Source organism: Pseudomonas sp. DWP3-1-3b3, from assembly GCF_049896305.1.
GTDB lineage: Bacteria > Pseudomonadota > Gammaproteobacteria > Pseudomonadales > Pseudomonadaceae > Aquipseudomonas > Aquipseudomonas azotoformans_A.
This window is the reverse complement of record NZ_JAFCUA010000001.1, coordinates 106456-215271: the sequence shown is the minus strand read 5'-3', so window position 1 is coordinate 215271 and position 108816 is coordinate 106456. Positions and strand designations below refer to the sequence as shown.

115 protein-coding genes (2 of these 115 cut by a window edge) are annotated in these 108816 nt (G+C 60.9%); 63 read left to right on the top strand and 52 right to left on the bottom strand.

The genetic code is table 11. From position 1 onward, the window contains the following. The 3 genes from ACP7BX_RS01085 to ACP7BX_RS01075 form a co-directional block, all read right to left on the bottom strand. On the bottom strand, positions 1-3930 hold the 5' portion of the coding sequence (locus ACP7BX_RS01085) for an RHS repeat-associated core domain-containing protein (protein ID WP_426172745.1). It extends 789 nt beyond the left edge of the window; 3930 of the gene's 4719 nt are visible here — the first part of the coding sequence; its start codon is at positions 3928-3930; its stop codon lies off the left edge, out of view. 195 nt (positions 3931-4125) lie between these two features. After that, entirely contained in the window at positions 4126-5607 is a 1482-nt protein-coding gene (locus ACP7BX_RS01080; RefSeq protein ID WP_426130504.1) for a methyl-accepting chemotaxis protein, read from the bottom strand. A 97-nt stretch (positions 5608-5704) separates the two neighbouring features. Next, complete coding sequence (locus ACP7BX_RS01075) at positions 5705-6511, bottom strand: TatD family hydrolase (RefSeq protein WP_426130502.1); 807 nt, start codon at positions 6509-6511, stop codon at positions 5705-5707. 236 nt (positions 6512-6747) lie between these two features. Between ACP7BX_RS01075 and ACP7BX_RS01070 the strand changes: the two genes are divergently transcribed. From ACP7BX_RS01070 to ACP7BX_RS01060, 3 genes are all read left to right on the top strand, one after another. Next, complete coding sequence (locus tag ACP7BX_RS01070) at positions 6748-8169, top strand: transglycosylase SLT domain-containing protein (RefSeq protein WP_314531391.1); 1422 nt, start codon at positions 6748-6750, stop codon at positions 8167-8169. Positions 8170-8272: 103 nt separating this feature from the next. Continuing rightward, on the top strand, positions 8273-8707 hold the full coding sequence (locus tag ACP7BX_RS01065; protein ID WP_061435832.1) for a DoxX family protein: 435 nt from the start codon (positions 8273-8275) through the stop codon (positions 8705-8707). Between the two features lie 247 nt (positions 8708-8954). Next, the gene (locus ACP7BX_RS01060) at positions 8955-9263 is read left to right on the top strand and encodes a hypothetical protein (RefSeq protein WP_061435833.1); all 309 of its coding nucleotides are present in this window, start codon (positions 8955-8957) and stop codon (positions 9261-9263) included. A gap of 4 nt (positions 9264-9267) precedes the next feature. Here the strand turns inward: ACP7BX_RS01060 and ACP7BX_RS01055 are convergent, their stop codons facing one another. Genes ACP7BX_RS01055 through ACP7BX_RS01045 form a run of 3 tightly spaced genes read right to left on the bottom strand, consistent with a single transcriptional unit; the run spans position 9268 to position 12662 of the window. Further along, positions 9268-10998, bottom strand: coding sequence for a Gldg family protein (locus ACP7BX_RS01055; RefSeq protein WP_426130499.1), 1731 nt, complete (start codon positions 10996-10998; stop codon positions 9268-9270). Positions 10999-11013: 15 nt separating this feature from the next. Then, positions 11014-11739, bottom strand: coding sequence for an ABC transporter permease (locus tag ACP7BX_RS01050; RefSeq protein ID WP_426130497.1), 726 nt, complete (start codon positions 11737-11739; stop codon positions 11014-11016). Then, a complete protein-coding gene (locus tag ACP7BX_RS01045) occupies positions 11736-12662 on the bottom strand; it encodes an ABC transporter ATP-binding protein (RefSeq protein ID WP_314531404.1) in 927 nt (308 codons plus the stop codon). The genes ACP7BX_RS01050 and ACP7BX_RS01045 overlap by 4 nt, the downstream gene beginning before the upstream one ends. A gap of 219 nt (positions 12663-12881) precedes the next feature. Here ACP7BX_RS01045 and ACP7BX_RS01040 point away from each other — a divergent pair, with 219 nt between their 5' ends. Both ACP7BX_RS01040 and greB read left to right on the top strand, forming a co-directional pair. Beyond that, the gene (locus tag ACP7BX_RS01040) at positions 12882-13868 is read left to right on the top strand and encodes a hypothetical protein (protein ID WP_426130495.1); all 987 of its coding nucleotides are present in this window, start codon (positions 12882-12884) and stop codon (positions 13866-13868) included. Between the two features lie 113 nt (positions 13869-13981). Then, on the top strand, positions 13982-14455 hold the full coding sequence (greB, locus tag ACP7BX_RS01035; RefSeq protein WP_038848564.1) for a transcription elongation factor GreB: 474 nt from the start codon (positions 13982-13984) through the stop codon (positions 14453-14455). A 45-nt stretch (positions 14456-14500) separates the two neighbouring features. Here the strand turns inward: greB and ACP7BX_RS01030 are convergent, their stop codons facing one another. Further along, on the bottom strand, positions 14501-17011 hold the full coding sequence (locus tag ACP7BX_RS01030; RefSeq protein WP_426130494.1) for an ABC transporter permease: 2511 nt from the start codon (positions 17009-17011) through the stop codon (positions 14501-14503). Then, positions 17011-17694: an ABC transporter ATP-binding protein gene (locus ACP7BX_RS01025; protein WP_038848570.1), complete on the bottom strand. Its 684-nt coding sequence runs from the start codon at positions 17692-17694 to the stop codon at positions 17011-17013. The genes ACP7BX_RS01030 and ACP7BX_RS01025 overlap by 1 nt, the downstream gene beginning before the upstream one ends. A gap of 10 nt (positions 17695-17704) precedes the next feature. Between ACP7BX_RS01025 and ACP7BX_RS01020 the strand changes: the two genes are divergently transcribed. From ACP7BX_RS01020 to ACP7BX_RS01010, 3 genes are all read left to right on the top strand, one after another. Then, positions 17705-18310, top strand: a complete 606-nt coding sequence (locus ACP7BX_RS01020; protein WP_426130491.1) for an arylesterase — start codon at positions 17705-17707, stop codon at positions 18308-18310. 58 nt (positions 18311-18368) lie between these two features. Continuing rightward, on the top strand, positions 18369-18662 hold the full coding sequence (locus tag ACP7BX_RS01015) for a hypothetical protein (RefSeq protein WP_010211879.1): 294 nt from the start codon (positions 18369-18371) through the stop codon (positions 18660-18662). Positions 18663-18735: 73 nt separating this feature from the next. Then, positions 18736-19704, top strand: coding sequence for a L,D-transpeptidase family protein (locus ACP7BX_RS01010; RefSeq protein WP_426130489.1), 969 nt, complete (start codon positions 18736-18738; stop codon positions 19702-19704). A 122-nt stretch (positions 19705-19826) separates the two neighbouring features. Here the strand turns inward: ACP7BX_RS01010 and oprI are convergent, their stop codons facing one another. Continuing rightward, positions 19827-20078 (bottom strand): outer membrane lipoprotei OprI, encoded by a 252-nt coding sequence (gene oprI / locus ACP7BX_RS01005; RefSeq protein ID WP_003172710.1) that lies wholly within the window; start codon positions 20076-20078, stop codon positions 19827-19829. A gap of 613 nt (positions 20079-20691) precedes the next feature. On the opposite strand from oprI, the gene ACP7BX_RS01000 reads away from it, so the two are divergent. Continuing rightward, complete coding sequence (locus ACP7BX_RS01000) at positions 20692-20973, top strand: GNAT family N-acetyltransferase (protein WP_003189869.1); 282 nt, start codon at positions 20692-20694, stop codon at positions 20971-20973. A gap of 65 nt (positions 20974-21038) precedes the next feature. On the opposite strand, the gene ACP7BX_RS00995 is transcribed toward ACP7BX_RS01000, so the two are convergent. Further along, positions 21039-22115 (bottom strand): 3-deoxy-7-phosphoheptulonate synthase, encoded by a 1077-nt coding sequence (locus ACP7BX_RS00995; protein WP_016975370.1) that lies wholly within the window; start codon positions 22113-22115, stop codon positions 21039-21041. A 131-nt stretch (positions 22116-22246) separates the two neighbouring features. Beyond that, on the bottom strand, positions 22247-22681 hold the full coding sequence (locus tag ACP7BX_RS00990) for a PilZ domain-containing protein (protein WP_426130487.1): 435 nt from the start codon (positions 22679-22681) through the stop codon (positions 22247-22249). On the opposite strand from ACP7BX_RS00990, the gene ACP7BX_RS00985 reads away from it, so the two are divergent. The 5 genes from ACP7BX_RS00985 to cysB all read left to right on the top strand — a co-directional run bounded on the left by ACP7BX_RS00985 (position 22680) and on the right by cysB (position 26587). Beyond that, a complete protein-coding gene (locus ACP7BX_RS00985) occupies positions 22680-23066 on the top strand; it encodes a thioredoxin (protein WP_038848579.1) in 387 nt (128 codons plus the stop codon). The two genes, ACP7BX_RS00990 and ACP7BX_RS00985, sit on opposite strands and share 2 nt — an antisense overlap. Continuing rightward, positions 23063-24016, top strand: coding sequence for a putative 2-dehydropantoate 2-reductase (locus ACP7BX_RS00980; protein ID WP_426130484.1), 954 nt, complete (start codon positions 23063-23065; stop codon positions 24014-24016). Before ACP7BX_RS00985 ends, ACP7BX_RS00980 begins: the two co-directional genes overlap by 4 nt. Before the next feature lie 15 nt (positions 24017-24031). Next, the gene (locus tag ACP7BX_RS00975) at positions 24032-24937 is read left to right on the top strand and encodes a 5'-nucleotidase (protein WP_025859170.1); all 906 of its coding nucleotides are present in this window, start codon (positions 24032-24034) and stop codon (positions 24935-24937) included. 71 nt (positions 24938-25008) lie between these two features. Continuing rightward, on the top strand, positions 25009-25509 hold the full coding sequence (locus ACP7BX_RS00970) for a universal stress protein (protein WP_038848586.1): 501 nt from the start codon (positions 25009-25011) through the stop codon (positions 25507-25509). Between the two features lie 103 nt (positions 25510-25612). Beyond that, positions 25613-26587 (top strand): HTH-type transcriptional regulator CysB, encoded by a 975-nt coding sequence (gene cysB, locus ACP7BX_RS00965; RefSeq protein ID WP_012722988.1) that lies wholly within the window; start codon positions 25613-25615, stop codon positions 26585-26587. Positions 26588-26592: 5 nt separating this feature from the next. On the opposite strand, the gene ACP7BX_RS00960 is transcribed toward cysB, so the two are convergent. Further along, the gene (locus ACP7BX_RS00960; RefSeq protein ID WP_314531433.1) at positions 26593-27075 is read right to left on the bottom strand and encodes a transcription elongation factor GreAB; all 483 of its coding nucleotides are present in this window, start codon (positions 27073-27075) and stop codon (positions 26593-26595) included. Between the two features lie 6 nt (positions 27076-27081). Further along, a complete protein-coding gene (locus ACP7BX_RS00955; RefSeq protein ID WP_426130481.1) occupies positions 27082-27450 on the bottom strand; it encodes a hypothetical protein in 369 nt (122 codons plus the stop codon). A gap of 132 nt (positions 27451-27582) precedes the next feature. Between ACP7BX_RS00955 and earP the strand changes: the two genes are divergently transcribed. After that, complete coding sequence (earP, locus tag ACP7BX_RS00950; protein WP_426130479.1) at positions 27583-28716, top strand: elongation factor P maturation arginine rhamnosyltransferase EarP; 1134 nt, start codon at positions 27583-27585, stop codon at positions 28714-28716. Positions 28717-28765: 49 nt separating this feature from the next. Further along, the gene (locus tag ACP7BX_RS00945) at positions 28766-29338 is read left to right on the top strand and encodes an elongation factor P (RefSeq protein ID WP_003172723.1); all 573 of its coding nucleotides are present in this window, start codon (positions 28766-28768) and stop codon (positions 29336-29338) included. A gap of 64 nt (positions 29339-29402) precedes the next feature. On the opposite strand, the gene ACP7BX_RS00940 is transcribed toward ACP7BX_RS00945, so the two are convergent. The 4 genes from ACP7BX_RS00940 to ACP7BX_RS00925 all read right to left on the bottom strand — a co-directional run bounded on the left by ACP7BX_RS00940 (position 29403) and on the right by ACP7BX_RS00925 (position 32525). After that, positions 29403-30419, bottom strand: a complete 1017-nt coding sequence (locus ACP7BX_RS00940; protein WP_269133282.1) for an alpha/beta hydrolase — start codon at positions 30417-30419, stop codon at positions 29403-29405. Between the two features lie 28 nt (positions 30420-30447). After that, positions 30448-30867 (bottom strand): organic hydroperoxide resistance protein, encoded by a 420-nt coding sequence (locus ACP7BX_RS00935; RefSeq protein WP_010211852.1) that lies wholly within the window; start codon positions 30865-30867, stop codon positions 30448-30450. Positions 30868-31041: 174 nt separating this feature from the next. Beyond that, positions 31042-31494, bottom strand: coding sequence for a MarR family winged helix-turn-helix transcriptional regulator (locus tag ACP7BX_RS00930; protein WP_426130476.1), 453 nt, complete (start codon positions 31492-31494; stop codon positions 31042-31044). An 80-nt stretch (positions 31495-31574) separates the two neighbouring features. Further along, on the bottom strand, positions 31575-32525 hold the full coding sequence (locus tag ACP7BX_RS00925; RefSeq protein WP_038848603.1) for a LysR family transcriptional regulator: 951 nt from the start codon (positions 32523-32525) through the stop codon (positions 31575-31577). Positions 32526-32634: 109 nt separating this feature from the next. On the opposite strand from ACP7BX_RS00925, the gene ACP7BX_RS00920 reads away from it, so the two are divergent. Then, complete coding sequence (locus ACP7BX_RS00920) at positions 32635-33384, top strand: sulfite exporter TauE/SafE family protein (RefSeq protein WP_178953556.1); 750 nt, start codon at positions 32635-32637, stop codon at positions 33382-33384. Here the strand turns inward: ACP7BX_RS00920 and ACP7BX_RS00915 are convergent. After that, positions 33374-34255, bottom strand: coding sequence for a LysR family transcriptional regulator (locus ACP7BX_RS00915; RefSeq protein WP_177075682.1), 882 nt, complete (start codon positions 34253-34255; stop codon positions 33374-33376). The genes ACP7BX_RS00920 and ACP7BX_RS00915 overlap by 11 nt on opposite strands. A gap of 70 nt (positions 34256-34325) precedes the next feature. On the opposite strand from ACP7BX_RS00915, the gene ACP7BX_RS00910 reads away from it, so the two are divergent. Together ACP7BX_RS00910 and ACP7BX_RS00905 are read left to right on the top strand one after the other, a co-directional pair. After that, a complete protein-coding gene (locus ACP7BX_RS00910) occupies positions 34326-34532 on the top strand; it encodes a DUF1127 domain-containing protein (RefSeq protein ID WP_025999664.1) in 207 nt (68 codons plus the stop codon). Between the two features lie 45 nt (positions 34533-34577). After that, the gene (locus tag ACP7BX_RS00905; protein WP_426130473.1) at positions 34578-35807 is read left to right on the top strand and encodes a winged helix-turn-helix domain-containing protein; all 1230 of its coding nucleotides are present in this window, start codon (positions 34578-34580) and stop codon (positions 35805-35807) included. Between the two features lie 98 nt (positions 35808-35905). On the opposite strand, the gene ACP7BX_RS00900 is transcribed toward ACP7BX_RS00905, so the two are convergent. After that, positions 35906-37252 (bottom strand): class II 3-deoxy-7-phosphoheptulonate synthase, encoded by a 1347-nt coding sequence (locus ACP7BX_RS00900; protein WP_016975387.1) that lies wholly within the window; start codon positions 37250-37252, stop codon positions 35906-35908. A gap of 124 nt (positions 37253-37376) precedes the next feature. Between ACP7BX_RS00900 and ACP7BX_RS00895 the strand changes: the two genes are divergently transcribed. After that, entirely contained in the window at positions 37377-38132 is a 756-nt protein-coding gene (locus ACP7BX_RS00895; RefSeq protein ID WP_314531478.1) for a spermidine synthase, read from the top strand. A gap of 1 nt (position 38133) precedes the next feature. Here ACP7BX_RS00895 and ACP7BX_RS00890 read toward each other — a convergent pair whose 3' ends face one another. Next, the gene (locus ACP7BX_RS00890; protein WP_426130470.1) at positions 38134-38925 is read right to left on the bottom strand and encodes a crotonase/enoyl-CoA hydratase family protein; all 792 of its coding nucleotides are present in this window, start codon (positions 38923-38925) and stop codon (positions 38134-38136) included. A gap of 423 nt (positions 38926-39348) precedes the next feature. Here ACP7BX_RS00890 and ACP7BX_RS00885 point away from each other — a divergent pair, with 423 nt between their 5' ends. After that, positions 39349-41022 carry a DEAD/DEAH box helicase gene (locus ACP7BX_RS00885; RefSeq protein ID WP_426130468.1) on the top strand — a complete coding sequence of 558 codons (1674 nt, stop codon included), beginning with the start codon at positions 39349-39351 and terminating at the stop codon, positions 41020-41022. Between the two features lie 118 nt (positions 41023-41140). Here the strand turns inward: ACP7BX_RS00885 and ACP7BX_RS00880 are convergent, their stop codons facing one another. Next, on the bottom strand, positions 41141-41908 hold the full coding sequence (locus tag ACP7BX_RS00880; RefSeq protein WP_426130466.1) for a DODA-type extradiol aromatic ring-opening family dioxygenase: 768 nt from the start codon (positions 41906-41908) through the stop codon (positions 41141-41143). Positions 41909-42011: 103 nt separating this feature from the next. Between ACP7BX_RS00880 and ACP7BX_RS00875 the strand changes: the two genes are divergently transcribed. After that, positions 42012-42668, top strand: coding sequence for a thiopurine S-methyltransferase (locus ACP7BX_RS00875; RefSeq protein WP_426130464.1), 657 nt, complete (start codon positions 42012-42014; stop codon positions 42666-42668). Positions 42669-42722: 54 nt separating this feature from the next. On the opposite strand, the gene htpX is transcribed toward ACP7BX_RS00875, so the two are convergent. Together htpX and ACP7BX_RS00865 are read right to left on the bottom strand one after the other, a co-directional pair. After that, positions 42723-43610, bottom strand: a complete 888-nt coding sequence (gene htpX, locus ACP7BX_RS00870; RefSeq protein WP_033901382.1) for a protease HtpX — start codon at positions 43608-43610, stop codon at positions 42723-42725. 303 nt (positions 43611-43913) lie between these two features. Beyond that, complete coding sequence (locus tag ACP7BX_RS00865) at positions 43914-45125, bottom strand: pyridoxal phosphate-dependent aminotransferase (protein WP_017734399.1); 1212 nt, start codon at positions 45123-45125, stop codon at positions 43914-43916. A 202-nt stretch (positions 45126-45327) separates the two neighbouring features. Between ACP7BX_RS00865 and msrB the strand changes: the two genes are divergently transcribed. The 3 genes from msrB to ACP7BX_RS00850 all read left to right on the top strand — a co-directional run bounded on the left by msrB (position 45328) and on the right by ACP7BX_RS00850 (position 46810). Further along, positions 45328-45720, top strand: coding sequence for a peptide-methionine (R)-S-oxide reductase MsrB (gene msrB, locus ACP7BX_RS00860; RefSeq protein WP_033901384.1), 393 nt, complete (start codon positions 45328-45330; stop codon positions 45718-45720). A gap of 128 nt (positions 45721-45848) precedes the next feature. Further along, a complete protein-coding gene (locus ACP7BX_RS00855) occupies positions 45849-46334 on the top strand; it encodes a glutathione peroxidase (RefSeq protein ID WP_314531498.1) in 486 nt (161 codons plus the stop codon). After that, complete coding sequence (locus tag ACP7BX_RS00850) at positions 46331-46810, top strand: MarR family winged helix-turn-helix transcriptional regulator (RefSeq protein WP_426130461.1); 480 nt, start codon at positions 46331-46333, stop codon at positions 46808-46810. The genes ACP7BX_RS00855 and ACP7BX_RS00850 overlap by 4 nt, the downstream gene beginning before the upstream one ends. Here ACP7BX_RS00850 and ACP7BX_RS00845 read toward each other — a convergent pair. Continuing rightward, positions 46764-49073: a hybrid sensor histidine kinase/response regulator gene (locus ACP7BX_RS00845; protein WP_269133294.1), complete on the bottom strand. Its 2310-nt coding sequence runs from the start codon at positions 49071-49073 to the stop codon at positions 46764-46766. The genes ACP7BX_RS00850 and ACP7BX_RS00845 overlap by 47 nt on opposite strands. 164 nt (positions 49074-49237) lie before the next feature. On the opposite strand from ACP7BX_RS00845, the gene ACP7BX_RS00840 reads away from it, so the two are divergent. Together ACP7BX_RS00840 and ACP7BX_RS00835 are read left to right on the top strand one after the other, a co-directional pair. Continuing rightward, positions 49238-50128 carry an ATP-binding protein gene (locus ACP7BX_RS00840; RefSeq protein WP_061435858.1) on the top strand — a complete coding sequence of 297 codons (891 nt, stop codon included), beginning with the start codon at positions 49238-49240 and terminating at the stop codon, positions 50126-50128. Next, positions 50125-50607 carry a GAF domain-containing protein gene (locus tag ACP7BX_RS00835; protein ID WP_426130458.1) on the top strand — a complete coding sequence of 161 codons (483 nt, stop codon included), beginning with the start codon at positions 50125-50127 and terminating at the stop codon, positions 50605-50607. Before ACP7BX_RS00840 ends, ACP7BX_RS00835 begins: the two co-directional genes overlap by 4 nt. Before the next feature lie 25 nt (positions 50608-50632). Here ACP7BX_RS00835 and ACP7BX_RS00830 read toward each other — a convergent pair whose 3' ends face one another. The 8 genes from ACP7BX_RS00830 to ACP7BX_RS00795 form a co-directional block, all read right to left on the bottom strand. Beyond that, entirely contained in the window at positions 50633-54268 is a 3636-nt protein-coding gene (locus ACP7BX_RS00830) for a transporter substrate-binding domain-containing protein (RefSeq protein ID WP_426130456.1), read from the bottom strand. An 8-nt stretch (positions 54269-54276) separates the two neighbouring features. Beyond that, the gene (locus tag ACP7BX_RS00825; protein WP_033901391.1) at positions 54277-54903 is read right to left on the bottom strand and encodes a response regulator transcription factor; all 627 of its coding nucleotides are present in this window, start codon (positions 54901-54903) and stop codon (positions 54277-54279) included. A gap of 249 nt (positions 54904-55152) precedes the next feature. Continuing rightward, entirely contained in the window at positions 55153-55554 is a 402-nt protein-coding gene (locus ACP7BX_RS00820; RefSeq protein ID WP_314531516.1) for a response regulator, read from the bottom strand. Between the two features lie 171 nt (positions 55555-55725). Next, positions 55726-57057, bottom strand: a complete 1332-nt coding sequence (locus ACP7BX_RS00815) for a deoxyguanosinetriphosphate triphosphohydrolase (RefSeq protein WP_033901394.1) — start codon at positions 57055-57057, stop codon at positions 55726-55728. 71 nt (positions 57058-57128) lie between these two features. After that, positions 57129-58292, bottom strand: coding sequence for an EAL domain-containing protein (locus ACP7BX_RS00810; protein ID WP_033901395.1), 1164 nt, complete (start codon positions 58290-58292; stop codon positions 57129-57131). A 92-nt stretch (positions 58293-58384) separates the two neighbouring features. Continuing rightward, positions 58385-58726 (bottom strand): hypothetical protein, encoded by a 342-nt coding sequence (locus ACP7BX_RS00805; RefSeq protein WP_033901396.1) that lies wholly within the window; start codon positions 58724-58726, stop codon positions 58385-58387. Then, positions 58723-59106 (bottom strand): phage holin family protein, encoded by a 384-nt coding sequence (locus ACP7BX_RS00800; protein ID WP_033901397.1) that lies wholly within the window; start codon positions 59104-59106, stop codon positions 58723-58725. Before ACP7BX_RS00800 ends, ACP7BX_RS00805 begins: the two co-directional genes overlap by 4 nt. Positions 59107-59108: 2 nt before the next feature. Then, positions 59109-59423, bottom strand: coding sequence for a DUF883 family protein (locus ACP7BX_RS00795; protein ID WP_010211812.1), 315 nt, complete (start codon positions 59421-59423; stop codon positions 59109-59111). 341 nt (positions 59424-59764) lie between these two features. On the opposite strand from ACP7BX_RS00795, the gene ACP7BX_RS00790 reads away from it, so the two are divergent. Continuing rightward, the gene (locus tag ACP7BX_RS00790) at positions 59765-60973 is read left to right on the top strand and encodes an ammonium transporter (protein ID WP_033901411.1); all 1209 of its coding nucleotides are present in this window, start codon (positions 59765-59767) and stop codon (positions 60971-60973) included. On the opposite strand, the gene ACP7BX_RS00785 is transcribed toward ACP7BX_RS00790, so the two are convergent. Beyond that, positions 60960-62684, bottom strand: coding sequence for a cation:proton antiporter (locus ACP7BX_RS00785; RefSeq protein ID WP_426130451.1), 1725 nt, complete (start codon positions 62682-62684; stop codon positions 60960-60962). The two genes, ACP7BX_RS00790 and ACP7BX_RS00785, sit on opposite strands and share 14 nt — an antisense overlap. Before the next feature lie 147 nt (positions 62685-62831). On the opposite strand from ACP7BX_RS00785, the gene ACP7BX_RS00780 reads away from it, so the two are divergent. The 3 genes from ACP7BX_RS00780 to ACP7BX_RS00770 all read left to right on the top strand — a co-directional run bounded on the left by ACP7BX_RS00780 (position 62832) and on the right by ACP7BX_RS00770 (position 64441). Further along, entirely contained in the window at positions 62832-63068 is a 237-nt protein-coding gene (locus ACP7BX_RS00780) for a glutaredoxin family protein (RefSeq protein ID WP_033901398.1), read from the top strand. Positions 63069-63141: 73 nt separating this feature from the next. Then, positions 63142-63477, top strand: coding sequence for a hypothetical protein (locus ACP7BX_RS00775; protein ID WP_016978478.1), 336 nt, complete (start codon positions 63142-63144; stop codon positions 63475-63477). A 73-nt stretch (positions 63478-63550) separates the two neighbouring features. Continuing rightward, positions 63551-64441: a pseudouridine synthase gene (locus ACP7BX_RS00770; protein ID WP_426130448.1), complete on the top strand. Its 891-nt coding sequence runs from the start codon at positions 63551-63553 to the stop codon at positions 64439-64441. Positions 64442-64496: 55 nt separating this feature from the next. Here the strand turns inward: ACP7BX_RS00770 and ACP7BX_RS00765 are convergent, their stop codons facing one another. Next, positions 64497-64718 (bottom strand): YgdI/YgdR family lipoprotein, encoded by a 222-nt coding sequence (locus ACP7BX_RS00765; protein ID WP_016978480.1) that lies wholly within the window; start codon positions 64716-64718, stop codon positions 64497-64499. 79 nt (positions 64719-64797) lie between these two features. Next, a complete protein-coding gene (gene mobA, locus ACP7BX_RS00760) occupies positions 64798-65400 on the bottom strand; it encodes a molybdenum cofactor guanylyltransferase MobA (protein ID WP_426130445.1) in 603 nt (200 codons plus the stop codon). Positions 65401-65476: 76 nt separating this feature from the next. On the opposite strand from mobA, the gene moaB reads away from it, so the two are divergent. The 4 genes from moaB (at position 65477) to ACP7BX_RS00740 (ending at position 68584) form a co-directional block, all read left to right on the top strand. Further along, on the top strand, positions 65477-66016 hold the full coding sequence (moaB, locus tag ACP7BX_RS00755) for a molybdenum cofactor biosynthesis protein B (protein ID WP_025857889.1): 540 nt from the start codon (positions 65477-65479) through the stop codon (positions 66014-66016). Next, positions 66000-67226 (top strand): gephyrin-like molybdotransferase Glp, encoded by a 1227-nt coding sequence (gene glp / locus ACP7BX_RS00750; protein WP_426130443.1) that lies wholly within the window; start codon positions 66000-66002, stop codon positions 67224-67226. Before moaB ends, glp begins: the two co-directional genes overlap by 17 nt. Positions 67227-67328: 102 nt before the next feature. After that, positions 67329-68231, top strand: a complete 903-nt coding sequence (locus ACP7BX_RS00745) for a hypothetical protein (RefSeq protein ID WP_426130441.1) — start codon at positions 67329-67331, stop codon at positions 68229-68231. A 38-nt stretch (positions 68232-68269) separates the two neighbouring features. Then, on the top strand, positions 68270-68584 hold the full coding sequence (locus ACP7BX_RS00740) for a hypothetical protein (RefSeq protein WP_426130439.1): 315 nt from the start codon (positions 68270-68272) through the stop codon (positions 68582-68584). A gap of 1 nt (position 68585) precedes the next feature. Here the strand turns inward: ACP7BX_RS00740 and ACP7BX_RS00735 are convergent, their stop codons facing one another. Both ACP7BX_RS00735 and ACP7BX_RS00730 read right to left on the bottom strand, forming a co-directional pair. Next, on the bottom strand, positions 68586-68915 hold the full coding sequence (locus ACP7BX_RS00735; RefSeq protein WP_028615680.1) for an EscU/YscU/HrcU family type III secretion system export apparatus switch protein: 330 nt from the start codon (positions 68913-68915) through the stop codon (positions 68586-68588). After that, the gene (locus ACP7BX_RS00730; RefSeq protein ID WP_426130437.1) at positions 68912-70489 is read right to left on the bottom strand and encodes a flagellar hook-length control protein FliK; all 1578 of its coding nucleotides are present in this window, start codon (positions 70487-70489) and stop codon (positions 68912-68914) included. Before ACP7BX_RS00730 ends, ACP7BX_RS00735 begins: the two co-directional genes overlap by 4 nt. A gap of 200 nt (positions 70490-70689) precedes the next feature. Here ACP7BX_RS00730 and ccmA point away from each other — a divergent pair, with 200 nt between their 5' ends. The 10 genes from ccmA (at position 70690) to ACP7BX_RS00680 (ending at position 78040) form a co-directional block, all read left to right on the top strand. Continuing rightward, on the top strand, positions 70690-71325 hold the full coding sequence (gene ccmA, locus ACP7BX_RS00725; protein ID WP_426130435.1) for a cytochrome c biogenesis heme-transporting ATPase CcmA: 636 nt from the start codon (positions 70690-70692) through the stop codon (positions 71323-71325). Beyond that, a complete protein-coding gene (gene ccmB / locus ACP7BX_RS00720; RefSeq protein ID WP_003189951.1) occupies positions 71322-71990 on the top strand; it encodes a heme exporter protein CcmB in 669 nt (222 codons plus the stop codon). The genes ccmA and ccmB overlap by 4 nt, the downstream gene beginning before the upstream one ends. Positions 71991-72073: 83 nt before the next feature. Then, positions 72074-72829, top strand: coding sequence for a heme ABC transporter permease (locus ACP7BX_RS00715; protein ID WP_314531555.1), 756 nt, complete (start codon positions 72074-72076; stop codon positions 72827-72829). Further along, positions 72826-73002, top strand: a complete 177-nt coding sequence (ccmD, locus tag ACP7BX_RS00710) for a heme exporter protein CcmD (RefSeq protein WP_061435869.1) — start codon at positions 72826-72828, stop codon at positions 73000-73002. The genes ACP7BX_RS00715 and ccmD overlap by 4 nt, the downstream gene beginning before the upstream one ends. Further along, a complete protein-coding gene (gene ccmE / locus ACP7BX_RS00705) occupies positions 72999-73454 on the top strand; it encodes a cytochrome c maturation protein CcmE (protein ID WP_028615684.1) in 456 nt (151 codons plus the stop codon). Before ccmD ends, ccmE begins: the two co-directional genes overlap by 4 nt. A 3-nt stretch (positions 73455-73457) precedes the next feature. Next, a complete protein-coding gene (locus ACP7BX_RS00700; RefSeq protein WP_426130432.1) occupies positions 73458-75446 on the top strand; it encodes a heme lyase CcmF/NrfE family subunit in 1989 nt (662 codons plus the stop codon). Continuing rightward, positions 75443-75979 (top strand): DsbE family thiol:disulfide interchange protein, encoded by a 537-nt coding sequence (locus ACP7BX_RS00695; protein ID WP_016978490.1) that lies wholly within the window; start codon positions 75443-75445, stop codon positions 75977-75979. Before ACP7BX_RS00700 ends, ACP7BX_RS00695 begins: the two co-directional genes overlap by 4 nt. Continuing rightward, the gene (locus ACP7BX_RS00690; protein WP_017136200.1) at positions 75976-76449 is read left to right on the top strand and encodes a cytochrome c-type biogenesis protein; all 474 of its coding nucleotides are present in this window, start codon (positions 75976-75978) and stop codon (positions 76447-76449) included. The genes ACP7BX_RS00695 and ACP7BX_RS00690 overlap by 4 nt, the downstream gene beginning before the upstream one ends. Then, entirely contained in the window at positions 76442-77629 is a 1188-nt protein-coding gene (ccmI, locus tag ACP7BX_RS00685; protein WP_426130429.1) for a c-type cytochrome biogenesis protein CcmI, read from the top strand. The genes ACP7BX_RS00690 and ccmI overlap by 8 nt, the downstream gene beginning before the upstream one ends. A 15-nt stretch (positions 77630-77644) precedes the next feature. Continuing rightward, positions 77645-78040 (top strand): hypothetical protein, encoded by a 396-nt coding sequence (locus tag ACP7BX_RS00680; RefSeq protein WP_095015295.1) that lies wholly within the window; start codon positions 77645-77647, stop codon positions 78038-78040. Positions 78041-78143: 103 nt separating this feature from the next. Here ACP7BX_RS00680 and ACP7BX_RS00675 read toward each other — a convergent pair whose 3' ends face one another. Beyond that, the gene (locus tag ACP7BX_RS00675) at positions 78144-78419 is read right to left on the bottom strand and encodes a DUF6124 family protein (protein WP_426130427.1); all 276 of its coding nucleotides are present in this window, start codon (positions 78417-78419) and stop codon (positions 78144-78146) included. A 600-nt stretch (positions 78420-79019) separates the two neighbouring features. On the opposite strand from ACP7BX_RS00675, the gene phnC reads away from it, so the two are divergent. From phnC to phnP, 13 genes are all read left to right on the top strand, one after another. Further along, entirely contained in the window at positions 79020-79853 is an 834-nt protein-coding gene (gene phnC, locus ACP7BX_RS00670) for a phosphonate ABC transporter ATP-binding protein (RefSeq protein WP_033897600.1), read from the top strand. A 32-nt stretch (positions 79854-79885) separates the two neighbouring features. Further along, positions 79886-80887 (top strand): phosphonate ABC transporter substrate-binding protein, encoded by a 1002-nt coding sequence (gene phnD, locus ACP7BX_RS00665; protein ID WP_033897601.1) that lies wholly within the window; start codon positions 79886-79888, stop codon positions 80885-80887. A gap of 113 nt (positions 80888-81000) precedes the next feature. Further along, positions 81001-81783 carry a phosphonate ABC transporter, permease protein PhnE gene (phnE, locus tag ACP7BX_RS00660; RefSeq protein WP_033897602.1) on the top strand — a complete coding sequence of 261 codons (783 nt, stop codon included), beginning with the start codon at positions 81001-81003 and terminating at the stop codon, positions 81781-81783. Between the two features lie 36 nt (positions 81784-81819). Then, complete coding sequence (phnF, locus tag ACP7BX_RS00655) at positions 81820-82524, top strand: phosphonate metabolism transcriptional regulator PhnF (protein WP_314531583.1); 705 nt, start codon at positions 81820-81822, stop codon at positions 82522-82524. 11 nt (positions 82525-82535) lie between these two features. Then, positions 82536-82973, top strand: coding sequence for a phosphonate C-P lyase system protein PhnG (gene phnG / locus ACP7BX_RS00650; protein WP_426130423.1), 438 nt, complete (start codon positions 82536-82538; stop codon positions 82971-82973). Next, a complete protein-coding gene (gene phnH, locus ACP7BX_RS00645) occupies positions 82973-83563 on the top strand; it encodes a phosphonate C-P lyase system protein PhnH (protein WP_426130421.1) in 591 nt (196 codons plus the stop codon). The genes phnG and phnH overlap by 1 nt, the downstream gene beginning before the upstream one ends. After that, positions 83563-84639, top strand: a complete 1077-nt coding sequence (locus tag ACP7BX_RS00640; protein WP_426130419.1) for a carbon-phosphorus lyase complex subunit PhnI — start codon at positions 83563-83565, stop codon at positions 84637-84639. The genes phnH and ACP7BX_RS00640 overlap by 1 nt, the downstream gene beginning before the upstream one ends. Further along, positions 84632-85474, top strand: a complete 843-nt coding sequence (locus ACP7BX_RS00635) for an alpha-D-ribose 1-methylphosphonate 5-phosphate C-P-lyase PhnJ (RefSeq protein ID WP_177051360.1) — start codon at positions 84632-84634, stop codon at positions 85472-85474. The genes ACP7BX_RS00640 and ACP7BX_RS00635 overlap by 8 nt, the downstream gene beginning before the upstream one ends. Next, positions 85435-86244 carry a phosphonate C-P lyase system protein PhnK gene (gene phnK / locus ACP7BX_RS00630; RefSeq protein ID WP_426130510.1) on the top strand — a complete coding sequence of 270 codons (810 nt, stop codon included), beginning with the start codon at positions 85435-85437 and terminating at the stop codon, positions 86242-86244. The genes ACP7BX_RS00635 and phnK overlap by 40 nt, the downstream gene beginning before the upstream one ends. Then, on the top strand, positions 86241-86963 hold the full coding sequence (gene phnL / locus ACP7BX_RS00625; RefSeq protein WP_426130416.1) for a phosphonate C-P lyase system protein PhnL: 723 nt from the start codon (positions 86241-86243) through the stop codon (positions 86961-86963). Before phnK ends, phnL begins: the two co-directional genes overlap by 4 nt. Further along, on the top strand, positions 86953-88098 hold the full coding sequence (locus ACP7BX_RS00620; RefSeq protein WP_426130414.1) for an alpha-D-ribose 1-methylphosphonate 5-triphosphate diphosphatase: 1146 nt from the start codon (positions 86953-86955) through the stop codon (positions 88096-88098). Before phnL ends, ACP7BX_RS00620 begins: the two co-directional genes overlap by 11 nt. Continuing rightward, positions 88098-88670, top strand: a complete 573-nt coding sequence (phnN, locus tag ACP7BX_RS00615) for a phosphonate metabolism protein/1,5-bisphosphokinase (PRPP-forming) PhnN (protein WP_314531600.1) — start codon at positions 88098-88100, stop codon at positions 88668-88670. Before ACP7BX_RS00620 ends, phnN begins: the two co-directional genes overlap by 1 nt. Continuing rightward, complete coding sequence (gene phnP, locus ACP7BX_RS00610; protein ID WP_426130412.1) at positions 88661-89410, top strand: phosphonate metabolism protein PhnP; 750 nt, start codon at positions 88661-88663, stop codon at positions 89408-89410. Before phnN ends, phnP begins: the two co-directional genes overlap by 10 nt. A gap of 22 nt (positions 89411-89432) precedes the next feature. Here the strand turns inward: phnP and ACP7BX_RS00605 are convergent, their stop codons facing one another. Further along, positions 89433-90314 carry a LysR family transcriptional regulator gene (locus ACP7BX_RS00605; protein ID WP_314531604.1) on the bottom strand — a complete coding sequence of 294 codons (882 nt, stop codon included), beginning with the start codon at positions 90312-90314 and terminating at the stop codon, positions 89433-89435. Positions 90315-90570: 256 nt separating this feature from the next. Between ACP7BX_RS00605 and ACP7BX_RS00600 the strand changes: the two genes are divergently transcribed. Together ACP7BX_RS00600 and ACP7BX_RS00595 are read left to right on the top strand one after the other, a co-directional pair. After that, the gene (locus tag ACP7BX_RS00600) at positions 90571-90975 is read left to right on the top strand and encodes a type II toxin-antitoxin system HicB family antitoxin (protein ID WP_033897613.1); all 405 of its coding nucleotides are present in this window, start codon (positions 90571-90573) and stop codon (positions 90973-90975) included. Positions 90976-91280: 305 nt separating this feature from the next. Further along, positions 91281-92804, top strand: a complete 1524-nt coding sequence (locus tag ACP7BX_RS00595; RefSeq protein WP_426130409.1) for a M10 family metallopeptidase C-terminal domain-containing protein — start codon at positions 91281-91283, stop codon at positions 92802-92804. 8 nt (positions 92805-92812) lie between these two features. On the opposite strand, the gene ACP7BX_RS00590 is transcribed toward ACP7BX_RS00595, so the two are convergent. Continuing rightward, entirely contained in the window at positions 92813-94009 is a 1197-nt protein-coding gene (locus ACP7BX_RS00590) for an MFS transporter (protein ID WP_095015309.1), read from the bottom strand. Between the two features lie 171 nt (positions 94010-94180). Here ACP7BX_RS00590 and ACP7BX_RS00585 point away from each other — a divergent pair, with 171 nt between their 5' ends. Then, positions 94181-94795 carry a DUF5666 domain-containing protein gene (locus ACP7BX_RS00585; RefSeq protein ID WP_314531609.1) on the top strand — a complete coding sequence of 205 codons (615 nt, stop codon included), beginning with the start codon at positions 94181-94183 and terminating at the stop codon, positions 94793-94795. Positions 94796-94930: 135 nt separating this feature from the next. Here ACP7BX_RS00585 and ACP7BX_RS00580 read toward each other — a convergent pair whose 3' ends face one another. From ACP7BX_RS00580 to gcl, 8 genes are all read right to left on the bottom strand, one after another. After that, positions 94931-95935: a sulfate ABC transporter substrate-binding protein gene (locus ACP7BX_RS00580; protein WP_033897617.1), complete on the bottom strand. Its 1005-nt coding sequence runs from the start codon at positions 95933-95935 to the stop codon at positions 94931-94933. A 105-nt stretch (positions 95936-96040) separates the two neighbouring features. After that, positions 96041-96865: an ion transporter gene (locus ACP7BX_RS00575; RefSeq protein WP_061435897.1), complete on the bottom strand. Its 825-nt coding sequence runs from the start codon at positions 96863-96865 to the stop codon at positions 96041-96043. A gap of 31 nt (positions 96866-96896) precedes the next feature. Further along, positions 96897-97772: an urea transporter gene (locus ACP7BX_RS00570; RefSeq protein ID WP_426130406.1), complete on the bottom strand. Its 876-nt coding sequence runs from the start codon at positions 97770-97772 to the stop codon at positions 96897-96899. Between the two features lie 120 nt (positions 97773-97892). Next, positions 97893-99308 carry a pyruvate kinase gene (gene pyk / locus ACP7BX_RS00565; RefSeq protein ID WP_016979579.1) on the bottom strand — a complete coding sequence of 472 codons (1416 nt, stop codon included), beginning with the start codon at positions 99306-99308 and terminating at the stop codon, positions 97893-97895. Next, complete coding sequence (locus ACP7BX_RS00560; RefSeq protein WP_269133330.1) at positions 99298-100578, bottom strand: glycerate kinase type-2 family protein; 1281 nt, start codon at positions 100576-100578, stop codon at positions 99298-99300. The genes pyk and ACP7BX_RS00560 overlap by 11 nt, the downstream gene beginning before the upstream one ends. A gap of 88 nt (positions 100579-100666) precedes the next feature. Beyond that, the gene (locus ACP7BX_RS00555) at positions 100667-101557 is read right to left on the bottom strand and encodes a 2-hydroxy-3-oxopropionate reductase (protein WP_033897622.1); all 891 of its coding nucleotides are present in this window, start codon (positions 101555-101557) and stop codon (positions 100667-100669) included. Positions 101558-101572: 15 nt separating this feature from the next. Continuing rightward, positions 101573-102355 carry a hydroxypyruvate isomerase gene (hyi, locus tag ACP7BX_RS00550; protein WP_426130403.1) on the bottom strand — a complete coding sequence of 261 codons (783 nt, stop codon included), beginning with the start codon at positions 102353-102355 and terminating at the stop codon, positions 101573-101575. A gap of 10 nt (positions 102356-102365) precedes the next feature. Then, on the bottom strand, positions 102366-104141 hold the full coding sequence (gene gcl, locus ACP7BX_RS00545) for a glyoxylate carboligase (RefSeq protein WP_016979576.1): 1776 nt from the start codon (positions 104139-104141) through the stop codon (positions 102366-102368). Between the two features lie 256 nt (positions 104142-104397). Between gcl and ACP7BX_RS00540 the strand changes: the two genes are divergently transcribed. Further along, positions 104398-104838 carry a GlcG/HbpS family heme-binding protein gene (locus ACP7BX_RS00540; RefSeq protein ID WP_033897625.1) on the top strand — a complete coding sequence of 147 codons (441 nt, stop codon included), beginning with the start codon at positions 104398-104400 and terminating at the stop codon, positions 104836-104838. 135 nt (positions 104839-104973) lie between these two features. On the opposite strand, the gene ACP7BX_RS00535 is transcribed toward ACP7BX_RS00540, so the two are convergent. Then, positions 104974-105432 carry an REP-associated tyrosine transposase gene (locus tag ACP7BX_RS00535; protein ID WP_016979574.1) on the bottom strand — a complete coding sequence of 153 codons (459 nt, stop codon included), beginning with the start codon at positions 105430-105432 and terminating at the stop codon, positions 104974-104976. Positions 105433-105636: 204 nt separating this feature from the next. Then, positions 105637-106242, bottom strand: coding sequence for a TetR/AcrR family transcriptional regulator (locus ACP7BX_RS00530; protein WP_426130400.1), 606 nt, complete (start codon positions 106240-106242; stop codon positions 105637-105639). A gap of 134 nt (positions 106243-106376) precedes the next feature. Between ACP7BX_RS00530 and ACP7BX_RS00525 the strand changes: the two genes are divergently transcribed. Continuing rightward, positions 106377-107291, top strand: coding sequence for a DUF808 domain-containing protein (locus ACP7BX_RS00525; RefSeq protein WP_426130398.1), 915 nt, complete (start codon positions 106377-106379; stop codon positions 107289-107291). Between the two features lie 52 nt (positions 107292-107343). Here ACP7BX_RS00525 and ACP7BX_RS00520 read toward each other — a convergent pair whose 3' ends face one another. Beyond that, positions 107344-108132: an MlaA family lipoprotein gene (locus ACP7BX_RS00520; RefSeq protein ID WP_033897628.1), complete on the bottom strand. Its 789-nt coding sequence runs from the start codon at positions 108130-108132 to the stop codon at positions 107344-107346. Further along, positions 108125-108816 carry the 3' portion of a serine/threonine protein kinase gene (locus ACP7BX_RS00515; protein ID WP_033897629.1) on the bottom strand. Its footprint extends 607 nt past the window's final position, so 692 of the gene's 1299 nt are visible here — the last part of the coding sequence; its start codon lies off the right edge, out of view; the stop codon is at positions 108125-108127. The genes ACP7BX_RS00520 and ACP7BX_RS00515 overlap by 8 nt, the downstream gene beginning before the upstream one ends.

Below are 108816 nucleotides of genomic sequence, written 5' to 3'. Positions count from 1 at the left end.
CAACGGCCGGAAGCTATCGGGTTCGTAGAGGTAGCTGCGGTGGTGCTCCGCGTGGTGTTCGGCGATGAGCTTGTCGCCCTGCCAGAAGAACTCGGTGGTCATGCCATCCACGGTTTTGCTGATGCGACGGCCAAACGGGTCGTAGCGATAGCTGGCGGTCTGGCCGTTGGGTTTTTTAATGCTGATCAGACGATGCTGGCAGTCGTAGCGGTATTCGGTGACGAGTTGATGGCCTTTGCCGCGTCGTTCGCGGATGAGGTTGCCGAAGGCGTCGTAGTCGTAGTGGTGGTCGCCTTGGATCATCAGGCGATTGCCCGCCACGATGTCCGGACCGGGGCGGTCTTGCATGAGAACGTTGCCAGCCGGGTCGTGGCCGAAGCGTTCCTGCACGTCTTGGGAGTGGTCGGCGCGGGTCAGGCGGCCGAGTGGATCGTAGTGGTAGTGGTGTTCACCTTTGCGGGTGTCGAGCAGGCGGGTGAGGTTGCCGGATGTGTCGTAGTGGTACTGGCGCCGATAAATAGCCCCTTCGATATCGCACAGGCCGTGGTTGAACAGGCGTCCCTGGGCGTCGTACTGATAACTGCTGAGTAACTTTCCTTGGCCTCTTTGGTGTTCTCGACCTGCGTCAAATAGATGAGCGGTGAGCGCTTGGCCATTTACCTCGATCCTCTCGAGTTGGCCGCCTTTGATGTGGTTGAACGCAACCCGGTTGTTGTCCGGCAGGCGTAGGTTTTGAAGCTGGCCGCAGGCGTCGTAGGTGTAGCGCAAGGTGCCCCAGCCTTGGTGTTCGGCGGTGAGACGGTTTTGGCTGTCGTACTCGTAGGCCAGGGCCCAGTGGCCGTCTTCGACGCTTAAGAGATTGCCTTGGCGGTCGTAGGCGTAATCGACCAGGTTGCCGTCGGGTAGGGTTTTTCTTACGAGTCGACCGGCATAGTCGCGCTCGTAGCGGGTGACCAACTGACTGCCTTCATCACCGTGTTCGGTCTTTTCCTGAAGGCTGCCGTTGAGGTCGTAGACGTAAGCCGTGCGCTGACCGTCAAACCCGGTTTCCTGTTGGATCAGGCCATTGGCGTGATACTGGAGCCGGTAGGTTTCGCCCACCTCGTTTTCGATCTCGGTGAGCAACAACCTGACGTTATCGTAACGGTATTTGACCTGAGTGCCATCAGCGTTGATGCGACGGCTGATCAGGTGCAGGCCATCAGCGTATTCGTAGCGGGTGACCTGGCCGAGTTCATCGCGTTCGGAGGTGATTTTTCCGTATGGGTTGTAGCTGTATTCCCGTGTGGCACCGCCGGGCTGAGTCAGTTTCAGCAAGCGGCCTGCTGCGTCCCATTGATACTGGGTCAGCGCGCCATGCTCGTCCTCACGCGCAACTTGCCGTCCAAGATCGTCATAGCGATAACGCTTGATTCCTCCAGTCGGCAACTGCTCCTCAAGCAACTGCCCACGCTCATTCCAAACCAGCCGATGACAGCTGTGATCCGGCAGCCAAACCTGCGTCAGTTGCCCGAATTTGTTGTAGCTGTACTCAGTCGAATTGCCGTCAGGATCGGTCTTACGCGTAACGTCACCCTGATCATTACGCTCATACTTCCAAACCGCCTGACCCCGGCTTACAACCCGTACGAACCCATTGTCATGCTCGTAGGACGTTGGTTCATCGTCCCCCGGAAACAGCGCCACCAAACGTCCAGCTTCGTCGTACTGATACGCCGTAATCGCGCCCAGTGGATCCTGCTCAACCGTCAGCCGACCTTTCTCATCGTAGGATTTGAAGTGCTCAGCGCCATCAGGATCCACCCGCTGCACCAGCCGCGCCCGCTGGTCATGCACATAGACTTCCTGACTGCCATCGGCGTTAAACACCGTGACCTGGCCGTTATCGTCCCAGGCATAGCGCGTGTCCATCTGCGAGAAACTGGCCCAATGCCGGACACATCGCGCCGCCTTACCAGACCTTTCCCACTCCCAGAAAAAACTCGCCCCACCGGCCAAACCACGCTCAAGAATGACGTGCTGCTCGTCGTACCGATAAACCTCACTTTCGCCTACCGCATTGGTCGCGCAAACCAGCCGCCCAAGATTGTCATAGGCGTAGGAAACAACGTTCTGCTCCGTCACCCAGACAAACGGACCGTCATCCACCGCCCGCTCAATCTGGTAATCCACCGCCACAATGCGGCCCGACGCATAGCGCAAAAACAGCGAGCGCCCCACGCCGTTATCCAGCCGCTCAATCTGCCCCAGGTAGTTACGGAAAATGCGCAGCCGGTTGTCATACACATCGCTGATCGCCGTCAGCACACCGTCGCGGAAGTGGTAGAAACGTGCCCCTTGAGACAGGACCAATTCATCGGGTAAAGCGCCCAGATAAATCGCGGCTTCCGCCAGGCTATTGGTAATCGCCGGCCGAGAAACCGTGGGCAAGGGCAGGGTAGTCGTGCGGTTCTCATGATCCGTCCACACCACCGAATCACCGGACACACTCAGCCGGTGCGCCAGCGAGTGACTCCAGCCAAACCCCAGCCCGCAATCCACTTCCACCGCACTGGTGCGATACAGCCGCGTCCACTCAAACGGCAAGATTCCGTCCAGCGTTCCGTCGGTCAGCGTCAGCAGTTCCTCGCCCGTAACCATCGAAACCGGGCAACCGTTGGTGGCGGTCTTGTCCGAAGGCGCAGCCGCATCCCCAGCCGGGTTTCGAGCAGAAGCCGGCACATCCTCGACAGGCTCCTGGCGCACCAACACCGTCCGCTGCCCAACCTTGTCGCGCACCAACGGCACAGGATTCGAAACCACCTGATCCCCAGCCTTCAGCGGCACAGCCGGAATTGTCCGAATCGGCGTCGCCGGGCTACCCAGCAGCAGCGGCTTTGCCACTTCGACATGCGCGTCCAACCGAGGCCCAACCAACTGATCGGCCAACATCTCAAGCCACTTACGCACCCGACCCGACTTGATATGCCCCAACACCTGCATACCCAGCCGAACCTGCACGCCCATGCCCCGCGTCGCCCAGATCAAAAACAGATTGATCAGCACCTCGCCGGTAATCTCGCCCACCAGTTCATACATCTCCGGCGGCGGCAGCATGCGTATCCACGCGACCATCGCCGACAGATAGATGAACAACAGCGGCTCGTCGCTCAGCAGCAGCAGGCCATGGGCGATGGCGTCCTTGCCCAGTTTCATCAACTCGTCCAGCTCGGCCTGGGTGATGTACTTCAGTAGCTTCTCGCTATTGGCCTTGAGGTCCGCCAACAGGTCGTACAGCTGTGTGAAATTGTCCCAGAGGCTGTAGAGCGCCTTGCCAATCCCACTCGCGAACGCCACGCCTTGCATCGCACTGCGCTCGAACGGCGTGGCGTTGGCGAAGTCCTTCCATCGCGGCTTGAAGGTCTTCGTCCATTCGTCACGCAGGCGTTCTTCCAGCCCGACGATCACCGACTGATAAGACGCATACAGCGCCTTGACGTGTGCCTTGGAAACGTTGGGATAAAAAGTGATCTGGTAACGCTGGTCGCGGATGCAATCGCTGACTTCAAGAATGCCGCTGGCATCGATGGTTCGACGGATAGGGTCACCGAATGGCTTGCCGTCCGATCCAATGGCTTGCAGCATCACTGGCGTATTGCCGATGGGCACAAACCGCGTGCTTTCAAACATATGCACCAGGGTCAACGAGCCCTGGGCCTTGCAAACGGCCACCGTGCGATGGGTTTTTTTGGAAGGCGCCGGAGCGACGAGGGACACGTCCTTGCCGACCTTGAATACCTGCTCCACCTCCAGCGCCGAGCCGCTCCAGAAGCTTTCGGCCCATTCGTCAAATGAGTTCAGGCACGTGCGAAAGTCCCGAAAGACGCTTTCCACGTCCGGCTTTTCGGCATCCATAGGGGAGAGGACGAACTGCGCAATAACCGGAATCATGAAGCGGCCCCGTTGAGTGGGGCACAGGAAAGGTGCATCGGCGGTCCCTCGCGCTGATTGATCAGGCGAGAAACTTTGGAGTGGTTGGTAGGGAAAAGAAGTCGGCGTTATTCGCCGGAAGAGCTAGGAAGTTTCGCCAAAACCTCGGACAAACCGAGGCTTTGTTGTAGGCGGGGGATTACAGGGTGAATAGTCCTACAGCTTCAACTGCCCGATCGCCTTGCTCAACTCTCCGGCCAGGGTGGCCAGTTCATTGCTGGTGGTGGCCGAATCCACGGTCTGCTGCACGGTGTTCTCGGTCACGTCGCGAATGCTGACGACGGCGCGGTTCATTTCTTCGGCCACGTGGCTTTGCTGTTCGGCGGCGACGGCGATCTGGGTGTTGCTTTCGCGCATCTGCGCCACGGCGCTGGTGATTTCGGCGAGGGCGGCGCCGGCTTCCTGGGCTTGCTGCACGCAGTCGTCGGCCTTGAACGAGCTTTCCTGCATGAAGTCCACCGCGTCGCGGGTGCCGGCTTGCAGGGCCGAGACCATGCGGGTGATTTCGTCAGTGGAGCTTTGCACGCGCTTGGCCAGGTTGCGCACTTCGTCGGCGACCACGGCAAAGCCACGGCCCATTTCCCCGGCGCGGGCGGCTTCGATGGCGGCGTTGAGGGCGAGCAGGTTGGTCTGCTCGGCGATGCTGTGGATCACGCTGACTACGCCGTTGATTTTCTGGCTGTCCTCGGCGAGCTTCTGGATCATTTCGGCGGTTTGTTGCACGCCGGTGGACAGGCCGGCAATCGAGCGCTGTACGCGGCTGACCACTTCCTGGCCGCTGCCGGCGAGGGTATCGGCAGTCTGGGACAGATCCCTCGTGGCACCTGCGTGCTGGGCGATGTGATAGACGGTGGCGGTCATCTCGTTGATGGCGGTGGCGGCCTGGTCGGTTTCGCTCTGCTGGCCGAGCATGCCGTGTTGCACCTCGTTCATGCTGCTGGCCAGCCGTGCGGCGCCATCATCCAGTTGCTGTGCGGTGCGTGCCACGGTGTTCACCACGCGCTGGTAGCCGGCCTGCATCGCGTTGAACGCGCTGGCCATTTGGCCGACTTCGTCTTTGCACGCCAAGGGCACGCGGGCTGACAGGTCGCCGGTTTTCTCTACGTGCAGCATCACGTCTTTGAGGGTGTTGAGCTGGCTGAGCAGGAAGCGGATCAGCAATTGCGAGGCGCCAAGCATCGCCAGCATCAGGATCATGACCGCCACCGCATAGTTGGCGAAGCGCTCTTCGAACACCTGGCTCAGGCTGGGCGCGTAGGCGAGGACGGCCACGTATTGGCCATCAGGACGGGCGACGACGTCGGCGCCCATCAACGGGTTCTCGCCGAACACAGGCATGTGGTTGAGTTCGACCCAGCCGGTAGCGCTGCCCAGGGCTGACAGATCCTGGTCGGCCAGGTGTGGGACTTGGCCACGCTTGAACGTCAGCCAGTGCTCGCCCTTGGGCAGTGCCTCACCAGCCGGCCAGGCGCCAAGCAGCCGCGCTTGTGCCTGCGCCGAGGCGAGGGACGCCGTGCTGCGCGCCTGCTGTTCAAGCTGTACGGCATACAGCACCAGCAGCAGGGTGGTGATGAAGGCGACCGCGTTGACGGCCCAGAATTTGTACTTCAGCGAGATATTGCTAAGCCAGGCACCCATGGAAGGTTTTCTCTGATAGCGGAAACAGCATTGGCAAGGTGCCATTATTGTGCCGCTATCCAGGTAGCCTGGTTTTGACGTGGGTCAATGCGCCGCATCAGTCCATTTCTGGCAGCCCAAAAAAGCGACGGGCGCATGCCGTGCTGTGTCTGGCGAGGTCTTCCATGCTTTCGTTGCGGTGCAGGGCGACTTCGCGCAGGACTTCCGGCAGATACGCCGGCTCATTCCGGCCACTTTTCGGCTTTGGCCTTAGGGTGCGCGGCAGCAGATAAGGGGCATCGCTTTCCAGCATCAGACGGTCGCCGGGAATTTCTCTGACCAGTGGATGCAGGTGTGTCCCACGACGCTCGTCGCAGATCCAACCGGTGATGCCAATGTGCAAGTCGAGATCGAGGTAGCTGAACAACGCTTGCTGTTCGCCCGTAAAGCAATGCACCACGGCGGCGGTAAGGTGGTCGCGGTAGTCCTTGAGGATCTCCAGCAGGCGCTGATTGGCGTCACGTTCGTGGAGAAACACCGGCAACTTCAGCTCGACGGCCAGGGCTAGATGTTCTTCGAGGACTTTTTCCTGTTGTGGTCGCGGTGAAAAATCCCGGTTGAAATCCAGCCCGCATTCACCCACCGCACGTACGCGGCTTTCGCTGAGCAAAGCGCGCAGACGCTGGGCGCTGTCGCCGTTCCAGTCGCTGGCGGAGTGGGGGTGGATGCCGGCGGTGCTGAACAGGCGCTGGCCTCTTTCATCGAGTTTTTCGCACAATTGCAGGGCTTGTTCGCTGCCCTCGATGCTGGTGCCGGTGAGCACCAATTGCTGTACGCCAGCGGCATAGGCGCGGTCGAGTACAGCTTGATGCTTCTCGTCGAAACTGGGGTTGGTCAGGTTGACGCCGATATCAATGAGTTGCATGGTGCTATCTCCGCCTGCGGCCGGAAAGCATATCAGAGCTGTAGATTTATAAGAAAAACGAAGAACTACAACGAGTTATAGCTGTCTTTGAACGTCGCAAGCGACATTGTGGTTGGCCCGCCGCCCGCCATCATGCCGCCGTTGCGTACCTTGCCAGCGCATAAAGCGCTCTGTTTCTGACCCCCACCGCCCGTTTTTCGCGAGGGCGTTGGCCAGTATTCTTTTCCGGAGAGCGGATGATCCGACCCTCGGCGTTGCTTATGTTGTGCCTGACGTTGCTGCTGCCCATGGCGGCGGTCGCGCGTCTGGACGGGCCGCTGGAAGTGACCAAGCCCGGTAAGGTCCGCGACCTGGCGGAGATACGCGCCAGCCGCACCCTGCGTGTATTGGTCAACCAGAGCCGAAACAGTTCCGGCGAGGTCCAGGGCCAGGCCATCGGTGTCGAATACCACCGCCTTCGCGCGTTCGAGCAATACCTCAATGGCCATGCCCGCGATGGCCAGGAAATCAACCTCAAGATCATTCCCAAGGCCAAGGACCAGTTGCTCGGCGCGCTGGCCCGTGGCGAAGGCGACCTGGTCGCTCCGGGTGAATTGCTGGACGTAAAGGCTGCACACAAGATTAGCACCAGCGACCCGATTGTCAGCGATGTACCGCTCTGGCTGGTGGGTGTGAAGGGTGAGCGGCGTTTCACCAAATTGGAGCAACTGTCTGGCCGCACACTGGCGTTGACCACCGGCAGCGCGGCGGCGGATGCCATCAGCCAGGTCAACCAGAAGCTGGCGCTGCACAAGCAACCGCCGGTGAAAGTGGAGTGGGTGGACCCGACCCTGGCCGTGGAGGATGTGCTGGAGATGGTCCAGGCCGGCATTTTTCACCTGACTATTGTTGAAAAACCGATTGCCGAACGCTGGTCGAAGATCTTGCCCAAGTTGCGCTTCGATAAGCAGGTGGCGATCAGCGAGCCGGGCGACGAGTACTGGTTCGTACGCCAGGATGCTTCGATGCTGCGGGCCAGCATTGATCGCTTCCTAAAAACTTACCGGACCCCTTCCGACCAGGATGTGGCGTTCCAGCGTATCTACCGTCGTCTCTATCAAGTGCGCAATCCACTGGCTCGGGTCGACCGTCAACGCCTGGAAAAACTGCGCCCGGTGTTACAAAAGCATGCCCGCGAGCAGGGCATGGATTGGCTGAACCTGGCGGCACTGGCCTTCAAGGAGTCCGCTTTGGACCCTGGCGCGCGCAACAGCGGCGGTCCCACCGGCTTGATGCAAATCACCCCTTCGGCAGCGCAGCGGGTAGGGGTCAACAACATTGAGAGTCTCGACAGTAATGTGCAAGCGGGCGCGCGCTACCTGGCGATGATCCGTCGCAAGTTCTTCGCCAGCCCCAAGCTCAATGAGCGTGAGCGCATGGCCTTTGTATTGGCGGCCTACAACATGGGGCCGGAGCGGGTGCAGGGCATGCGCACTGAAGCCAAGCGGCGGGGGCTTAACCCTAATCAGTGGTTCTTCCAGGTTGAACGCATTGCCATGGAGCAGGTAGGGATGGGCGGCGTCAGCTATGTTAATAGCGTCAACAAGTACTATTTGGCGTTCGATCGGGAGCGGGAGTCTCTGGAGCCGCCAGCGCCGAAAATCGCCTCACGGAAGTAATCGATTTTATCGATGTTAATCAGGCATTTTTTCGGCTTTTATCATTGCCTAAACTGATTAATATAGCGGCCAACCAACCCCTACTTAGAAAAGGATTATCACCATGAGCCCACTGATCAACAGCATCCTGTCCACCCGCGCCGGTTACGGCCTGACCCTTCTGCGCATCGTTGTCGGCATCATCTTCGCCGCTCACGGTTCGCAGAAACTCTTTGGCTGGTTTGGCGGCTACGGCCTGGCGGGTACTGCGCAGTGGATGGAAAGCATCGGCCTGGCGCCGGGTACCCTGATGGCGCTGTTGTCGGGCGGCACCGAGTTCTTCGCGGGTTTGGCCTTGATCATCGGCCTGCTGGTTCGTCCTGCGGCATTGGGCCTGACCATCCTGTCGCTGGTGGCGATCTTTTCGGTGCATATCCATAACGGTCTGTTTATGGCCAACAACGGTTATGAGTTCGCCCTGGCACTGCTCGGTGGCTCGCTGGCGGTACTGCTGGAAGGTGCTGGCAAGCTGTCTGCGGATCGCGCCATCGCCAACTGATCTGCGTAGAACCCTTAAAAGGCCCGCCCTGTGCGGGCTTTTTGCTGATCGGGATTCTTGACACCGCCCCACCGGCTTCTCTAGGATGCCGCTCATGCGCCGATTTAAACAGCTAATTGCGGGGCGCCACGGGTGATCGTTATCGGTCCCGACAGAAGCATGTTCCATGCTTCGAAATTCCGCTAAAGCGCTGGTTCGGTGTTGCCTCTCACCTGCCCGCAGACTTTTGAGGCAGAGACACGACACGATGAATGCACTACGCCCCCTGATACGCCTGGCCCCGATCACCGCGGACCTCACTCAACGCAATCCAAAAATTCTCCTGGGCGGCAAGCACCAGCCGACGCTATTGCGTTACCTGGATGGCTGGCCGCGTCGCACGGGTCGACCTTCGGCGTTCCTGATCCAGTTTGTTGAAGACGGCGACTCCCTTGCACGTTTTGCCAGCAACAGTTTTGACCTCGCGGTTATCCAGGCGCCAACTGCCGACGACGCCGATGAGGTCATTCGCCAGTTGACCCGCATTGCCCGGCAAGGGCTGATCGCCCGTCGTTGAGCGTTCAGTGAAAGACGCTGCCGGCTTTCAGCCGGCGACGGCGTTGGCCCAGAAAGACCAGCCAGGCGATCAGGCATAAGATCACGGGTATCGCAAAGGTCACCGTCAGTTTTATAACCCACTCCAGTCGACGCACCTGGGCATAGGCTTCGTCCTCCAGGGCATGCAACTCCATGGGCAAGCGCAGACGTTCCTTGTTGAGTGCCTGCAGCCGAGTGGTGGTGTCCACGGGCTGGGTGCCAAGGGCGGTTGTCCACGGGCTAAGTCGCTGCCATTCCTGCTCCGTGCGCTGTAGGCGCCGTTCCAATTCGCTGGCTTTTACGCGATAGGCCTGTTTCGCGGCGTTGCGCGTGCTCTCCAACCTGTTCGGCGACGTTTCCTGCGGCACACGTGGGCGTATGGCGGCGAGTGTGTTGGGTGCGGACAGGTTGTCCAGCGTATTCAAGACAAACAGCGCGTTGCCGTCGGGTGCCGAGTCATTGACCTTATCCATGAGCATGTCCGTGTCAGCCACCACCACGACATGAATCTGTGCGGCCTTCTGCAAACCGGGCGGCTGCCCCTTGATGCCATCGGGAAATACCGAATAGCTCGGCCCCTCGATGCGCGCGGCGATCACATGAGCTCGTTCCTGCTTTGACGCCCCTTCAATCAATGAGTCGATGCTGGCTGCGCTTGTGAGGCCGTTGGCGTCCAACAGGACAGACTGTTCGGAGCTTTGCAGGAGCGGGGTGAAGGTCGTGCGGCTCTTGCTCAGTGGAGAGAGGGCGCCACTGCTCGATACCGTCACCCTATTGAGGTTCCATGTACTGATGTCATGGATGTTCATCGCCTGTCGGGGCAGGTTCAATCGGACCTGATTGGGCGCGCCCGATGTCTCCCTTGGCGTGTAGACGTCGTCAACCACCAACTTGTCCACTGGCATTTGGACACCCCAGGCAGCCATCAACTCGCTCACCCGAGTGTTGCCTGGGGGGAGGTTTGGGCGTTGTTCAGTCAAAGGGTCGACAAACATCATTAATCTGCCGCCCCTCAAGACAAATTGTTCAATGGCATACAAGGTTCGCTCAGACAATGCCTGAGGGTGCACGACCATCAGTGTTTTGATGGGCTGGGGGACGGATGCGGCAGTCGGCTCCAGATTGACCAAGTCGAATTCCTGCCTTAGCTCCTGCAACAACCGGCCTGCGGATCCGTCCATCGCCAATCCCGCCAATAGCCCGATGACCGGGCGTTCGGGGTGCTGCAATTTATAGAGCAGATGGCCGATTTCATACTCAAGCAGTGGCTCCTGGTCGAGGCTGAAGGAACCAATACGTCGCACACCGTGACCTGCTCGGGAGCCGATAAGACCGAGAAACCCGGCATTATCGTCGAGCCCGGAGAGCCGGGCTTTGTAGGCGTCCTCCGAAAAAGGCGCTGGTTCAATCAGGTGCAGGTTGATCATGCCATTGGCTGTTTCCTCGTACTCCTTGAGCAGCTCTTCAATACGCTTGCTGTAGCGTTGCACCGCGTAGCTTCTTTTGGGGGCGTTGGCGGAGTTGAAGTAATACAAGTCGAGCGGGTCTTCCAGTGTGGTGAGCAGCTGTTTTACGGCAGGTGCCAAGGTGTGAATTTTTTGCTCAGAAAGGTCCCACCGTATATCAGGAAGTTTACCTATCCAAACCAGATTGAACGCTAGGAAAAGCAGGAAGGTGACGGTAAGTGTCATGCCGGTGCGCAGCGAGGACCGCATTGAGGATTTCCCTTCTCAGCTGTGTTTGTAGTTGAGTGTGACTATCGTCGCAGCGAGAAAGGCGAAGATCATGCTGATGAAGTAGAGCGTGTCACGAAGTGTGAGCTTGCCATCGTCGATATTGCTGAATCGCAAAGTAGGGCTGAGTGCGGCCAAGCTATCAATCAAGCCAATAGGGGCTTGGTGTTCAAGTGCATCCAGGATGGAAGAAAGTCCACTGGCTGTCAGAAGCAGGCCAAGGGTCAATATGAAAATGACAGTGCGCTGGCGTACAAATGCACAAATAAAGCAACCCACGGACAGGTAACTGCCTGCCAACAACCAACTCACAAAAAATTGCGAAGCAATAACGCTATTATCGGCCCTGCCCAAGTAGTTGGCGATGATGACGAGAGGAGACATCAGAAACAGGGTTGCACCTGCTACGAACCAGGCGGCCAGGAATTTTCCGATCACCCATTCATAGGTTGTGATGGGCATGGTTTTCATTAGCCCGAGAAAGCCTGTACTGGACTCATCCGCCCATAGTTGCGTGGCCAAGGCGGGAATCAGTAGTAAATACAGCCAGGGGTGAAACTGGAAGAACACCTGCAAGTCACTGAGGTTTTGTTCCGGCCACGGGCTTATGTAGTTTCCCAATGCCACGGACAGTATGAGAAAGACGGCAATGTGCAGGTAAGTACTGGGTATGCAGGCATAGCTGGCGAGCTGACGCTTGAAAATAATAGGTAATAATTTCAACGGGGCGCCTCCTGGCTCAGGTGGTGGACCACATCATTCAGGCGACCTGGTTCCAGGTTTAACGAGTTGATTTTCCAGCGGCGGCTGGCAATCAGCGTATTGATATGGGGATAGATGGTGTGCCCCGGCATGGCGAGAACGGTCACCGTGCCGGGGGCATGTCGATGTTCTTCGATGCCGGCCACGCCGGGCAGGACGGCCAGGGCCAATAGGTCTAATGGTGTGTCCGCGGCCAGGGTGACGGCCTGGAAATGACGTGAGTCGCGTTGTAGATCGGGCAGCGGGTTATCGGCGACCAGGCGACTGCCCGCTATGACTAACGCTCGAGTACACACGTCAGATAATTCATCGCAGTGGCGAGAAGCGATGATGACTGTCATTTCTTGCGTTAAAGATTGGATGAGCGACCGGAACGCATATTTTTGATCAGGTGCAAGTCCTTCGGTAGGGTCATCCAGCAGCAAAAGGACAGGGCTATGCACGATGGCCTGCGCAAGGGCAACTTTACGTTTCCAGCCGATGGAGAGGGCATCGAGAGGCGCATCGAGCACGGGAAACAAATCCAGGCGTGCGATGACCTGTTCCAGCCGCGAGCGCTTTTCGGCGCCGTAGAAGCCGCGAACGGCAGCGATGAAGCCAAGGAACGCTTTGACGGACATCGTTGGATGGCCGAGGTCCGTGGACAGTTGATAACCAACGAGTTGCCTTGCCTTGAGTGCATGGGTTTGTATGTCGAAACCCTGGACCTTTATATAACCGCTGGAGGGCTGTGTTGAACCGGCTATTAAATCTAACAGAGTTGTTTTGGTCGAATGATCTTGCCCGAATAATCCCACGCATTCCTGTTGATTGGCGATGAACGAAAAGTCGCTGAGTACAGCTGTGTTACCCGTGTGTTTTGTCAGATTGCTTATTTCGATCATTTTTTTACCGAAAAAGTTTGGTATGACGTAGGGGGCGTGAAAAAAGGGTACGGGTAACGATCGCTTTTGGGAACGTCGATAATGCTTAATAAGAGAAGTCCTACGTGCGGGTTGGGCAGGCCGCTGGAGCAATGTGTTAGGTTTCGGAATGTCCAATTTTCGAATGTTTATTAGTTGTTTATATAAACTTTCTGCACTGCATAATGAGGCCTGAATACCATGATGCTGCTACGTACCCTTGTTCTTGAGCGTAATGGTCAAGATGCTCCGGTTAATGGTGCATTGCTCTGTGGATTTGCCGTAGGTCAGACGGCCTCCAACTTTCTTATCTATAGCCTGGACGAGGAAGTAGAGCCGGAAAGTTCCAGGGTCTATATCGCCGCGTTACGTAAGAAAGTTGATCGGTATTTCCTGGGTGGGGTTGAGTCCAGGGAGGATCTGCAGTTGGCATTACATGTGTTCAAGCAGATTCTGACGTTGGCCGCTTCGGGAATGAAGGCCGGCGGGGTGACGGAAACCCAGGTGCCCTATCATTTTGTCGATTTGAAAGGCTGCAAGCTGCCGCCTGCCAGGCCCGAGGACCATCATTCGGTGATCATCAAGAAGGCGCTGGTGATGAAGGTGATCACCCTGGGCATGTCTGCGCCGACGCTGCCGGCGATCGAAAGCGCTTCAGTGATCGTACCGTCCATTCGTTTTTCGTCGCAAATGAGCTCATCTCCCAAGGCGATGAGTCCTTCCGAGCCTGCCCCTGCGCCTGTGCATGAGCATTCCGTTGAGGAGATTCGACAACCCCCTGTCGAGGCCCCGTTGATGATGGCGCAGGCCGCAACGCCCATCCAGCCGGAGCTCGATGTGCCGACACCTCTGAAACGTCCGCCTCCAGCCGACCACAGTACGTTGTTCGAAGTGGACAGCACGTTGACCAACCTGGCCCGGGTTGCTCAAGAGCTGACCCAGCAAAAGCTGGCAGCCATCGAACGGGAATCGGTACTGGAGCAATGGCAGGCGCGCTTGCAGCAAGAGCAGAAACAATTGGATGAGAAATCTCGAGAACTGGACCGGCGTACCACTCAACTGCATGATCATTCGCTTGCGATCAGCCAGAGAACCGAGGCCCTGAAGGTGATGACGTCGCAGGTATCGGGTTTGCGGCAGAGCCTGCGGGGTGTGCTGCTTGAGCTGGATCAGGCGTTGGATGGCTAGACTGGCCTGGCTACTTTCCCGGGTTCATTTATCATCAACGCCAGCCAGCCGACGCCTGGGCTTTAAACTCAGGCGGATCGGCACCTATGGACATTGCCACGGGATGCAAGCGTTTGAGTACCAAGCTGATTACCAAAGAAGGCCATGAAGCGCTGAAGAAGGAGCTGGATTACCTGTGGCGTGAAAAGCGCCCGGACACCACGCGCAAAGTGACCTGGGCAGCATCGCTGGGAGATCGCAGCGAAAACGCCGATTACCAATACAACAAGAAACTACTGCGTGAAATCGACCGTCGTGTGCGCTACCTGCGCAAGCGCCTGGAGGACATGCGCGTTGTGGAATATATGCCCGAGCAAGAGGGCAAGGTATTCTTCGGCGCGTGGGTGGACATCGAAAACGAGCAAGGTGAGACCAAGCGTTTTCGCATCGTTGGCTATGACGAGATTTATGATCGGATGGACTACATCTCCATCGACTCACCCATGGCGCGGGCGTTGTTGCGCAAGGAAGTGGACGATGAGGCCGTCGTGCAGACCCCGGGTGGAGACGTGTGCTGGTGGATCACCGGCATCGAATATGTAAAGTGAGCGAAGTCGGCCCGCGTCCAGTGATGAACGCGGGCCGATCAGGTTTCAACCTTCGCGTAGCACGGTCAACGGGCTGGCGTTGAGTGCGCGGCGAGTGCCGAACACACCGGCACCGCCGATCAATACGGCGCCAATCACCGGCAGCAGCAACAGCCAAGGGTGAGGCTGCCAGGCCAGGTCGAACGCATAGCGATACAGCACAAAGGTCACCAACTCGGTCCCCAGCGCTGCGAGCAGTCCACTCACGGCACCCAGCAGCCCGAACTCGATACGCCTGGCCTTGACCAGCAGCTTGCGTTCGGCGCCCAGTGCACGTAGCAGCGCCCCCTGGCGGATGCGCTCATCCAGGGTGGCTTGCAGGCCGGAGAACAGCACCGCCATCCCCGCCGCCAAGACAAATAGCAGTACGTACTCCACCGCCAGGGTCACTTGGGCAAGGATGCTGCGCAACTGTTCCAAGAGTGCCTCGACTTGCAGGATAGTCACCGCCGGGAAAGCGCGGGACAGGTCGACGATCTGCTGGTCATGTCCTGGCGCCAGGTAAAAGCTGGTCAGGTAGGTGGCGGGCAGATCCTTCAAGGTACCCGGTTGGAAAATCATGAAGAAGTTGGGCTGGAAGTTATCCCAGTTGATAGTCCGCAGGCTGGTCACCCGCGCTTCACGGTTTTCCCCGCCCACGGTGAACACCAGGTGATCATCGAGCTTGAGCTTGAGGCTTTCCGCCACCTTGGCTTCGACCGATACGCCGGGGATTTCATCGGTAGGTTGCTGTGACCACCATGAACCGGCAGTCAGGGCATTCCCCGGTGGCAGGTCGGCGGCCCAGGTCAGGCTCAGGTCGCGTTGCACCGCGCGATCGCCGCTGGAGTCCTTGCTGACGATTTCCTGTACGGGCTCGCCATTGATACTGATCAGGCGACCTGGCACCACCGGATACAGCGGCGCGGACTGCGCTTGCAGTTCCAGCAGGCGGGCGCCAAACGCGTCCTTGTCAGCCGGCAGGATATTCAAGGCGAAATAGTTGGGGGCGTCCTTGGGCAGCTGGTTTTGCCAGGTGTCGAGTAACTCGCCACGCAGCAGGGCGATCAAACCCATGGAGAGCAGTATCAAACCGAACGCCAGGGATTGACCGGCCGCCGCCAGCGGGTGACGCAACAATTGCCCCAGGCCCAGTCGCCAGGGTAGCGAGGCGCGCGCCAGCAGACGGCGCAGGCTTTGCAACAGCAGCAGGAGCAAGCCGCCGAGTACCAGTGCAGCCACCACGCCACCGCCGAGCAGGGCGAAGGTCAGCACCAGGTCAAGGCTCAGGCGCCACATGATCAGGCCCAAGGCAAACAGTGCCGCGCCATAGACCATCCAGGTGCTGGAGGGGATCGGCAGCAGGTCGCGACGCAAGACTCGCAGCGGTGGCACGCGACCCAGTGCAGCCAGGGGCGGCAGGGCGAAACCCGCGAGCGCGACCAGCCCGGTGCCGATCCCGGCGATTGCCGGTAGCAGCCCACCGGGTGGCACGTCCGATGGCAGCAAGTCATGGAGGAAATAGAACAGGCCAAACTGCGCCAGCCAACCGAGCAGGGCGCCGGTGAGGCTCGCCACCAGCCCCAGCACGCTTAGTTGCAGGCTGAACAGCAACATGGCTTCGCGTCGCGACAGTCCCAGGCAACGCAGCAAGGCACTGGCGTCGAAGCGTCGGGTGGCGAAGCGATTGGCCGACAGTGCCACGGCCACACCGGCCAACAGCACGGCCACCAGGCTGGCCATGTTCAGGTAGCGCTCGGCCTTGCCCAGGGCGCCGCCGATCTGCTGGTTGCCATCCCGTGAATCCTGCAGGCGCTGGTTGGCGGCGAGCCCCGGCTTGACCAGGTCACGATAGGTTTGCAGCACGGTGCTGCCCTGCGGCCCGCGCCAGAGTTCGCGGTAACTCACGCGGCTGCCGGGCTGCACCACACCGGTGGCGTCCAGGTCTGCCAGGTTGATCATCACCCTGGGCGTGAGGCTGTAGAAGTTGCCGGCGCGGTCTGGCTCGTAGGTCAGCACGCGGGCCAGGCGCAGTGTTTTCATGCCCACATCGATGCTGTCGCCGACCTTGAGGTCCAGCGCCGTCAGCAGCCGCGCTTCCACCCAGGCTTCACCGGGTTTCGGTCCGCCGCCCGGGGTTTCATCACCAAAGGGTGCAGCCGCGCTTTTTAGTTCACCGCGCAGTGGGTACTGCTCGTTGACGGCCTTGATGCTGGAGAGCTGGATGCCATTATCGGTGGCAATGACGCTGGAAAACTCCACCACGCGGGCGTGATCCAGGCCCAGCTCGGTGCCGGACTGGATTTGCTCGGGACGGGCAGGCGAGCTGCCTTCGAGCACCAGGTCGGCGCCGAGGAATTCGGTGGCGCGCAACAGCATCGCGCCGTTGAGGCGCGCACCGAAGTAACCGATGGCGGTACTGGCGGCGACGGCCACCAGCAGGGCGAAGAACAACACGCGCAATTCACCGGCGCGGGCATCGCGCAGCAATTGGCGCATGGCAAGGCTGAACAGGCGCAACAGCGGCAAACGTGCCATCAAGGCTCCAGGGGCGCGACCATCAGGCCGGCTTCAAGGCGGATCAGGCGTCGGCAACGGTGGGCCAGGCGCTCGTCGTGGGTGACCAGCACCAGGGTCGTGCCGCTTTCTTGGTTGAGTTCGAACAGCAGGTCGCTGATGCGCTCGCCGGTGTGGCTGTCGAGGTTGCCGGTGGGCTCGTCGGCAAACAGTACGTCCGGCTCCGCGGCAAAGGCGCGGGCGATCGCCACCCGTTGTTGCTCGCCACCGGAGAGTTGCCGGGGCGAGTGTGTCAGGCGTTTGCCCAGGCCCACGCGTTCCAGCAGGTGCCGGGCACGCTCGCGGGCGTCTTTGCGGCCATCCAGTTCCAGCGGCAGCATGACGTTTTCCAGCGCGTTGAGGCTGTCGAGCAATTGGAACGACTGAAATACGAAGCCCACGTGCTCGGCACGGATGCGCGCGCGCTGGTCTTCGTCGAGGGTACTCAGGGCTTGCCCGGCAAGGGTGACTTCGCCGCTGCTGGGCAGGTCGAGGCCGGCCAGCAGGCCGAGGAGGGTGGATTTACCGGAACCGGAGCTGCCGACGATAGCCAGGCTATCGCCCTTGTTCAGTTCCAGGCTCAGTTCGTGCAGGATAGTCAGTTCACCTTCCGCGCTGGGAACCACTTTGCTAAGGTTCCGCGCGGTGAGAATGCTTGCGCCCATGGAGAATCCGATGCGAATGTGGTTTTTGAGTGCTGGCCTGGCCTTGATGTGCATGGCCCAGAACGCAGCGGCGGGTACAGTCCTGATCGTTGGCGATAGTATCAGTGCCGGTTTCGGCCTGGATACCAGCAAAGGGTGGGTTGCCCTGTTGCAGCAACGGCTCAAGCAGGAAGGTTTCGACGATAAAGTGGTGAATGCCTCCATCAGTGGCGATACCAGTGCCGGAGGCCTGGCGCGGCTGCCGGCGGCGCTTGCAGAGCATAAGCCGGACGTGGTGGTGATCGAGTTGGGTGGTAATGATGGCTTGCGTGGCCAGCCGCCCGCTCAATTGCAACAAAATCTTGCGTCGATGATTGACCAGTCCAAGGCCGGCGGAGCCAAGGTGTTGCTGTTGGGAATGCAACTGCCGCCCAATTATGGCCCGCGCTACACCACTGCGTTTGCCGAGGTCTATGGTGTGTTGGCCGAGCAGAAAAACGTCCCGCTGGTGCCGTTTTTCCTTGATGGCGTGGGCGGGCATCCGGAGCTGATGCAGGCTGATCAACTGCACCCGGCGGTCGGCGCCCAGGGCAAGTTGCTGGAAAATGTCTGGCCGACGCTAAAACCGCTGCTATGACGCTTTTCTACCGGCAGGCTTTCGGCTAAGGTGGCGCCCCCCCGATTTGGAGCCCCTGATGTCGCGTCCTGCCTGGTCCCTGTTTAACTACCAACTGATCGAGCCGGACGAGCAGTTGGATCTGTTCGCCTGCCAGGAAGTGCGGGTGCATCTGGTGGCGCGTCAACTGGAACTGGGCGGCTCCATCGATCGCACGCTGTGCGGCACGTTATTGCCTGCGCAACCGCGTTGGTCGCGGGTCGATCGTTCGATCTTCCAGGACCAGCGCCTGTGCCCTTTGTGCCGCGCCATCCTAGAATCCCAGAAGCGCGGTACGCCGCCGATCTGGCCGGAGCTGCGTTTCGAGTTGTAGGGGGCAGCTAGAAGCGCGCTTCACGTATACAATCGATGTTTACCTCCCCGTCGTTCTGCGAAGGATTTACCGGATGTTGTCGCGCCTTTCCGTCGTCACCTGCTGCCTGTCTCTCGCTGCCCTCTGTGCGGCCGGTTCTGCGTCAGCCCTGCAGTTGCCCTTGCCACCACCGGGTGAAGACATCGTCGGCCAGGTCCAGGTGATCAAGGCCAAGTACGAAGACACGTTTGCCGACCTGGGCACCACCTATGACCTGGGCTATTCGGAGATGGTCGCGGCCAACCCGGGCGTGGATGCCTGGTTGCCGGGGGCCGGTACCGAGATCGTCTTGCCGACGCGCTTCATCCTGCCGCCGGGCCCGCGCGAAGGTATTGTGATCAACCTGGCGGAATACCGACTCTATTACTTCCCCAAGGGCCAGAACGTGGTCTACACGTTCCCGTTGGGGATCGGCCGTGAAGGCTGGGGGTCGCCAATCGCCCACACCAGCATCATTGCCAAGACCCCCAACCCGACCTGGACGCCGCCCGCGTCGATCAAGGCCGAGCACGCTGCCAACGGCGACCCGCTGCCCAACGTGGTGCCGGCCGGTCCGGACAACCCTCTGGGGCCGTTCAAGTTCACCCTGGGCACGCCGGGTTACCTGATCCATGGTTCCAACATGAAATTTGGTATCGGCACGCGTACAAGCCACGGCTGCTTCCGCATGTTCAACAACAACGTGCTGGAGATGGCGGGCATGGTGCCGGTGGGGACGTCGGTGCGCATCATCAACGATGCCTACAAGTTCGGTCGCAGTGATGGCAAGGTCTACCTTGAAGCGCATACGCCATTGAATGATGACGGGACGCCGTCAGTGGTCGACAAGCACACCGCCGTCATCAACGCCTTGCTCAAGCGTGAAGACTTGGCCAACCAATTGCGCGTGAACTGGGACCAGGTGCGTGACGTAGTGGCGGCGGAAGACGGCTTGCCGACGGAAATCGGCGTGCCTGGCGCAGCCTCGGTGGCCGCCAGTGCGCCGATCGATCTGCAGCAGTAACGCTGCGTGATCAACAGCCCGCTACGGCGGGCTTTTTATTGCCCGTGATTCAGACACAAATCCCAGGCAATAAAAAAGCCGACCCATAAATGGATCGGCTTGATAACAACCCCGAAGGATTATTACTTGCGGCTAGCTTTTTCAAGCATACGCAGTGCGCGCTCGTTAGCTTCGTCAGCAGTCTGCTGTGCTTTTTGAGCAGCAGCCAGAGCTTCATCAGCTTTGCGGTAGGCTTCGTCTGCACGGGCCTGGGAGCGAGCTGCTGCGTCTTCAGTTGCAGTCAGGCGAGCTTCGGTTTCTTTGGAGACGCTGCTGCAACCGGTAGCCAGAACTGCGGCCAGAGCCAGAGCAGAGAATTTCAGAACGTTGTTCATCGTGTTCCCCTTCAAGGACTTTCTATTAGATGGCTAGTTCGCCCAGGGTGAGCTAATAGCCGGCGTACATACTACCCATTACTTGTAGTAAGTAAACTGACGTAGCGCAAGAAGCAAAAAAAATTCTCGCACCGAATCTATTTTGGCTAATCTTTTGGAGGTTTGTATAAAAACCGTCCAATTTTTTTCAAACAGGCGAAAATTGGATCCAGGCTGAAAGGGCCGGCCCGCATGTGTTAAGCCTTGTAAACAGATGAAAATTTATATATCCAAGCTGACACTTACGTTCAGCCTGGCTTTGCTTTGCCCGGCATCTTTTGCGCATGTAGAGGTGACTTTAAGAGCGCCTGTTCGTCTTAAGGTTCAACTGCCGGCAATGTTCAGGCTTTCGATCCCAGGTTGATCGGAGCCCTTTCTATATCCACCAGCGGCAGGGGATGACGAGCGCGCCTTGAGCAATTTCAGGATTGGTGCCTACTATTCCCTACGTGCTGGTTGTAAACGCTCAGGGTTTTCTCGTTGTCGAAACCGGCACGGGGTGGCGTAGATGTTCCTTCGCCGGACAAACATCGGTAAGGTAGGGGTCAGAAACCAAGACCCGCGAGGAGTAGTGATGAGCGAGGCGTTGTCCATCCACCATGACCAGGCTGGTCATCAGTTCGAGACCAATGTGGACGGTCATCGTGCCTATCTGACCTATATGGACCTCGGCAAACAGACCCTGGATATCTATCGGACCTTCGTGCCCAACGCACTGCGGGGCCGTGGGATTGCGGCGGCACTGACCGAGGAAGCCCTGAAGTTCGCCGAAGAGGCAGGCTATACGGTGATCCCGTCCTGCTCCTACGTAGAACGTTACATGGAGCGCCACCAGCGCCATGCCGCAAAGCTGTAAACCGTAAACAGCACCATGAAAAACGCCGGGCTTAGCCCGGCGTTTTTGTGTGCGCAGTTTTAAAGTCAGGTGCGTTTGCGTTTAGGCAGAACGTCCTTGAGCTTGGCATGCATGCTGCGCAGGGTGTTTTCGGTAGCCGCCCAGTCGATGCAGGCATCGGTGATCGACACGCCGTACTGCAAGTCGGCCAGGTCTTTTGGAATCGCCTGGCAACCCCAATTCAGGTGGCTCTCGACCATCAGGCCGATGATCGACTGGTTGCCTTCCAGGATCTGGTTGGCCACGTTTTCCATCACCAGCGGCTGCAGGGCCGGGTCCTTGTTGGAGTTGGCGTGGCTGCAGTCGACCATGATGTTCGGCTTGATCTTCGCCTTGTTCAGTGCCTGCTCGCACAGCGCAACGCTGACCGAATCATAGTTGGGCTTGCCGTTGCCGCCACGCAGCACCACGTGACCGTAGGCGTTGCCCTTGGTGGTGACGATGGACACGCCACCTTCCTGGTTGATCCCCAGGAAACGGTGCGGGCTGGAGACCGATTGCAACGCGTTGATCGCCACGGTCAGGCCGCCGTCGGTGCCGTTCTTGAAGCCCACGGCCGAGGACAGGCCGGACGCCATTTCACGGTGAGTCTGGGATTCGGTGGTGCGAGCGCCGATGGCCGACCAGCTGATCAGGTCCTGCAGGTACTGCGGTGAGATCGGGTCGAGGGCTTCGGTGGCGGTGGGTAGACCCATCTCGGCCAGGTCCAGCAGCAACTGACGACCGATGTGCAGACCGTCCTGGATCTTGAATGAGTCGTCCAGGTACGGGTCGTTGATCAAGCCTTTCCAGCCCACAGTGGTACGCGGTTTTTCAAAATAGACGCGCATCACCAGGTACAGGGTGTCTGACACTTCCGCCGCCAGCACTTTGAGGCGCTCGGCATACTCGTGGGCAGCCTTGAGGTCGTGGATCGAGCAAGGCCCGATGACGACGAACAGGCGGTGGTCGGTGCCATCGAGAATGTCACGGATGACTTCGCGACCCTTGGTGACGGTCTGCAGGGCAGCGTCGCTCAGAGGGATCTCGCGCTTGAGCTGATCGGGCGTGATCAGGGTCTCGTTGGATTCGACGTTTAGGTCATTGATCGGTAAATCAGCCATCGTGTTACTCGTCAGGGTCACGGGTGCCGGCCGCCAGCCATCCCCGTGCGGCGGAGCACAGCATGATTTGAATGCAGGGGGGAGGAACCTTAGCGCGTAACACGGGCCCGCGACAATGGGCAAAGCCCGCTTTAATCCAGTGCTGGCGCCACAAAGGCCTCATGGGAGAACTCGCTTGCATGGCGCGATACCCACTCACGGGCCAGGGCTTCGAGTTGCTGGGGGGTCGGTTCGGCGTCTTCGTGCTGGCGGCAGTAGCGCTCTATCCGGCATGCTTGCTCACCCATTCGTGCACCGAACAGTGCATGTTCATCGGTAAACGCGACACCGATGCGGTAGCCGTTTTCCACCTTGCGGCACCACGCCACATAGCCTGGATAACGCGCGCTGGCGCCCAGGGAGGGAATAAGCAGATCAACCGCCGTGCCTTCGCGCCAGGCACGTGGCCAATGGCAGGCGATGCCGCCCAGGCCGATCGTGTGCAGGCGTTGGCGGGGGATGGCAGGAGCGGGACGTTGGATTAACTCGACAGCGACATCATCAGGGTGAGGTAAAAAACGACCCATGTACACGGACTCCGAGCACCGTCCAATTGACGGCGGTGGCAGCAGTATAGTGAAGGAACTGGAATTGACCGACCTGGATATTGACCAGCAATTGCTGGGATTGCCAGGTATTTCGCTGGTTGTGTTTACCAGTAGTGGGTGTTCCAGTTGCCGTTGGGCGCGCCAGCAGTTACCCGGCTGGTCGCTGCCGGTGGACCGCGTGTGCTGGGTGGATGCCGGGCACAACGGTGGCGCGGTCGAACGCTACCAGATCTTTCATTTGCCGGCGCTGTTCGTGGTGTGCGAGGGTCAATTCCTCGGGCAATTGCAGACGCGTCTTACACGTGCTGACCTGAACGACTCTATCCACCAAGCGCTTACCCGCACTCCAGAGGATCTGCCATGACCGCACAATCACCCCGCATTGGCATCATTGGTACCGGCGCCATCGGTGGCTTTTACGGTTTGATGCTGGCGCGCGCCGGTTTCGACGTGCACTTCCTGCTGCGCAGTGAATACGCGGCGGTCAGCGAGCAGGGCCTGCACCTCAACAGTACGGTGCATGGCCCTTTGCACCTGCACCCGGTGCAGGCTTATGCCCGCGCCGCCGATATGCCGCCGTGCGACTGGCTGCTGGTGGGTACCAAGTCGACCGGCAACGTCGACCTGGCCCCGACCATTGCCCAAGTCGCCGCGCCGGACGCCAAGGTGGTGTTACTGCAAAACGGCCTAGATGTCGAAGACAGCCTGCGTGAACACTTGCCTTCGTCGCTGCATCTGCTCGGCGGCCTGTGTTACATCGGCGTGCACCGTTCTGCCCCCGGCGTGATCGAGCATCAGGCGCTGGGTCGGGTCAACCTGGGTTATCACAGTGGCACGGCGGCCAAAGACGAGGGCGCGCAAAAGGCGATTGTCGAAGCGGGCGCCGCTCTGTTTCACGCGGCCGGCATCGAGTCCCAGGCCATGGCCAATGTGCATCAGGCCCGTTGGCACAAACTGGTGTGGAACGTGCCCTACAACGGCCTCTCCGTGTTACTCGGTACGGGCACCACGGCGATGATGGCCGACGAGTCCAGCCGCGAACTGATCCAGGCGCTGATGGCTGAAGTGGTACAGGGGGCTCACGCTTGCGGCCATGAAATTCCCAAGAGTTACGCCGAGCAGATGTTCACCATGACCGAAACCATGGACGACTACCTGCCAAGCATGTACCACGACCATGTGCACAAGCGCCCGCTGGAACTGGCGGCGATCTACGCCCGGCCACTCGCTGCCGCCAAGGCTGCCGGTTGCGAGTTGCCGCGGATGCAGGCGCTTTACCAGGCCTTGAGTTTTATTGATCGGCATAACCGCTGAGTCGAGGAGCGTACCGTGGCAAAAGGATTGGGCGACAAACTGGTGTTGGCGATTTCCTCGCGGGCACTGTTCGACCTGAGCGAAAGCCATAAGGTCTACCTGGCCGAAGGGGTCGAGACCTATCGCCAGTATCAGATCGAACACGAGGAGGAAATCCTCGAGCCCGGTGACGCATTCCCGCTGGTGAAGAAGCTGCTGAGCTTGAACGCCAGCCTGGGCCGAGCCCGAGTCGAAGTGGTGCTGGTATCGCGCAACAGTGCCGACACCGGCCTGCGCGTGTTCAATTCGATCCAGCATTACGGCCTGGATATTTCCCGCGCCGCGTTCGTAGGCGGGCGTAGTCCTTATCCTTATTTGGCCGCGTTTGGTTGCCATCTGTTTCTCTCGACCCATGCTGAAGACGTGCGCAGTGCCCTCGATGCTGGGTTTGCGGCGGCGACGATTTTGTCTGGCGGCCCAAATCGCGCCTCCAGTGAAGAGCTGCGGATTGCCTTCGATGGCGACGCGGTGCTGTTCTCCGATGAGTCCGAGCGTGTTTACCAGGCCGGCGGCCTGGAAGCGTTCCAGGCCAATGAACGAGAGTCTGCCCGCCAGCCTTTGCACGGCGGTCCCTTCAAAGGTTTCCTGGCGGCGCTCAACTTGTTGCAGCGCGAGTTTCCAGACGAAGCCTGTCCGATCCGCACCGCCCTGGTCACCGCCCGTTCGGCGCCGTCCCATGAGCGGGTGATTCGCACCTTGCGCGAGTGGGATATCCGCCTGGATGAGTCGCTGTTCCTGGGTGGCCTGGAAAAATCCGCATTCCTGGAAGCCTTCGCGGCTGATGTGTTTTTTGATGACCAGGCCGGGCATTGCGAAAAAGCCATGGAGTTCGTCGCCACCGGGCATGTGCCCCATGGCATCAGTAATGAGGTGAAGATCTAAGTCAATCCAAGTCAGCGAGGCACTGCTAAGCTGATTTCATCTCCGCCATCCTGGCAGTTCCAGGGGGTTCTATGATCCGTTCGATGCTGTACGCCACAGACCTCGGTCTGTACGCGCCTTATGTGATGCAACATGCGCTGGCGCTGGCCCGAACGTTCAAGGCGGACCTGTATGTGATTCACGTGGTCGAGCCTATCGGGCTGTTCGCCGAATCGGTGTTACAGAGCTACCTTGATGAAAAGGCCCTGAGTGAATGGCAGAGCCAGGGGTTGACCACGGTGATGGCGACCATCGAACAACGGGTGCTGGACAGTTTCCGCGAGGAGTTGGGGGAAGGTGAGCAAGACCTGAAGTTGATTCGCTCGGTACGGGTGATCCAGGGGGACCCGTGCGAGGTGATTCTCGACCAACTGCGCAAACTGTCCGTGGATCTGCTGATCGTAGGCAGTCATAGCCATGCAACCGCGGCTGCCACTCCGTTGGGGCGCACCGCTGCACGGGTACTGCAGCTGTCTACGGTGCCGGTTTACCTGGTGCCTTCGTTGCAACGTCGACGCAGTGATGACGTGTGATGGATAAAAACGATAAAAAGTTCTAGATTTATCCGTCGAACCTTTAATATAGTTATATACCGTCGCTGATACCCGTGGCGTCTATCTGCTTTGAGGGACACATATGAAGCTTCAACAACTGCGCTACATCTGGGAAGTGGCGCACCACGACCTCAACGTTTCCGCTACCGCTCAAAGCCTCTACACCTCGCAACCCGGTATCAGCAAGCAGATCCGCCTGCTCGAAGACGAGCTGGGCGTTGAAGTGTTCGCGCGCAGCGGCAAGCACCTGACCCGCGTGACCCCGGCCGGTGAGCGCATCATCACCACCGCCGGTGAGATCCTGCGCAAAGTCGAAAGCATCAAGCAGATCGCCCAGGAATTTTCCAACGAGAAGAAGGGCACCCTGTCCATCGCCACCACGCACACCCAGGCGCGCTATGCATTGCCGCCGGTGATCCGCGATTTCATCAAGCAGTACCCCGACGTGGCGCTGCACATGCACCAAGGGTCGCCGATGCAGATTGCCGAAATGGCCGCTGATGGCACTGTCGATTTCGCCATCGCCACCGAGGCCCTGGAGCTGTTCGGCGACCTGGTGATGATGCCGTGTTATCGCTGGAACCGTTGCGTTGTCGTGCCCCAAGGCCACCCGTTGGCCAAGCTGCCGAAGCTGACCCTGGAAGCCCTGGCTGAATACCCGATCGTGACGTATGTGTTCGGTTTCACTGGCCGCTCCAAGCTCGACGAAGCCTTCAGCCATCGGGGCCTGACACCAAAAGTGGTGTTCACCGCAGCCGACGCCGACGTGATCAAGACTTACGTACGCCTCGGCCTGGGCGTGGGTATTGTCGCCAAGATGGCGGTCGACACGGCGCTCGACAAAGACTTGGTGGTGCTCGATGCCAGCGAGCTGTTCGAGTCCAGCGTGACCAAGATCGGTTTCCGCCGTGGCACCTTCCTGCGGGGCTTCATGTGCGACTTCATCGAAAAGTTTGCACCGCACCTGACCCGTGAAGTCATGGCCAAGGCGATCCAGTGCCACAACAAGCAGGAACTGGAAGAGTTGTTCGACGGCGTAGAATTGCCGGTTCACTGAGTCGGCTATTTGGCCTCGGTAACCGTAAAATGTTGCCGAGCGCCCGCCACCAGAATCTCCACCTCATCGCCTTCGAACTTGCCCACCAGGCTTTTGCCCAGCGGCGAGCGCGGGGTGATGACGGTCACCGGTTGCCCGACCACATCCACTTTCAAGCCCGCCGCATCCGGCGCCAAAAACAGCCATTGCTGGCGACCGTTCTCGTCTTCCAGGCCCAGCAGCGCGCCAATCTCTATACCGCGCTGATCATCGTAAGCCCGCAGCGGCATGTTCTGGCACAGCAGCAACGCCTGCTTGATCTCCTCCACGCGTTTGGCTTGCCCCGCCGCCAGGTAGGAAGCCTCCAACCCCAGGGTGTCGTATTTGTTTTCCGCGATGTTTTCTTCGTGGGTCGCGGTTTCGTAAGCGGTCTGCGCTGCGCGTTGGGCAATATCGAGATCGAGGGTGAGCTTTTCTAATACAAGCTGGTGTACGGCATGTTTATTCATTGGTCATCAATCGCAGAATTGCAGGACATTGGCCCGGGTCTTTTCGTTGGGGGCGTTCTGGTCCTGTTGCAGCCAGAACTGGCATTTGGGGTTGGACAGGTTGCGCGCATTGTTGCGGGCCTGGTCCAGGGTCTGTTGCTGTTCCTGCTTTTGCAGGTTCTGCTGGTACTGCTCGAACATGCGGTTCGGCGGTTCAGGCGTCACCACCGCAGGCTTGCCCAATTGCTGCACGGCCTGGGCCACTGGCGCCAGGCTCTGCGGGAACAGGTAACGCGAGGCCAGCCATGCTGTCAGCGCGAGGGCGATAAACCCCAACCACACGCCAAACGCGATAGCAGCACTGAGCTTGAACGGCGACAACGGACGATCAGACATGGCGGCCTCCTGGCAGGCATAAACGGCGTGGCGGCGATTGTCGCACAGCCACTGTGCAGAATAATCGCGATCAAGCCTTCTGCATCCGCGCATTTATGCGGACAATCGAGCCTTTGAATGTTGGAGCCCGGAATGAAAGCCCGCTGGGATATTTTTTGCAGCGTCGTCGACAACTACGGCGACATCGGCGTGACCTGGCGCCTGGCCCGGCAATTGGTGGCGGAGCACGCCTGCGATGTGTGCTTGTGGGTCGATGACCTGCGCGCCTTCGAACGCATGTGCCCGCAAATCGATGTGCAGCAAGCGCTGCAATGGCAGGAAGGCGTCGAAGTGCGTCATTGGCCAACCGAGTGGGTGAAGGTGCCGGCAGCGGACGTAGTGATTGCCGCGTTCGCCTGTCAGTTACCGCCCGACTATATGGAGGCCATGGCTGAGCGCGAACGCGCGCCGTTATGGATGAACCTGGATTACCTGAGTGCCGAAGAGTGGGTGGTGGGCTGTCATCGGTTGCCGTCGGTCAAATTCAAGGGCGTGCAGAAGTACTTCTTCTTTCCTGGGTTCCGCGCCGGCACCGGCGGGTTGTTGCGTGAGGCGGGGTTGCTGGAGCGGCGTAGGGCGTTTCAGCAGGATGCCGGTGCACAGCGGGACTTCCTGCAAGCCTTGGGCATAGTTCCCGCAGTCGATGCACGGCTGATCTCACTGTTCGCCTACGAAAACGCCGGGCTGGCCAGCTGGCTGGACGTGTTATCGACGGACGGCCGTGCCACTCATCTGTTGGTTCCCGAAGGGCGCATCCTGGGCGATGTGCAGCGCTGGCTCGGTGTGGACCCGCTGGTCGCAGGCGATATCCAGCAGCGCGGATCGCTGACGGTGCAAGTCATCGCCTTCGTGCGCCAGGAACAATACGACCACTTGCTGTGGTGCTGCGACTTCAATGCCGTGCGTGGTGAAGACTCGTTCGTGCGTGCCCAATGGGCCGGGCGTCCGCTGTTGTGGCACATCTACCGACAGGACGAAGACATCCATCTCGACAAGCTCGATGCCTTCCTGGCGCTGTACACCGCCAACTTATCACCGGCGGCCAGGGCGGCCGTTATCGGGCTCTGGCAAGCCTGGAACACCGAGGCCGACATGGCCCAACCGTGGAAAATGCTGCTGGAACACTGGCCGGAAGTGAATCTGCACGCCGAAACATGGTGTCTGGAACAGGGCTTGCAGGCCGATCTTGCGACGGCGCTGGTGCAGTTTTATGAAAGTTGGATATGATACGCCACCTTGAATTTTGTAAATCCCATCCAAATTTCGGATATATGCAATGAAAACTGGTAAAGAACTGAAACCCGGTACAGTGATCCGTCTCGAAAACGACCCTTGGCTGGTTCAGAAAGCTGAGTTCACCAAGTCTGGTCGTAACAGCGCAATCATGAAGACCAAGCTGAAGAACCTGCTGACCGGTTACAAGACCGAGATCGTCTACAGCGCCGATGACAAACTGGACGACGTGATCCTCGACCGCAAAGAAGCGACCCTGTCCTTCATCAGCGGCGACACCTACACGTTCATGGACACCACCGACTACACCATGTACGAGCTGAACGCTGAAGATATCGAAGCCGTTCTGCCGTTCATCGAAGAAGGCATGGAAGACGTCTGCGAAGCTATTTTCTTCGAAGAGCGCCTGGTTTCTGTAGAGCTGCCGACTACCATCGTGCGTAAAGTGGCCTACACCGAAGGTTCCGCTCGCGGTGACACTTCGGGCAAGGTGATGAAGCCTGCCAAGCTGAGCAACGGTACCGAACTGCAAGTGGCCGATTTCATCGAAATCGACGACCTGATCGAGATCGACACCCGCGAAGGCGGTTCGTACAAAGGTCGCGCCAAGAAGTAATTCTGGCCTTGCCGATACGAAAAAAGCCCGACTTTGAGTCGGGCTTTTTTATGGGCGTTACTTTTTACTTGAGGTGTTGCTTCAGCTCATCCGAGGCCTGGAGCAATGCCGAGCGGACGGCCGGGACCTGGCTGACCACGTTGAGCAAACCGTAGTCGTGGATCATGCCGTTGTAGCGCACGGCGGTCACCGGTACACCGGCAGCGTCCAGCTTGCGGGCATAGGCTTCGCCCTCATCACGCAGCACATCGGCGCCGGCGGTTTGGATCAGTGCGGGCGGTAAGCCTTTCAACTGATCGGTGCTGGCCCGCAGTGGCGAGGCGTAGATCTCGGCGCGCTGCTTGGCGTCAGTGGTGTAGTTGTCCCAGAACCACTTCATCATGTTGCGGGTGAGGAAGTGCCCTTCGGCATATTGGTTGTAGGAACCGGTGTCGAAGTTGGCGTCGGTCACCGGCCATAACAGCACTTGGAACTTGATGGCCGGGGTGCCCTTGTCTTTGGCCATCAGGCTGACGACCGCCGCCATATTGCCGCCGACACTGTTGCCCGCGACCGCCAGGCGCTTGCCATCGACGTTGATCTCTTGGCCATGCTCGGCCACCCATTTTGTAGCGCCGTAGGCCTGGTTGATCGCCACCGGGTAGTGCGCTTCCGGCGAAGGCGTGTAGTTGACGAATACCGCCACCGCCCCCGAACCCGCCACCAAGTCCCGCACCAGGCGTTCATGGGTCGGGTAATCCCCCAGCACCCAGCCGCCGCCGTGGAAGAACATGAACACCGGCAATGTGCCCTTGACCCCGGCCGGACGCACGATGGTCAGGTCCAGCGGCTTGCCATCGACCTGGATGGTCTTCTGGCTCACCTCTGCGGCCGGCAAGGTCAGCTTCACACCCGCCTGGGCGCCGGTCAGTACGGCACGGGCGTCCTTGGGCGTCAGTTGTTCCATCGGTTTGCCGGTGCCGGCGTTCAACACATCCAGAAAAGCCTGGGTGTTGTGTTCGACTTCACCGGTCGCAGCAAAGGCGTTAGTGATGGACAAGGCGAGCAGGGTGCCGGTGAGTGCTTTACCAATTGTGTTCATTGCGTTCTCCAGGGGCGGCCGAGGTCATTTAGACAGTCACGTGCAGGCGTACATCGACGTTGCCACGGGTGGCGTTGGAGTACGGGCAGACTTGGTGAGCGGCGTCGACCAGGCTTTGCGCGTCGTCCTGAGCCAGGCCGGGCAGGCTGATGTGCAAGTCGATATCCAGGCCGAAACCGCCGGGGATCTGGCCGATGCCGACGTGGGCGGTAATCGAGGCGTCGTCCGGGATTTTGCGTTTGGTCTGGCTGGCGACGAATTTCAGGGCGCCGATGAAGCAGGCCGAGTAACCGGCAGCAAACAGTTGCTCAGGGTTGGTGGCCTGGCCACCGGCGCCGCCCAATTCTTTGGGGGTGGAGAGTTTGACGTCGAGGATGTTGTCGTTGGAAACAGCACGACCATCACGGCCGCCAGTGGCGGTAGCTACTGCGGTATAGAGCGTTTGCATGGTGTTTTCCTCTCGGTTGTTAGCGCTAAATGTTTGTACGCTAAGTAGTTGGTGAGGCGAATGTATAGCGCTAATGTTTTGCGCGCAAGATAAATTTATAAAAATATTCTGAGGCGGGGACGAACGGTCATTTTTCTGCGGGCGCCGCGGACGCGACGCCCTAGATGGGAGAGGTTAAAGGCTGCCTTGCAGGTGGGTGCGCAAGGCAATCAGGTCACCTTGCAACTTGCGCAATTGCTCCAGTTCCAGGCCGCTGGCGCCGAGGATGCACTGGGGTATGCCCATGGCTTTGTCCTGCAGGGCGCGGCCGGCGTCGGTCAACTCCACTACCACCACGCGTTCATCTTCGCGGCTGCGGGTACGGCTGAGCAGGCCTTCAACTTCCAGGCGCTTGAGCAGCGGTGTCAGCGAACCCGGATCGGTCAGCAGGCGACTGCTGATTTCGCCGACGGTCAAACCATCCTCTTCCCACAGCACCATCATGGCCAGGTATTGCGGGTAGGTCAGGCCCAGCGCCTGCAGCAGTGGCTTGTAGACCTTGGTCATCAGCAGCGAGGTGGAGTGCAGGGCGAAGCACAACTGGTTGTCCAGCATCAGGGATTCGCACGGGTCGGGGTTTTTGCTCATGGCGGTGCCTCCGGAAAACGTATCTGGGCTGGAATCTAGCGGGCAAATCTTTAATGCGCCAGATAATTCTGTCCGAGCGGTCAGACCAAGCCACTTTGCAAGGCCAGGTCCCAGGGCGGCACCGGGCTGAAACGGGTCTTGAGGTATTCCAGCAACAAGCGGCTGCGGGCGTTGGGTTGCTGTTCCAGGCGCAGTGCATAGATCCCGGTGGTTTCCGGGCTGGGCAGGCCATTTTCGCAAAACAGCGGCAGCAGTTCGCCACGCACCAAGTATTCACTGGCCAGCCAGGTGGGCAGGTGAGCAATGCCCAGTCCAGCCAGGGCGCCGGACAGCAAGGCTTCGGCGTTGTTGGCACTCATGCGGATGCGGCGCGGGCGGTAGGTGGCGCGGCGTCCATCCAGCTCGAAGCGCCAGGCGAATGTGGGCGCCAGGCCATCCCAGTCCAACCCGTCGTGTTCGCTCAGCTCCCGAGGGTGGCTGGGCGTGCCTCGGCTTTTCAGGTAGGCCGGGCTGGCGCAGGCGACCCGCACGATGCTGGCCAGGGGCGTGGCGATCAAGCGCGTGTCGACGAGATGCCCGGCACGCAGCACCAGGTCAACCTTGCCCAGATGTGCGCCTTGCATGTCCACAAAGCTGTCGATCAGATGCAGGTGCACATCCAGCCCTGGGTAGACGTTCAGGAAGTCGGCAATCACCGGCGCCAGGTGCCGTCGACCGAAGGCCGCCGGGGCATCCACCCGAATCAGGCCCTCCGGGGCATGGCTCAAAGACACCGCTTCGGCCCGTGCCAACTGCAATTCGCTGACGATGCGCCGCGCCCGCTCGGCAAAGGCCAACCCCGCCGGGGTCGGCAGTACCGCGTGGGTGCTGCGCTGGAACAGGCGGCTGCCCACCGAACTTTCCAGGCTGTCGATCCGCCGCGCCACCGCGGAGGGCGTCAGCGGATGCCGGCGTGCGGCAGCGGAAAAACTGCCGGTTTCCAGCACGTCGAGAAACAGGCTCAGTTGATCGGTCAGGGTATTCGGGTTCATCGAATAGTCGCTTATGCGAGATTGGCACAGCCATTGTGCGTTGCTGTGCGTTTCCGCGCCAGAGCCGACTGCGTAGCATGCAAGGCCTGGGATTGTGGAGTAACAAGCGGTGTTGGATTTAGTGATGTACCTGGTATTGGGCGCGGCCCTCGGCACAGTGGGCGGCCTGTTTGGCATTGGCGGCGGGCTGATCGCGATCCCGGTGCTGGGCGTGTTGTTCGGCCTCGATCAACAGTTGGCCCAAGGCACGGCGCTGGTCATGGTGGTGCCCAACGTGATGCTGGCGCTGTGGCGTTATCACCAGCGCAACCGTATCGAACTGCGTCATGCGCTGCCATTGGGCGTGATGGGGTTCACTTTTGCCTGGCTCGGGTCGATCTGGGCCGTCGGCCTGGATGCGGGCGCAATGCGCATCGGCTTTATTGCCTTCCTGCTGACGCTTTCGGCCTACAACTTGGTACGCATGTTCACCCGCAACGCACCGCCGACGGCGCAGATGCGTTACTCCTGGCCATGGCTCGGGGTGCTCGGCGCAGCCTCTGGCTCCATGGGCGGCTTGTTCGGCGTCGGCGGCGCAGTGGTCGCGACGCCCGTGTTGACCAGTGTATTCGGCACCACCCAAGTGGTTGCCCAAGGCCTGTCCCTGGCCCTGGCATTGCCGAGTACCGGCGTGACGCTGGTCACCTACGCCTGGCACCAAGAGGTGGACTGGATGATCGGCGTGCCCTTGGCCGTCGGTGGTCTGCTCAGTATCAGTTGGGGCGTGAAAGTCGCCCATGCGCTGCCAGAGCGCGTACTGCGCGGCCTGTTCTGCGGCTTCCTGGTGGTATGCGCGGTGATGCTGACGTTTAAAGTCTGAAGCCTTCGATGATGTATTCCGCCAGGCAATCGGTGATGGGCGAGTTCATCCGCGTGTTACGCAACAAATGCAGATTCATGGATGGCAGCGGCGGGAAACCCTCGTCGCGGCCGAGTATGCGCAGGTCTTCGGTTACCAGACTCTCCATGCTGACCATCACGGCGAGGCCCGCATTGACCACGGCCTGGATCGCCGACACGTTGGAGCTATGGTAGGCCAGGCGATAATCGCGTCCGGCCGCGTCCAGTGCCGAGCAGGCCCACTGGGTATACAGGCAGGCCGTACCGGACATCGCCAGCGGCAGAGCGTCGTGTTCTTCGGTGCAGAAGCACGGTGCTGCCGCCCAGACCATGCGCTCGGTGCGCAACAGTTCACCGATCTCATTGCCGGGCTCGCGACTGACAACGGTCAGTGCCAAATCCCGCCGCTGCATCAGTACCGTGGACGCCTCGCAGTGCATCTCGATCTGGATCAGCGGGTAGGCCTTGGAAAACTGCTTGAGAATCCCCGGTAGGAACCGCATCACGTAGTCATCCGGCGTGCCGATGCGCACCAGGCCCACCATATGCGGCTCGCGCAGGGTGTTGAACACCTCACTGTGCAGCTTCAGGATACGCCGCGCATAACCCAGCAACACTTGGCCCTCAGGCGTCAGCCGCACCTGGCGGCCATCGCGCTCGAACAGCTTGCGCTGCAACACGTCTTCTTCGAGGCGCTTCATCTGCATGCTCACCGCCGATTGCGTGCGATTGACCAACTCACCCGCGCGGGTAAAACCGCCCTGGTCGGCGATGGCGACGAAGGTGCGCAGCACTTCGGTGTCGATGCTCGGGAAGCTGGACAATTGATCAATCTCTGAGATGTATTGCATAAGAAACATTCGTTGGATTGATCTTAAGCCCAGGCACACACTTGCGCCATCCCCACTGGAGGGCGAGAAGATGAAAGGTCAAAGAGGTTTTGTATTGATGGCGAAACGTCCGTTTGCCGGGCTGTTTCACAAGATTGCCCGTTGGCAGGCGCTGCATGAGGAGCGCCAGATGCTGGCGACCTTGAGTGATGATGCGCTCAAGGATATCGGCGTCACTCGCGGCGATGTCGAGCACGAGCGCCACCTGCATTTCTGGCAGGACCCGCTGCGAAAATGATCGCGGATGCAGTAGGGTAGTCGGCGCGCCCACACGGAGAACCCCATGCCCGCCGACCTGTCATTCTCTCTCAAGCAAGCACGCCGCATGGCACTGGCGGCCCAGGGTTTTTCCGGGCGCCAGGCGCCTGCATTGATCAAGGCTGCGCACCTCAATCGCATGATCGAGCGTCTTGGCGTGTTGCAGATCGATTCGGTCAATGCCGTGGTACGTTCCCATTACTTGCCGCTGTTTTCCCGTCTGGGCAACTACTCCCCGTTAATCCTTGAACAGGCTGCCTGGAGCCAGGGTCGACGGCGTTCGTTGTTCGAGTATTGGGGGCATGAGGCCTCACTGCTGCCGATGGCGCTGTATCCGTTGATGCGCTGGCGCATGGAGCGGGCGCAGCAGGGGCAGGGCATTTATTCGCAGATGGCGCGTTTTGGCCGTGAGCAGCAAGCCACCATTCAGCGGGTGTTGCAGACTGTCGAGCAACAAGGCGCGTTGGGGGCTGGCAGTTTGTCGACCCGTGAGGAACGCGCCGGCCCTTGGTGGGACTGGAGCGATGAAAAGCACGCGCTGGAATGGCTGTTTGCTGCCGGCTTGGTGACGGTTGCCGGTCGACGCGGTTTTGAGCGGCTCTACGATTTGCCGGAGCGGGTCATCCCCAGCGATATCCTTCAAATCGCTGTGACTGAAGCCGAAGCCCAACGTGGCTTGTTGCTGCACAGCGCCACGGCATTAGGCGTGGGGACTGAAAAAGACCTGCGCGATTACTTCCGCCTCGATCCGGCCGACAGCCGCAACCGTCTCGCCGAACTGGTGGAAGACGGCCAACTGCGGGTTTGCCAAGTGCAAGGCTGGAAACAACCGGCGTACTGCCTGCCCGATCCGAAAGTGCCACGCAAAGTGCCGGCCAGCGCCTTGCTCTCGCCGTTCGATTCGCTGGTGTGGGAGCGCAGCCGTACCGAGCGCCTGTTCGATTTCCGATACCGCCTGGAGATCTACACCCCGCAAGACAAACGGGTGTATGGCTACTACGTGCTGCCGTTTCTGCACAACGAGCGGATTGCGGCGCGCATCGACCTGCGCGCCGAACGCGCCAACGGGCGCCTCGCGGTGCACGCCGTGCATGAGGAAGAGCCGGGCTTGGATGATGAGGGGATGGCGGCGCTGGCGTCGAACCTGCTGCAAATGGCCGACTGGCTCGGGCTGGAACAGGTCCAGCTCAATTGCCAGCGGCCCAGTGCCGACCGGTTGCGGGTGGCGATGCTCGATAGGGCCGGTGTTCTTTAGGGCCTCATCGCGGGCAAGCCCGGCTCCCACAGGAGGATGCGGTCAAATGTGGGAGCCGGGCTTGCCCGCGATGGCGTCAGTGCAGGCGACTTAAAATCTCAGCGCTTGACCTGTTTCAGGGTCTCGGCAATCAGAAACGCCAATTCCAGCGACTGATCGGCATTCATCCGTGGGTCACAGTGGGTGTGATAACGGTCTGACAAGCCATCCTCGGTGATCGGACGCGCGCCGCCGATGCATTCGGTGACGTTCTGCCCGGTCATCTCGATATGAATCCCACCGGCATAAGTCCCCTCGGCCTGGTGCACTTGGAAGAAATCCTTCACTTCGCCCAGGATCTGCGCAAAGTCGCGGGTCTTGTAGCCACTGCTGGCCTTGATGGTGTTGCCATGCATCGGGTCGGAACTCCACAACACCTGTTTGCCTTCACGTTGCACAGCACGGATCAGGCCTGGCAAGTGATCACCAACCTTGCCCGCACCCATGCGCGCAATCAGGTTGAGGCGGCCGGGGTCGTTGTCCGGGTTGAGGATGTCGATCAGGCGGATCAGGTCATCCGGGTTCATGCTCGGGCCGACCTTGACCCCGATCGGGTTGTTCACACCACGCAGGAACTCGACATGGGCGCCGTCCAACTGGCGAGTGCGGTCGCCGATCCAGAGCATATGTGCGGAGCAATCGTAGTAATCGTTGGTGAGGCTGTCGCGGCGCACGAAGGCTTGTTCGTAGTTGAGCAGCAACGCTTCGTGAGCGGTGAAGAAACTGGTTTCGCGCAGTTGCGGCGAGCTGTCCATGCCGCAGGCGCGCATGAAGGCCAGGGTTTCGTCGATACGGTCAGCCAGTTGGCTGTACTTCTCGGCCAGTGCGGAGTTGGCGATGAAATCCAGGTTCCATTTGTGCACCTGGTGCAGGTCGGCAAAACCTCCTTGGGCAAAGGCGCGCAGCAGGTTCAAGGTGGCGGTCGACTGGTGGTAGGACTGCAATAGGCGGTCCGGGTCCGGCACGCGGCTTTTTTCGTCGAAACCAATGCCGTTGACGATATCGCCACGGTAGGCGGGCAGGGTGATGCCGTCGATGGTCTCATCGTTGGCCGAGCGCGGCTTGGCGAACTGGCCGGCCATGCGCCCGACTTTCACCACCGGGCAGCCGGCGGCGAAGGTCATCACGATGGCCATCTGCAGCAGCACCTTGAAGGTGTCGCGGATTTTCGCGGCAGAGAACTCGGCAAAACTCTCGGCGCAGTCACCGCCCTGCAACAGGAAGGCGCGACCCTGGGTCACTTCGGCAAACTGACGGCGCAACTCGCGGGCTTCCCCGGCAAACACCAGCGGCGGGTAGCTGGCCAGGTTCTGCTCCACTTGCAACAAGTGCGCAGCGTCCGGGTACTGGGGTTGTTGCTGGATCGGCAGGGCGCGCCAGCTGTCGGGGCTCCAGGGTTGGCTCATCATGAACTCGATTGGCTGATTGACGGTGGGGCGCCAATGTTATCAGCAATTAGTGCGTGACCTGTTGCCGCTGGTTGGCCGACAATCGCGCCTTTGCTGTGCGGTAAACCCTTTAGGAGTAGTGATGACCGAGGAGCGTGTCGAGCGCCTGCTGGCTGAAGTCCATGATGACTTCGGCATGATCCGTGTGCTCGAAGTGGCCGATTACCGTTTTCTCGAGTTCGGCGATGCCATCGAGCAAAGCTGTGTGTTCACCGCTGACCCGAGCTGGCTGGAGTACGACTACACCCGCGCGATGCTGATCGGCGCGTTGTGCCATGAACAGCCGGAAAGCGCGCTGTTCCTGGGCTTGGGCGCTGGCACGCTGACCCAGGCGTGCCTGAAGTTCCTGCCGCTGGAAGACGTGGAAGCCATCGAACTGCGCCCCGATGTGCCGCGCCTGGCCATCGAATACCTGGGGCTGGACGATGATCCGCGCCTGTACATCCGCATCGGCGATGCCCTGCAATTGCTGGAGACCGCTGAGCCGGCCGACCTGATCTTCGTCGACCTGTATACGGATGTCGGCCCTGGCGTCGGGCACTTGGCCTGGACCTTTCTGGAAAACTGCCAGAAGAAACTCAACCCCGGCGGCTGGCTGGTGATCAACCAGTGGGCCACCGATGATGGCAAACCGCTGGGCGCTGCTTTGTTGCGTGGTTTGTATCACCGGCATTATTGGGAACTGCCGGTGAAGGAGGGCAATGTGATCTTGCTGGTGCCTTCGGAGCTGGATCAGGAACTGGACCTGCAGGCAGTGTCCGCTCGCGCCGAAGCCCTGGCACCGCGATTGGGTTATTCGTTGCAGCCGTTGATCAAGGCGATCCGCCCGGCGACCTGAGCTAGAGGCCTTTGAATACGCCGGGCCGCTTCTCGATCATGGCCCGTACACCTTCCTTGGCATCCTCGCTATTGAGCAGCTTATCCACCATCGGCGGCAACGCCGCTGCCGCCACGGTTTCGCCTTCCATCCGCGCCAACCGCGCCGACATCAGCGTGGCCTGCACACCCAGCGGCGCCTGGCGGGCGATGCGGTTGGCCAGTTCGACGGCGCGAGGCAGCAGGTCTTCGCTGGCCATCACTTCCTGCACCAGGCCCAGGCGCAGGGCGTCATGGGCGTCGAATTCATCACCGGTGAGCAGCCATCGCATCGCGTTGCCCCAGCCGGCAATCTGATGAAAGCGCAACGTCGCGCCGCCAAACGGAAAGATCCCACGCTGTACTTCCATCTGCGCAAAGCGCGTGTTGCTGGCGCAGAGATTGATATCGGCAGCCAGCATCAGCTCTATCCCGATGGTCAGGCAGTAACCCTGGGCCGCAACGATCACCGGCTTGCTCACGCGTGGGCCGGCAAATACGCCCCAGGGATCACAACCGCCCAGAGGCGGCTGCCAGCCGCCGGCCATCACGCTGCTGACGTTGGCCAGGTCCAGTCCGGCGGTGAAGTGATCGCCATGGGCAAACACCACGGCGACCCGCGCGTCGGTATTTCGATCAAATTCGCCATACGCCAGGCTCAGCTCATTGAGCAGGTCCAGGTCGAAGGCGTTGCGCTTGGCCACCCGATCCAGTCCTAAAAGCAAGACATGGCCCTGGAGTTCACGGCTGACGCGGCTGCTGCTGGCATGATTCATCGGGTGTGCCCTCGGGCGCGGGGAAGGGTTTCGGACCAAAGGGTTCGAAAGGTCAGGTGAACCGTTTAAGCGTTATGACCAACAGGGCCGGGCCTTAGAAAAATAGACCTTGCCGGTGTTATCTGCAAAGACTGTGACACGGCGCGGTTTATCGGTGCTTTCCGATAAAAAAAGCTCCCTTTTTCAGCTATTTCCGGTATAGTGCGCGCCGGCCTTTAACCGGGCCGCGTTTAGGTAGCGCAATTCCCCGAAGTCAGCTTCGGCTGCACGTCCGCACAGCGGACTCTCCCTTGACGAATCTTTTTCATTCATTCGTTTTCGCAAATCCCCGCCGACAAAGCAGCCAGGGCGACTCTTGAGTCTCAACACGGCATGCGCAGCTTTGGAGCATGGGTCTTTGCGGATGCACTTAGAGGCAGACCCATGACCCAGGAAACCGGCGGCTTCGCCGCTTTTAATCTTAACCCGAACATTCTCGCTGCCGTCATCGCGACCGGCTACGAAGAACCTTCGGCGATTCAGCAGCAATCGATCCCGATCATCATGGCCGGCAAGGACATGATTGGCCAGGCGCAAACCGGTACCGGTAAAACCGCCGCGTTCGCCCTGCCTATCCTGCACTGCATCGATCCTGCCAAGCGCGAACCGCAAGCCCTGATCCTGGCGCCAACCCGTGAGTTGGCGCTGCAAGTAGCAACCGCTTTCGAAACCTACGCCAAGCAAATGCCAGGCGTTACCGTTGTGGCCGTTTACGGCGGCGCGCCTATGGGCCCACAACTGAAAGCCATCCGTAATGGCGCACAGATCGTTGTCGCCACTCCGGGCCGTCTGTGCGACCACCTGCGTCGTGACGAGAAAGTCCTGTCGACCGTGAACCACCTGGTTCTCGACGAAGCTGACGAAATGTTGAAGCTGGGCTTCATGGATGACCTGGAAGTCATCTTCAAGGCGCTGCCACCGACCCGTCAGACCGTACTGTTCTCGGCGACCCTGCCGCAGTCGATCCGTGCGATCGCTGAGCGTCACCTGCGTGACCCAGAGCACGTGAAGATCCAGACCAAGACTCAGACCGTTACCGCGATCGAACAGGCTCACCTGTTGGTTCACGCTGACCAGAAGACCTCGGCTGTATTGAGCCTGCTGGAAGTCGAAGACTTCGACGCCCTGATCATGTTCGTGCGCACCAAGCAAGCCACCCTGGACCTGGCCAGTGCCCTGGAAGCCAAAGGCTACAAAGCCGCTGCGCTGAACGGTGACATCGCCCAGAACCAACGTGAGCGCGTGATCGACTCCCTCAAGGATGGCCGTCTGGACATCGTTGTGGCGACCGACGTAGCTGCTCGTGGCCTTGACGTTCCACGTATCACCCACGTGTTCAACGTTGACATGCCGTACGACCCAGAGTCCTACGTTCACCGTATCGGCCGTACCGGCCGTGCTGGTCGCGAAGGTCGTGCACTGCTGCTGGTGACTCCACGTGAGCGCCGCATGCTGCAAGTGATCGAACGTGTTACTGGTCAAAAAGTTGCCGAAGTCCGCCTGCCGGATGCCCAGGCCGTTCTGGATGCCCGCATCAAGAAACTGACCAACAGCCTGTCGCCGCTGGTGGCTGACGCTGAATCGACCCACGGCGACCTGTTGGACCGCCTGACCGCCGATATCGGTTGCACCCCGCGTGCCCTGGCTGCAGCCTTGCTGCGCAAAGCTACCAACGGTCAGGCCCTGACGCTGGCAGCCATCGAGAAAGAACGTCCACTGGTTCCGAACAGCGCGCCACGCGGTGATCGTCCAGAGCGTTCCGGCGACCGTCCAGACCGTGGTGATCGTGAGCGTCGTGCTCCGGTGCCATTGGCTGAAGGCCGTGCTCGTTGCCGTACCGCGCTGGGCGCGCGTGACGGTATCGCTGCCAAGAACCTGCTGGGCGCTATCCTCAACGAGGGTGGCCTGGCGCGTGAAGCCATTGGTCGCATCCAGGTCCGTGACAGCTTCTCCCTGGTGGAACTGCCGGAAGATGGCCTGGAAAAGCTGTTGGCCAAGCTGAAAGACACTCGCGTTGCCGGTAAGCAGCTGAAGCTGCGTCGCTACCGCGAAGATTGATCCGCCCCTGGGCTGATTGATCGCACATAAAAAATCCCCGACTGGTTCGGGGATTTTTTTTGCCTGCTCGATTTAGGATCAACCCCCAGTCAAGCCCGCTCCCACATTTGGATCTCAGTCAGCCGAACCGATAGATGTCCATGCCGAGAGCGCCCATGGTGAAGCCCTGGTGCGCGATGCTGAAATCCCCCCCAGCGCCACGTGCGAAGTACAGCGGCAGCAGGTGCTCGTCACTGGGATGGCTGCGCACGGCATTCGGCGCCTGGCGGCGGTAGTCGTGCAGGGCGTCTTCATCGCCGGCGGCCAGCTTGTCGACCACCCAGTCCCGGAAGTCTCGCGCCCAGGGTTCGATGCTCTCAGGCCCTGCATGCCAGTCCAGCTCACCCAGGTTGTGGGTGATGCTGCCCGAGCCGATCAATAGCACGCCGTGCTCGCGCAGGCTGGCCAGCGCATGCCCAACCCGGGTCTGCAGGGCAGGGCCCATGCGACTGGGCAGCGACACCTGCACCACTGGGATATCGGCCTCCGGGTACATCAACGACAGGGGCACCCAGGTGCCATGGTCGAATGGGCGGCGGTCATCGGTGCGCGCATTCAGGCCGTCGGCCTTCAGCAGCTCGACAATGTCCCCGGCCAGTTGCGGGTTGCCCGGTGCCGGGTACTGCACGGCAAACAGTTCGCGGGGGAAACCGCCGAAATCATGCCAGGTTTCGGGCGCCGCATTGCCACTGACGAGCAGTTCATGACTTTCCCAGTGCGCCGACACCACCACGATGGCCTTCGGGCGGGGCAGCTCGGCAGCGAGACGCTGAAGGGCCGGGCCACTGGCGCCGGGTTGCAGGGCAAGCATGGGCGAACCGTGGGAGATAAACAGGCTGGGGAACATAAGTGGGGTCCTGAGCGTTAACATGGGCCCATCTTCAATCAGATCATTGATCTAAATCTAATATAAGTTTTAGCACCATTTGATCGAATTACTGGGAGGATCTATGGAGCCTACATTTTGGCAGGAGCGCTGGGCGCTCAATCAGATCGGCTTTCATTTGCCCGAGGTCAACCCTTACCTGCAACGACATTGGCCGCAGCTGGCGCTCGCCGAAGGCTCCAAGGTATTGGTGCCGCTGTGCGGCAAGAGCCTGGACTTGATGTGGCTGGCCAGCCATGGGTTGCGGGTCATGGGTGTGGAGCTGTCGGAACAGGCCGTCGAGGCGTTTTTCAGTGAGCAGAACCTTGTGCCACGCATCACTCGGCGCAATGCCTTTACGGTGTACCAGGCCGACCTGATCGAAGTATGGTGCGGCGACTTTTTTGCCCTGGACGCCGAAGCCCTGATCGGGTGCGCCGCGTTATATGACCGCGCGGCCCTGATTGCCTTGCCACCGCTGATGCGTGCGCAGTACGCCGAGCAGTTGAGCCGCTTGCTGCCGTCGGGCTGCCAGGGGCTGCTGATCACACTTGATTACGATCAGACGCAAAAAGCCGGGCCGCCGTTTGCGGTGACGGATGAGGAGGTGAAGGTGCTGTTCGGGTCGGACTGGACCCTGAAAGTGCTGCAAGAGCAAGACGTTTTGCAGGAGAGCTGGAAGTTTGTGCAGGAGGGTGTCACGCAGCTTGATGAGCGGGTTTACCAGTTGACCAAGGCCTAAATCGGCATCACAAAAAAGGGGCGATTCAATCGCCCCTTTTTGCATTGCAAGTTATCAGCCCATACGACGCAGTGCGTCGATACGCTCTTCCAGCGGCGGGTGGCTCATGAACAGGCGAGCCATGCCCTGCTTGATGCCGCCGTTGATGCCAAAGGCGGTCAGGCTGTCCGGCATGTGCACCGGCAGGCCTTGTTCGGAGCGCAGGTGTTGCAGTGCTGCGATCATCGCCCCGGTGCCGGCAAGGCGAGCACCAGCTTCGTCTGCGCGGAATTCCCGTTTACGCGAGAACCACATGGTGATCGCACTGGCCAGGAAGCCCAGCACCAACTCGGCGAAGATCGTCGCGACGAAGTAGGCAATGCCGCGGCCGCCTTCGTTCTTGAAGATCACCTTGTCGACAAAGTTACCGATGATCCGCGCGAAGAACATCACGAAGGTGTTCACCACGCCTTGGACCAATGCCAGGGTGACCATGTCGCCGTTGGCTACGTGGCCGATCTCGTGGGCCAGCACGGCCTTCACTTCATCGTACGAGAAACGTTCCAGCATGCCCTGGCTGACGGCAACGAGTGCGTCGTTCTTGTTCCAGCCGGTGGCAAAGGCGTTGGCTTCATAGGCCGGGAAGATCCCGACCTCGGGCATCTTGATACCGGCTTCGCGGGACAACTGCTCGACGGTCTGCAGCAACCATTGCTCATGCCGGGTACGTGGCTGGGTGATCACTTGGGTGCTGGTGCTCATCTTCGCCATCCACTTGGAGATGAACAGCGAAAACAGCGAGCCGGCAAAACCAAAGACCGCACAGAAAACCAGCAGCTGATTGAGGTTCAGGTCAACCCCGTTGGCCGCCATGAACCCATTGAAGCCGAAAAGGCTCAAGGTGATGCTGGCAATCAGCACGACCGCAAGGTTAGTGGCCAAGAACAGCAGGATGCGCATCATGGTTGTAGAGTTCTCCTCATGCTTAATATGTCGCGTACTGCGGGGTATATAAGGTGCGGCATGGGGTGATTCAACCGAGCGACTATTTCAAACTGTGTCCTACAGCCAGAATGTAGAGCCTTGAAGGGATTTTCCGATAGGGAAAAGGCCGCTTGATCGGTTCACCGTTGGCCTGCCGCCCTGCAATTACAGGGGGGCGGTGGTTTTTAGAGGTTGACGCAGTGCTGAAGCAAGTGAGAGCCAGAGAAGTGTTGCCAGATACTCGCTGTACGACCGATTGTCGGCCGTACAGCGTCGTTGGCGTTACTGGCGATAGGACTTGAGGAAGTTGCCGATGCGACCAATGGCCATGTCCAGGTCATCCACGCGCGGCAATGTCACCACGCGGAAGTGATCCGGCCACGGCCAGTTGAACGCGGTGCCTTGGACGACCAGCAGCTTTTCCGACAGCAGCAGGTCGAGCACGAACTTCTCGTCGTTGAAGATAGGACATACCTTCGGGTCGATCCGCGGGAAGGCGTACAGCGCGCCCATGGGTTTCACGCAGCTCACGCCCGGGATCGCGTTGAGCAGTTCCCAGGTGCGGTTGCGTTGCTCCAGCAGGCGGCCTTGGGGCAAGACCAGGTCATTGATGCTCTGGTAGCCGCCCAAGGCGGTCTGGATGGCGTGTTGGCTCGGCACGTTGGCGCACAGGCGCATGTTGGCCAGCATGTCGATGCCTTCGATGTAGCTCTGGGCGTTGTGCTTGGGGCCGGAGATGGCGATCCAGCCGGAGCGGAAGCCGGCCACGCGGTAGGACTTGGACAGGCCGTTGAAGGTCAGGCACAGCAGGTCCGGCGCCAGGGAGGCGGTGCACACGTGCACGGCGTCGTCGTAGAGGATCTTGTCGTAGATCTCGTCGGAGAACACTACCAGGTTGTGCTGGCGTGCCAGTTCGAGCATGCCCAGCAACACTTCCTTGGAATACACCGCGCCGGTCGGGTTGTTCGGGTTGATGATCACCAGGGCCTTGGTGTTCGGGGTGATCTTGGCCTTGATGTCGGCCAGGTCCGGGAACCAGTCGGCGCCTTCGTCACACAGGTAGTGCACCGGATGGCCGCCCGCCAGGGTCACGGCGGCGGTCCACAGCGGATAGTCCGGCGCTGGAACCAGCACTTCGTCGCCATTGTTGAGCAGGGCCTGCATGGACATCACGATCAGCTCGGACACGCCATTGCCCAGGTAGATGTCTTCGATGCCGACACCTTCGACCTGCTTCTGCTGGTAGTACTGCATGACCGCCTTACGTGCGCTGAACAGGCCTTTTGAGTCGCTGTAGCCTTGGGCGGTGGGCAGGTTGCGGATCACGTCCTGGAGGATTTCGTCCGGCGCTTCGAAACCAAAGGGCGCCGGGTTGCCGATGTTCAGCTTGAGGATGCGATGGCCTTCCTCTTCCAGGCGTTTGGCGTGCTTGAGCACTGGGCCGCGAATGTCGTAGCAGACGTTGGCGAGCTTGTTCGATTTGCTGACCTGCATGGCGATGTGATCCTGAAAATGAACGATCCAGACGGTGGGGACACTACCGTACTGCGAATCCTGCGGGGCCCGCACCCATAAATACGTTTGAATGCCGGTAGCGCGGGTGCCAGACTGGCGTTTTGAAGAGGCGCAATCATACGTGCCGCCTGATCCATGGAAAAGACACAGATCAGGCTTTTTCAGTTGCCGAGGTGTACCGATGGAAAAGTTGCAGAAAACCGTTGAAGAATGGAAGGCGATGCTCGATCCGGAGCAATACAACGTGTGCCGTCTCAAGGGCACCGAGCGACCTTTCAGCGGCAAGTACAACGCCACCAAGACGGATGGCGTGTACCACTGCATTTGCTGCAACGAGCCGCTGTTCGACTCCACCACCAAGTTCGACTCCGGTTGCGGCTGGCCCAGCTTCTACGCGCCGATTGCCGACAGCGCGATGATCGAGATCCGTGACGTCAGCCACGGGATGATCCGCACCGAAGTCACCTGCGCCAAATGCGATGCTCACCTGGGGCACGTGTTCCCGGACGGCCCGCCGCCGACCGGCCTGCGTTACTGCATCAACTCGGTGTGCCTGGACCTGGTGCCGCGCTAGGTCTGCCAGCGCTCCTGCGGATAACGCGGGAGCGCCCTATAGCGGGATATCATTCCGGTCAATTCAATTGCACACAATTTAATTGCCTACTATGTTTATCCTTCTTTCCACCAGACTGAGGCATTGCCATGAGCAACAACCTGCTGAGCATCCCTTGCACCACCATCAAGGGGGAGCAAAAGACTTTGGCCGATTTCGCCGGCAAGGCCATCCTGGTGGTCAATACCGCCAGCAAGTGCGGCTTCACCCCGCAATACAAGGGTCTGGAGCAGCTTTGGCAGCAATACAAGGACCAGGGATTGGTGGTGTTGGGCTTCCCCTGCAATCAGTTCGGCAAGCAGGAACCGGGTAACGAAGGCACGATTTCCGAATTCTGCGAGCTGAACTTCGGTGTCAGCTTCCCACTGTTCAAGAAGATCGACGTAAATGGCAGCGACGCCCACCCATTGTTCGTGCAACTGAAACAACAGGCGCCGGGTTTGCTCGGTTCCAAGGGTATCAAGTGGAACTTCACCAAGTTCCTCATCGGCCGCGACGGCCAGGTAGTCAAGCGCTTTGCGCCGACCACCAAGCCGCAGGACCTGACCCAAGAGATCGAAGCCCTGCTCAAATGACCGTCTCCCTGGCGCTCGACCATCAACTGTGTTTCAAGCTCTACGCCGCCTCCAGGGCGGTGACCCGCGCGTACAAGCCCATGCTTGATCAGTTGGGCCTGACCTACCCGCAATACCTGGTGATGTTGGTGTTGTGGGAGTGGCACGCCGCAACGCCGCTGCAACCCACGGTCAAGGCGTTGGGTGAGCGCTTGATCCTGGATTCCGGCACGCTAACGCCGCTGCTCAAGCGCCTTGAGCAGCTCAGTCTGGTCAGGCGCCAGCGCAGCGCCAAGGATGAGCGGGAAGTGCACTTGAGCCTGAGCGAAACCGGTGTGCAGCTGCGTGACCAGACCCATGGCCTCAAGACGCGGCTGCTGTGCGACAGCGGTATCGACCTGAACCAGGCTGACGCGCTGCGCGAGGGCTTGGACCAGTTGCTTCGGCAGATCAGAGATTTGTCGTCTTCGGCACCCACAGCTCCAGCAAACCACTGAGTTCCTCACGCCGGAACGGCTTGGCCAGGTAGTCATTCATGCCCGCAGCCCGGCAACGCTCGCGCTCTTCGGACAGCGCGTTCGCGGTCAAGGCAACGATCGGCAGATCTGGCCAGCGCCCGCTGCGACGGATCTGCCGACTGGCCTCATAGCCGTCCATCACCGGCATATTGCAGTCCATCAACACCAGGTCGAAGCGTTGTTCCTCAAGGAATTTGAGCGCCTCGCCACCATGGGCTGCGACGATCACTTCACACCCCAGTTTGCTGAGCATGCCTTTGGCCACCAGTTGGTTGACCGGGTTGTCCTCCACCAGCAGGATGCGCGCGCGGTGTGCCAAGGGCGCGGCCTCCATTTGGATCGGATCGAGGATCAGTTGTGCGTCGCTGCGCAAGTTACGTTGCAGAATCTGATACAGCGCATTGCGGCTCAGTGGGCGTGCCTGTTGTTGCAGCGGTGCGAGTGCCGCGACTTCTTCGCTGGGCATGAAATTGCCATAGGCGGTCACCAGCAGGATCGGCGCGTTGAGGGTGGGGCGCAGGCGAAACAGGCACTCGGGGCAGTCGGTGATCAGCAGGTCCGGGGTTTGCCCGCTCAAGTCATCATCTTGCGAGTAGCAGCGAGGTGTCAGGCCCCAGTGAGGCAGCAGGGTGGTCAGCAGTTCGGTGAGACCGCTGCCGGCATGGGTAATGACGATGACCTCGCCCTTGAGCGGCAGGGGTTGGGCGGCGGGCAAATGGGTTGGCAGCGGCAGGTCGGCGCAAAACTGGCTACCGAAGCCCACTTCCGAACTGATGCTCAGTCGGCCTTTCATCGCTTCACACAGGTTGTGCGTCAGCGCCAGGCCCAGGCCGGTGCCGCCGAACTGGCGAGTGATGCCGGCGCCCGCCTGGGTGAAGGGCTGGAAGATCTTCACCTGGGCTTCCTGCGCAATGCCGATGCCGGTATCGCAGACCTCGATGCGTACCTGGCCCTCCCGCGCGCTGAGGCGAACATCTACCCGTCCGAAGCGCGTGAATTTAAGGGCGTTGGACAGCAGGTTGCTGACGATCTGCCGCACGCGGGTCGGGTCGCCCAGGACCTGCGCCGGAAACTGCGGGTCGATCAGGCACGTCAGTTCGACGCTGGGCGCGGCGTTCTGTGACAACAGGTTGGCGGTGTCTTCCACCAACGAACCCAGGTCGAACGGGATACGCTCCAACTCCAACTGGCCAGCGTCGAACTTGGACAGGTCGAGGATATCGTTGAGCAACTCCACCAGCACTTTGCCTGAGTCATGGGCGATGGACAGTTGCTGACGCTGTTCGGCGTTGAGCGGGCTGTCGAGTGACAGCGCGATCATCCCCAGCAGGCCGTTGAGCGGTGTGCGGATTTCGTGGCTCATGTTGGCGAGGAACGCCGCCCGTGCCTGGGCCATGCCCAGCGCGTGCATCTTTGCCGCTTCCAACTCATCGTTGGATTGGCTCAACCGCTGGTTGCTGGCCTTGAGCTCCAGGGTGCGTGCGGACACGATGTCTTCCAGTTGTCCCAGGTATTCGGTCAACCGATCTTCGGCGTGGCGGCGTTGCTGGATCTCCGTCTCCATGTTTTCGAACTGCTGGTTGGCCACGTTCACCAGCACGCCGATCTCATCGTGCTCGTGGCCGGGCGGGCAATCCAGGCGTGCCTGCCGGCGGTTGCTCAGCTCGCGGATGATGCGCACCAGCGGCTGGGTCAGCATCACGTAGAACAAGCCCAACAGGATGCCGGTCAGCAACAGGCTGCGGACAAAGCCGTTGAGCAGGGTAATCTCGGCACGGCGCAGGAAACGGCTGCCAAAGGCATAGGTGTCGACGTCCAGGCGCAGCACCCCGAGGGACTCGTTGGGCATGTGACTAAGGAACAGCCGGTCTTCGAACTGGCGGTTGGCGCCGAACAGGAAATCGCTGACGGGGCGGTAGGTGCTCTCCTTACGTGGGCGGTCGACATCGGCCAGCACCACGCCGTTGTTGTCGATCAACTGGGCATGAATGATGGCGGGGGAGTGCAGCAGGCCCAGGGCCAGTTCCTGGGCCAGTTCGGCGTCGATGTTGTAGGCGATGCGTGAGGCGGGGTTGTGGCTGATTTCGATCAGCGAGCGAATTTCACGGTTGATGGATGCGTCTTCGCTGGCATAATCAATGCCGATTTGGATCAGGCTGAGCAAGGTTCCCAAGACGAAACCGACCAGCACAGTCAATCTGGCTTGTTTATAAGACAAGCGGTGGGCGAACTTGATATCCATCGAGTGTTGAACCACTTCACGTTTCCCTTCGCCCGGCAAGCATAGCTGAACATCCACAGGCTCTGGCTTACCCGGCATGAATCGTTTTTTTACGCAGCCTCGTGCGGTCTGCCGCAGGGTTGCCAATACGCCATCTTTTGCAAGAACTTGCCAGAGGAATAATCGTGGATGCTCGATTGAATGCGTTTCTTGAACGGGCCGATGCAGTGCTCGCCCGCCTGGAACCCTTGTTACCCGCGCCCCGCCAAACCATCGATTGGAACCACTGCCTGGCTGCCCGCTGGCAGCGTGAAGGCCGCACGGGTTTCCTGTTGCCGTTGGATGTGAGCCTGGAGATGCGCCTGTCCGACCTGATCGGTGTGGACAAGCAACGTGAAACACTGGCGCGCAATACCCAGCAATTCATCGACGGCCTGCCTGCCAACCATGCACTGCTGTGGGGTTCGCGTGGCACCGGCAAATCCTCCATGGTGCGTGCCTTGCTGGCCCAGCATGCCAAGGCTGGCTTGCGCCTGATCGAAATCGAGCGCGACCATTTGGCCGACCTGCCACGTGTGGTCGAGCAACTGGTCAAGCTGCCGCAGCGGTTTATCCTGTTCTGCGACGACCTGTCGTTCGAGGCTGGTGAAGGCGATTACCGCGTGCTTAAAAGCGTGCTCGACGGCTCCCTGGAGCAGGCCCCGGAAAACGTGCTGTTGTACGCCACCTCCAACCGCCGCCACCTGGTGCCGGAAAACCAGAGCGACAACGACAACTGGAAACGCGTGGACGGCGAGTTGCACCCGAGCGAAGCGGTAGAAGACAAGATTGCCTTGTCCGACCGATTCGGCTTGTGGTTGTCGTTCTACCCCTTCACACAAGAACATTTCCTGGATGTGGTGGAGCACTGGATCGGCGAGCTGGCCAGCAAGGCCGGTTTGCAGTGGCAACGCGATGAAGCCCTCGACATCCTGGCTGTGCGCTGGGCCACCGGTCGCGGCAACCGCAACGGACGTTGCGCGTATCAATTCGCCCGTTACTGGGTAGGCCTCAAATTGCTGGAGCTGCAACCATGATCGATCTACAAAGCGTCGGCACTGGCCTTGATGGCTACGCCATGCTCTGTGCGCAACTGGAGTCGCTGCTGGCCGATGAGCGGGATTTCATTGCCAACAGTGCGCAGTTTTCTGCGTTCCTGTTCAACCAGTTGGACGACTTGAACTGGGCCGGTTTTTACCTCAACCGTAACGAAGAGCTGGTGCTCGGCCCGTTCCAGGGCCAGATCGCCTGCGTGCGCATTCCGTTTGGCCGTGGCGTGTGCGGCGCAGCGGCCGCCTCGCGGCAGACCCAGCGCGTGGAGGATGTGCATGCGTTCCCAGGGCATATCGCCTGTGACAGCGCGTCCAACAGCGAGCTGGTGGTGCCGCTGGTCAAGGACGGCCAACTGATTGGCGTCCTTGACCTCGACAGCCCGTCGGTGGCGCGTTTCACCGTCCAGGACCAGGCGGGTATCGAACAGCTGGCGGCGATCTTCCTGCGCTTGACCGACTGCTGATCACGGGAGGGGCGGCCTGCGCCCCTTACTGTCCCTCCAGGCCGTGAAGCTGCCCTTGCAGCAACCTCTCCAGTTCCAGCATGAGTTTTTCCAGGGCTTTTGCCCCGGCTTCGATCACTGCCCAGTCATCCTCACGGGCGCACGCCTGTTCAAGGGTTTCACACTGCCCAGCCAGTGGGGTCGCCTGAACAATGCGCGCAGCGCCCTTGATTTTGTGGGCCTGCTCGGTGATCTCCTGGAGCGGGGCGTGTGCATTGATCAGCGCCGCCAGTTCCTGGCGATCATGCCGACTGCTGCTCAGCAGTTCTTCCAGCAAACGCCAGCTCAACTGTGGATCGCCACCGGTAAGGGCCTCGAAGTTGCCGAGGTCCAGGTGCAGGTCAGTGGTTTGCGGGGCGATCTTTGCCAGTTGCCGTTCCAGTGCCGTGAGGCTGATCGGTTTGAACAGGCAGTCGTTCATGCCCGCGTCGGCACAACGTTGCTTCTCTTCGGGCTGGGCATTGGCGGTAAACCCCAGCACCACGCAGGGCGCCAGCTGCTCGCGCTGTTCGTACTCGCGGATTGAGCGACTCAGTTCATAGCCGTTCATGATGGGCATGTTGCAGTCGGCGATCACCAAGTCGAAACGCTCCTGGCGCCAGGCCTGGAAACCGGCGGCGCCATTCTGGGCGGCGCTGAACTGATGCCCCAGATAGCCCAGTTGCTGGCACATCAGCAAGCGGTTTGCGGGATGGTCGTCCACGACCAGCACGTTCAGCACTGGCGCGCTTGCAGGTGCCTCAGGCTTGTATTCAAGCACCGGCTGTTCCGGCTGAAGACGGGTCATGTTCAGGCTGATATGCACCTGGGTACCCACCATCGGCACGCTGCTCAGGCTCAATTGCCCACCCATCATCGCGCACAGGCTGCGGCAGATCACCAACCCAAGGCCGGCGCCGCTCCTGGCAAGCTGTCCGGAATTGTCGGCCTGGGCAAAGGGCTCGAACAGGCGCAACTGATCATCCCGACTGATCCCTATGCCGGTGTCCTCGACCACCAGTTTCATCTCGACCTGCTGCGCCAGCTGGGTGGGCAACACCTCGACCTTGACTTTCACCTGGCCACGCTCGGTGAACTTGATCGCATTGCTGACCAGGTTCGACAGCACCTGCTTGAAACGCAGCGGGTCGATCAAAACTTCGGTGTCATCCAGGTTGGGGTTGAACTCAAGGGACAGGCTGAGGGTTTTCTGGCGTGCCAGGCCGTCGAACACGCGCACCACCGACTCGATCACCTCCCGCAGGTTGACACGCTCCGGTGCGAGGCTCAGGCGACCGGATTCGATGCGCGCGATGTCGAGGATATCGCCGATCAGTTCGAGCAGGTCCTTGGCTGAGTTGTACGCCACTTCGATGGCCGGGCGATCAAGATGACCCTGGTCGGCGCGCTTGAGGGTGAGTTCTAGCATGCCGATCACCGCGTTCATCGGCGTGCGGATTTCATGGCTCATGGTTGCGAGGAACGTGCTCTTGGCCCGGTTGGCCTCGTCGGCGCGTTCTTTGGCCGCGCGGATTTCATCGAACAGCTGGCGGCGTTCGCTGATGTCGATCCAGCCGCCAATAATGCCTTGCACCTCTCCAGTCGAGTCACGGTAGGGCAGGATCCAGTGGTAGATCGTCAGCTTCTTCCCTTGGATATGCAGCGTGCGGTCCAGGATCAGTGGGTTACCTTCGGCCATCACGCGCTGGTAGTCGGCATGGTATTGCGTCGCATCGGTTTCAAGGGCAGCGCTCATCTGGATGGCACTTTTGCCGATAACGTCTTCGCGCTTGACGTTGAACACCTGCAAGTAGCTGTCGTTGCAGGTCTGCAGCAAGCCTTTACGGTCACGTACGTAGATGGGGTGCGGGGTTTCGTTGACCAAAGCCCGCATGAACTCGAACTGATCATTGAGGGCGCGCTCGGCCATTTTGCGATGCTTGATCTGACGGCGCATGTAGGCGTTCCAGCTCAGGGAGATCAGCAGCAAAAGCCCGGTGCCGATGATGATGCGCGCGATCAGTTGGTGATAGTTGCGCCAATAGCTGTCGGAGGCGGCGGTGTAACCGCGCCAGCGACTGTTGATGACCCCCAGCTCATCCGGTGCGATGCTCAGCATGGCCTTGTCGAGAATCGAGCTGAGTTCGGTGGCGTTGCGTGAGGTGGCCAGCGAAAATTTAGCCGGCGTGGTGCCAATACTGAAACTGATCTGGACCTTGTCCTGAAACATGGAGGACGAGAGGTAGTAGTTGGCGATGACCAAGCTGTTCACGGCACCGTCGACCTGTCCTTGCACCAGCAGCTCGGCGGCTTTGAAATTGTCGCTTGTTGCGATCACTTGAATGGTTGGGAAGTGCTCGCGCAGGAACGTCGCCATTGGGCTGCCTTCAGTGACGGCCACGCGTTTGCCTTCCATTTCCTCCAGGCTGGTCGCCGACTGGTTTTCCTTGCGTGTCAACATCACGTAGGAGTTTTCCAGGTAGGGCCGGCTGAAGTTCAACCGGGCTTCCCGTTCCGTGCTGGGAACGATGGCGCCAATGATGTCGGCCTTCCCTGCGCCGACCTGTTCGATCATTGACTGAACGACGCGCTCACGTTGGATTTCAAAACGCAGCCCTGTGCGCAGGCGAACCAGCTCCAGCAGATCGGCGGTAATGCCGCGGAAGTTGCCATCGGCGTCGAAGAACGACAGGGGGGCAAAGGTCTCGTTCACGATCACCTTGACCACCGGATGCTCCTGTAGCCAGCGCTCTTCGCGTTGTGTCAGTTGCAGTTTCTGGTCGGTCAGCAAGATATCGCTGCCGGCGCTCCAGCGTTTGGCAATCGCTTCCCGTTCATTGGTGGGCACGGCCGTCAGTACGGCGTCGACAATGCTCAAGAGCGTCTGCTGGTGTTGGGGCATGGCGAAGCTGAACCCGTAGGCTTCGTGTTTGCCGAAATTGGCCATGCGGATGTTCTTCAGGTAGCCCTTGTTGATCATGTAGTGAGTGGAAATGGTATCGCCGAGGAATACATCCGCCTGGTCGAACGCCACCGCATTCAAGGCGTTTTGATAAGAGGGATAAGCGCGCAGGGTCGCCTTGGGGTACAGCTTTTCCACCTCGCGCAAGGGAAGGTAGTGGTAGACCAGCGCCAGGCGCATGCCGGCCAGGCCATTGGTCAGGCTGCGGGTTTCTCCTTCGCGGGTGACGAGGACCGGCTGGTCCACCGCGTAGGGCTCTGACAGCGTGAGGTTTGGGTTGGCCGCCTCAAAACCGTTGGAGGATCCCAGCAAATCGATAGCCCCCGTTTCAAGCGCGCGGATCGCGGCCTCGCGAGAGGGGTAGCGCAATACTTTCACCGGCAGGGCCAGCGCCTTGGCCAGCAGGCCGGCGTAATCAGCGGTGAGACCCTCGTAGTCACGTCCGCTGGACGTGAGGTCGAAAGGTGGGTAATCAGGCGCCGCAGTACCCAGCACCAACTCGCGCTTGTTTTGCAGCCATTGGCGTTGAGCCTTGTTCAGGTGGGTTTCCAGTTGAACCGAGCCTGCACGACTCAACAAGGCGAAATGTTCCGGGCCCGTTGGCGGGTTCGCAAGTACCACTTTGCTGAAGCACAAACCGGCACTCAATATAATCAGATAGTCCTTTATACGCCTGGGCATCCGCTTTCTCACACTAGCGCGTTTCGTTTTGCCATCTCGATAAGTTCTACCAAGGACTTGGCTTGAAGTTTCTGCATCAGCCTCTTTTTATAAGTGCTTACTGTTTTGTTACTCAGAAACATGCCCTTGGCAATTTCCTTGTTGGTGCGTCCTTGTGCAAAAAGTTGCAATACCATCAGTTCCCGGTCATTGACAGTCTTGAATAGTTCAAGCTCCTGGGATTCGATGCTATCGACACCATTGGTATTCAGTGCCTGGCTGGGGAAGTAGTTGTAACCGGATAACACTGCACGGATGGCGCTCAGCAACTCGCTCAGGTCGCCTTCCTTGCACACGTAGCCATCGGCGCCCGAACGCATGCAGCGTGTGGCGAACAGGGTGGGTGATTGGGCGGTCAGTATCAGGGTTTTCATCGGGGTGTTCATGGCGTTGAAGCGGCAGAGCACTTCGAGGCCATCCAGCTTGGGAATGCTGATATCCAGAATAATCAGGTCAGGCAGGCATTCGCGGACCATTTGTATGGCGTCGCACCCGTTATCGGTTTCGCCCACGACTTTATAGCCTTCGTGTTCCAACAACATACGGATGGCGAGCCGTATAACCGGGTGGTCATCGATAATAAAAACTGAGTTCATGATCACATTCCGTACAAGTGCAAATAAAGCGGGCACATTAGCTCAGAAGAGGAGGGAGGAGCATGAGTCGAGGGGTGAGTAGATATAAAACAGGAAAAGTCCTACATTAAAAAAGGTAGCGGCCTACCAGTTGCTGAGGCTTGGTGAGGCGCTACGTCGATGCTTTGAACGTGAATAGGCTAACGGTTGCTGCCGTGGATTTAACTGATGCTGTGCCGCCGTCTTTCGTCGGCTCATGATGTTTAATTCCTACATTTTTAACTTGAGTAATGGGCAGAGCAAGTGTGCAAGTTCATCCTTGTTCAGCGGCTTCGATAGATAGCCGAGCAGTGGCAGGCCACGGTCCATGGCTTGGTTTATCAGGCTGGCGAGTTCCGCCACCGGTAAACCGCTCAACAGGATGGCGGTCGTGGTAAAGCGTCGGCGACTGGCAATTTCAATCAGTTCGAGTCCCGGTAAGTCGGGTAGGCATTGGTCACACAAGATGATGTCGAAGGGCACCTCGGCCTGCGACATCAAGCAGATTGCCTGCTCGGCGCTTTCGGCCGGCGTCAGTCTTGCGAAGCCGAAGCTTCTGAGCAGGCATTGGGTGGCGAGGAGTTGGAACGGGTGATCCTCCACCAGCAGGATACGGAGCGAGTAACTGGGCATTGGGGCCACACGTTGAGTCAAGCATCGAGGGAGGGCGCGTAGGACCAGTTCGCCAGGGTCGCCCGGAGCGTGCGTGATTATTCATCGAGTGGTTGTGCGAATTCGATCAGGCCGCTCTGTTCCCGTCGTAGGTCGATTCCTTTCAAGAAACAGGCGGCATGATCGTGGTCGTTACTGAGGGCTGGAACGTCCGGTCATTTCCCGGGCCATCTCGGTGGCATAGCTGTCGGTCATGCCGGCGATAAAGTCGATCATGCGCAGGAAGGACGCGTGCAGCGGCCATTCAGGGTTCGGCGCATTATTGCCCAGCAGATCGAGAATGCGCCGGTTCTTGAACGATGGTGTACGCCCGCCATGCTGCTCCAGTGCCGCACCGCAGAATGCATTCAAGAGAATTTCCAGGGTGGTGTAGGCGCCGATCTCATGCAGGGTCTTGCGCTTGTCCTGGAAGATCTTCTTGCGCGCCATGTCCTTGGCATCCAGCACACAGCGCTTGGCCGGACCGTGCATATGTTCCACCAGGTCGCCGGGAAGGGTGCCGGCGAGCAGGGCGTCCTGTTGCTCGACGAAGGCCTGTGCCGCTGCGTTGGTCAGATGCTCGATGGCCTTGCCGCGCAGGATCGCCAGCTTGCGTCGGCGCGAGTCCTGGGCGCCCAGTTGGCGATAGGTCTGGGGAAGGTCGTCACCCACCAGGTTGAGCAGCAGCGACTCGACTTCGGCGTATTCGAGCAACTCCATTTCCAGGCCGTCTTCCAGGTCGATCAGGGCGTAGCAGATGTCATCCGCCGCCTCCATCAGGTACACCAGCGGGTGCCGGGCCCAGCGCTGTTCTTCGAGTTGTGGCAGGCCGAGCCTGTGGGCGATCTGTTCGAGGATCGGCAGTTCGCTCTGGTAGCAGCCGAACTTGTGCTTCTTGTAGCCCAGGGAGTCGGCGTGGCGGGCAGTCCAGGGGTATTTCAGGTAGGTGCCGAGGGTGGCGTAGGTCAGCCGGGTGCCACCGTCGAACTGGTGGTACTCAAGCTGGGTCAGCACCCGAAAGCCTTGGGCGTTGCCTTCAAAATTCAGGAAGTCATTGCGCTCGGCGCTGCTCATGTCGTCCAGCCAACCGCGTCCTGCGGCTTGTTGGAACCAGTGGCGGATGGCGTCTTCGCCGGAGTGCCCGAACGGTGGGTTGCCGATGTCATGGGCCAGGCAGGCCGATTGCACCACCATGCCCAGGTCGCTCGGGTCGCACCAGTCGGGCAGGGCGCTGCGCAGGGTTTCGCCGACGCGCATGCCGAGGGAGCGACCCACGCAGCTCACTTCCAGGGAATGGGTCAGACGCGTGTGAATATGGTCGTTGCTCGAGACCGGGTGCACTTGGGTCTTGCGGCCCAGGCGACGAAATGCGCCGGAGAAGATAATACGGTCATGGTCTTTGTGAAACGGGCTACGCCCCAGTTCTTCCGGGCTGTGCAGCGGTTTGCCAAGACGTTCGCGAGTCAGCAGGGTGGGCCAATCCAAGGCGGGTACTCTCCGTGCGGTGAATGACCCTCCCAGCTTCCCGGTTCAGCGCGGCCTGGGCAAGCGAAAATCTACAGCCCGGCCGCGTCGATATCGATTAACAGTAAACGCTGACCGTTATCGAAGAATTGTCCGGCCGTGAGGCAATACTGATTGGTGGTGGCGTCGCGGTAGGTTGAAGACAACGTCAGCCGGCGCTCTTCCCAGCCCTCGGCCAACAGGTGATAGAAGTACGGGCGCCATGACCAGTTGTGGCCCAGGTAACGGCTGTCGGACTGCCAGGCATCCTGGCGCCACTCAAAGTTCGGTGTGAGTTGGGTGCCGTGCCGGTCGCACTGGTAGAAGCGCAGCAGCCAGGGAAACGCCGGCAGTTGCGGCAGTTTGCTCAACGGTGCCTGGGCCTGGGCCCAGGTTTGCAGGATCTTCATCAATTCGGCCAACTGCTGGCGCAGTTGCATGACGCGACCGCGCTCAGCCAGCTTTTGCTGGACGTACACCGTGCGCAACTGGGCGAAACGCGGCACGAAGGCGTCGGCGGCGAACCAGTCCAACTGCGCCTGGGCAAACAGATAGCCCTGCACATAGCGCGAGCCGCACTCCAGGGCGAAGCTCAACTGCGCCTCGGTTTCCACGCCTTCGGCAATGATCCAGCAGCCGGTCTTCTCGGCCATCTGCGCCAGGGCCCGCACCACTTCGCTGCTCGGTCCACCACGGGCGGCCTCCTGGAACAGGCGCATGTCCAACTTGAGGATATCCGGTTGCAACGCCAGCACTCGGTCGAGTTGGGAGTAACCGGCGCCAAAGTCGTCGATGGCAATGCGCGCACCGGCTTCGCGATAGCGCGCCACCACGTCGGCCAGGCGCCGGATGTCGCCACCCAGTTCGGTGATCTCGAACACGATGCGCTGCGGGTCGACGCCATGGTGGTGGATCTGCTTCAGGCTTGGCAGGGCCTGGCCCGGTCGCAGGCGATTGATCCAGCGTGGCGAGATGTTCAGGCTCAGGAACCAGTCTTCGGGCGCTTCGTGCAAGCGGCTCAGCGCGTTGTCGCGAATCTGCCGGTCGAGTCGGCGCAAGGTCACGCCCGGCGTGCGCGGGTCAGCGAACAGCGGGCCCACGGACTGCAAGCGGCCGTCAGCCTGGCGCAGGCGGCCCAGGGCCTCGACGCCGGCAATGCGGCCGGTGGCGGTGTCGATAAACGGCTGGAAGCAGGCGAGCGGTTGCCCGTCGATCACGGGGCCTCCTTAGAGACATTGGCGAAAAAAGGCCCGGCCCTCGAAAACGAGGGCCGGGCCGATTCTGTTAGCAAGAATGCAGCCAGCCAGGCTCAACTTTTACGCGAAGAACCCTGCATGGCCAGTTTGATCAACGGGATCAAGCCGGCGCCCAGGCGCACCAGGCGCGTCAAGCTGCCAATGCCGCCGCCCTTGGCACCTTTGCCGGTAAAGAAACCCATCAGTGTCACCGCGGCCACGCCCCACAGCGGCGCGTGCTTGATGCCCAGGCTGTCCTGCCAGTTGCTGCCCATATTGCGCACCTTGTTCAGGGGCAGCATCAGTTGCTGGGACTCGTGGCGGATCTCCTGACGGTGCATTTCCATGCGCAGACGGATCAACGCCTTGCGCATTTCCCGGCGGGAGGTGGTTTGCGGGATTTCAGTGATGCTCATGGCAGCAGGCGCTCCCGGTCATTGGCCAGCTCTTCGAGGGTGGCGTGGAACGGCGTGGACTCATCGAATACCGCCGCTTTCAAGCGCACCCCGCAGAAGGCTGCGGCCAGCGTGTAGAACACGCAGAGACAGATGATCCCGGTCAGGCGGTAGCCGGTGTCCCACACCAGGATCATCACCAGGGTCGACAACCCCACCAGCAACAGCAGCGCAAACACCAGTGCCAGGCCGGCAAACAGCAGCAGGCTGACGGTGCGGGCCTTCTGTTCCTGCAATTCAATGCCAAACAATTCGACGTGGCTGTGCAGCAAGCCCAGCACGGCCGCGCCCAGACGTCTTGAGGTGGTGCCCGTGGACGAGCCCGTTTCGCCGATAGACATGGTTAGCGCCTTGTGGCCAGCAGGCCGATCAAAAAGCCCACGCCGGCGGCAATGCCCACCGACTGCCAAGGGTTGGCTTGCACGTAGTCTTCGGTCGCAGTGACCGCCGCCTGGCCGCGTTCGCGCAGGGAATCTTCGGTCAGTTGCAGGGTTTCGCGGGCCTTGAGCAGGCTTTCGTGGATCTTGCTGCGCAGCTCGTCAGCTTGGTCACCCGCCAGCACCTTGGTGTCATCCAGCAACTTTTCGGTGTCGCTGACCAGGGTTTGAAAATCCGCCATCAGTATTTCTTGAGCAGTCTTTGCAGTTCTTCTGGCCATGGTTATCTCCGTGATTGGCTGATCTGTACGTTTCGAGTCACCGGCTTCGGTGAAGGTTCAGTGCAATTGTGTGGTACAGCTTTTGCTTTGCCTTGGTGCGCAGGCCCCGGGGCTTGCGCTGAATCTGGGCGGTCGGGCAGGAAGCCTTGAAAAACCTTACCCTAAATAACTGAAATTCGCGGAAAAACCCTGTCGGCAACGGCCTGTTGTGTTGATCGCTGCGCTAAAGCGGTTCACGCCCTCTGAAGAGGGGTGGGACCGGTGGTGCCAATTTAGTGCGCTCGACCCTGGCTTGAACCGCTTTGGTGCTTTTTGCCTTTATTGCAGGCCTGCCAACCTCCATGGAAAATTTGCAAAGTGCAGTGGACACGCTCGTCCACAGCTCCAATACCCTGTTTATCCTGATCGGCGCGGTCATGGTCCTGGCCATGCACGCCGGCTTCGCGTTCCTCGAAGTCGGTACGGTGCGCCAGAAGAACCAGGTCAACGCCTTGTCGAAGATCCTCAGCGACTTCGCCATCTCCACCCTGGCCTATTTCTTTATAGGCTATTGGATCTCCTACGGTGTGAGCTTCATGCAACCGGCGGCGGTGCTCAGTGCCGATCACGGCTATGGCCTGGTGAAGTTTTTCTTCCTGCTGACCTTTGCGGCGGCGATCCCGGCGATCATTTCCGGGGGCATTGCCGAGCGTGCAAGGTTCGCTCCACAGCTCTGCGCGACGGCGTTGATCGTGGCGTTTATCTACCCGTTTTTCGAAGGCATGGTGTGGAACGGCAATTTCGGCCTGCAGGCCTGGTTGCTCGCGACCTTTGGTGCCAGCTTCCATGACTTCGCCGGTTCCGTGGTGGTGCACGCCATGGGCGGCTGGCTGGCGCTGGCGGCGGTGTTGCTGCTGGGCCCGCGCAATGGGCGCTACCGCGAAGGGCGCCTGGTGGCGTTTGCGCCGTCGAGCATTCCGTTCCTGGCGCTGGGCTCGTGGATTCTGATCGTCGGCTGGTTCGGCTTCAACGTGATGAGCGCGCAAACCCTGAACGGTGTCAGCGGTTTGGTCGCCGTCAACTCGCTGATGGCCATGGTCGGCGGCACAGTTGCCGCCCTGATCATCGGTCGCAACGACCCAGGCTTCTTGCATAACGGCCCGCTGGCCGGGTTGGTGGCGATCTGCGCCGGCTCCGACCTGATGCACCCGGTGGGCGCGCTGGTCACAGGTGTCGTGGCCGGCGGCTTGTTTGTGTGGTTCTTTATTGCGGCCCAGGACCGCTGGAAGATCGACGATGTACTGGGTGTTTGGCCCCTGCACGGTCTGTGTGGCGTGTGGGGTGGCATCGCCTGCGGCATCTTCGGCCAGACCGCGCTGGGTGGGTTGGGCGGTGTCAGCCTGATCAGCCAGTTGATCGGCACCGCCCTCGGCGTGCTGGTGGCGCTGGCCGGAGGCCTGCTGGTGTATGGCGTGATCAAGCGTGTCACCGGGCTGCGTCTGAGCCAGGAACAGGAGTATTACGGCGCGGACTTGTCGATCCACAAGATCGGCGCGGTCAGTCAGGATTGATCGGCTCGTCTGCCGGCCGATAAAAACCGTGCAGCAGGCGATAGCGGGTCTGCCGCACTTCATCGACCCGCGCCTGAACCTGTTGGTCCGGCAGGCCCAGCAGGATCAAGGCATGGGAGGCGAGCATCAGGCTCGACTCCAGTAACTCGGGCACCACTTCACTGGCGCCCGCGGCTTTCAGTTCTGCCAGCTGGCTGTCGTCGCGGGTACGCACCAGGATTGGCACGTCGGCGTTGATCCGACGCGCTTCCTTGAGCACCACCAGCGCCACGTCGGTGTTGTCCACGGCAATCACCACCAATCGCGCACGCTCGAGGCCGACAGCACTAAGCAACGCGCCACGCCGGCAATCGCCGTAATGCACGCTGCTGTCTTCAGTGGCGGCTTCCTGCACCCGTTCCGGGTCGTCATCCAGGGCGATGAAGGTTTGTTGTTCCTTGCGCAGAAAACGCCCGATGGATTGGCCGACACGGCCATAGCCACAGATCACCGCGTGCCCGCGCAGCTCGGCGTTGAGCGCGGTGATTGCTTCCAACTGCACCTGCTGGTTGGGCTTGCGGTGCAGGCGCAGGGCGATACCCGGTGCGGCGCGCAACAACAGCGGCGTGAGCAACATCGAGCAAAAAGTGGCCGCGAGCAGCAGGCCGTTAAATTCATCCGGGATCAACCGGCTTTGCTGCATTTGTGCCATCAACGCAAAGCAGAACTCGCCACCCTGGGCCAGGGCCAGGCCGCTGCGCCAGGCGGTTTCACTGTCGCTGCCGCGCAGTTTGACCAGCACCGCGACCACACAGCCTTTGACCAGCATGAGCGTGAGCGTCAGCCCGAGGATCAGCAGACTATGGCTGACGAACAATTGCAGATCGATCAGCATGCCGATGCTGACGAAAAACAGCCCCAGCAGGATGTCGCGAAACGGCCGGATATCCGCCTCGATCTGATGGCGGTAATGGCTTTCGCCCAGCAGCATGCCAGCCAGGAAGGCCCCGAGCGCAGGGGAGAGCCCCAGCAGATGGGTGAGCCAGGCCGTCAGCAACACAATCACCAACGCCAGCAACACAAACAGCTCCGCTGAATGGGAGGCGGCCACTTCATGAAACAGGCGCGGCAGCAACCAGCGGCTGGCCAATAGCAAGCCGACAAACAGCACCACGGTCTTGCCCAGGGTCAAGGGCAGCGCCCAATACCAGGCTTGCTCGCCAGTGCCAGCGAACACCGGCACCAGGGTCAGCAGCAACACCGCGACCACATCCTGGAACAGCAACACGCCAATCGCGTTCTGGCCATGGCTGCTGAAGATCTCCCCGAGGCTGGTCAGCTCCTTGCTGACGATGGCTGTGGACGACAGTGCCAGTCCTGCCCCCAGCAACAAGGCGATACCCGGCGCCACACCCAGGATCATCAACAAAAGTCCCAACAGCACCCCGCACCCCAACACCTGCAAGCTGCCCAGGCCAAATACAACTCGGCGCAGGGCGAGCATCTTGGTCAGGGAAAACTCCAGGCCCAGGGAAAACAGCAGGAACACCACGCCCAGTTCGGCCAGGTCGGGTAGCTCTTCACTGTCATTCACCCAGTCCAGCGCGGTGGGGCCCACGGCCAGGCCGACACACAGGTATCCCAGCACGGGGGGTAATTGCAGGCGACGAAACAGCGCAATCACCACCAGGGATGAGGCCAGGATAATCAGCAGGTTGGCAAACACACGCATCTCCGTTGCAGGGGGTCAGGCAAAAAGCCGCGAGAATCGCTGAAACAGTTATAGGCCATGGTGACCTGGGTCAGGGTTTATAGAGTGGGCTTCAGGCGGTCACCGGGCTTAGAATGTCTGCCTGTTTTCTGATCAGGTCCCTTCGCTATGCTTCCTGAATGCCAGCTGTTCGGCACCCTGGGTTGTCACCTGTGTGAGATTGCCGAAGCCGAAATCATGCCGCTCGTCGAACACGGGTTGCTGGTGGAATTGGTGGACATCACCGACCCCGACGACCTGACCGAAGCCTACGGCCTGCGTATTCCGGTGCTTCGCCGGGTAGACACCGGGGCGGAACTGGATTGGCCATTTGACACACAACAGGTTGTTGCCTTCCTTCGTTAGGTTTATGCGATGGCAGGTTTCCAAATATTAAGTTACTGTATGTTTGTACAGCGATTGAATTGAGGGAACGCCCGTGGTGAATGTCGAACAACTGAAAAGCAGCGTCAATCGCATGTCCGCCGACGTCGTGCGCGACGCGGTGAACGAGCTGCGCCTCGATGGCCTGGTCACGGAAGGCAAGACGCCCTTTAACAAAGTGCATTTCAATACCTGCTTTGCCGAGATCGAGGCGCTGTTCCAGCGCGCCGGCTACCACAAGCAGCTGGATGTGGTGGGTTACCAGGGCTTGTTGTACGCGTTGTACGATCCGGGCCGCTGGGAGGCAGTGGACGTGCTGCGCTGGCTCAAGGAGTTCACCGACGCCGCCAGTGCTTCGCCGATCCTGCGGGCGGAGTTGGCCAAGGCTTGAGATCCGCCCTAGGCTCAATCCCGCGCAATGCGGGATAATGCCCGCCGGTTTTGTCACAGGCTTTGAGCATTTCATGTCCACCTCCGGTTTTTCCGCGTCCCAGCACCAAGCCAGCACTTTGTATCTGCCACCCGGTTCATGGGTAACCGTGCTGGACTGCCTGTGCGAGCACTTCCCGGCGATCAGCCGCGAACACTGGCTGGACCGCATTGCGCGAGGCCGGGTGCTGGATATCAACGGCACCCCGATCACCGTCGACCTGGGCTACAAGGAAGGCTTGTGCATCTACTACTTCCGCGAAGTGCCTAACGAGAAAGTCATCCCGGTGCAGGAAACCATCCTGTATGCCGACGAGCATCTGGTGGTCGCCGACAAGCCGCACTTCCTGCCCGTGACGCCGGCCGGTGAATACGTCGAGCAAACCCTGCTGCGCCGCCTGATTCGCCGACTGGATAATCCCTCACTGGTACCGTTGCACCGCATCGACCGGCACACGGCGGGGCTGGTGCTGTTTTCGGCCAATCCGGCCAGTCGATCGGCTTATCAGCAACTGTTTCCCACACGCCGGATCGATAAATTCTACGAAGCCATCGCACCCGCTCTACCGAACCTTACGTTCCCCAGGGTGCATAAAAGCCGACTCGTCGATGGCGAGCCGTTCTTTCGCATGCAGGAAGGTGATGGCGTCCCCAACACCGAAACGGCGGTGGAGGTGCGCGAGAAAAACGGCGATCTGTGGCGCTACGGCCTGTTCCCGGTGACCGGCAAGAAGCACCAGCTGCGCGTGCACATGAGCGCCCTCGGCGCGAGTATCTGCAACGACCCCTTCTACCCCCACGTGATCAAGGACGCGGTAGACGATTACGCCAACCCCCTCAAACTGCTGGCCCAGGGCGTGCGTTTTATTGACCCGGTCACGGGGGAAGAACGCAGTTTCCGCAGCCGGATCACCCTCGACTGGTAACCCCCGGAAACGACAAGGCCCGCGCGAGGCGGGCCTTGATGGCAAACGCTAAGAGTTACAGGTCTTTGACGGTGCGAACCTGGTCTTTGTTGATGCGGGTCTGCTTGCCGTCCAACTGTTCGAACTCGTAGAAGCCCGAGTCCTTGTCGAATTTAGGGGTGTCGACGGCCTGGATTTCGCGACCGTCATTCAGGGTGATCACTGTCGGCGAGGCGCAACCGGCGAGGGTGGCGAGGCCCAGTGCAAGCATGAGAGCGGCGATGGTCCGTTGAGTCATGAGTCTGTCTCCGAGAGAATACTTTTTAATGGCTGACCTTGTGACGCATGCAGCGTCGACAAAGTTCCGGGTGCGAGGTTCATTCTGACACGCCCGACGGCGTCTGTAACAGCTCCGGCGTATTAAGGTTGGCCAGGCGCGGGTCATCTGCCGGGCATTCCAGGCCCACGCCGCCCAGTTGCAGGAAGAGCTTGCGCGGGCTGCGCTCACCGGCATGCCAGGCCCTGTCCACCGCATCGCGCAGGCCGGTGGGAACGATGCAGATCAACGGTTCCCAGAACTCACCATGGCGCACCATCACCGGCAGCAACGGGTTGCGTTGCGCGGTCTCACGCAGCGCCTGGATCAGCCCTGCGTCGATATGCGGCACATCGCACGGCAAAATCAGCAGGTGCGCATGGCGGGCGGCGGCAAGTCCTGCACGGATACCGGCGAGCGGGCCAGGAAAGTCCGGGCTGTCGTCGGTTACCAGTTGGTCGGCATAGCTGGCGTAATGCTGCGGGTTGCGATTGCACGAGATGATCAGGTCATCGGTGAGCGGTCGTACCAAGTGCTGCAAATGCGCAATCAACGGCTGGCCACGCCACTCCAGCAGGCCTTTGTCCTGGCCGCCCATGCGTTGGCCGCGCCCACCAGAGAGCAGCAAAACCGAACACGGCAGTGGGGACGAATCGATAGGCATGGCAGTTCCGCAGCGGCAGCAAAAGGGGGGCCTGTGATATAACATCGGGCTGTTCCTTCGACAACCGGACCGTGCCATGAAAGCCAAGGCAGATGCGCCCTTCGTACCCCTGAATATCGCGGTATTGACCGTCAGCGACACCCGTACCCTGGAAACCGATACCTCCGGCCAGGTCTTCGTTGACCGCCTGACGGCCGCCGGCCACAACCTGGCCGAGCGCGTGCTGCTCAAGGACGACCTCTACAAGATCCGCGCCCAGGTCGCCCACTGGATCGCCGAAGACGTGGTGCAGGTGGTGCTGATCACCGGCGGCACCGGCTTCACCGGCCGCGACAGCACCCCCGAAGCGGTGAGCTGCCTGCTGGACAAACAGGTCGACGGCTTTGGCGAACTGTTCCGCCAGATTTCCGTAGCCGACATCGGCACCTCCACCGTGCAGTCCCGCGCTCTGGCGGGTTTGGCCAATGGCACCCTGGTGTGCTGCCTGCCGGGCTCCACCAATGCGGTGCGTACCGGCTGGGACGGCATCCTCGCCGAGCAACTGGACAACCGTCACCGCCCGTGCAACTTCGTCCCGCACCTGAAACAGGCCGAGCCTTGTGAATCCCGTGGGTAAGCCCGGCAAGACCGGCGCGCTGCTGCCGGTGGAAGACGCTTTGGCTCAACTGCTGGCGATGGCCGAAGCCGCACCGATCCGTGAGCAGGAAAGCCTGCTGCTGGCGGATTGCGATGGTCGTGTACTGGCGCAAGACCTGATCTCCACCCTCGACCTGCCGCCGTGGCCGAACAGCGCCATGGATGGTTATGCCGTGCGCCTGGCGGACTGGACCGGCGAACCCCTGGTGGTCAGCCAACGCATTTTCGCAGGCCAGGCGCCACACCCCCTGGCCGCCGGTACCTGCGCCCGTATCTTCACCGGCGCCCCCGTACCGGAAGGGGCCGACTGCGTGGAGATGCAGGAGAACGCCGTGGTCCACGCCGATGGGCGCGTGAGCTTCACCGAACCCCTGCACCTCGACCAGAACATCCGCCCCCAGGGCCAGGAAACCACCGTAGGCGAGCTTGTTTTAACGGCTGGCACGCGCCTGGGCCCGATTGAACTGGGGCTGGCGGCGTCCCTCGGTCATGATCGCCTGGCAGTGATCCGCCGCCCACGCGTGGCGGTTCTGTCCACCGGCGATGAGTTGATCGAACCGGGCTTGCCGCTCGGGCCGGGGCAGATCTACAACAGCAACCGGCGCGTGCTGTGCTCATGGCTTACGCGCATGGGCTGTGAAGTGATTGACGCTGGCATCCTGCCCGACGATCTGGAGCAAACCCGCGCGTGCCTGGGCGGTTTGGGCCGTGTCGACTTGATCCTGTCCACGGGCGGTGTGTCGGTGGGCGAGGCGGATTTCCTTGGGATCGCCCTGCGTGAAGAGGGTGAACTGGCGTTGTGGAAACTGGCGATCAAACCGGGCAAGCCGCTGACCTTCGGCCACTTCCGTGGCGTGCCGGTGATCGGCCTGCCCGGTAACCCGGCGTCGACGTTGGTCACGTTCGCGCTGCTGGCACGCCCTTATCTGCTGCGCCGCCAAGGTGTGCAGGACGTCGAGCCACTGCGTTTCGACGTGCCGGTGGGGTTCGAGTGGCCCAAACCGGGCAACCGCCGCGAGTACCTGCGCGGTCGCATCGAGCAAGGCAAAGCGATCATTTACCGCAACCAGAGCTCCGGCGTGCTGCGCAGTGCGGCGTGGGCGGAAGGATTTGTGGAGGTGTTGGAAGGCACGACGCTGGCTATCGGCGACCGGGTCAACTTCATTCCCTTGAGTGAGGTATTTGGCTGACACACAGTTCACCGGTGGCGGGCGCACAGTCAAGATAAGTCCTATGAGCCAAGCAGGGCGGGCAGGCTAATTTTTCGAGTCCCGGTTACTGGAGGACTGAAGATGACTATCCAACCTGCTGCATCCGTTCATGGCGTGGCGGCACCCGTGCATGCCGAACCTGGCTTGCCCACGGCAGCGTCAATCAATTCAAGCAATGCGCGTAGCGTTTTGAGTCAATTGATCGGCAGGCCGCTTTCCGAGAACACTTATCGGGAGCGGCTTGCCTGCATGATCGCCGATCCGAGCATCACTTCCTGGCAGGCGCTGACGCGTAACCCTGGCGAGTTGCAACGGCTGCAGGATAATGAGCGCCTGAGTTGGTCCGACCCGGCCGCAGCTGACAAAAACATGCCGACGTTGGCTCAGGCCCTGGGCAAGAAAAATGTCTGGTTGCCCGAGGTGGACAGCCTCAATGCCAACATCCTGAAGAACCTGACGGTGCAGGTGGCAGAAAAATACCTGGCGCAATTCCAGTCCATACTTCAAGACCCGGCACCTGCCTTGTCGCAGGATGTCTCGATAGTTCGCGGTGCGCCCTCAGCGGGTAAAACCACCTTTCTCACCGGCCAGTTCGCGCTCAACACCGATGTTGTCAAAAACATGATCCAGAACCGTATGCCCGGCACGAGCATGTTGCAGGTGCATGACCAGGGCGCGGCGTTGGTTCAGCAGTTCATGGGCCCCATGGAAAAGCGCCTGGGGCAGCCACTGACGCGAGATGCGTTGTACCTGTGGCCAAACGATTTCAACCAGAAAATCGCCGATATCGCACGCTTGAGCCAGGCGCCCAAGCTGCACTTTCATGATATCCAGGTGGACCTCGCGACCTTGTGCTGTCGGATTCTCAAGCGCGGCACCGATGAGGCGGTGATGGACTTCAATGTCCTGAGCCAGTTTTCAGTGCGGGCCTGGAGCACCGTGGCCCAAGTATCGAGTCGGTCAAGAACAGCCAGGACAGGCTAAAGGAGTATTCACTGTCGGCCTGGAACGGTCAGCAGAATGTGCTCGTTGCTCAACGCGCACCCGGTGCCAACGATTTTGTGATCAAGGATCAAGCCTTATTCGATAAGGTCACTGCCCGGGATAGCCGTTCCGTACAGGCAGAGGTAGAGAGTGTTCGCAGCACCGTGATTGACGCGCCGTTCATCGAGGCCTTCACTGCACCACTTGCGCCTGCGCAGGCGAGCGCGTTTGGTGCGGCATTGCGGCGGTATGAGGGGCAGACGTTCGAGCAGGCGTTGAAACAGCACGCCCAGCGCATGCCGGTTGCTACCTCGGTAGCGGCCCGCGTGTTAGCCGGTGTGAGGCCCGGCTGATTCAGTAGTCGTCCCCACGCTCGGTCACGTCGCGTTCTACCGGCGCGGCGTGCGGGTCGTACCCCACCGGGAACTTGCCCTTCAGCGTCCAGGCAAAGGCAATGATCTCGGCAATTGTGCGGTACAACTCCTCCGGAATGCTGTCACCCAGTTCCATCCGTGCCAGCAGTTTGACCAGCTCGGCGTTTTCATAGATCGGCACTTCGTTTTCGCGCGCCAGCTTCAGGATGGCTTCCGCCAGGGCATCGTCGCCCTTGGCGGTCAGCGTGGGTGCCTGCTGGCCGTCGTACTTGAGGGCAATCGCCTGGCGCGGTGGGTTGGCGTTTTTCATGCGGTTTCATCCACCCAGCGTTGCTCCAGTCCGGTTTTCGGCCCGCGTGGCGGGGTTCCGAGGTGGCAATCGAGGTCACCGACATTGATGCCAGACGTCACCAGGCGTTCGCGCAAGCTGCCCAAGTGGCTTTCGATCAGGCTGGCGGTGAATGGCCGCGAGGCCCACAACTGGCTGGACAGTTTGCCCTGGCTCAATTGCGCCTGAACCTGCAGCGGCCCCAGCGGTTCCATGTCGAAAGCCAGTTCGACGCGCCAGAGCATCTGCTTGGCGTCCTTTTTCTCTTTGCGTTCGGGCTGGTCCTTGTCCGGCGCCGGTTCTTCGCGCTGGAACTTGACCTGCAATGGCACGATGTCTTGCAACGTGCGCATGGGAATTTCCAGCTGCCAGGTGGTTTGCAGGCGGCCGTCGGCGGTGGTGCCGGTCTGTTCCAGGCTCGACAACTGATGGCTCTGCAACCGCGAGATCGCCCCGGCGGCCAGGCGCAGCAGGTTTTCCAGGTCGCCTTCGCCTTCCAGTTTCGCCATCAGCCGTTCGGGCAAGGGGAAGCCGGCGGGTATCTGGCGGGCGCTGACCTGGCCGAGGGTGTTCAAAGGGCTGCGCACGAAGTTGGGCAGCACCTGGGCCAGGGTGTTGGCGGCGAGAATGGCATTCATATTGGTGCTGGCGGGCAGGGCCGGCAGCAAGTCGGCGACCAGGCGCAGCAGGGCGCCTTTCATGTCCAGCGGTGGGACCTGCGGGTTTTGCCCGGCGAGCAGCTTGGCTTCCAGAAAGGCACCGCTGTTCTGGATGACTTGCGCCAGTACCTTGGGGTTGCTGACCTGCGCCAGGTCGGGCAGGGCGGCGAGTAAACGCTCGGCAGCGCCGCGCAGCTCGGCGGAGGTGCTGTCGCCGCGTGGCAGGTTCTGCAGCGCCGTGAAGACGGCATCCAGCGAGCCTTGGCGACTTTGCTGGGTCGACAGTTGTTGGGTGACGGCCAACTGATCCTTGAGCCCGCTCAGCGGCACAAAGCTCAAGGTCTGTGCGTTCTGCACCACGGCACTGAGCAGGCTGCCGACGCGCAACGGCTGCGGGCTTTCCACGGTCAGGGTCGCGCCAGTCAGTGCGCTGTTGAGCACGGTGACCAGCGAGCGATAGATCGCCGGTTGCGCCGTGCCCTGGGGCAACATCTGGGTGGTCAGCACCTTGGCCTGAAGCAGCGAGCCCACCGGCATCTGGTTCGTGTCGATGCGGGTCAGGGCGGCGACATTGGCGCTCAAGGCCTGTTGCAGGCTGAGGGTCAGGTTGCCGGTGGGCGTCTGGCTCACCGCCACATTGCTGCCCAACGGCAGCGGCTGCGGGCTGCTGGCCTGCACCAACGTCTGGCGACCGCCTTCGAGGGTCAACTTGAGCAGCAACTGAAAGGCTTCACCGCCTTGTTTCAGGGCGATGACTTCGGCGTTCGCGGTTTTCCCAGGGTCGATCAGGCCGATCTGCGGCTCCAGCAGTTTCAGCAACTCGCCGGCCACAGGCGCAGGGCCGGGCCCGGCTGCCGGGGCGGGTGGAAGCGTAGGAAGGTTGATCTCACCGGTCATCGCGCGCGTCGTCTCTGGGGAAATTGCCCTCTTTAGAGTAGGGCATCACATGTATAATGCCGCCCGTCTGCAAAGAGAGCGGTAAAAACCTCACAACTATTTGATCCAGCTCTCTAAAATCGGTCGCCAAAGCCGTTATTGTGCATTTCTCTTTAACGGCCGCTGCACCGCCGACTTGAACCGTAAAGGCCCGCGATCTTTTGACCAGCCCTCTTCTTGAAGCCGTAGCGCTCTCCTGTGAACGCGACCTGCGCCTGCTGTTCGAGCACCTCGAACTGCGGCTGACGGGCGGTGACATGGTGCAGGTCAGCGGCCCCAACGGCAGCGGCAAGACCAGTTTGCTGCGCCTGCTGGCCGGGTTGATGCAGCCGACGGCTGGGGAAGTTCGCCTGAACGGCAAGGCCCTCAACCAACAACGTACCGAACTGGCGCGCAACCTGATCTGGATCGGCCACGCCGCCGGCATCAAGGACGTGCTCACCGCCGAAGAAAACCTCAGCTGGCTCAGTGCCTTGCATCATCCCGCGTCCCGCGATGCGATCTGGCAGGCCCTGGCCGCCGTCGGCCTCAAGGGTTTTGAGGATGTTCCCTGCCACACTTTGTCCGCCGGCCAGCAGCGCCGCGTGGCCCTGGCGCGTTTGTATCTGCCGGGCCCGCCGCTGTGGATTCTCGACGAGCCGTTCACTGCCCTCGACAAACAAGGCGTCGCCCAGCTGGAAGAACATCTGGCCCAGCATTGCGAGCAGGGCGGTCTGGTCATCCTCACGACCCACCACACGCTGACGCGCATGCCTGCTGGCTATCGCGATCTTGACCTGGGGCGGTGGTCGGCATGAGCGTATTCGCCCTGTTGGTCGCCCGTGAAGCGCGCTTGCTCTGCCGTCGCCCTGCGGAACTGGCCAACCCGCTGGTGTTCTTCGCGATTGTCATCGCGCTGTTCCCGTTGGCGGTCGGCCCCGAGACTAAACTGTTGCAAACCTTGTCCCCAGGACTGGTGTGGGTGGCCGCGCTTTTATCGGTCCTGCTCTCGCTGGACGGGCTGTTTCGCAGTGATTTCGAAGACGGTTCCCTGGAACAGTGGGTCCTTTCGTCGCACCCCCTGCCACTTCTGGTACTGGCCAAGGTACTGGCACACTGGGCTTTTTCCGGCTTGGCGCTAGTCTTGCTCTCGCCGCTGCTGGCGATGATGCTGGGCTTGCCCGTCGAATGCCTGCCGGTGTTGCTCCTGTCCTTGTTGCTCGGTACGCCGGTGCTCAGCCTGTTGGGGGCAGTGGGCGCAGCGTTGACCGTGGGTTTGAAGCGGGGCGGCCTGTTACTGGCCCTGTTGATTCTGCCTTTGTATATCCCGGTGTTGATCCTGGGCAGCGGTGCTTTACAGGCCGCGCTCATGGGCATGCCGGCGACCGGTTACCTCCTGTGGCTTGGTAGCCTGACCGCCCTGGCGGTAACCCTGACACCCTTTGCTATAGCGGCCGGCCTGAAGATCAGCGTCGGCGAATAATGAGGTCTGGTTAAGCGTTGTCTTAACCAGTAAAGACCCTAAGCTTTTCGCAACGACGAAAAGCTACCGTGATGGAAACAGCAATGAACTGGACCTGGTTTCACAAGCTCGGCTCGCCCAAATGGTTCTATGGCATCAGCGGCAAGCTGCTGCCGTGGTTGAGCATCGCTGCCGTATTGCTGATCGGCATCGGCCTGGTCTGGGGCCTGGCCTTTGCGCCGCCGGACTACCAGCAAGGCAACAGCTTTCGCATCATCTATATCCACGTACCTGCCGCGATGCTGGCCCAGTCCTGCTACGTGATGCTGGCCGTGTGCGGCATCGTCGGCCTGGTGTGGAAGATGAAACTGGCGGACGTGGCCCTGCAATGCGCCGCGCCCATTGGCGCGTGGATGACTGCCGTGGCGCTGGTCACCGGCGCAATCTGGGGCAAACCCACCTGGGGTTCGTGGTGGGTGTGGGATGCGCGACTAACGTCCATGCTGATCCTGCTGTTCCTGTACTTCGGTCTGATTGCCCTGGGCAACGCGATCAGCAATCGTGACAGCGCCGCCAAGGCCTGTGCGGTGCTGGCGATTGTTGGCGTGATCAACATCCCGATCATCAAATACTCGGTGGAGTGGTGGAACACCCTGCATCAGGGCGCCACCTTCACCCTCACCGAAAAACCGGCGATGCCGGTAGAGATGTGGGCGCCGCTGCTATTGATGGTGCTGGGGTTCTACTGCTTCTTCGGCGCCGTGCTGCTGATGCGCATGCGCCTTGAAGTGCTCAAGCGTGAAGCCCGCGCCAGTTGGGTCAAGGCCGAAGTGCAAAACAGCCTGGGAGCGCGCGCATGAGTTTTGCTTCTTTCAGCGAGTTTCTCGCCATGGGCCATCACGGCCTGTATGTCTGGACGGCCTATGGCATCTGCCTGGCGGTGCTGGCCCTCAACGTCGCCGCGCCGATCCTGGCCCGCAAGCGTTACCTGCAACAAGAGGCGCGTCGTCTGCGCCGGGAGACCGAAAAGTGAATCCGCTGCGTAGAAAGCGTCTGTTGATCATCCTTGCCATCCTGGCCGGCGTCGGCATTGCCGTGGCCCTGGCCTTGAGTGCCCTGCAGCAGAACATCAACCTGTTCTACACCCCGACCCAGATCGCCAATGGCGAAGCCCCTGTCGATACGCGGATTCGCGCCGGCGGCATGGTGGAGCAGGGCTCGCTGAAGCGTTCCGGTGATTCCCTGGACGTCACCTTTGTAGTCACCGACTTCAACAAAGCCGTGACCATCACCTACCGCGGCATCCTCCCGGACCTGTTCCGCGAAGGCCAGGGCATCGTCGCCCTGGGCAAGCTCAACGCCGACGGCGTGGTGGTGGCCGATGAAGTGCTGGCCAAGCACGATGAAAAATACATGCCGCCGGAAGTCACCAAGGCCCTCAAAGACAGCGGCCAATCCGCGCCAACGCCTGCCAAGGAGGGCTAAGCCATGACGTCCGCACTGTTTATTCCAGAGCTGGGCCAGTTGGCGATGATCCTCGCCCTGTGTTTTGCCGTCGTCCAGGCCGTGGTGCCGTTGCTCGGCGCCTGGCGTGGCGACCGCCTGTGGATGAGCCTGGCGCAGCCGGCCGCCTGGGGCCAGTTTGCCTTTTTGCTGTTCGCCTTTGGTTGCCTGACCTACGCCTTCATGACCGACGACTTTTCCGTCGCATACGTCGCCAATAACTCCAACACGGCTTTGCCTTGGTACTACAAGTTCAGCGCCGTGTGGGGCGCCCACGAAGGTTCGCTGCTGCTGTGGGCATTGATCCTCGGCGGCTGGACCTTCGCCGTGTCGGTGTTCTCGCGCCAACTGCCGCAAGTGATGCTGGCGCGGGTGCTGGCGGTGATGGGCATGATCAGCATCGGCTTCCTGCTGTTTTTGATCATGACCTCCAACCCGTTCAGCCGCATCCTGCCGCAGATTCCTACAAACGGGCATGACCTCAACCCATTGCTGCAAGACATCGGCCTGATCGTGCACCCGCCGATGCTCTACATGGGTTACGTGGGTTTCTCCGTGGCCTTTGCTTTCGCCATCGCCGCCTTGCTCGGTGGGCGCCTAGATGCGGCCTGGGCACGCTGGTCGCGGCCGTGGACCATCGTCGCCTGGGCTTTCCTGGGGATTGGTATCACCTTGGGGTCGTGGTGGGCGTATTACGAACTCGGCTGGGGCGGCTGGTGGTTCTGGGACCCGGTGGAAAACGCCTCCTTCATGCCTTGGCTGGTGGGCACGGCGCTGATCCACTCGCTGGCCGTCACCGAAAAACGCGGCGTGTTCAAAAGCTGGACCGTGTTGCTGGCCATCGCGGCATTTTCCCTCAGCCTGCTCGGCACTTTCCTGGTGCGTTCGGGCGTGTTGACCTCCGTGCATGCGTTCGCTTCCGACCCGGAGCGCGGAGTGTTCATCCTGATCTTCCTGCTGTTTGTGGTCGGCGGCTCCCTGACGCTGTTCGCCCTGCGCGCGCCTGTGGTCAAGAGCCAGGTCGGTTTCAACCTGTGGTCGCGGGAAACCCTGTTGCTGGGCAACAACCTGGTGCTGGTAGTAGCGGCGTCGATGATTCTGCTCGGCACGTTGTACCCCTTGGTGCTGGATGCCCTGAGCGGCGCCAAGCTGTCCGTCGGCCCGCCGTACTTCAACGCGTTGTTCATTCCGCTGATGGGCCTGTTGATGGTGGTGATGGCCGTCGGCGTGCTGGTGCGTTGGAAAGACACCCCGTTGAAATGGCTGGCGGGCATGTTGATGCCGGTGCTGCTGGGCAGCGTGGCCTTGGCGGTGATCGCCGGGTTTGCCTACGGCGATTTCAACTGGGCGGTGCTCGCGACCTTCCTGCTTGCCGCCTGGGTATTGCTGGCCGGCGTGCGCGATATCTTCGACAAGACCCGTCACAAAGGCTTGATCAAAGGCCTGCCAAGCCTGACCCGCAGTTATTGGGGCATGCAGATCGCCCACATTGGTATCGCCGTGTGCGCCCTGGGCGTGGTGCTGTCCAGCCAGAATAGCGCCGAGCGCGACCTGCGCCTGGCGCCGGGTGAGTCCATGGACCTGGCCGGTTACCACTTCATCTTCGAAGGTGCCAAGCACTTCGAAGGGCCGAACTTCACGTCAGACAAAGGCACCGTTCGTGTCGTGCGTAACGGCAAGGAAATCGCCGTGCTGCACCCGGAAAAACGCCTGTACACCGTGCAGAGTTCGATGATGACCGAGGCCGGCATCGACGCCGGTTTCACCCGCGACCTGTATGTGGCGCTGGGTGAACCCTTGGGCGACGGCGCCTGGGCCGTGCGGGTGCACGTGAAACCGTTCGTACGCTGGATCTGGTTCGGCGGCTTGCTCACCGGTTTCGGTGGTTTGCTGGCCGCGCTGGACCGGCGTTATCGGGTCAAGGTCAAGAGCCGGGTGCGTGAAGCGCTCGGCCTACAGGGAGCGGCGGCATGAAGCGTTGGTTGATGGTTGTGCCGCTGGCGATGTTTCTGGTGGTTGCGGTGTTCTTGTATCGCGGGTTGTACCTGGACCCGGCCGAGCTGCCCTCGGCGATGATCGGCAAGCCGTTCCCGGCGTTTTCGCTGCCGACCGTGCAGGGCGACAAAACCCTGACCCAGGCCGACCTGCTGGGCAAACCGGCGCTGGTCAACGTGTGGGGCACCTGGTGCATCTCCTGTCGCGTTGAACACCCGGTGCTGAACAAGCTCGCCGAGAAGGGCGTGGTGATCTACGGCATCAACTACAAGGACGACAATGCGGCGGCCTTGAAGTGGCTGGCCGAGTTCCACAACCCGTACCAGCTGGATATCCGCGATGAGGACGGCAACCTCGGCCTGAACCTCGGCGTGTACGGCGCCCCGGAAACCTTCTTCATCGACGCCAAGGGCGTGATCCGCGACAAGTACGTCGGCGTGATCGACGAAGTGGTCTGGCGCGAGCAACTGGCCGCCAAGTACCAGGCCCTGGTCGATGAGGCCAAGCCATGAAGCGTCTGTTAGCTGCTGCGGTCCTGGCGCTTGGACTGGTCGGTGTGGCCCATGCCGCCATCGACACCTACGAATTCGCCAAGGACGGTGACCGCGAGCGTTTCCGCGAACTCACCAAGGAACTGCGCTGCCCCAAGTGCCAGAACCAGGACATCGCCGACTCCAACGCACCCATCGCCGCCGACCTGCGCAAAGAAATCTTCCGCATGCTGGGGGAGGGCAAGGACAACCAGCAGATCATCGACTTCATGGTCGACCGCTACGGTGATTTCGTGCGCTACAAACCGGCCCTCACCGGCAAGACCGCGCTGCTCTGGTTCGGCCCTGCCGGGCTGTTGTTGGCTGGCGTCGTCGTGATGGCCGTGATCGTGCGCCGCCGTCGTGCCGCGCCGACTGACGGCTCCGACGCGCTGTCCCCTGATGAGCGTAAACGCCTCGACCAATTGCTGGACACCAAGACTGATGATTGATTTCTGGCTCGCAGCCGGCTTGCTGCTTCTGATTGCCCTGAGTTTCCTGTTGATCCCTGTACTGCGCGGCCGCCGTGCCCAGCGCGAAGAGGATCGCACCGCGCTGAACGTGGCGCTCTACCAAGAACGTGTGGCCGAGCTGCAAGTGCAACAGGACGAAGGTGTGCTCAACGCAGCCCAACTCGACACCGGCCGTGCCGAAGCTGCGCGCGAATTGCTGGCCGACACCGAAGGTGTGGAAAAGCCCCGCGAATCGCGCCTGGGCAAGCCATTGCCGTTTTTGGCGGCGTTTCTGGTGCCCGTCCTGGGCGTTGCGCTGTACCTGCATTACGGGGCCAGCGACAAGGTTGAACTGACCCGCGAGTTCTCCCAGCCGCCGGTATCCATGGAAGACATGACCCACCGCCTGGAGCGCGCTGCCGCCGCCCAACCGGATTCACCGGAAGGCCTGTATTTCCTCGGCCGTGCCTACATGGCCCAGGACCGTTCCGCCGATGCGGCCAAGGTCTTCGAACGCACCGTGGCGCTGGTCGGGCGCCAGCCGGAACTGCTCGGCCAGTGGGCCCAGGCGCAGTACTTTGCCGACAACAAGCAGTGGTCGCCCAAGGTTCAGGCGCTGACCGATGAAGCCTTGAAGCTGGATCCGAAGGAAGTCACCAGCCTTGGCCTGCTCGGTATCGCGGCCTTTGAAGGTCAGCGTTATCAGGAGGCGATTGACTACTGGAACCGTCTGCTGGCCCAACTGCCAGCGGAAGACAACTCCCGTGCGGCGTTGCAAGGTGGCATAGATCGCGCTGCTGAGAAGCTGAAAGAAAGCGGCGGCACCGTCGCCCCTCAAAAAACCGCGATGAAGGTTCGGGTAGATCTGAGCGCCGACGTGAAGGCCAAAGCCCTGCCCACTGACAGCGTATTCATCTTTGCCCGTGCGGTCTCCGGCCCACCGGCGCCATTGGCCGCCAAGCGTGTCACCGTCGCCGAACTGCCGATCACCGTCGAACTGGGCGATGCTGACGCAATGATGCCGCAGTTGAAACTGTCGAACTTCCCCGAAGTCCAACTGGTTGCGCGCATATCCCGGGCTGGTGTTCCGACAGCTGGCGAGTGGATCGGCCGCAGCCAACCTTTGGCCAGCAGCACCACTGCCTTGCAGCAGCTGACCATCGACAGTCCGGACAAGTAAATCGAGGAAACGCCCATGACCGCATTTGCACGCATCACCTTGCTCAGCCTGGTACTCGGCCTGAGCGCCTGTGCGGTCCACCGCCCACCTCCCGCGCCGACCGGCCCGACCATCCCACCGTCAGGCCCGTCGACCCAGCCAAGCACCAAGCCTTCCGGCCCAGTGACCCCAGCGCCAAAGCCAGTGCCCACCAAATCCGCGACCTTCGCCCCACCCCCGGGCGCCGTGAGCCACTGGGACGGCAAGATGCAGGTGTATGTGCTGGACGAACAGCCCGACACCTTCTACCGCCAGCGCACGTATTACCGCTGGAGCAACGGCTGGAGCCGCTCCATCAGCCCGAATGGCCCGTGGGAAGAGACCGACGTGCAAGGCGTGCCGCCGGGGTTGAGCAAGCAGTACGCGCAATGACAAAAGGCGACCTTCGGGTCGCCTTTTTCATGCCTGTGAAACACGTTCTCCAAACCAATGAAGATCACCTGTGGGAGCCGGGCTTGCCCGCGATGGCGGCCTGTCAGGCCACTGGACACTCCCGATTCAGCGCTTCATCCACCAACAACTGCGCAATCTCAATCATCTGCACCACCGCCAACACCTGCTTGCGGCCCGAGCCATCCAAGTGCTCGACACAGTCATAGGCACACACGGTTGCCGACTCCAGCATCTCGCTCGCATTGCTCAATGCAGCTTCGGTGCTTAGGCCGGGGCGGACGGTGAAGATGAGATTGGGTGGGGTTTGTGGTGTGTCATCCGAGGTGGATGGCGGGGGATTTGGAGTAACTTTCTTCATGCAGTAAAGCTCCATTCAGTTAGAGCTCACCCCATCCGCGACCAAGCAGAAGGGTGGCGAGCTGTACGCAGGTTGGTCGACCAGGGAATGGAAACCCGGCAGGGCCTAAGCCCTCCCACGCACAGCTCGCCATAACGCGAACACAATAATGCCGCTTGCGCGGCACTGTGCGCCATTCTAATCCAGGCGACCAAGCCTGATCGCTGATGAGCAGCGATTGCGAGAGGCTAACGGTGCGTTATAGCAACCGCAACCGACAGAGAAGGTAGGAAAAATCGCATATGTTGTGGTGAGCAGGCTTGTTGTGGCGAGCGGGCTTGCCCCGCGTCGGGCTGCGAAGCGGCCCCAAAACCTGGCGACGCGTTCTGCCTGAATGAACACGGTGGCCATACTGGGGCTGCTGCGCAGCCCAACGCAGGGCAAGCCTGCTCGCCACAGGGTTGATCCGAGTTTCAGCCAAGTCCAACCTTTCACAAAACCTTCATCCAACCGACCCCCTCCAGTCATGTGCAAGTCATAGGGCTGACACCTCCCGCGCCTACTGTCGTTTGAACTCAAACGCAGCCACCCCGTGGCTGTTCAAACAAGACAGAGAAGCCCATGAATCACGCTATCCATGTCGATCACTTGAACAAGACCTTTGCGAAGAAATCCGCGTTGGTCGACCTCGAACTCACCATTGCCCCAGGTGAGATGGTCGCGCTGATTGGCGCTTCCGGTTCTGGCAAGTCCACCTTGTTGCGCCACTTGGCGGGCCTGGCTTGTTGCGACAAGAGCAATGGCGGCAGCGTCAAGGTGCTGGGCCGGGAAGTGCAGGCCAGTGGGCGCTTGAATGGCAAGGTGCGGCGGCTGCGCGCAGACATCGGCTACATCTTCCAGCAGTTCAACCTGGTCAACCGCCTGAGCGTGCTCGACAACGTGCTGCTCGGTTGCCTGGGCCGCATGCCGCGCTGGCGCGGTAACCTCGGCTTGTTCAATGCCGAAGAGAAGGCGTTTGCCCTGGAATCCCTGGCGCGCGTTGGCCTGGCCGACTTGGCCGCGCAACGGGCTTCGACCTTGTCCGGCGGCCAGCAGCAGCGCGTGGCGATTGCCCGTGCATTGACCCAGCGCGCCGAGGTGATCCTGGCCGATGAGCCTATCGCTTCGCTGGACCCGGAGTCGGCACGCAAGGTCATGGAGATCCTCGCCGACATCAACCGCCGGGACGGCAAGACCGTGGTGGTGACCCTGCATCAAGTCGATTACGCCATGCGTTATTGCCCGCGTGCCGTGGCCCTCAAAGGTGGCCGTATTCATTTTGACGGCCAGGGCAGCGAGATGAGCAGCCACTTCCTCAATGATTTGTACGGTGCCGACGTCGACACCAGCCTGATGTTTTCCGACCAGTCCCGCCAAACCTCCGTCACTCCACGGCTGGCCCTGGCGCGCGCTTGAAACCCTACTCACGACCCACAGGAATCCTTTCCATGTTGAACCGTATCGGTCACGTCTTTCTGTCTGCGGTGTTGCTGGCCAGTGTGGCGTTGGGCAATGCCCATGCCGCCGACAAGGCGATCAACTTCGGCATCATGTCCACCGAGTCTTCGCAGAACCTCAAGAGCATCTGGCAGCCGTTCCTGGATGACATGCACAAGAAGACCGGCCTGACCATCAACGCCACCTTCGCCTCCGACTACGCCGGCCTGATCCAGGGCATGCGCTTCAACAAGGTCGACGTGGCCTGGCTCGGCAACAAGGCCGCGATGGAAGCGGTGGACCGCTCCAACGGCGAGATCTTCGCCCAGACCGCCGCCGCCAACGGCGCCGCGGGTTACTGGAGCGTGCTGATCGTGCGCAAGGACAGCCCGATCAACAACGTTGAAGACATGCTCAAGAACGCCAAGAACCTGACCTTCGGCAACGGTGACCCGAACTCCACCTCGGGCTACCTGGTGCCGGGTTACTACGTGTTTGCCAAGAACAATGTGGATGCCGCCACCGCGTTCAAACGCACGCTGAACTCCAGCCATGAAGTGAACGCCTTGAGCGTCGCCAAAGGGCAGTTGGACGTCGCCACCTTCAACACCGAAAGCTGGGAGCGCCTGGAAGTCACCCAGCCGGACAAGGCCGCCATGCTTAAGGTGATCTGGAAATCGCCGCTGATCCCGGCCGACCCGATGGTGTGGAGCAAGGCCCTGAGCGACAGCGAGAAAACCAAGATCCGCGACTTCTTCGCCCACTACGGTGACACCGATGAAGAGAAGGCCGTGCTGAAGAACATGCAACTGGGCAAGTTCCTCGCCTCCAGCGACGACCAACTGTTGCCGATCCGTCAGCTGGAGCTGTTCAAGCAGCGCACCACGATCAGCGCGGACGACAAGCTGGAAGCGGCGGATAAGGCCAAGAAGCTCGCTGATATCGATGCTGACCTGGCCAAGTTGCAGCAGCGCATCACCGAACTCGACAAAAAAACCGCAGCCAACGGCTAACTCCCCTGTGGGAGCTGGCTTGCCTGCGATAGCGGTGTATCAGCTAGCACATTTGTGACTGACAGACCGCCATCGCAGGCAAGCCAGCTCCCACATTTAGATCGAGGACAACCATGACAACCTTGCACGCTGAAGCCGTCGGTAAACGCACCTGGCCGCAATACCTCGGCTGGGGCCTGTTCCTGGTCCTGCTGGCCTGGGCCTGGCACGGCGCCGAGATGAACCCGCTGGCGCTGTATCGTGACTCCGGAAACATGGCGACCTTCGCCGCCGACTTCTTCCCGCCGGACTTCCACGAGTGGCGCTCCTACCTCAAGGAGATGATCGTCACCGTGCAAATCGCCCTTTGGGGCACAGTGTTGGCCATCGTCTGCTCGGTGCCGCTGGGCATTCTCTGCGCCGACAACATCACCCCCTGGTGGATCCACCAACCGCTGCGCCGGGTGATGGACGCCTTCCGTTCCATCAATGAAATGGTGTTCGCCATGCTGTTCGTGGTCGCCGTCGGCCTCGGTCCTTTTGCTGGCGTTTTGGCCCTGTGGATCAGCACCACCGGCGTCCTCGCCAAGCTGTTTGCCGAAGCCGTCGAAGCCATCGACCCAGGCCCGGTGGAAGGCGTGCGTGCCACTGGCGCGAGTGCCTTGCAGGAAGTGATCTACGGCGTGATCCCCCAGGTGATGCCGCTGTGGGTGAGCTACGCGCTGTACCGCTTCGAAGCCAACGTGCGCTCGGCCACGGTGGTCGGCATGGTCGGTGCGGGCGGGATCGGCGTGATCCTCTGGGAAAACATCCGCGCCTTTCAGTTTGTACAAACCTGCGCGGTGCTGCTGGTGATCATCGTGGTGGTGAGCTGTATCGATGTGTTGTCCCAACGCCTGCGCAAGCAGTTCATCTGACGTCGGAGGGGTGCCCGCGCGGCGCTTTTTTTAAGCATGCAGTTGTCTAGACAAGATGAGCCGGTGTACCGCGAACTCGCGGATATTCTGCGCCGTGAATTGAGCAGCTACAGCGCCGGCGACTTCCTGCCCGGCGAGGTGCACATGGCCGAGCGTTTTGGCGTCAACCGCCACACGCTGCGCCGCGCCATCGACGAACTGGTGTTCGAAGGCAGCCTGTTGCGCCGCCAGGGCAAGGGCACCCAGGTACTTGATCGCCCCTTGATCTACCCGATGGGCGCCGAGACCTCCTACAGCCAGTCACTGTCGGCCCAGGGCATGGGCGTGGAAGCGGTGCTGCTCAAGCGCCGCTACTGCTACGCCAGTCGCGATGAGGCGCAGCACCTGGGCATTGCCGAAATGGCGCCGATGATCGAGCTGCAGACCCTGCGCAAACTCAACCACCAACCCGTCAGCCTGATTCGCCATCGCTACTGCGCCAGCCGGGCGCCGCTGCTGGCCGACTACACCGGCGGTTCGCTGCGCCAGTACCTGCGCGAACGCGACCTGCCGCTGACGCGCACCCAAAGCCTGATCGGTGCGCGTTTGCCCAACCGTGATGAAGCCGCGCTGCTGATGATGCCTCGGCACTTGCCAGCCCTCACCGTATTCACACTTTCCCGCGATCGCGACGGCCGCCCGGTGGAGCTGGCGCAGTCCACCAGCCGTTCGGATCGCTTCCAGTACCAAGTGGTGACCTGATGGAGACCCTGATGAATCTGTCCCCGCGTCAGCATTGGATTGGTGTGCTCGCCCGCGCCCAACTCAGTGAACTGCAACCTCACGAAGCCGCGTTGAAAGACGCGGCATACCAACTGATCCGCGCCCCGGAAATCGGCATGACCCTGGTGCGCGGCCGCATGGGCGGCAATGGCGCACCCTTCAACGTCGGCGAAATGAGCGTGACCCGCTGCGTGGTGCGCCTGGCCGATGGCCGCACCGGCTACAGCTACCTGGCCGGGCGCGATAAGGCGCATGCCGAGTTGGCGGCCCTGGCCGATGCCCACTTACAAGGCACGCAGCCAAGTCTTTGGCTCAGCGATTTGATCACCGCGCTGGCCAATACGCAGGCCGCTCGACGCGCGCAAAAAGAAGCCGACACCGCCGCGACCAAGGTCGAGTTCTTCACGTTGGTTCGAGGAGAAAACTGATGAATGCGCAACTGTTGCAACCGGCCTTTGTCGACCCGGTGCTGGACGCCCAGCGCGGTTTTCGTGCCGCCCTCAAAGCCTTGGCCGAACCCGGTTTGATCCAGCACCTGCCGTCTGCGCCACACCTCGATGGCCTGGCACCCGCCACCTATGCCCTGTGCCTGGCGATGCTGGATGGGGACACGCCGCTGTGGCTGGCGCCGAGCTTCGACACGCCGCTGATCCGCGCCAACCTGGCGTTCCACTGCGGTTGCCCGTTGACGGCGAACCGTGAAGACGCAGTGTTCGCCTTGCTCGGTGAGCAAGACCTGCTCGACCTCAGCGGCTTCGATCACGGCAATGACCGTTACCCCGACCAGTCCTGCACCCTGCTTGTGCAGCTCACCGACCTGGAATCCGGTCGAGGCCTGCTCTGGCGCGGTCCGGGCATCAAGGCCCAGCGCCAGGTGCAGGTGCCCGTGCCGCAAGCGTTCTGGCTGGAGCGCCAGCGTCGCGAAGCCTTCCCCCGTGGCCTGGACGTGCTGTTTGCCGCCGGCCATCACCTGATCGGCCTGCCGCGCAGCAGCCGTGTCACAGAGGAGCGTGCCTGATGTACGTAGCCGTCAAAGGTGGCGAACAGGCCATCGACAATGCCCACCGCCTGCTGGCGAAAAAACGCCGGGGCGATACCGCGATTCCGGAACTGAGCGTCACGCAAATCCGCGAGCAACTGCCCCTGGCCGTGGCGCGGGTGATGACCGAAGGTTCGCTGTTCGACGAAGAACTCGCCGCGCTGGCGATCAAGCAAGCGGCGGGGGACCTGGTGGAAGCGATCTTCCTGCTGCGCGCCTACCGCACCACGCTGCCGCGCTTCAGCCCGAGCTTGCCGATCGACACTGCGCAGATGTCGTTGAGCCGGCGCCTGTCCGCCACGTTCAAGGACGTGCCCGGCGGCCAGTTGCTCGGCCCGACTTTCGATTACACCCACCGGCTGCTGGATTTTTCGCTGCTGGCCGAAGGTGAATACCCCGGCCCGCAGACTATGCCGGATGCGCGCATCGAAGCCTGCCCACGGGTGCTCGGCCTGCTCGCCAAAGAAGGCCTGATCAAGACCGAAACCGACGACAACGTCAGCGTCGCCGATATCACCCGCGACCCGCTGGAATACCCGGCCAGCCGCGCCGAACGCCTGCAAGCCCTGGCCCGTGGCGATGAAGGTTTCCTGTTGGCGCTGGGCTACTCGACCCAACGTGGCTACGGCCGTAATCACCCGTTTGCCGGCGAGATTCGCATCGGCGACGTCGAGGTGTGGATCGACCCGCCAGAGCTGGGCTTTCCCATCTGCCTGGGCAGCATCGAAGTCACCGAGTGCGAGATGGTCAACCAGTTCGTCGGCTCGGCCACTGAACTGGCGCAGTTCACTCGCGGCTACGGGTTGGCCTTCGGGCATGCCGAGCGCAAGGCCATGGGCATGGCGCTGGTGGATCGCTCGCTGCGCGCGGGGGAATACAACGAAGAGATCGTCTCGCCGGCCCAGCGTGAAGAATTCGTACTGGCCCACTGCGACAACGTCGAGGCGGCCGGTTTTGTCTCGCACCTCAAACTACCGCACTACGTGGACTTCCAGTCCGAACTGGAACTGATCCGCAAACTGCGCCAACCGGCCGAGGGCCCGAGCCATGAATGACGCCGCCTACAACTTCGCCTACCTCGACGAACAGACCAAACGCATGATCCGCCGCGCCTTGCTCAAGGCCGTGGCGATCCCCGGTTACCAAGTGCCGTTCGGTGGCCGCGAAATGCCGTTGCCTTACGGCTGGGGCACCGGCGGCATGCAATTGACCGCCGCGATCCTCGGTGCGGACGATGTGCTTAAAGTCATCGACCAAGGCGCCGACGACACCACCAACGCCGTGTCGATCCGCCGCTTTTTTGCACGCACCGCAGGCGTCGCCACCACCGAAGCCACGCCGGACGCGACGGTGATCCAGACCCGCCACCGCATCCCGGAAACCCCGCTGCAGGCTGACCAGATCATGGTCTACCAGGTGCCGATCCCCGAACCGCTGCGCTTTATCGAACCGTCGGAAACCGAGACCCGCACCATGCACGCCCTGAATGATTACGGGGTGATGCACGTGAAACTCTACGAAGACATCGCCACCTTCGGCCATATCGCCACCAGCTACGCCTACCCGGTGATGGTCGACGAGCGCTACGTGATGGACCCGTCGCCGATCCCCAAATTCGACAACCCGAAACTCGACATGAGCCCGGCGCTGATGCTGTTCGGCGCTGGTCGCGAGAAGCGCCTGTACGCGGTGCCGCCCTATACCCAGGTCACCAGCCTGGACTTTGAAGACCACCCCTTCGAGGTACAGAAGTGGGAGCACAACTGCGCCATCTGCGGCAGCCATGAATCGTTCCTCGATGAGCTGATTCTGGACGATGCGGGCACCCAGAGTTTTGTCTGTTCCGACACCTGGTATTGCGCGCAACGCGTCAAGGAGAACAACCAGTGAGCCAGCCGTTATTGCAAGTGCGTGACCTGTCCCTGTTGTACGGCCTGGAGAAGGGCTGCCAAGGCGTGAGTTTCGATCTTTACCCCGGTGAAGTGCTGGGCATCGTTGGTGAGTCCGGCTCGGGTAAATCCACCTTGCTCTCGCTGTTGAGCGGGCGTTTGCCGCCGCAAGCCGGCAGCATCGGCTACCGCAGCAAGGACGGCGAATGGCTGGATTTGTACAGCGCCAGCGAAGCCGAGCGCCGCACATTGCTGCGCACCGAATGGGGCTTTGTCGAGCAGAACCCCCGCGACGGTTTGCGCATGGGCGTGTCGGCCGGTGCCAATATCGGCGAGCGCCTGATGGCCCAGGGCGTGCGCAATTACGCGCAACTGCGCGGTGCCGGTCTCGATTGGTTGAGCCAGGTGGAAATCGACCCGCAACGTATCGATGACTTGCCGCGCACCTTCTCCGGCGGCATGCAGCAGCGCCTGCAAATCGCCCGCAACCTCGTCTCCAGCCCACGGCTTGTATTCATGGACGAACCCACCGGCGGCCTCGACGTGTCGGTGCAAGCGCGCCTGCTCGACCTGCTGCGCGGCTTGGCGCGTGAGCTGGATTTGGCGGTGGTGATCGTCACCCACGACCTGGCTGTCGCGCGCCTGTTGGCCGACCGCCTGATGGTGATGCGTCGCTCCCGTGTGGTGGAAACCGGGCTCACCGACCAGATCCTCGACGATCCACAGCACCCTTACTCTCAACTGCTGGTGTCTTCGGTATTGCAGCCATGACAAATGCCTTGATCGAGGTCCGTGACCTCTCGAAAACCTTCACCCTGCATCAGCAACACGGCGTGGTGCTCAACGTGCTGCGTGGCGTCGAGTTCAGTGTGCAGGGCGGTGAATGCCTGGTGCTGCACGGCCAGTCCGGCGCCGGCAAAAGCACCTTGCTGCGCACCTTGTACGGTAACTATTTGCCGGCGGGTGGCAGCATTCGTGTGCAGCATGCGGGCGCGTGGCTGGAACTGGTCGGCGCCGAGCCACGTGACATCTTGCAGGTGCGTCAGCAAACCCTCGGCTACGTCAGCCAATTCCTGCGGGTAATCCCCCGCGTGGCATGCCTGGACGTGGTGATGGAGCCGGCGTTGGCCCGTGGCTGGTCCAAGGCCAATGCGCAGTCGCGTGCCGAACACCTGCTGACCCGCCTGAATATCCCGCAACGCCTGTGGCAGCTGGCGCCCGGCACTTTCTCCGGGGGCGAGCAACAGCGCGTCAACATCGCCCGTGGCTTCATGGTGGCCTGGCCGGTGATGCTGCTGGATGAGCCCACCGCGTCCCTGGACGACAACAACCGCCAGGTGGTGCTGGAGCTGATGAACGAAGCCAAGGCCGCCGGCGCAGCGCTGATCGGCATCTTCCATGACCGCGCCGCCCGTGAAGCGGTTGCCGACCGCCATTTCGACATGACCCCCACGCCTGTTGCCCAAGAGGAATACGCAAATGCCCGCTGAACAGATCCTCAGTAATGCCCAGATTGTCACGGCTGATCGCATGTTCCTGGGCTCGGTGGTGCTGCGCGACGGCAAGATTGTCGACCTTGCTGAAGGGCGCAGCCAGTTGCCCCAGGCCCAGGACCTGGGCGGCGATTTCCTGTTGCCGGGCCTGGTGGAATTGCACACCGACAACCTGGAAAAACACATGACTCCGCGCCCCGGTGTGGACTGGCCGTCGACTTCGGCCGTGCTCAGCCACGACGCGCAGATCATCGCGGCGGGCATCACCACGGTGTTCGACGCGGTGTCCATCGGCGACGTGAACCCCAAGGGCAACCGCATGAAAAAGCTGCCGGCGATGCTCGATGCCATCGCCCAGGCGGAAGGCGCCGGCCTGACCCGCGCCGAGCACCACCTGCACCTGCGCTGCGAGCTGTGCCACCCGGACACCCTCAGCGTATTCCGCGACCTGGTGGAAAACCCGCTGGTGCAACTGGTGTCGGTGATGGACCATTCGCCGGGCCAGCGCCAGTTCGTGCTTGAATCCAAGTACCGTGAGTACTACATGGGCAAGTACCACCTGAACGACGAAACCATGGACGCGTTCATCGTGCTGCAAAAGGCCAATTCCCTGGCGTACAGTGACCGTTATCGCGCCGCCATCGTCGAGCATTGCCTGGCGCGCGGCCTGTCCGTCGCCAGCCACGACGATGCGACATTGGCCCATGTGCAAGAGTCGGCAGGCTACGGCATGACCATCGCCGAATTCCCCACCACGCTGGAAGCGGCGAAGGGCTGCCAGGCGCTGGACATGAAAGTGTTGATGGGCGCGCCGAACGTGGTGCGCGGTGGGTCGCACTCGGGTAATGTGGCCGCCGCCGGCCTGGCGGCCGAGGGATTGCTGGATATACTTTCCAGCGACTATTACCCGGCCAGCCTGTTGCAGGCGGCCTTTGTGCTGGCCGACCAGCAGGACGGCGGCAACCTGTCGCGAGCGGTCAAGATGATCAGCCTGGCGCCGGCAAAAGCCGCGGGCCTCAGCGATCGCGGCGAAATCGCCATTGGCCTGCGCGCGGACCTGGTCCAGGCCCGCAGCCGCGAAGGGCTGCCGGTGGTGCAACAAGTATGGCGACAAGCGAAGAGGGTGTTTTGATGGCAGGCAGGTTGATCTATCTCATCGGGCCGTCCGGCTCGGGCAAAGACAGCCTGCTGGATGCCGCACGCCCACGGTTGGCCGAGCGCGGTTGCCGCATCGTGCGCCGCGTTATCACCCGCTCGGCGGAAGCAGTGGGCGAGGCGGCGCAAGGGGTCACCCCGGAGCAGTTCGCCGCGCTGCAGGCCGAGGGCGCCTTTGCCCTCAGCTGGCAGGCGAACGGTTTGTCCTACGGCATTCCCAGGGAGATCGACGCGTGGCTGGCGGCGGGTGACGACGTGCTGGTCAACGGCTCCCGTGCGCACTTGGCACAGACCCGCGCGCGTTATCCGACGTCGCTGGTGTTGCTGTTGACGGTGGACCAGGCGGTGTTGCGCCAGCGTTTGATCGCACGCGGGCGTGAGGCCTTGGCGGATATCGAGGAGCGCCTGGCACGCAATACGCGGTTCACCGCTGAGTTGATCGCGGGGCATGGGGCGGGGTTGTTCGTGCTAGACAACTCCGGGCCGCTGGAGCATACGGTCGAGCGCCTGCTGTGCTGCCTCGACCACGGACACTCGGCATGCGCCTGACGCTGCTCGGCACCGGTGACGCGCGGCAAGTCCCGGTGTACGGCTGCGAATGCCCCGCGTGCGGTCTGGCGCGCAGCGACGCAAGCCTGCGCCGCCGCCCGTGCAGTGCGCTGATCGAATGCGGCGACCAACGCTGGCTGATCGACAGCGGCTTGCCCGACCTCACCGAACGCTTCCCGCCGCGCAGCTTCAACGGGATTTTCCAGACCCACTATCACGCTGATCATGCCCAGGGTTTGCTGCACCTGCGCTGGGGGCAGGGGCTGGTGATTCCGGTGCACGGCCCGGCGGATCCGGAGGGCTTGTCCGATCTGTACAAGCATCCGGGCATTCTCGATTTCAGCCAGCCTTTTGCCGAGTTTGAAACACGCCAATTTGGCGAGTTGAGCGTCACGGCATTGCCGTTGCAACATTCCAAACTGACCCTGGGTTACCTGCTCGAAGGCGAGGGGCGGCGCATCGCCTACCTCACCGACACGGTCGGCCTCCCGCCGGCAACATTAGCCTGGCTGCAACGCGAACCCTTGGACGTGCTGGTACTGGATTGCTCCATGCCGCCGCAGCCGCAAGCACCGCGCAATCACAATGACCTGACGCTGGCGTTGCAGAGTATCGAGGAAACTGGCGCGCAACGGGGGGTGTTGACCCATGTGGGGCATACGTTGGATGCGTGGTTGCTGGAGCATCGGCGTGAGTTGCCACGGCATGTCACGGTCGGCTGGGATGGCCGGATTATCTGAACGCCTACGGTTGCACAGAACGTTACTTCCTCAATAACCCCTCAACGTATTCGATAAATGCCTTGGCCTTGGCACTCGGCATTCGACCCGTCGGCAATACCGCCCACAGGTCCTTTGGCGGGAGTTCCCAATCGGTCAATACGGACTTCACTTCACCCCTGGCCAATTCCGGCGAAAACATCCATTCGGACGTCATCGCCAGGCCGTGGTGGGCGAGCACACCTGCGCGCAAACCTTCGGAAGAGGTGACGCGCAAGCGTCCTTGAGCGGCGATGGTGTGTTCGTGAAGGCCTTGTTTGAAGGGCCAGAGCGGGCTTTCCCCGAGGCTGTAGATCACGGCCTGGTGGTTGAGGATATCCGCCGGGCTCTGTGGCTCGCCGAAACGTTCGAAGTAGGCCGGTGTACCGAATACCCTGCACGGACTTTGGCCAAGTCGGCGAGCAGTGAGGCCAGAATCACTCAGGTTGCCGATACGCAGGGCGACGTCGATGCCGTCTTCAACCAGGTTCAGGAGTCGGTCGTCGAGCAACACGTCGATGTTCAGGCCTGGATGTTGGTCCAGGAAGGGGCCCAGGTTAGGAATGATCCGCATGCGGGAGAACGTCACGCCGGCGCTGACCCGCAGGTTGCCCGTCAATCCGGCGCTGGCGCCACGGGCGGCCTCGTCGGCTGCATTGGCTTCATCGATAGCCCGCTTGGCCCGTTCGAAGTACACCAGGCCCGCCTCGGTGGGGGTCAGGCCCCGTGTGGAGCGCATCACCAGCCGCACGGCAAGGCGCGCCTCCAGTTGCGCAATGCTCTTGGAAACGGCGGGCTGGCCGATGCCCAGGCGTTTGGCGGCTGCGGAGAACGAGCCGGTTTCGACGACGTGGACGAAGGTTTCCATGGCGGTGAGGCGGTCCATCGGTGGCTCCTGTCGGGCTTGGCGGCGTTCAAGCCTAAGGCGATGACCCGGATGTGTCATGCGTTTCCAATGTCGAGCGGGTGGGTTTTCAATATCCAGTAAAACAGCCGTCAGTCAGACCTGCGTATTTTGTGCTTGAGTAAAGGTAGCTCTAGGGTTATTTTTATTCAGGCCAAGCCAAGAAGGATTAGCCGCTGGGCACCGTCAGAAGCATCAGGAAACGCGCCGGCTTGTTTCAGTTTTAAGGAGAACGTTCATGCAATACCCAATCTGTATCGAATGGGGCGATGACTTCACCGCCACCGGTATCCAGATCCCCGATATCCCAGGTGCGGTCACCGCCGGGGACAGTTTTGAAGAGGCCTACAACGCCGCAGTGGAAATCGCGCACATCATGCTGCAAGAGATTGCCGCAGAAGGCGGCCCGATCCCGATGCCGACGTCGGTAGCCAACCATCACGCGCACGAAGACTACGCCGGCATGGGTTGGGGGATGTTGGAGCTGGACATCACGCCCTACCTGGGCAAGACCGAAAAGGTCAACGTGACTTTGCCTGGTTACGTCATCCAGCGCATCGACCGGTATGTGCGTGAACACAAGGTCAAGAGCCGCTCTTCCTTCCTGGCGGACGCTGCGCTGGAGAAGCTGGTGCGGTCCTGAGGAAGCGTTAAGGGGTGTGTCCTAGTCGGTGGGAAAACAGCGTACTTGAGCGGGCAGTTTTTTTTTGGATTCTGTTTTTCTCTTGCCAAAACAACGCGATGCCGCCCGGGCCTTTGTGTTGTCGAGTGTTTAAATTGCAAAGGAATTCTTGGCTGTATTGCCCAGTGTTTCAGGGCGTTCGGGTGTTTCGGCTGGTATTAACTTTACGGTGGTGCCGGATTTTTCAGCGTGCGAGTTTCCCTCTGGACCCGTTGGCTAACAATCAGTTGGCCGACTCTCTTTATTGAAACCAAAGGTGTCGCACAATGAATAATTATGACCTGCGCAGTAGGAGTCCTCTGAATAACCTGCCGGTATCGGACCCCGGCCCATTTGGTGTGGGGGCCGGCAATAAACCCTCTTACACGACGGACCAGGCAGCCAGCCAACTCACGCGAGAAAACCTGCGCTTTCATGACCGCAACGGCGATTCGAAAGTCGATGTGAATTACACGGTGGATGGCAGTTTCACCCAGCAGCAGCAACGACGTGTCCGCCAGGCAGTGCAGTCCTGGCAGGATGTGGCAAATATCAACTTTCGCGAGCAGGCGGGCGGGGCGGACGGCACACTCAACATTCGTAACAACCCAGGCAGTGACCGTGGGGTGGCCACCTTCCCTGGCCGTTTCACTACCCAGACAACGGCCACGATTGGCACACGGGGAGAAAGTGGGGCACCGGCATTGGGCAGTCACTTTTCGGTGACGGCTATCCATGAGGTCGGCCACGCCATCGGCCTGCACCATCCGGGGAACTACAACGGACTTGGTTTTGATTACCAGAACGGCGCGGTCTACGCCGAAGACACCAAAGCGCGTACGGTGATGAGTTATTGGTCGGAGAAAAACCAGAAGGGGCACGACTTCAACGGGCAGAATCCATCTGCGCCGATGATGGACGATATCGCGGCGGCGCAACGCCTCTACGGCGCCAATCATGAGACGCGCAAAACCGATACCACCTATGGCTTCAACTCCAATACCGAGCGCGAGGCGATGAGCCTCAAAAGCGCTGCGGACAAACCTGTCTTCTGTGTGTGGGACGGTGGCGGCGTCGACACGATGGATTTCTCCGGGTTTTCCCAGGACCAGAACATCAACCTGAATGCCGAATCGTTTTCTGATGTGGGCGGGTTGAAGGGCAATGTGTCCATTGCTAAGGGTTGCACGATTGAAAACGCGATTGGCGGCGCAGGGCGAGACAACATCTCGGGAAATGAGGCGGCAAACCGGATCAAGGGCGGCGGGAAGGGCGACTCCCTGAGAGGCGGTGGCGGCGCGGACACCTTTGTCTACGACAAGGCGAGCGACTCCACGCCGACCGACCCCGACATGATCGAGGATTTCACCAGCGGCACGGATAAGGTCGACGTGTCGGGCGCCTTGAAGGAGGCGGGTGTGCGTGCGCTGGTTTTCACTGATCGGTTCAGTGGTCGCGCCGGGGAGGCGGTGATCAAGCATGATCCGAGTACGGGTCTCTCAAGCCTGGCGATTGACCTGAAGGGCACGGGTAAGCCGGACCTGTTGCTCAAGAGCAAGGGCGAAATCAAGCCAACGGATGTGCTGTGGGAGGGACAAGCACCGGAGGTGCAGCCTGCACCTGCTCCCACTCCGGCGTCGCCTCCTCCGGTCCCGACACCCGCTCCCCCTCCTGTGACGGATAAGACGCAGGAGCAAGCTGCCGGCTTGATTCAGATGTTCGCAATCACCCTGCTGGCCTTTTTCTCGCAATTGCTGAGCCTGCTGACATCGCCTGCCGGCCAAGCATCCGCGGAAAAAGAACAGTCTTGAACCTCTCCTCAAGCAGTGGCGACCGTGGCCTGACGTGAAGCACTCAGGAACCGCAGCAGCGCGATCAAGGGGAACGCGCTGCCTACCAGCATCACACCCAGCCAGCCGCCGTGCTCATACACGCTGCTGGCAATCGCCGAGCCGAAGGCACCGCCGATGAAGATGCTGGTCATGTACAGCGCGTTCAGGCGGCTGCGGCTGTTGGCGTCGAGGGCGTAGATGGCGCGCTGGCCCAGCACCATGTTCATCTGCACGCAGAAGTCCAGGACCACGCCGGTCACCGCCAGGCCGATCACGCTGTACAACGGGTGCACGAAGGCTGGCAGAAAGCTCAACGCGGCAAACAGCATGGCCAGCAACGACGCACGGTGAGTGTGACCGGCATCGGCCAGGCGGCCCGCGATGGGCGCGGCAATGGCACCCAGGGCGCCGACCAGGGCGAACAGCGCGATCTCGCTTTGGCTCAAGCCGTGGTTACGCGCCAGTTCCAGTGGGGCAGCGGTCCAGAACAGGCTGAAGGTGGCGAACATGCAACCCTGATAAAACGCCCGCTGGCGCAGCACCGGCTGCTCACGCAACAAGGTGCCGAGGGAGCGCAGCAACTGGCCATAGGTGGCACTGTGATCGGGCTGGCGCTTGGGGATGGTGATCAGCAACACCACGCTGATAAACGCCATCAACGCCGCTGCGGCCATGAACATCGCGCGCCAGCCGAAGTGGTCCGCCACCACGCTCGACACGGGCCGTGCCAACAGGATGCCCAGTAACAGGCCGCCCATGATGCTGCCGACCACGCGGCCACGGGACTCGGCGGGTGCCAGGTGCGCGGCCAGCGGAATCAGGATCTGCACCGACACCGAACTGAAGCCGATCAGCAGCGACACCAGCAGGAACAGGTTCGGCTGTTCGGTAAACGCCGCACCTAACAAGCTGGCGATGGCCAGTACGGTGGTGGCGATCATCAGCTTGCGGTTTTCCAGCAGATCGCCCAGTGGTACCAGGAAAAACAGGCCCAGGGCGTAGCCGATCTGCGTCAAGGAGACGATCAGGCTGGCCATGGCGGGCGTGAGGCCGATGTCCGGCGCGATCAGCTCGATGATCGGTTGGGCATAGTAGATGTTGGCAACGATGGCGCCGCAGCAAAACGCAAACAGCATCACCATGCTCCGGGTCATGGTGGTTGTAGCGTGGGACGTAGCGTTCATGGTGTTCTCATAAATGCGAAGGAAAGTGGGGCGAGCCTAAAGACAACACCGTAGCCCGGGTAGGCCGCTGGCAGTGATAACACTCATGCCCGGTAATGATGAGTGAATCGTTAACTTTCTGCGCGAAGGGTAATGATACATTCAGAAACAACTGCCGAAACAGGAAATCCCATGAAGATCACGTTGAACAAGATGCTCCTGGCTTCCACCCTGGCCGCCGCGATGGCCGTAGGCCTGGCCCAGGCTGCCGAGGCTCCCCGCGTGGGCGTACGCGGTGCCATTACCGCGATGGAAGGCGATGCGATGCACGTCAAGGTCAACAGCGGCGAAGACGTCATCGTGCATCTGACCCCAAGCACTCAGGTGCGCGCGGTCACCCTGGCCAAGATCGATGAGATCAAGCCGGGCAGCTACATTGGCTCCGCCGCCATGCCCAACGCCGATGGCACCTTGACCGCACTGGAAGTGCACGTCTTCCCACCGGCCATGGCCGGCACGGGCGACGGGCATCGCGCGTTTGACTTGAAAGAAGGCAGCAGCATGACCAATGGCACCGTCGGCGACTTGGTCGTCAGCAACGGGCGCACCTTGACCGTGAAGTACAAAGGTGGCGAGCAGAAGATCGTGGTGCCGGAGGATGTGCCGATCGTCAACCTGGAGCCGGGGGATCGCAGTTTGCTCAAGGCGGGGGTGAAGGTGGTGTTGTTTGCAGCGCAGGGGGCGGATGGGACCATCACAGCCCAGGCCATCTCAGCCGGTAAAGAGGGTGTGACGCCGCCGATGTAACTGCCAGGCAAAAGGCCAATGTGGGAGCTGGCTTGCCTGCGATGGCATCACCTCGGTGTAACAGACAGACCGAGTTGATCCCATCGCAGGCAAGCCAGCTCCCACACTGGATTGCATTTCTTCAGTTACAACGGTTTATTGGCCGGAGTAAATCTGGTCAAACACCCCACCATCATTGAAGTGAGTCTTCTGCACGGTACGCCAGTCACCAAAGGTCTTCTCTACCGACAGGAAGTCGACTTTCGGGAAGCGGTCGGTGTACTTGGCCAGCACTTTCGGATCACGTGGACGCAGGTAGTTGTTGGCCGCGATTTCCTGGCCTTCTGGCGACCACAGGTACTTCAGGTAGTCTTCGGCCGCTACACGGGTGCCTTTCTTCTCGACCACCTTGTCGACCACCGACACGGGCGGCTCGGCTTCGGCGGAAACGCTGGGGTAGATCACTTCGAACTGATCACGGCCGAACTCACGGGCGATCATTTCCGCTTCGTTCTCGAAGGTCACCAGCACGTCGCCGATCTGGTTGGTCATGAAGGTGGTGGTGGCCGCACGGCCGCCGGTATCCAGCACCGGAGCCTGCTTGAACAGTTTGCCGACAAAGGCCTTGGCCTTGTTTTCGTCGCCGCCGTTCTTCAGCACATAACCCCAGGCCGACAGGTACGTGTAGCGGCCGTTACCCGAGGTTTTCGGGTTGGGCACGATCACTTGCACGCCGTCTTTCAACAGGTCCGGCCAGTCCTTCAGGGCTTTCGGGTTGCCTTTGCGCACGATGAATACGGTGGCGGAGGTGAACGGTGCGCTGTTGTTCGGCAGGCGGGTGACCCAGTTGTCCGGCACCAGTTTGCCGTTGTCGACCAGGGCGTTGATGTCGGTGGCCATGTTCATGGTGATCACGTCAGCCGGCAGGCCATCGATCACCGAGCGCGCTTGTTTGCTGGAGCCGCCGAAGGACATCTGCAGGGTCAGCTTGTCGTTCGGGTGCTCGGCTTCCCAGTGTTTCTGGAAGGCGGCGTTGTAGTCCTTGTAGAAATCGCGCATCACGTCGTAGGAGACGTTGAGCAGTGTGACGGGGGCAGCCTGGACGGCGCCCGCCAGGGCAAGGCCGGCGGCCAGGAGAGAGGCGCTAACGAGTTTTTTCACTGCTCATTCCTTGTTGTTCGAGAAGGTAGTCGATTGAGTAGGGGCAATATGCCAGCGACTATAGCTGGCGCTGCATAGACGTTTAAAGATTAAAACGTACTTTGCTTATTCCACTTTACGGAAAAGGTTACTCCCGCACCGCGAGCAGAAGGCGGCATTCGGTTCATGGCTGTTTTTCTTGCAGACCGGGCAGTCGGTTTGCAGCTGTTCACCGCGCATGGCACTCGCCAGTTCAGCGGTGAAAATCCCGGTGGGCACGGCGATGATCGAGTAACCGGTGATCATCACCAGTGACGAAATCACCTGGCCCAGCGGCGTCTTCGGCACGATGTCGCCAAAGCCCACGGTGGTCAGGGTCACGATGGCCCAGTAGATGCCTTTGGGAATGCTGGTAAAGCCGTGCTCCGGGCCTTCGATCACGTACATCAAGGTGCCGAACACCGTGACCAGCGTGCACACGCTGACCAGGAACACCACGATCTTCTGCTTGCTGCCCCGCAGCGCCGCCATCAGGTAGTTGGCCTGCTTGAGGTACGGGCTGAGCTTGAGCACGCGGAAGATCCGCAACATCCGAATGATGCGGATGATCAACAGGTACTGCGCATCGCTGTAATACAACGCGAGGATGCCGGGCACGATCGCCAGCAAGTCCACCAACCCATAAAAACTGAAGGCGTAGCGCAACGGCTTGGGCGAGCAATACAGCCGCAACCCGTATTCGATCAGGAAGACAAGGGTGAAGCCCCACTCGATATAGGCCAGCACATCGGCGTAGTTCTGGTGGATCTGGTCGATGCTGTCGAGCATCACGATCACCAGGCTGGCCAGGATGATCAGCAGCAGGATGCCGTCAAAGCGCCGTCCGGCCGTGGTGTCACTCTGGAAAATCATGACGTAGAGCCGCTGGCGCCAGTCGTTGTTGCTGTCCATAAATCCCGCCTGAAACTGATATCGAGCAAGCCTAGGGGGATTCGAAGGGGCTGTCCATGCAGGGTTTGCGCAGCACTCGAACACCCGCACGCACCAGCCAACAGGCGAGGATGAACGGCGCGGTCAGCGCAGGCAGGTGCAGGGCGGCAAAACCCGGTGTGAGGATGATCGCCAACAGGATGCCGAGCAGCGGCAGCCAGGGCTGGCGACGTACCTGGCTCAACGCCACGGCAGCCAGCGCCGGGTTGTAGCTGTGCAGGCCGAGGAGGGCGCTGGCGGGTTCGTCCAGCCACAGCGCAATCGGCACGCCGACACTGGCGCCGATCAAGGCCCAGGTGGCGGCGCGGCGGTTGGCCAGCCACAGGCCCAGCGCAATCAGCGCGCCTGATACGGGCTGGTCCAACAACATGATTTGCGCGAGTCCGGTAAAAGGCGCGGCGAGGATAGCCAACGTGGCGGGTTCGCTCTGGGCAAAGGTACTCTCTGGCACGGTGCCCAGCAGCAACCAACCCAGCCCGACAAAAGGCGCGGTGTAGGCCGGCAGGTCATTGGGCTGGCTGGCGCGTTTCAACCATTGGCGCGTCAGGATCGCACTCAAGCCGCCGCACGCCAGGATCAACGGCGGCAGCAAGGCTGACCAGGCAAAGTGCTGGCTGATCAACAAACCCAGCAGCACGCCGTTATAGCTATACAGCCCGGCCTGGCGCTCGGTCTTGGGATAACCGCGACGCTGGGCCGTGAGCAATCCCGCCACGCCGCCCAACAGCGCGCCGCCGAGCAAGGTCGGCGCGCCGATCAGGATCGCCAGCAGGCACAGCAGACCGCACAGCGGTTGGCGTTGCAGGAAGATCTGGCTAAAGCCGTTGAGCAGGGCTTCGGCCCAGTCGGGGCAGGTGTGGTTGTGCATGGTGGTTAGTCAGTGAGACCGAGTTGTCCCCATCGCAGGCAAGCCAGCTCCCACATTTGACTGTGTTCGCAGATCAAAATGTGGGAGCCGGGCTTGCCCGCGATGGGGCCCGAACAGGCGCTAGATCAACGTCTCTATACGCAAAGAGTTGGTCGACCCCGGTTGCCCGAACGGCACCCCCGCCGTAATCACCAACGTATCCCCGCGCTCCGCCATGCCCTGTGCCTGGGCAATCTCCAGCGCCGTGGAACACACCTCATCCACCTGACGCAGCCGATCATTGACCACCGAATGCACGCCCCACGCCACGCTCAAGCGCCGTGCCGTGGACAGGTTGGGCGTGAGGTTGAGGATCGGCGCCACCGGCCGTTCCCGCGCCGCGCGCAGGCTGGAGCTGCCCGACTCGCTGTAGTTCACCAGTACCGCCACCGGCAGGATGCTGCTGATGCGGCGGATCGCACAGCTGATGGCGTCCGACACCGTGGCATCCGCCTTCGGTCGGCTGACATCCAGTTGCGCCTGGTAATCCGGGCCGTTTTCCACCTGGCGGATGATCTTGCTCATCATCTGTACGGCTTCCAGCGGGTATTCGCCGGACGCGGTTTCCGCCGACAGCATCACCGCGTCCGCGCCTTCGGCCACGGCATTGGCGACATCGGTGACTTCGGCGCGGGTCGGCGCCGGTGAGAAGCGCATCGACTCCAGCATCTGCGTCGCCACCACCACAGGTTTACCCAGTTGGCGGCAGGTGCTGATGATGTCCTTCTGTATCTGCGGCACGCTCTCGGCCGGTACTTCCACGCCCAGGTCGCCTCTGGCCACCATGATCGCGTCGCTCAGTTCGGCGATTTCCTGCAGGCGCTGCACGGCCGAGGGCTTCTCGATCTTGGCCATCAGGAACGCCTTGTCGCCGATCAGCTCGCGGGCTTCGCGAATGTCTTCCGGGCGCTGCACGAACGACAGTGCCACCCAGTCCACGCCCAGCTCCAGGCCAAAGCTCAAATCGCGCCGATCCTTGGCGGTCAATGGGCTGAGTTCCAACAGGGCTTGTGGGACGTTCACGCCTTTGCGATCAGACAATTCACCGCCATTGAGCACGGTGGTGTCGATGGCGTCGGCATGTTTGGTGATCACCCGCAGGCGCAGCTTGCCATCGTCCAGCAGCAGGTCCATGCCGGGTTCCAGCGCCGCGATGATTTCCGGGTGGGGCAGGTTGACCCGACGCTGGTCGCCCGGTGTTTCGTCCAGGTCCAGGCGCAACGCCTGGCCGCGCACCAGTTGCACCTTGCCCTCGGCAAAGCGTCCGACGCGCAGTTTCGGCCCTTGCAGGTCCATGAGAATGCCCAGCGGGTAATTCAGCTGGCGCTCGACCTGGCGAATCCATTGGTAGCGTTGGGCATGGTCGGCGTGGTCGCCGTGGCTGAAATTGAGCCGGAAGATGTTCACACCGGCTTCTACCAGTTCACGGATGTCGTCGATACCGTCGGTGGCCGGGCCCAGGGTGGCGAGGATTTTGACCTTCTTGTCAGGCGTCATGTTTGGCAGTCTCAAGGATCAGGATGGCGCGGAAGTCGTTGACGTTGGTGCGCGTCGGCTCAGTGATGATCAAACCGTCGAGGGCGGCGAAATAGCCGTAGCCGTTGTTGTTATCCAGCTCATCGCTGGCCGACAGCCCGAGGGCTTCGGCGCGCGAATAACTGCACGGCGTCATGATCGCGCCGGCGTTGTCTTCCGAGCCGTCGATACCGTCGGTGTCACCGGCCAGGGCATACACGCCGGGCAGGCCCTTGAGGCTGTCGGTGAGGCTCAACAGGAATTCCGCATTGCGCCCGCCACGGCCATTGCCGCGCACGGTCACGGTGGTTTCGCCGCCGGAGAGGATCACGCACGGCGCCGCCAAGGGCTGGCCGTGTTGCACGATCTGTCGGGCGATACCGGCGTGCACCTTGGCCACGTCCCGTGCTTCGCCTTCGAGGTCGCCGAGGATCAACGGGCTGAAACCGGCCTGGCGGACTTTCACCGCCACCGCTTCCAGGGATTGCTGGGGGCGGGCGATCAATTGGAAGTGGCTGCGGGCAAGTACCGGGTCGCCGGGCTTGACGGTTTCCGAGGCCGGGTTCTGTAACCAACTGCGCACCGAAGCGGGGGCGTCGATGTTGTAACGCTTCAGGATCGCCAGCGCCTGTTGCGACGTGCTCGGGTCACCGACCGTGGGGCCGGAGGCAATCACTGTGGCCTGGTCTCCAGGCACATCGGAAATTGCGTAGGTGTAGACCGTCGCTGGCCATGCGGCTTTCGCCAGTCGGCCGCCCTTGATGGCCGAGAGGTGCTTGCGCACGCAATTCATCTCGCCGATGGTCGCGCCGGACTTGAGCAGGGCTTTGTTGATGGCCTGTTTATCGGCCAGGGTGATGCCTTCTGCGGGCAACGCCAGCAGCGCAGAGCCACCGCCGGAGAGCAGGAAGATCACGCGGTCGTCTTCCGTCAGGTTGCTGATCAGTGCCAGCACACGCTGGGCCACGGCCAGGCCGGCAGCGTCGGGTACCGGGTGCGCGGCTTCGACCACTTCGATTTTCTTGCACGGCGCGCCGTGGCCGTAACGGGTGACAACCAGGCCGGTGACTTCGCCCTGCCAGACGTTTTCCACGACCAGCGCCATGGCGGCGGCGGCCTTGCCGGCGCCGATCACGATCACACGGCCGCTGCGGTCGGCGGGCAGGTAGGGTTCAAGGACTTGCCGGGGGTGGGCAGCGTCGATGGCTGTGGCAAACAGCTCGCGAAGCAGATGTTGCGGATCGACCGACATAAGCGGGCTCCCGGGGGATTCTTGTTATTAGGGATGTTGCGGTGATCGTTCCCACAGGGCTGTGGGAACGATCTGATTACAGAGGGGATTACTTCTCGCGAATCGAGAAATTCGCCATATGTTCCAGGCCTTTGATCAGCGCCGAGTGGTCCCAGTTGCCGCCGCCAATCGCGGTGCACGTACTGAACACCTGCTGCGTACCGGCGGTGTTCGGCAGATTGATCCCCAGTTCCTTGGCACCGGCCAGCGCCAGGTTGAGGTCCTTCTGGTGCAGGTTGATGCGGAAGCCCGGGTCAAAAGTGCCCTTGATCATGCGCTCGCCATGCACTTCGAGGATTTTCGACGAAGCAAATCCGCCCATCAGCGCTTCCCGCACCTTGGCCGGGTCGGCGCCGTTCTTGGAGGCGAACAGCAGCGCTTCCGCGACCGCCTGGATGTTCAGCGCGACGATGATCTGGTTGGCCACCTTGGCGGTCTGGCCATCACCATTGCCGCCCACCAACGTGATGTTCTTGCCCATGGCCTGGAACAACGGCAGCGCGCGTTCGAAGGTCTGCGGCTCGCCACCGATCATGATGCTCAGGGTGCCGGCCTTGGCGCCGACTTCACCACCGGACACCGGGGCATCCAGGTACTGCGCGCCGGTCTCGTTGATCTTGGCGGCGAACGCCTTGGTGGCGGTGGGGGAGATCGAACTCATGTCGATCACCACCTTGTTCGGCGACAGGCCGGCGGCGACGCCGTCTTTGCGGAACAGTACGTCGTCGACCTGCGGGGTGTCCGGCACCATCACAATGATGAACTCGGCTTCCTGCGCAACCTGCTGCGGGTTGGCCAGGGCCACCGCGCCAGCGTCGATCAGCGCTTGCGGCGCCTTGCCGTGGTGTTCGGAGAGGAACAGTTGGTGACCTGCTTTCTGCAGGTTGGCGGCCATGGGTTGACCCATGATGCCGGTGCCGATAAATCCGATTTTAGCCATGAAGAAATCCTCTATTTAGATGGCGTTGTGGGTCTTCAACCAACCCAAACCCGCTTCGGTGGTGGTCAACGGCTTGTACTCACAGCCGACCCAACCCGTGTAGCCGATGCGGTCCAAATGTTCGAACAGGAAGCGGTAGTTGATCTCACCGGTGCCCGGCTCGTTGCGCCCAGGGTTGTCTGCCAGCTGGATGTGGTTGATCTCACCCAGGTTCGCGGCCATGGTGCGGGCCAGGTCGCCTTCCATGATTTGCATGTGATAGATGTCGTACTGCAGGAACAGGTTGGCGCTGCCCACCTGTTCCCGAATCGACAGGGCTTGCGCCGTGTTGTTCAGGTAGAACCCTGGGATGTCGCGGGTGTTGATCGCTTCCATGACCAGCTTGATGCCCACGGCTTGCAGTTTTTCAGCGGCGTACTTGAGATTGGCGACGAAGGTTTTTTCCAGGGTTTCGTCGTCAACGCCTTGTGGCCGGATGCCCGCCAGGCAGTTGATCTGGGTGTTGCCCAGCACCTGGGCGTAGGCGATGGCCAGCTTGACCCCGGCACGGAATTCCTCGACCCGGTCCGGGTGGCAGGCCAGGCCGCGTTCGCCCTTGGCCCAGTCACCGGCCGGCAGGTTGAACAGCACCTGGGTCAAACCGTGGGCGTCGAGTTGCGCCTTGATTTCGGCAGAGCTGAATTCATAGGGGAACAGGTACTCGACGCCTTGGAAGCCGGCGTCGGCGGCCGCTTTGAAACGGGCAAGAAAGTCCTGTTCGGTAAACAGCATGGACAGGTTGGCGGCGAAACGCGGCATAAGGTTCTCCTTAATCGAGCAGGGAAATGGCAGTCGGCGCATCGTTGCCGACCAGTGCCAGATCTTCGAATTCGTTGACGGCGTTGATCTCGGTGCCCATGGAAATATTGGTCACGCGCTCCAGAATAATCTCAACGATCACCGGCACCTTGAATTCTTCGATCATTTCCTCGGCGCGGCGCAGGGCCGGCGCGATCTGGCTTGGCTCGAATACGCGCAGGGCCTTGCAACCCAGGCCTTCGGCGACGGCCACGTGGTCTACGCCATAGCCGTTGAGTTCCGGCGCATTGAGGTTGTCGAAGGACAGCTGCACGCAGTAGTCCATTTCAAACCCGCGCTGGGCCTGGCGGATCAGGCCGAGGTAGGAGTTGTTCACCACCACGTGGATGTACGGCAGCTTGAACTGTGCGCCCACCGCCAATTCTTCGATCATGAACTGGAAGTCGTAGTCGCCGGACAGCGCCACCACTTTGCGGCTCGGGTCGGCCTTGACCACGCCGAGGGCGGCGGGGATGGTCCAACCCAACGGGCCGGCCTGGCCGCAGTTGATCCAGTGGCGTGGCTTGTACACGTGCAGGAACTGCGCGCCGGCAATCTGCGACAGGCCAATGGTGCTGACGTAGCAGGTGTCTTTGCCGAACACCTGGTTCATTTCTTCATACACGCGCTGTGGCTTGACCGGCACGTTGTCGAAGTGAGTCTTGCGGTGCAGGGTGGCTTTGCGCTGCTGGCAGTCATTGAGCCAGGCGCTGCGGTCCTTGAGCTTGCCGGCGGCTTTCCACTCACGGGCCACTTCAATAAACATAGTCAGCGCGGAACCGGCGTCGGAAACGATGCCCAGGTCCGGGGTGAAGACGCGGCCAATCTGGGTCGGCTCGATGTCGACGTGGATGAATTTGCGGCCTTCGGTGTACACCTCGACCGAACCGGTGTGGCGGTTGGCCCAACGGTTACCGATGCCCAGCACCACGTCCGACTTGAGCATCGTCGCGTTGCCATAACGGTGGGACGTCTGCAGGCCGACCATGCCAACCATCTGTGGGTGATCGTCCGGGATGGTGCCCCAGCCCATCAGGGTCGGGATCACCGGGATGCCAGTCAGTTCAGCGAACTCAACCAGCAACTCGCTGGCGTCGGCATTGATCACGCCGCCACCGCTCACCAGCAGTGGGCGCTCGGCCTGGTCCAGCAGCGCCAGGGCTTTTTCCACCTGCACGCGGGTGGCCAGTGGCTTGGCCAGGGGCAGCGGCTGGTAGGCGTCGATGTCGAATTCGATCTCGGCCATCTGCACGTCGAACGGCAGGTCGATCAGTACCGGGCCAGGGCGGCCGGAGCGCATTTCGTAAAAGGCTTTCTGGAAGGCGTACGGCACTTGGCCGGGTTCCAGGACGGTGGTCGCCCACTTGGTCACCGGCTTGACGATGCTGGTGATGTCCACGGCCTGGAAGTCTTCCTTGTGCATCCGGGCGCGGGGCGCTTGACCGGTGATGCACAGGATCGGGATCGAGTCGGCCGAGGCGCTGTACAGGCCGGTGACCATGTCAGTGCCCGCCGGGCCCGAGGTGCCGATGCACACGCCGATATTGCCGGCCTTGGTGCGGGTGTAGCCCTCGGCCATGTGGGAGGCGCCTTCAACGTGGCGAGCAAGGACGTGATCGATGCCACCCACTTTCTGCAAGGCCGAATACAGCGGGTTGATCGCGGCGCCTGGGATACCGAAGGCGGTGTCCACACCTTCGCGACGCATCACCAGGACAGCGGCTTCGATTGCTCTCATTTTGCTCATGATATTGGTGCCTCTTGCGTTTTGTAATTGTATACAAGTGGTGTCTGATCAAAGTGTATTCACGGCGAGCGGCATAGGTCAATGCATTTTATAAACTGGCCTTTGCGTTCGTCGGAACCGCTTTTTTCGACGTATGGAGCCTTTGTGCGAAAATATTGTATACAAAATTAAAAGTCATTGTGTTCTATTTGTTTGATCGAGCATCTGATCATTCAGACCTCCACCGCTTTCCCAATAACAAAAGAAGGACGGCACCATGAGCGCTTTAACCTTGAAACTCGCCACCCAACTGGCCAGCCAGGCCCTCAGTGCAGGGCGCACCATTTCTGCTGCACCGCTGACCATCGCCGTGCTCGACAGCGGCGGCCACTTGATCACCCTGCAACGCGAAGACGGCGCCAGCCTGCTGCGCCCGCAAATCGCCATCGGCAAGGCTTGGGGCGCGATTGCCCTGGGCAAGGGTTCACGCCTGCTGGCGCTGGACGCGCAGCAGCGACCGGCGTTTATCGCGGCGCTGAACAGCCTGGGGCAGGGCAGCGTAGTGCCTGCGCCGGGTGGCGTGTTGATTCGGAGTCAGGAGGGCGTGGTGCTGGGGGCGATCGGCATCAGCGGTGATACGTCGGATATTGATGAGCAGTGCGCGATTACGGCGATCGAGGGGGTGGGGTTGATGGCGGATGCGGGGGTGTCGGCCTAGCGTTTTTGCTGGTCTGTCGGGTCTCATCGCGGGCAAGTCGAAGCGTCGAACCGCCGCTCCCACATTGGTCGGTGTAAACACCATCAAACCCTGTGGGAGCGGGCTTGCCCGCGATGCAGACGACTCGGTTTCAAGTCAAAGCCAAATAGCATCCCACAGCGGGTAGTCGCCAAATTTTTTTACCAGTCCAGCTCTCAAGGGATTGGCCACAATGTATCGTGCGATCCCTTCAAGACTCTCTTCACGGCGCACTGCATGGTCGTGAAAACCGGGCTGCCAGAGCCTGCCCTGACGCCCAGCTACTGCATTCACCACGCGAGTACTTTTGGACTTCACTTGGCGCATCAAATCAGCAAGTGAGCCTTTCTCCAGCGAAATGAGCCAGTGAAAGTGATCGGGCATCACTACCCAAGCAAGGGAAGTGGCCAGACCTTGATGCTGTGCGATCCTGAACTGCTGTACGACCAGCCGACCCAGTTTGAAATCACTGAATATAGGCAGCCGGTCAAGAGTGTTAGTAGTGAGTAAATAGATGCGGTTGGGTTCGTCGTAGCGACCGAGACGCAGACGATTTGAAGCAGGTAGATCAGGCATTCCTTGGCCTCTCTTCAGATGGTGTCCTGAGAGGCTAGATCTCGATGGCTGATGCTGATTGGCAGGCTTTTGGCAGGATGTGTCTGGGTAGGCGCTATCGCGGGCAAGCCCGCTCCCACAGGAGGTTTGCGGTGTGCTTACATTTTGTCTAAGACGCACGAACCTGTGGGAGCTGGCTTGCCTGCGATAGCTTCACTCGGTCTTTCAGTCCGGCTCACAACCTTTAAGCACCAACCGAATAATCGTCTGCGCCGCCGCTTCATAATCCGCCTCATCCAACTTGGCCTTCCCGGTCACCGCCGAGATCTGCCAGTCAAAATCCGCATAGGTTTGCGTCGCCGCCCAGATGCTGAACATCAAATGGTTGGGGTCAATCGGGGCGATCAGGCCGCGATTTACCCAGTCCTGGATACAGGCGATGTTGTGCTTGGCCTGGGCGTTGAGCTGTTCGACCTGATCCGCGCTGAGATGCGGGGCGCCGTGCATGATTTCGCTGGCGAAGACTTTGGACGCAAACGGCAGGTCGCGGGAGATGCGGATTTTCGAGCGGATGTAATTGCTCAGTACCACCGAGGGTTCGCCATCCGGATTGAACGGCGTGGAAGCGGCCAGGATCGGCTCGATAATGCTTTCGAGCACCTCGCGGTAGAGGTTGTCCTTGGACTTGAAGTAGTAGTAGACGTTGGGCTTGGGCAGCCCGGCCTTGGCGGCGATGTCGCTGGTTTTGGTCGCGGCGAAGCCCTTGTCGGCAAACTCCTCGCTGGCCGCCCGCAGGATCTTTTCTTTGTTGCGCTCGCGAATGGTGCTCATAAACCTGGAGTTTCCTTGCCAAGACTGGCGGTTGCGCATGGTAGCACCGGCCATCCGCGAGCCTCAACAATCTGCCCGCAGGGCCTTGCGCCGCGCTATGCTCGCGCCATCCCACTCTTACGGAAGCCCGATTCATGGCAGGAAGCAGCTTGTTGGTGTTGATCGACGATATCGCCGCGGTACTCGATGACGTTGCCCTGATGACCAAAATGGCGGCAAAGAAGACCGCTGGCGTGCTGGGTGATGACCTGGCGCTCAATGCCCAGCAGGTCTCCGGTGTGCGTGCGGAGCGGGAAATTCCCGTGGTGTGGGCGGTGGCCAAGGGGTCGTTCGTCAACAAGTTGATCCTGGTGCCGGCCGCCTTGTTGATCAGTGCGTTTGCGCCCTGGGCGGTGACGCCGTTGTTGATGCTCGGCGGTGCCTACCTGTGTTTCGAAGGGTTCGAGAAGCTGGCGCATAAATTCCTGCACAACAAAGACGAAGACCAGGCGCAACATGCGCAGTTGGTCGAAGCGGTTGCGGACCCGGCAACCGACCTGGTGGCTTTCGAAAAGGACAAAATCAAAGGCGCTATCCGTACCGACTTCATCCTCTCCGCCGAAATCATCGCCATCACCCTCGGCACCGTGGCCGATGCGCCCTTGATGCAGCAGGTGATCGTGCTCTCCGGCATCGCGATTGTCATGACCGTGGGCGTGTATGGCTTGGTGGCCGGTATCGTCAAGCTGGACGACCTGGGTCTGTGGCTCACCCAGAAGCCTGGTCAGGCGGCACGCAGCATTGGCGGCGCCATCCTGCGTGCGGCGCCGTACATGATGAAAAGCCTGTCGGTGATTGGGACCGCGGCGATGTTCCTGGTAGGCGGCGGGATTCTCACCCATGGCGTGCCGGTGGTGCATCACTGGATCGAGACCGTGAGCCAGGGCGCAGGTGGGGTGGCGTGGTTGGTCCCGACGCTGCTCAATGGCGTGGCGGGGATCATTGCCGGGGCCGTGGTGCTGGCGCTGGTCAGCGGGGTGGGCAAGCTCTGGAAGACCGCGAAGGCCTGATCGTGCGGCAATAAAAAAGGCCATTCAATCGAATGGCCTTTTTTGTGGGCGTTTACTCGGCGATCTGCAACTTGCGCGATTCCGTGTAGATGTAGCGCACCTTTTCGTACTCAAATGGCGAGTTCATCTGACCATAGCGGAAGCTGGTCTGGTAGCGCTTGTCCACCGCACGCAACGCCCAGATTTCCGGGTGGTTGGAGCTGACTTCGGCGACGTTGAGGAAGTTGATCTGGGTCTCGGCACCGTAGTCGACGATCAGGCCGGTGGTGTCGCGCAGGTTCGATGGGCCGAAGATCGGCAGCACCAGGTACGCGCCGCCGGGCACGCCGTAGAAGCCCAAGGTCTGGCCAAAGTCTTCGCTCTGGCGCGGCAGGCCCATGGCGGTTGCCGGGTCCCACAGGCCGGCGATGCCGATAGTGGTGTTGACCAGCAGGCGGCCAGTGGTTTCCAGGGAACGATGGCCCTTGAGTTGCAGCAGGCTGTTCAACAGGTTGGGCACATCGCCCAGGTTGTTGAAGAAGTTGCTCACGCCGGTGCGCAGGAAACTCGGGGTGACGTAACGGTAGCCGTCGACCACCGGCAGGAACACCCATTGGTCGAAGCGGTAGTTGAAGTGGTACACGCGACGGTTCCACGACTCCAGTGGGTCATACACGTTGAGTGCCGTGAGCGACGACCGCTCGAACTCGCGCTGGTCCAGGCCCGGGTTGAACTTGAGCTTGGTCAGAGGTTCCTTGAAGCCATCGGAGTCGACCTTGACTGGTTCATGGGCCTTGCTGTTGTCGGCATTGGCCACGCCTGCGCACATCAAGGCGGCAAGCAGCAGAAGATATTTAGCCACGGAAGAACTCCAGCATGGCGTCGGCGTTGACGCGGTAATTGAGGTTGCCGCAGTGGCCGCCCAGCGGGTAGACGGTCAAGCGATCGCCGAAGGTTTTACGCAGGAAGCCGAGGTCGCCAGGGCCGAGGATCACGTCGTCGGCGTTGTGCATCACGGCGATTTTCGGGCTGGCGTGCAGGTAGTCCTTGAGGGCATACAGGCTGACCTGGTCGACCAGTTGCAACAGGCTGCCGCCGTCGGAGCGGGCGCGCCACATCGGGATAACCTGCTCGGTGAGGTAGCAGTCGAAGTCGCACTGCAGCGCACGCTTGAGGAACGGCGTCAGGCTGGTGCTTTCGGTGATCGGGTACTTCGGCGGGATGATCAAGCCGCGGCGGTTGATCAGGTCCGAGGTGAAGGCGATGTCAGCTGCCGAGAAACGGAACGAAGTGCCGATCAGCATGGCCATCTGTTCGTTGGTCAGGTGCTGCTTGGATTGCTGGAAGTCGTAGAGCAGGGCGTCGTTCAGGTCGATATAGCCCTTTTGCTGGAAGTAGCGAGTCAGCTTGTTCAGCACCAGTTCATAGAAAGTGGTGGTGTTGTTGATGCCTTTCACCTCGGTCTGCACCAGCTTGTCGAGGTTGGTGATCGAGGTGTAGAGGTTGACCGGCGGGTTCAGCAGCAAGACTTTCTTGAAGTTGAAGC

Excerpts from the sequence above, each read along its gene's own strand:
- ACP7BX_RS00835 (WP_426130458.1), top strand. The coding sequence starts at position 50,125 with ATGATCGATCTACAAAGCGTCGGCACTGGCCTTGATGGCTACGCCATG.
- ACP7BX_RS00530 (WP_426130400.1), bottom strand. The coding sequence starts at position 106,242 with ATGAGCACCATTCGCGAGCGCAACAAAGAAAAGATCCTGCGGGCGGCC.
- ACP7BX_RS00845 (WP_269133294.1), bottom strand. The coding sequence starts at position 49,073 with ATGGATATCAAGTTCGCCCACCGCTTGTCTTATAAACAAGCCAGATTG.
- ACP7BX_RS00700 (WP_426130432.1), top strand. The coding sequence starts at position 73,458 with ATGACGTCCGCACTGTTTATTCCAGAGCTGGGCCAGTTGGCGATGATC.
- ACP7BX_RS00730 (WP_426130437.1), bottom strand. The coding sequence starts at position 70,489 with ATGACCGGTGAGATCAACCTTCCTACGCTTCCACCCGCCCCGGCAGCC.
- ACP7BX_RS01080 (WP_426130504.1), bottom strand. The coding sequence starts at position 5,607 with ATGGGTGCCTGGCTTAGCAATATCTCGCTGAAGTACAAATTCTGGGCC.
- ACP7BX_RS00605 (WP_314531604.1), bottom strand. The coding sequence starts at position 90,314 with ATGGACCGCCTCACCGCCATGGAAACCTTCGTCCACGTCGTCGAAACC.
- ACP7BX_RS00525 (WP_426130398.1), top strand. The coding sequence starts at position 106,377 with ATGGCAGGAAGCAGCTTGTTGGTGTTGATCGACGATATCGCCGCGGTA.
- ACP7BX_RS00880 (WP_426130466.1), bottom strand. The coding sequence starts at position 41,908 with ATGTTCCCCAGCCTGTTTATCTCCCACGGTTCGCCCATGCTTGCCCTG.
- ACP7BX_RS00890 (WP_426130470.1), bottom strand. The coding sequence starts at position 38,925 with ATGAATCATGCCAGCAGCAGCCGCGTCAGCCGTGAACTCCAGGGCCAT.
- ACP7BX_RS00830 (WP_426130456.1), bottom strand. The coding sequence starts at position 54,268 with ATGCCCAGGCGTATAAAGGACTATCTGATTATATTGAGTGCCGGTTTG.
- ACP7BX_RS00585 (WP_314531609.1), top strand. The coding sequence starts at position 94,181 with ATGAAGATCACGTTGAACAAGATGCTCCTGGCTTCCACCCTGGCCGCC.
- ACP7BX_RS00765 (WP_016978480.1), bottom strand. The coding sequence starts at position 64,718 with ATGACTCAACGGACCATCGCCGCTCTCATGCTTGCACTGGGCCTCGCC.
- ACP7BX_RS00590 (WP_095015309.1), bottom strand. The coding sequence starts at position 94,009 with ATGAACGCTACGTCCCACGCTACAACCACCATGACCCGGAGCATGGTG.
- phnH (WP_426130421.1), top strand. The coding sequence starts at position 82,973 with ATGAATGCGCAACTGTTGCAACCGGCCTTTGTCGACCCGGTGCTGGAC.
- ACP7BX_RS00770 (WP_426130448.1), top strand. The coding sequence starts at position 63,551 with ATGTCCACCTCCGGTTTTTCCGCGTCCCAGCACCAAGCCAGCACTTTG.
- ACP7BX_RS00995 (WP_016975370.1), bottom strand. The coding sequence starts at position 22,115 with ATGGCTGATTTACCGATCAATGACCTAAACGTCGAATCCAACGAGACC.
- ACP7BX_RS00735 (WP_028615680.1), bottom strand. The coding sequence starts at position 68,915 with ATGAAAAACGCCAACCCACCGCGCCAGGCGATTGCCCTCAAGTACGAC.
- ACP7BX_RS00600 (WP_033897613.1), top strand. The coding sequence starts at position 90,571 with ATGCAATACCCAATCTGTATCGAATGGGGCGATGACTTCACCGCCACC.
- mobA (WP_426130445.1), bottom strand. The coding sequence starts at position 65,400 with ATGCCTATCGATTCGTCCCCACTGCCGTGTTCGGTTTTGCTGCTCTCT.
- ACP7BX_RS00900 (WP_016975387.1), bottom strand. The coding sequence starts at position 37,252 with ATGAGCCAACCCTGGAGCCCCGACAGCTGGCGCGCCCTGCCGATCCAG.
- moaB (WP_025857889.1), top strand. The coding sequence starts at position 65,477 with ATGAAAGCCAAGGCAGATGCGCCCTTCGTACCCCTGAATATCGCGGTA.
- ACP7BX_RS00535 (WP_016979574.1), bottom strand. The coding sequence starts at position 105,432 with ATGCCTGATCTACCTGCTTCAAATCGTCTGCGTCTCGGTCGCTACGAC.
- hyi (WP_426130403.1), bottom strand. The coding sequence starts at position 102,355 with ATGCCGCGTTTCGCCGCCAACCTGTCCATGCTGTTTACCGAACAGGAC.
- ACP7BX_RS01055 (WP_426130499.1), bottom strand. The coding sequence starts at position 10,998 with ATGCGGTCCTCGCTGCGCACCGGCATGACACTTACCGTCACCTTCCTG.
- ACP7BX_RS00915 (WP_177075682.1), bottom strand. The coding sequence starts at position 34,255 with ATGCAATACATCTCAGAGATTGATCAATTGTCCAGCTTCCCGAGCATC.
- ACP7BX_RS00635 (WP_177051360.1), top strand. The coding sequence starts at position 84,632 with ATGAATGACGCCGCCTACAACTTCGCCTACCTCGACGAACAGACCAAA.
- gcl (WP_016979576.1), bottom strand. The coding sequence starts at position 104,141 with ATGAGCAAAATGAGAGCAATCGAAGCCGCTGTCCTGGTGATGCGTCGC.
- ACP7BX_RS00680 (WP_095015295.1), top strand. The coding sequence starts at position 77,645 with ATGACCGCATTTGCACGCATCACCTTGCTCAGCCTGGTACTCGGCCTG.
- ACP7BX_RS00985 (WP_038848579.1), top strand. The coding sequence starts at position 22,680 with ATGTACACGGACTCCGAGCACCGTCCAATTGACGGCGGTGGCAGCAGT.
- ccmI (WP_426130429.1), top strand. The coding sequence starts at position 76,442 with ATGATTGATTTCTGGCTCGCAGCCGGCTTGCTGCTTCTGATTGCCCTG.
- ccmB (WP_003189951.1), top strand. The coding sequence starts at position 71,322 with ATGAGCGTATTCGCCCTGTTGGTCGCCCGTGAAGCGCGCTTGCTCTGC.
- ACP7BX_RS00575 (WP_061435897.1), bottom strand. The coding sequence starts at position 96,865 with ATGGACAGCAACAACGACTGGCGCCAGCGGCTCTACGTCATGATTTTC.
- cysB (WP_012722988.1), top strand. The coding sequence starts at position 25,613 with ATGAAGCTTCAACAACTGCGCTACATCTGGGAAGTGGCGCACCACGAC.
- ACP7BX_RS00925 (WP_038848603.1), bottom strand. The coding sequence starts at position 32,525 with ATGAACCCGAATACCCTGACCGATCAACTGAGCCTGTTTCTCGACGTG.
- ACP7BX_RS00800 (WP_033901397.1), bottom strand. The coding sequence starts at position 59,106 with ATGTCTATCGGCGAAACGGGCTCGTCCACGGGCACCACCTCAAGACGT.
- ACP7BX_RS00930 (WP_426130476.1), bottom strand. The coding sequence starts at position 31,494 with ATGAGCAAAAACCCCGACCCGTGCGAATCCCTGATGCTGGACAACCAG.
- htpX (WP_033901382.1), bottom strand. The coding sequence starts at position 43,610 with ATGATGCGCATCCTGCTGTTCTTGGCCACTAACCTTGCGGTCGTGCTG.
- ACP7BX_RS00865 (WP_017734399.1), bottom strand. The coding sequence starts at position 45,125 with ATGCAGGTCAGCAAATCGAACAAGCTCGCCAACGTCTGCTACGACATT.
- ACP7BX_RS00990 (WP_426130487.1), bottom strand. The coding sequence starts at position 22,681 with ATGGGTCGTTTTTTACCTCACCCTGATGATGTCGCTGTCGAGTTAATC.
- ACP7BX_RS00695 (WP_016978490.1), top strand. The coding sequence starts at position 75,443 with ATGAAGCGTTGGTTGATGGTTGTGCCGCTGGCGATGTTTCTGGTGGTT.
- ACP7BX_RS00560 (WP_269133330.1), bottom strand. The coding sequence starts at position 100,578 with ATGTCGGTCGATCCGCAACATCTGCTTCGCGAGCTGTTTGCCACAGCC.
- ACP7BX_RS01075 (WP_426130502.1), bottom strand. The coding sequence starts at position 6,511 with ATGCAACTCATTGATATCGGCGTCAACCTGACCAACCCCAGTTTCGAC.
- ACP7BX_RS00935 (WP_010211852.1), bottom strand. The coding sequence starts at position 30,867 with ATGCAAACGCTCTATACCGCAGTAGCTACCGCCACTGGCGGCCGTGAT.
- msrB (WP_033901384.1), top strand. The coding sequence starts at position 45,328 with ATGGAAAAGTTGCAGAAAACCGTTGAAGAATGGAAGGCGATGCTCGAT.
- ACP7BX_RS00945 (WP_003172723.1), top strand. The coding sequence starts at position 28,766 with ATGAAAACTGGTAAAGAACTGAAACCCGGTACAGTGATCCGTCTCGAA.
- ACP7BX_RS00970 (WP_038848586.1), top strand. The coding sequence starts at position 25,009 with ATGATCCGTTCGATGCTGTACGCCACAGACCTCGGTCTGTACGCGCCT.
- ACP7BX_RS00595 (WP_426130409.1), top strand. The coding sequence starts at position 91,281 with ATGAATAATTATGACCTGCGCAGTAGGAGTCCTCTGAATAACCTGCCG.
- ACP7BX_RS01020 (WP_426130491.1), top strand. The coding sequence starts at position 17,705 with ATGCGAATGTGGTTTTTGAGTGCTGGCCTGGCCTTGATGTGCATGGCC.
- ACP7BX_RS00785 (WP_426130451.1), bottom strand. The coding sequence starts at position 62,684 with ATGCGTGTGTTTGCCAACCTGCTGATTATCCTGGCCTCATCCCTGGTG.
- ACP7BX_RS00675 (WP_426130427.1), bottom strand. The coding sequence starts at position 78,419 with ATGAAGAAAGTTACTCCAAATCCCCCGCCATCCACCTCGGATGACACA.
- ACP7BX_RS00715 (WP_314531555.1), top strand. The coding sequence starts at position 72,074 with ATGAACTGGACCTGGTTTCACAAGCTCGGCTCGCCCAAATGGTTCTAT.
- ACP7BX_RS00850 (WP_426130461.1), top strand. The coding sequence starts at position 46,331 with ATGACCGTCTCCCTGGCGCTCGACCATCAACTGTGTTTCAAGCTCTAC.
- ACP7BX_RS00620 (WP_426130414.1), top strand. The coding sequence starts at position 86,953 with ATGCCCGCTGAACAGATCCTCAGTAATGCCCAGATTGTCACGGCTGAT.
- ACP7BX_RS00955 (WP_426130481.1), bottom strand. The coding sequence starts at position 27,450 with ATGTCTGATCGTCCGTTGTCGCCGTTCAAGCTCAGTGCTGCTATCGCG.
- ACP7BX_RS01060 (WP_061435833.1), top strand. The coding sequence starts at position 8,955 with ATGAATGCACTACGCCCCCTGATACGCCTGGCCCCGATCACCGCGGAC.
- ACP7BX_RS00910 (WP_025999664.1), top strand. The coding sequence starts at position 34,326 with ATGAAAGGTCAAAGAGGTTTTGTATTGATGGCGAAACGTCCGTTTGCC.
- ccmD (WP_061435869.1), top strand. The coding sequence starts at position 72,826 with ATGAGTTTTGCTTCTTTCAGCGAGTTTCTCGCCATGGGCCATCACGGC.
- ACP7BX_RS00790 (WP_033901411.1), top strand. The coding sequence starts at position 59,765 with ATGGAAAATTTGCAAAGTGCAGTGGACACGCTCGTCCACAGCTCCAAT.
- ACP7BX_RS00825 (WP_033901391.1), bottom strand. The coding sequence starts at position 54,903 with ATGAACTCAGTTTTTATTATCGATGACCACCCGGTTATACGGCTCGCC.
- ACP7BX_RS00640 (WP_426130419.1), top strand. The coding sequence starts at position 83,563 with ATGTACGTAGCCGTCAAAGGTGGCGAACAGGCCATCGACAATGCCCAC.
- phnP (WP_426130412.1), top strand. The coding sequence starts at position 88,661 with ATGCGCCTGACGCTGCTCGGCACCGGTGACGCGCGGCAAGTCCCGGTG.
- phnF (WP_314531583.1), top strand. The coding sequence starts at position 81,820 with ATGCAGTTGTCTAGACAAGATGAGCCGGTGTACCGCGAACTCGCGGAT.
- ACP7BX_RS00895 (WP_314531478.1), top strand. The coding sequence starts at position 37,377 with ATGACCGAGGAGCGTGTCGAGCGCCTGCTGGCTGAAGTCCATGATGAC.
- ACP7BX_RS00780 (WP_033901398.1), top strand. The coding sequence starts at position 62,832 with ATGCTTCCTGAATGCCAGCTGTTCGGCACCCTGGGTTGTCACCTGTGT.
- ACP7BX_RS00885 (WP_426130468.1), top strand. The coding sequence starts at position 39,349 with ATGACCCAGGAAACCGGCGGCTTCGCCGCTTTTAATCTTAACCCGAAC.
- ACP7BX_RS01045 (WP_314531404.1), bottom strand. The coding sequence starts at position 12,662 with ATGATCGAAATAAGCAATCTGACAAAACACACGGGTAACACAGCTGTA.
- ACP7BX_RS00805 (WP_033901396.1), bottom strand. The coding sequence starts at position 58,726 with ATGAGCATCACTGAAATCCCGCAAACCACCTCCCGCCGGGAAATGCGC.
- ACP7BX_RS00745 (WP_426130441.1), top strand. The coding sequence starts at position 67,329 with ATGACTATCCAACCTGCTGCATCCGTTCATGGCGTGGCGGCACCCGTG.
- ACP7BX_RS01030 (WP_426130494.1), bottom strand. The coding sequence starts at position 17,011 with ATGGCACGTTTGCCGCTGTTGCGCCTGTTCAGCCTTGCCATGCGCCAA.
- pyk (WP_016979579.1), bottom strand. The coding sequence starts at position 99,308 with ATGACGCCTGACAAGAAGGTCAAAATCCTCGCCACCCTGGGCCCGGCC.
- ACP7BX_RS01040 (WP_426130495.1), top strand. The coding sequence starts at position 12,882 with ATGATGCTGCTACGTACCCTTGTTCTTGAGCGTAATGGTCAAGATGCT.
- ACP7BX_RS01015 (WP_010211879.1), top strand. The coding sequence starts at position 18,369 with ATGTCGCGTCCTGCCTGGTCCCTGTTTAACTACCAACTGATCGAGCCG.
- ACP7BX_RS00980 (WP_426130484.1), top strand. The coding sequence starts at position 23,063 with ATGACCGCACAATCACCCCGCATTGGCATCATTGGTACCGGCGCCATC.
- earP (WP_426130479.1), top strand. The coding sequence starts at position 27,583 with ATGAAAGCCCGCTGGGATATTTTTTGCAGCGTCGTCGACAACTACGGC.
- ACP7BX_RS01010 (WP_426130489.1), top strand. The coding sequence starts at position 18,736 with ATGTTGTCGCGCCTTTCCGTCGTCACCTGCTGCCTGTCTCTCGCTGCC.
- ACP7BX_RS00570 (WP_426130406.1), bottom strand. The coding sequence starts at position 97,772 with ATGCACAACCACACCTGCCCCGACTGGGCCGAAGCCCTGCTCAACGGC.
- ACP7BX_RS00795 (WP_010211812.1), bottom strand. The coding sequence starts at position 59,423 with ATGGCCAGAAGAACTGCAAAGACTGCTCAAGAAATACTGATGGCGGAT.
- ACP7BX_RS00855 (WP_314531498.1), top strand. The coding sequence starts at position 45,849 with ATGAGCAACAACCTGCTGAGCATCCCTTGCACCACCATCAAGGGGGAG.
- ACP7BX_RS00905 (WP_426130473.1), top strand. The coding sequence starts at position 34,578 with ATGCCCGCCGACCTGTCATTCTCTCTCAAGCAAGCACGCCGCATGGCA.
- ACP7BX_RS01065 (WP_061435832.1), top strand. The coding sequence starts at position 8,273 with ATGAGCCCACTGATCAACAGCATCCTGTCCACCCGCGCCGGTTACGGC.
- ACP7BX_RS00875 (WP_426130464.1), top strand. The coding sequence starts at position 42,012 with ATGGAGCCTACATTTTGGCAGGAGCGCTGGGCGCTCAATCAGATCGGC.
- phnG (WP_426130423.1), top strand. The coding sequence starts at position 82,536 with ATGAATCTGTCCCCGCGTCAGCATTGGATTGGTGTGCTCGCCCGCGCC.
- phnN (WP_314531600.1), top strand. The coding sequence starts at position 88,098 with ATGGCAGGCAGGTTGATCTATCTCATCGGGCCGTCCGGCTCGGGCAAA.
- oprI (WP_003172710.1), bottom strand. The coding sequence starts at position 20,078 with ATGAACAACGTTCTGAAATTCTCTGCTCTGGCTCTGGCCGCAGTTCTG.
- ACP7BX_RS01000 (WP_003189869.1), top strand. The coding sequence starts at position 20,692 with ATGAGCGAGGCGTTGTCCATCCACCATGACCAGGCTGGTCATCAGTTC.
- phnE (WP_033897602.1), top strand. The coding sequence starts at position 81,001 with ATGACAACCTTGCACGCTGAAGCCGTCGGTAAACGCACCTGGCCGCAA.
- ACP7BX_RS01025 (WP_038848570.1), bottom strand. The coding sequence starts at position 17,694 with ATGGGCGCAAGCATTCTCACCGCGCGGAACCTTAGCAAAGTGGTTCCC.
- ACP7BX_RS00940 (WP_269133282.1), bottom strand. The coding sequence starts at position 30,419 with ATGAACACAATTGGTAAAGCACTCACCGGCACCCTGCTCGCCTTGTCC.
- ACP7BX_RS00820 (WP_314531516.1), bottom strand. The coding sequence starts at position 55,554 with ATGCCCAGTTACTCGCTCCGTATCCTGCTGGTGGAGGATCACCCGTTC.
- ACP7BX_RS00540 (WP_033897625.1), top strand. The coding sequence starts at position 104,398 with ATGAGCGCTTTAACCTTGAAACTCGCCACCCAACTGGCCAGCCAGGCC.
- phnC (WP_033897600.1), top strand. The coding sequence starts at position 79,020 with ATGAATCACGCTATCCATGTCGATCACTTGAACAAGACCTTTGCGAAG.
- ACP7BX_RS00960 (WP_314531433.1), bottom strand. The coding sequence starts at position 27,075 with ATGAATAAACATGCCGTACACCAGCTTGTATTAGAAAAGCTCACCCTC.
- ACP7BX_RS00555 (WP_033897622.1), bottom strand. The coding sequence starts at position 101,557 with ATGGCTAAAATCGGATTTATCGGCACCGGCATCATGGGTCAACCCATG.
- ACP7BX_RS00690 (WP_017136200.1), top strand. The coding sequence starts at position 75,976 with ATGAAGCGTCTGTTAGCTGCTGCGGTCCTGGCGCTTGGACTGGTCGGT.
- ACP7BX_RS01070 (WP_314531391.1), top strand. The coding sequence starts at position 6,748 with ATGATCCGACCCTCGGCGTTGCTTATGTTGTGCCTGACGTTGCTGCTG.
- phnD (WP_033897601.1), top strand. The coding sequence starts at position 79,886 with ATGTTGAACCGTATCGGTCACGTCTTTCTGTCTGCGGTGTTGCTGGCC.
- phnL (WP_426130416.1), top strand. The coding sequence starts at position 86,241 with ATGACAAATGCCTTGATCGAGGTCCGTGACCTCTCGAAAACCTTCACC.